Consider the following 94,907-nt stretch of genomic DNA (forward strand, 5'->3'; position numbering starts at 1 on the left):
CCTTCAGTTTGTCCTGATCCATTGTCTCTGCCATTGATGGGCTCCTCTTGTACACTAGCACCAATGGGCAGTTACACAATTTGATTTACAGGCTCTGCGGTAACCGACCTTCTGTTCGGCCCGCGGTCGGGCCTCCTACGAATCTGAAATTTTACCTTGACACCGAAACAGGGTTGATCACGCTTTTTTAATCACCAATCACCAATCACCAATCACCAATCACCAATCACCAATCACCAATCACCAATCACCAGCCTAAAGACTGACAAATTCCTCGGCACTGGTGGGATGAATGCCAAGGGTGGCATCGAAGTCCTGCTTGGTAGCGCCGGCGCGCATGGCGATCGCCAGTCCCTGCATGATCTCGCCGGCGTCCGGTCCGACCATGAACGCGCCGACCACCCGTTGGCTGTCCTTTTCCACCACCAGCTTGACCAGGCAGCGTAATGGCGTTTCGACCAGGCTGTATTGCAGTGGCCGGAACTGGTGGCGGTAGACCTCGACCGTCATGTCCTGCTCCTGGGCCTGGCGTTCGTTCAGGCCGATACTCGCCATGCTCGGCTGGGCGAAGACGCAGGTTGGTACCTGTTCGTAGTCCGGCTGTGCGCCACCGTCACCGAACAGGCGTTGGGCGACCGTCGTCCCCTCGGCCAGTGCCATTGGCGTGAGCATGACACGGTCAATAACGTCACCGACGGCGTGAATGGAATCGACGGCCGTGCTGTACTGCTGATCGACAAGGATCGCGCCAGAGGCGGTCAGTTCGACGCCCAGCTCGGCGAGGCCGAGGTATTCGGTATTCGGCTTGCGACCGGTGGCGAACAGGACGCAGTCGGCAACCTCGGTGTCACCGTTGTCGGTTTTAATGTGCAGTCGGTCATGTTTTTCGATCGCGCTGATGCCGGTGTTGAAGCGCAGATCAATGCCCTGTGCTTGCAGCTGCTCGGCGAGAAACTGCCGGCTGTCGTCGTCGAAGCCGCGCAGGATCATGTCGCCGCGATGCATGAGCACGGTTTCCACGCCGAGGCCATGGAAAATGCCGGCGAATTCGACGCCGATATAGCCACCACCGACGATAACGACCCGCTGCGGCAGTTGTTCAAGATAAAACGCGTCATCGGAAACGATGCCGTGCTCGGCGCCGGGAATTGGTGGCCGGGTCGGCTGGCCGCCGGTCGCAACGACAATGTGCCGGGCGCTTATACGCTGGCCATCGTCGAGGCTGATCTCGTGCGCCCCGGTGACCCGGGCACGTGTTTCGTACAGGCTGACGTTGGCTTTTTCCAGCAATTGGCGGTAAATGCCGTTCAGACGCTCGATTGCCGTATTCTTGTTGCCGATCAGGGTTGACCAGTCGAATTGCGGGCTGGTCAGCTGCCAGCCGAAATCGCCGGCGTGTGCGAACGCTTTGCTGAATTCGGCAGCATAGACGAACAGTTTTTTCGGCACACAGCCGACGTTGACACAGGTTCCACCCAGCGGTCCCTGCTCGGCGACCGCGACGCGCGCGCCAAGTTGGGCGGCGGTGCGCGCGGCGCGTATGCCGCCGGAGCCGCCGCCGATCACGAAAAAGTCATAATCCATGCGTTACTTCGCCCATTGGTTGGTATTTGAATTTATACTGGCATCATAAAGGATACCGGCATAGTGGCGCTGACCAAAATCAGCTGCCGACCGGTGCAACATGCGATAACCACGTGCGCCTATCCCGACAACCGGAGGTTACAGGTATGCCGGCCAGTGACAGCAACAATCGGCTCATGCGCCGGGCAACCTGGCTGGCGGTTGCCGTCGCATCCCTGTTGATTGCGATCAAGCTGGTTGCCTACGTGCTCACCGGCTCGGTGGCGCTGTTATCGAGCCTGATCGATTCCGTCGTCGACCTGATGGCCTCGACCGTCAACCTGCTGGCGGTCCATGTGGCGCTGCAGCCGCCGGACCGTGAACATCGCTTCGGCCACGGCAAGGCCGAACCGCTGGCCGGGTTGGCCCAGGCCGCCTTCATCAGCGGTTCGGGAGTCTTCGTGCTGATCGAGGCGTTCAACCGGTTGTGGCATCCGCAACCGCTCGACTATGCCCAGGTCGGCATCGGCGTCATGATCCTGGCGACACTGGTGACCATCGGCCTGGTGATCTACCAGCGCCGCGCCATCAACGCGACCGGTTCGCTGGCGATCACTGCCGACTCGTTGCATTACTACGGCGATGTGCTGATCAATGTCGGGGTTATCACGGCCATCGCAGTTGATCAGTGGCTTGGCTGGCACTGGTTCGATCCGTTGATCGCCATTGCCATTGCCCTGTATCTGCTCGTTAATGCCTGGCGCATCGCTACAGGGGCGCTGGATCAGCTTATGGATCGCGAACTGGCCGACAGCGAGCGCGAGCGCATCAAGTCGATCGTGCTGGCGCATCCGCAGGTGCATGACCTGCACGAATTGCGTACCCGTGCCTCCGGGCTGGATCAGTTCATCCAGCTGCATTTGGTTCTGACACCGGATATGGACCTGGCCACGGCGCACGCGATCGCCACCGAAGTCCAGCAGCGGCTGGCCCGGGCCTATCCTCAGGCCGATATCATCATTCACCAGGATCCCGCAGACGATAGCGAAGCGTCGGCAAAGCCCGGCTAGCCGGGACGGGCGCTAGTTGGGCAGCGGCTGTGCCGGCAGACACTCGCGGTCATGGGGGGCCGACAGATTCTGGGCCGGTCCGGCCGGCACGATCCCGGTCGGGTTGATGCTGGCATGACTCGTATAATAGTGGCGCTTGATATGCCGGAAGTTGACCGTCGCTTCAACGCCGGGGAACTGGTACAGCTCGCGCAGATAGTTGGCGAGGTTCGGATAGTCGGCGATGCGGTACTTGTTGCACTTGAAATGGCCGACGTAGACGGCATCGAAACGCACCAGCGTCGTGAACAGGCGCCAGTCGGCCTCGGTCAGCCGCTCGCCGACCAGGTAGCGTTGTTGTGCCAGTCGCGCCTCGAGTTCATCGAGGGTCGTGAAAAGCTGGTCGAATGCCTCTTCGTAGGCCTGCTGGCGGGTGGCAAAGCCGCAGCGATAAACGCCATTGTTCACGTTGTGATAGACGGTTTCGTTGATGGCGTCGATGTCGGTCTGTAGCGCCTCGGGATAAAAGTCGCTGCGGACGTCGGTAAAGGCGTCGAACGCGCGGTTCAGCATGCGAATGATCTCGGCCGACTCATTGCTGACAATCGTTTGCTGCTGCTTGTCCCAGAGCACCGGCACCGTCACCCGGCCGGTATAATCCGGCCGGGTCAGTGTATAGAGTTCATGCAGGTAGGTGGTGTGGTTGACGCGATCGCCGACGCAGGTGTCATCCTCGATAAAGGTCCAGCCATGCTCGCCCATGTAGGGATTGACCACTGATACCCCGATAATGTCCTCGAGTTTTTTCAGGCGTCGAAAGATCAGTGTCCGGTGAGCCCACGGGCAGGCCAGCGATACATACAGGTGATAGCGATTGGCCGCCGCCGGGAAGCCGTTGCTGCCGTCGGCCGTGACCCAGTTACGGAACTGGCTGTCCTCGCGCACGAAGCGGCCGTCGGTCGCTTCGGTGTCATACCATTGATCGTGCCACTGGCCGTCGATGAGTAACCCCATGTGCTGTTTCCCGCTCGATGAAAACCTGTCCTAGGACAGACTGTCAGCGGGCACGTGTGTTCCGGTGCAATGGGCATTAAAAAGAGCCGGTCATCCTGACCGGCTTGAGGCGTGTGATCGCAGTGGAACGGGCTGCGATCGGCCGGAATCAGTACTGGTTGATCGGCAACAGCAGCAAGCCGGCGACCGTACGCGGTGGCCTATCGCCCAGCCAGCGATTCAACAGGCGCTGCCACAGCGACGGGCGGGGCTGCTGCAGGCGCGCGACCTCGAACCGCCACTCACGGGCGTTGACGAAGATGAAGTCGAGCAGGTGCAGATGTCGACACGGCGTCGAATCCGGCCGGTCCCGCTCGGGGACGAACCACCAGCCACTGTGCGGGTGCTCAAAACAGTAGCCGGGCAGACCGTTGTACCAGCAGGCATAGATGTTCATTAGGGCGTTTCCGGTGGTGGGCCGTCTCTTGGCGATAGCATGACCATCGCAAACGCCGTGCCATAATGGCTGAAAACTTCAGCCTTTTGAAAACAATGGATTTTTTACAGGTTGGGGAAATCGGGGGAGGACATTCTGTCGTCTATGACCGACAGATTCGCTGATAATGGCCTGTGCGGGCTAGACGTCCGGAGTGGTTTCGCTGTCCCACTCGACGAACAGCCGCGATCGACTCATGGCCATGACCAGGATAACGGCTTCACCGATGGTGAGTATGCCCAGCCGCACCCATTCATGCGCCGGACCGACCACCAGCCAGCTGGCGGTGGTTGCGGCGTTGGCGGTGGTGCCCAGGCCCAGCAGCAGGGCGGTCATCGACAGGGCGCGCCACAGGAACGGCTCCTGCGGGTAGTGTTCGAGTGATTCGGCCAGTACGCAGAGCACGGCTATAAGGACGGCAAAACCGAGGGCTATACGCAGTTGTTCGATCATGCTGTCGGCGGGTCCGAACAGCTGCCGATCCCAGCCCTGCCAGGCCAGCAGCACCCAAAAACCCAGGCCCAGAACCAGTAACGCCGTTACGCTGAGAACCAGCGGCCAGACGCGCCAGCGATAGTGCAGCAGGGGCGACTCGCCGTGCACGACATGCGGATAGCAGTGGCCGCAGTTCGGACACAGCCAGACCCGTGCCAGGCGCGGGTCGGTCAGCGGTATGGCGATCATGGCCAGTACCAGCCCGCCGAGCACGAAACTGAAACGGCCGTGGCTGAACATGCCGATTGCGAGTCCCAGTGCCACCAGTAGCCAGGCACCGACACGCAGATCGGCGCGCACGGCCGGGCGCACCGAGGCGGTCATTTTGACCGACGGGCAGAAACGGCAGCTGGGGCTGGTATCGGCCGCCATGGTAACTGGGTCCCTGAATATAGGGTCTGCGAAAACGTGGCCACACCCCCTGAAAGCGCGGCGACGCTGTTCACTCAAAGAATAAACGTGTCAGCTGGGTAAAACTCTATACGGCGCGGAGATTTACTGCGTTTTGTGACCGGGTTCTCAGGTTAGCGGCAGTGACAGGTTTTCACCGGCTTCAGTCGCCGGTTTCAATCGGTGGGGTAACAACGCGGCCGGCCCGGGGAGGCTGTTGCGCCGGCTTGTTGTCGGTTGCCGGTTCGGCCTCACGGACCGGTTCCGGCGTGCTGTCCGTGTCCGCGGCTGGCGCCGCCCGTTGTTCATCGGAGTCGCTGTCGGCCGCTTCGTCGGGCAGTGTCGCCAGCGGTGGCGTGTCGGCATCATTATTCAGCTGCTCGATCTGAACACCGCTGGCGCTGTCGTGGGACTCGGGCTGATAACGGCGCTTCTCGGCCAGCTGCTGTTCCAGGGTTTCAAGCCGCTCGCGCGCCCGGTCGTGGCCCTGCTCGGCCGCCAGTGCGTACCAGTCGCGTGCCTTGTAATTGTCCTTGAGCACGCCTTTGCCGCTGCGATGCATATTGCCGAGCTGGTACTGGGCGTCGGCGTAGCCGCGCTTGGCGGCACGCCGGTACCAGAGCAGGGCGCGATCGGGATTGCGCTCGACGCCCTTGCCGTTGAAATACAGATCGCCCAGCCGGCTTTCCGCGGCGGCGTTGCCGGCCAGTGCCTCACGCTGCAGCGCGTCCAGGGCGCTGCGATAATCGCCCGTGGCCAGGGCCGCCTCGGCATGGGCAATCGTCTCCGCCAGCTCGTCCGGCTGTTCATCCGTTTCGGTGTCTGGCGCCGGCGAGCCGCTACCCGCGTCGGTTGCCGGCGCCGGCAGGGGCTCGACCCAGTCGCTGTTGCTGGCAGCCGTGTTGTTCTCTTCGGCGGCCGGATCCGCAGTGGTGTCGGTCTGTTCACGCGTGCCGCCAAACAGGCGGCTGAAGAAACCGGGCTGTTCGGACTCCGGTGTTTGCTCGCCTGGTTCGGTATCGGTGACCGGGCCGGTCTCGACAACCTCGGCCGTGTCATCCTCGGCTATGACCGGAAGACTGTCGGCAAAGCCGTCCGCCATGGCGGCATCCCCGGCCTGTACCCCGGACAGTTGGGCCGGCGTGGTGGCCTCCACGGCGGTGTCCGCGGCCGTCTCAGCGTCGCCGTCGGGCAGCGGCGGCGAGACGATGCGCCGCGGCGGCCGGGTGTCGCCGTTGGCGGCAGCGTCCTGCGACATTTCCGCGAGGGCCGTGCGCGCCAGTTCGTAGTCCTGCTCGGCGGCAGACTGGTACCAGCGCCGTGCCTGATCGGCGTCGCGGGGCACACCGCGGCCGGCGCGGTACAGGTTGGCGAGATTGTACTGGGCGGTGGCGTCACCGCGTTCCGCCGCCTGCTGGTACCAGTAGGCGGCCAGTTCGTAATCCTGCGGCACACTGTTGCCGGTGTGGTAAAGACTGCCGAGATGCACCTGGGCGCGTGCATAGCCGCTTTCCCCGGCCTGTTGAAACAGTTCTGCGGCGCGTAATGGATCCTTGCGTACACCGTCGCCCTGCAGGTGGGCGAGGCCGAGACTGAATGCCGCGACCGGTTGGCCGTGTTCGGCCGCACGTCGGTACCACTCGCTCGCCTGGACTGGATCCGGATCGACGCCGTGGCCGAATGCATACGCCACACCGAGGTTGTACTGGGCATCTGGCTGGCCCTGTTCGGCCGCGCGTCGGTACCAGTCCAGTGCTACCTGGTAATCCTGCTCGACGCCCTCGCCGGTGTGGTAAAGATAGCCGAGTTCGGTCTGCGCGTGGCTGCTGCCGGCCTCGGCGCGTTCGCGCAAAGCCTCAAGGTCTGCCGCGAAGGCCGTGATTGGCAGTAACAGGCAGACACATAGCAGCGTACGCTGAGGGCAGCGGGAAAGCAGGGTCATGATGACAGTCTCGGCAGAAGTGTTAAGGGCAGGGTGTTTCAGGCCATCAGGCCGCCGATGAGCGCGCCGATCATCAGCGGGATGAGCTGGATAAGAATGACCAGGAATACGGTCGCGCCGGCGAACGTACCAACTACCGGCGCAAACAGGCCCAGCGGCGCGGCGGCCACGGTGAACACCAGCGCCAGCAGGATCGACAGCAGCAGGCCGGGCAGTACCGCCGCGGCCAGACCGTTACCGACGCTACCGGCCACCTTGCCGCCGACGATGCCGGCAATTAATGGACCAAAAGCCGGCAGCCAGAACAGCAGCAGCGATAACACCGCCATCCATACCATGCCCATGAAGATGCTGCCCTCGGGTCGTCCGCCCGTGGTGTCGGTCAGATTGTCCACCATAACCATCGCTCCCGTGTGTGCGCCGAAATAATACTGTCATTGTAACGCAGAGCGGCATTGCTGCTATCATCGAAATCGACATTTGCTGCCGTCAGCAGTACAACCGATATACGGCCCGCGGCAATCCGTACCGGGCATTCAAGGTTCAAGAACAGAAGGGGAGTGTCATGTCTGACAAGCAAACTGCGGCTGGTCGTTTGCGCGAGCAGATGCAGCAGCCGGGTATCATCCGCATGCTCGGTGCCCATGATGTACTGGGGGCGTTGATGATCGAGCAGGCCGGGTTCGAATCCGTCTTTGTCGGCGGCTTTGGCACCAGCGCCAGCATGCTCGGGTTACCGGATATCAATTTCCTTGGTCTGACCGAAATGGTCGACGCCACCCGGCGCATGTGTGAGCGGTTAACGATCCCGGTACTGGCCGACGCCGATACCGGTCATGGCGATATTCACAACGTCATGCGCTGTGTACAGCAGTTCGAAGGTGCCGGTGCCGCCGGCATCATTCTCGAGGACCAGGCGTTTCCGAAACGCTGCGGCCATTTTGGCAACAAGCAGACCATAGAAAAGGATGACATGGTGCTGAAGTTCCGCGCCGCGGTTGAAGCACGGCGCGATCCGGATTTCGTTTTTGTGGCGCGCACCGATGCCCGCGAGACGCACGGTCTGGACGCGGCTATCGATCGCGTCAATGCTTATTGTGAAGCCGGTGCCGATTTCGCCTTTATCGAGGCGCCGCTGTCGGTCGAGGAACTGCAGACCATTTGCGAACGGGTACCGTACCCGAAATTCGTCAACATGCTGGTATTCGGCAAGACACCGATCCTCAGCGCGGCTGAACTCGAAGCCATGGGCTTCAAGCTGGTCGTCGCACCGATCGATTCGGTTCTGCTGGCGGCGAAAGGCATGCGTGATCTGGCCGAGGCCTTCAAACGCGACGGCCATACCCAGGCGATGACTCATGAAATGGTCGACTTTGAAGCCATCAAGGAGATACTGGGCCTGCCGGAATATGCGTCGCTGCGCGAACGCTTTCAGCAAAAGGACTAGATTCTGATGCCGCACTATATTTACCTGGCGATCGCCATCGTCGCCGAGGTCAGTGGCACGCTGGCGCTGCGTGCATCCGAATCCTTTACCCGGCTGGGACCGAGCCTGATCGTGGTCATCGGCTACGCCCTGGCGTTTTACTTCCTGTCATTGACGCTGAAGCATATACCGGTGGGTATTGCCTACGCCATTTGGTCGGGTGCCGGGATCGTCCTGATCGCCGCGTTCGGTTACGTCGTCTTCAGTGAACGTCTTGACTGGCCGGCACTGCTGGGCATGCTGTTCATCGTGGCAGGTATCGTGATGCTGACGGCAGTGTCCAAAAGCATACCGTCCGCCTGAGCCGTTTACTCGCCCGGCCCGGTCGGTTGTTCGTTCTCGATAATGACACGGCGATAGCGTTCGGGCTCGTCGCGCTCCGGCGCTGCGGGGGCGCCGGCTTTACGCTGCTGTTCGATCAGTTCCGAGTAGCTCTGTGACGATTCTTCGATCTGCTGCTCGCTCATTTCGTGTTCGAGACTGTTGTTGAGTTCACGGCCGCGTTCCTCGCCGTAGTCGGCCGCGCGCTCGTAGTAGGCACGGGCCTTGGACAGATCGGCGTCGACGCCCTGGCCCTGGTGATGCATCAGCCCGAGCATCAGGTTGGCGTAGCCGTCACCCTCGGCAGCGAGTGCCTCGTAGTGCTGTTGTGCCGTTTCGTAGTCGCCATCGCGATAGGCCTGTTCCGCCTGTCGCGGGTCGGCCTCGAATGAAGTTGCCGCGTTGTCAGTGTCAGCGGTGCTGCCACTTTCGTTCTGTTGAGCCCGCGCTATGTCTTCATCGCTGACATCCAGTGCGCGTTGCAGTTTTTCGAACTGTTCGAGCGCCTGCGGGTCGTCACTGTATTCGCGTTTTTTCTCGGCCAGGGCACGCAGCTCCTCGTCGTTCAGGCCATTTTCACGTACGTCCGCAAACGAACGTGTTTCCCGTTGTTCCTCGGCGAGGACGCCGGGTGACGCCAGTGCCAGCAACAGAAACCAGTAATTGATGGGGCGGGATATCATGACAGGAACTCCGGGCATCGCTTTATCCTGCCGGGAAGTATAAAGTGCCCACAGGTATTTAGCGAGCCGGTGCTGACCGGTTCGCCAACATTGCGGAACCGGCCATGAACGACCCTTTATCCCCTGATCGCGGCGCCTGGCGGCGGCGCTGGTTGCAATTGCTGGGTGCCGGCATCGGTCTATATATGACCGTGATCGGTGTATTGATGTTCTGGTGGGGCCACGAGTCGGCGTTGCTGGATGTGACGGCGGATGTCAGTGCTGACGCCAGTACCGCGATCCGCGGTGAGGTCACCACCAGCACCCTGATACAGGTTGTACAGACCCTGCTCGATAAGCGCGGCGGTTACCTGAGTAACGATATTCTGCCGCCGGGCCTGTGGCTGGATAACATGCCTGCCTGGGAATACGGCGTGCTGACCCAGGTACGCGATCTGACGCGAGCGCTGCGTAATGATTTCAGCCGTTCGCAAACGCAATCGACGGAAGATGCCGACCTGGTGATCGCCGATCCGCAGTTCCACATCGATCACCGGTCCTGGATCCTGCCGGCGGCAGAGAGTGAATACCGTGCCGGCATTAAGGCGCTGAAACGCTACCGGGCGCGACTGACCAATGCGGCCGACGGTGACGCCCGGTTCTACGCCCGTGCCGATAATCTGCGCAGCTGGCTGGTTATCGTTGAAAAGCGGCTTGGCAGCCTGTCGCAGCGGCTCAGTGCCAGTGTCGGCCAGGTGCGCATCAACACCGACCTGGGCGGTGAACCCGCCGCCAGCCAGTCGACCCGACGGCCGCTGGAGATGATGATCCGGACACCGTGGCTGGAAATCGATGACGTATTCTACGAAGCGCGCGGTGCGACCTGGGCGCTGATCCATTTCCTGCACGCCATGGAAAGGGACTTTGCCGGCGTTCTCGATGACAAGAATGCGCAGGTCAGCCTGAAACAGATCATTCGTGAACTGGAAGCAACCCAGACCGCGGTCTGGAGCCCCGTGATCCTGAATGGCTCCGGCTTCGGCCTGCTCGCCAATCACTCGCTGGTCATGGGATCGTATATTTCACGCGCCAACGCGGCGGTCATTGATCTGCGCAGTCTGCTGGCTGAAGGGTGAGAGTGGTGATTGGTAACTGGTAATTAGTGATTGGCAAGATCCGACTCCTGTGGGATCGGATTGCAATCCGCGATTCTTCAAGATCATGTTTCGCCGACTGAAGTCGGCTCCTATCACCAATTACCAATCACCAATCACCAACTTACCGCGGTGCGATGAACGGGCCATAGGCGCGCGGGCCGTCACCGACGTTGATGGTTCCCGTCACTTCCAGTGTTTCGCTGTCGATCAACGAGACTGAATTGTCGCCCCAGTTGCTGACGTATAGCGTCTTTCCGTCGGGGTGCAGGTTCATGCCTTCAGGGTAGGAGCCGACCTCGATGTCGGCGATCTTGTCCTGGCTTTCCAGGTCGATAACGGCAACCGTGCCATCGCGTTGATTGGTTACGAACAGCCGGTTGACTCCCGGCACCTGCTGGGTGACATAGGGAAACAGACCCACGGTCACCGTGGCTGTTAGCTCGAATTCGCGGCTGTCGACGATGCTGACGTCACTGGTTTGAACGTTGGCAACGTAGATCTGGCTGCCGTCGACCGCCATGCTGACACCGAACGGTGCCGTGCCGACCTCGATTGTGGCCTCGACCTGGTCGGTTTCCAGGTCGATCAGCGACAGGGTGTTGTCATCGCGGTTGCTGACGTAAAGCGATCCACCGTCCGGGTGTACGGCCAGTCCGGAAGGTGATGCGCCGACGCTAAAAGTTTTCAGCGTGGTCAGCGTTTCACTGTCAATCATGCGCACGACATCTTCGTACCAGTCTGCGACATAGAAGCGGCTGCCATCCGGCTGCATGGCAATCGCCAGTGGTCCTTCGCCGAGTTGCAGGGTGTCGATCAGTTCCAGGTTTTCAATATCAATGACAAATACCGAGCGGGCTTCCGGGTCGGTGACAAACAGCCGACGATTGTCGGGTGTAACCGCAACACCGGCCGGTTTGCTGCCGACCTCGATGGTGTCGGTGACCTGTCCGGTTTCGGTATCGATGACCGAGACCGAACCGCCGATCTGGTTGGTAATGTAGGCGAAAGGTGCAGACTGGCCGATGGACGGCCAGCACAACAGGATAAATACGAGAACGGGGCTAATACGCATCGTTCGAGTGCTCAATCTTGCAACGGTAAAAGCAAAAGCCCGGCTTGCGGCCGGGCTTTTGCAGGATGCTTACTGCTCGGCAAGTTCCTTGATGCTGGCCATGCCGGAGTCATAGATATTGATGATGGCATTTTCAGCTGCCTCGTCGGACAGTTCCGGCGGCGGATCGTTGTTCGGGTAGGCGCGATAGAAGAAGCCCTTCCAGCTCAGGACCGAGCCACCGTTTTCGCCCGCATTGACATCAATCGTCGAGCCGTAGGTACCGACCGGCACGGCATCGTGGTTGGGTTCGGTAATGCGATAGGCATACAGCATCTCTTCGTCATTATGCTTGAGCATTTCCTCGGTGAAGGATTCGCCGTTTTCCAGCGTCAGCACGCGTGTTGTGCCTTTTTCATGGCTGCCGTCGGATTCGCACTTGGCGATTGCCGGGTGCCAGTCCTGAATTGAGCAGAACTCGGAAATGACAGCCCAGACCTTCTCCGGAGAGGCGTCGATCTCTACTTCCTTCATGACCTTGAGGCGACTGGGGCCGTGCGCCGTGGCCAGTGCCGGTATCAGCAACAGGCCGACAAGCCCGAGCGTGAGTCCGCGAGTTACAAATTTCCGCATCGTTTTTATTCTCCTGCTATGGGTCTATTCAATCGGGTCCGTCGTCACGTTAGTATGCCGGTGAGCGACGAATCCCAGTGATGAGTCGAATTATCTTAATCCGAACCGGCTATCCACGTCATGTCGAATCCATTGATCCGGGAATACTTCAGACCATCCGCGCCGATAAAAGCTCACGCTTTTTGCCGGTTTTTCCTGATCATGCTGATTTTTTCCTTATTGCCGGTTTCACTGCCGGCGGCGACCCCGCTCGAATTGCTGGCGGTAGAACGCGCCGACGGCGAGACTGTTCATTACCGGGTGGAGATCGCTGACGACGCCGCGTCGCGCCGCGCCGGCCTGATGCACCGCCACGATCTGCCGGTGGGTAATGGCATGTTGTTCGATTATCACGAGCCGCGTCCGGTGCAGATGTGGATGAAAAATACCCACATACCGCTGGATATGCTGTTTATCGATGCCGAGGGCTATATCGTTCACATCGTCGAGCACACCCGGCCGCTATCGCGCGAGATCATCGATTCGACCCAGCCGGTACGCGCGGTGCTCGAGGTCAACGCCGGCAGCAGTGACCGGCACGGCCTGCGCGTCGGCGACCGTGTTTGCCACCGCATCTTCAATAATACCGGGCGACACGACGCGCGCTAGTCACCGGCCAGCCGCGTCATTACCCGGTCGTAGTAATCGCTTTGCAGCAACAGGCTGCAGCGCTGGCGCGATGTTGCCTCCAGCCGTGCCTGCAGGCAGTTCATGCGGCCGACGATGCGGCGCCGCTCGGCGTCGTCTTCCGTCCATTCCAGTTCCGCGCTGAGCGCCTCGATGCTCTTGCGATCGATCACCGCCGGTGGTGCGTAGCCGGCGTTTTTCAGGACGCGGTGTGCCATGCGCAGTTCTTCCGGCACCAGGCTGTCGTCGTCCAGCTCCAGCGGCCGACCGTGCCCGGCCAGGTTATCCAGCTCGCCGTTGTCGACGGCTTGCTGGATGCGCTGCTCGGCGAGTTCATCGATCAGGAACATGACGTGATCCGTGCAATACGTTGCGTGGCTCAAGCCTCCCATTCCGAAGCCGGTCGGGCAAGTCCGGCTGCATGATCAGCTGGCTCACAATATCTTGACTCTGTAGTAGACTACAGGATATAGACTGGAATACATGAGGTTAAAACCATGAAGACAATGACGATCGGGCAGGTTGCCCGCCACACCGGCCTCGGCATCGAAACGGTACGCTACTACGAGCGCGAGGGCCTGATCCCGCCGCCGCCGCGCAGTGCCGGCGGTTATCGGCGTTATTCCGCCGATAGCATCCGGCAGCTGTCATTTGTCCGCCAGGCCAAGGCGCTGGGTTTCTCGCTGGCCGAAATCCGCGAGCTGTTGAGCCTGTCCGCCGACAGCCAGGCCAGCAGCCACGCGGTCAAGCAGCTGGCCGAACAGCGTCTGGCCGATATTGATAGCCGCATCGCCGCGCTCGAGCGCATGCGCGCAGCGCTGGTGCACGTCACCGGGCAGTGTCCCGGCGACGTGCCGCGGGCCGAATGCCCGATCCTGGCAGCACTAGCGGATGGCCCGGCAGCGCCGCTGCCGGATAAAGCAACGCAGCAGACGAAGACACCATGAACGAACACGCGCAGCCTGAAAAGGCGGCCGGCCAGGGCCAATGTGGCCACGGTCGACACGCATCAGCCGGCGATCGGTCGCAGTCTGACGCCCGGCCGGGGCAGTGGACCTGTCCCATGCATCCGGAAGTCGTGCGCGACGAACCCGGTGACTGTCCGAAGTGCGGTATGACGCTGGAGCGCGTCACCGTGTCGCTGGACGACGATGACACGCCCGAGCTCCAGGACATGACCCGGCGCTTCTGGATCAGCGCCGCATTGACATTGCCGGTGCTGGCGCTGGCCATGGGCCACATGCTGCCCGGCAATCCACTGGCGGCACTGCTGGACACGCAGACCCGTCAGTGGCTCGAATTGCTGTTCGCCACACCGGTGGTGCTGTGGGGCGGCTGGCCGTTTCTGGTGCGCGCCGTACAATCGCTGCGCACGCTGAATCTGAACATGTTCACGCTGATCGGTCTCGGCGTCAGTGTTGCCTATTTCTACAGTGTGGTGGCCGTACTGCTGCCGGAGCTGTTTCCGTCCTCGTTCCGCGGCGATCACGGCCAGGTCGGGGTGTACTTCGAAGCTGCGGCCGCGATCGTGACGCTGATACTGCTCGGCCAGGTCATGGAGCTGCATGCGCGCAGCCGGACCAGCTCGGCCATCAAGGCGCTGCTCGGTATGGCGCCGAAAACGGCGCGACGGCTGAATACCGATGGCAGTGAGGAAGACGTCGCCATCGACGAACTGCAGCTCGGTGACCGGTTGCGCGTTCGCCCCGGCGAAAAGGTGCCGGTGGACGGCCAGGTTGCCGAGGGCCATAGTGCCGTGGACGAGTCCATGCTCACCGGCGAGCCGGTGCCGGTGGAAAAAACGGCCGGCGACCGGGTGATTGGTGCAACCATCAACGGTACCGGCTCACTGGTGATCACCGCGCAGCAGGTCGGTGACGACACCACGCTGTCACAGATCGTGCAGATGGTTGCCGAGGCGCAGCGCAGTCGCGCGCCGGTCCAGAAGCTGGCCGATCAGGTGGCGGCCTGGTTCGTGCCGGCGGTGATCGTGATCGCGGTGGTCACCTTTATCGTCTGGGCGTTGTTCGGCCCGGAACCGCGCCTGAGCTACGCGCTGATCAATGCCATCGCCGTGCTCATCATCGCCTGTCCCTGTGCACTCGGCCTGGCCACGCCGATGTCGATCATGGTGGCGACGGGCAAGGGTGCGACGGCCGGCGTGTTGTTCAAGAATGCCGAGGCCATCGAGGTGCTGCGCCAGGTCGATACCCTGGTCGTCGACAAGACCGGTACGCTGACCGAGGGTCGGCCGCGGCTGCAGGCCGTGCATACCCTGAACGACTGGCGCGGCGACGACGTCCTGCAACTGGCCGCAAGCCTGGAGCGCGGCAGCGAGCATCCGCTGGCCGCTGCCATCGTCAGCGGCGCCGAGAACGGCGGAGTGCAACTGCAGGCCGCAGACAACTTTGAATCGCATACCGGCCAGGGTGTGACCGGTCGCGTGCTTGGTCACGACGTCGCGCTCGGCAATCGCGCCCTGATGGACGCACGGGACGTTGATGTACAGGCGCTGGCCGACAAGGCGGAAAGCCTGCGGCGCAACGGCCAGACGGCCATGTTCGTCGCCGTCGACGGCGCGGCGGCGGGCGTCATCAGCGTCGCCGATCCGATCAAGACAACCACGCAGGAAGCGGTGACCATGCTGCATGCGGAAGGCATTCGCATTGTCATGGTGTCCGGTGACAACCGCACCACCGCCGAGGCAGTCGCGCGGCAGCTCGGCATCGACGAAGTCGTCGCCGAGGTGCTGCCGCAGCAGAAGGTCGATACCGTCAAGCGCCTGCAGCAGGAAGGCCGCATCGTGGCCATGGCCGGCGACGGCATCAACGACGCGCCGGCACTGGCGCAGGCCGAGGTCGGCATCGCCATGGGCACCGGTACCGATGTCGCCATGGAGAGCGCCGGCATCACGCTGATCAAGGGGGATCTGCGTGCCATTGTCCGGGCGCGTCGCCTGAGCCGGCTGACGCTGCGCAACATCCGCCAGAATCTGTTCTTCGCCTTTGCCTACAACAGCCTTGGCGTACCGGTGGCGGCCGGTGTGCTGTACCCGCTGTTCGGCCTGCTGCTGTCACCGATCATCGCCGCACTGGCCATGACCTTCAGCTCGGTATCGGTGATTACCAATGCCCTGCGTCTGAACCGGGCCGATCTGTGAACGGGATGATGGGGATGATCCGGCGTGGTCGGCAGGGCATACTGTCGCTATGAAAACCCTGCGTCCCGTCATGGCTCGACTGTTGCTGTTGCTGCTCGTTCTGCAGCCGGCGGCCGTATTTGCCGCGCAGGGTTGCCATGACAGCGGTGACAATACCGGCGATCACGCCCATCACGCCGACATGCAGCATGACCAGGCGCCGGCACCTGAACATGCCGAGCCATTGCAGTGCGATTGCGACTGTTACTGCGTCGGCGGCTGCGCCCAGGTCTGCAATGCCGGTGCCGTGCCGGTCACGTCAACGCCCCCGGCCATCAACACCGACGCGTTGCTGCATGGCGCGGACAGTTTCCTGCGCAGCGCCCATCCGGAACCCCACCTGCGACCCCCGAACCACGTCTGAACCCGAGTGCACGCGACGGCAGTTGCCGTCTTGTTTGTTAATGAATGTTCAGGAGACGATCATGCGTGGTCGAATTGTATTGCTGGCTCTGCCACTGCTTGGCGGTTGCGCCGCCAGTCTGCCGCAGGACGACGGCTTCGATGAAGTGGCAGCAACCGTCGAACAGCGGCTTGAGCAAAAGGCCTACTGGTATCGCGATCGCGAGGCCGATGCCGAAATCCGCGCGAGTGTGGCGCGGTTGCTGGAACGGCCGTTGAGTGCCGATGCCAGTATCCAGGTTGCATTGCTCAATAACCACCATCTGCAGGCAACCTATGCGCGGCTGGGTCTCGCGCGCGCTGACCTGGTGCAGGCCAGTCTGCTCGGCAACCCGACGCTGTTTTCCAGCATCCGCTTTCCCAGCCGCGGTAGCGGCACCAACCTCGAGTTCGAGGTCGCCCAGGGTTTTCTCGACATCCTGCTGCGCCCGGCGCGCCAGCGTATGGCGCAAAGCGAGTTCGAGCGGACCCAGCTGGCGGTCAGCCAGGAGGTGCTCGACTTCAGCGCCGAAGTGCTGATTGCCTATCGAAAAGTGCAGGCGGCGGCCCGTCGAATGGCCGTGTTCGAGGTCCTCAACGAATCCAGCCAGGCCGGCTATGAACTCGCGCAGCGTTTCGAGGAAGCCGGCAATATGACGCCGCTGGCACTGAGTCGCCATCGCGCGATAGCCGCGGAAGCCGAAACCGAGCTGCAGCGGGCGCAGGATGAATATCACAACCGCCGCGATGCCCTGTCCAGGCTGCTGGGACTGGCTGCCGGCGAGCGCGACTGGCAGCTGGCGGACACTTTACCGGCGTTACCGGAGCAGGCACTGGAGACGTCTCAACTGGCGCAGCGCGCCAGCGACCGGCGCCTCGACCTGCAGGCATTGCGCAAGGATCGCGAACGCCTGCAGCAGGCCCTGGCCATGACCATGGACACCCGTTACCTGGGCGGTGCCGAATTCGGCTTCAATGCCGAACGTGAAACCGACGGCAGTTCACTGTACGGACCCAACTTCGCCATCGAGCTGCCAATCTTCGATCAGAAGCAGGCGCAGATCGCCCGGCTGGAGACACTGTTGCTCGACAACAGCGCGGCGATCCAGGCATTGGAGCGCGACATCGAGAACGACGTGCTGGCCGGCATCGATCGCCTGCAGCGCCTGCGCGATCGGATCGTGCATTACCGCGACGAGGTGATCCCGGCCAACGAGGACACCCTGAAGCACATGCAGCGCGAACAGAACTACATGCTGGCCGATGTGTTCGACCTGTTGCTGGTGCAGCGCCAGGCGCGGTCCGCCTACCGCGGCTATATCGACAGCCTGCGCGATTACTGGATCGCGCGGGCCGAACTGCAACGCGCGACAGCCGCCACGCTGGCGGGTCAGGCGCGGACAACGCATGAAGGAGAGGAACAATGACCAGTCGCCGTAACCTGTTGATGTCATCAGCCCTGGGCATGCTTGGCCTGGGACTGTCCGGCCATGCCGCCCGGGCTGCCATGGACCCGGCCAGTGGCCGGCGTCGTCGTGCCGGCGGTAATACCCCGGTGAAAACATTGAACGGCCGTTCGCTGCCTTATGAAATGAAGGACGGCGTGAAAGAGTTCCACCTGGTGGCCGAGGAGATCGAGCACGAGTTTGCGCCCGGCTGTGTCGCCAAATGCTGGGGTTACAACGGCTCGACGCCCGGGCCGACCATCGAGGCGGTCGAGGGCGATCGCGTGCGTATCCTGGTGACCAACAACCTGCCTGAACACACCACCATCCACTGGCACGGCATCCTGTTGCCGTCGGGGATGGACGGTGTCGGCGGCTTGAGCCAGCCGCACATCAAGCCGGGCGAGACCTATGCCTACGAATTCACGCTCAACCAGCACGGCACGCACATGTATCACCCGCACGCCGACGAGATGGTACAGATGGCGGTCGGGCTGATGGGCATGTTCATCATTCACCCGAAAGACGGCGATGCCGAGCCGGTGGACCGCGACTACTGCTTCCTGCTGCACAACTGGGCGCTGCATCCCGGCACCTACCGGCCGGATCCGTCGATCATGACCGAGTTCGATCTGTGGACCTTCAACAGCAAGGTGTTCCCGGCCATCGATTCAATCGTCGCCCGCACGGGAGAACGCGTGCGCATCCGCATGGGCAACCTGTCGATGTGGAATCATCCGATTCATCTGCACGGCCACAAGTACCAGGTCACCGGCTCCGACGGCGGCCGCTGGCCGCGCGCGCAGTGGCGCGACGAAACCACCGAGATCGTCGCAGTCGGCCAGACTCGCGACATCGAGTTCATTGCCAATCCCGGCGACTGGGCATTCCATTGCCACATGTCGCATCACACCATGAACGCCATGGGCCATGACATCGCCAACACGCTGGGTGTCGATCAGTCCGGGGTTGCCGAACGCATCCAGAAACTATTGCCTGGTTACATGCCGATGGGCGAGACCGGCATGGCCGAACACGGCCGGCACACGGCGATGGCGAAAAAGCATGCCGGTCATCACGGCATGCAGGGACCGCGCAACACCCTGCCGATGATGGCCGGCGAGGGGCCGTTCGGACCGATCGAGATGGGCGGTATGTTCACCGTGGTCAAGATCCGCGATGACCTGGCCCATGATGACTACAGCGATCCGGGCTGGTATAACAACCCGCAGGGCAGCGTCGCCTGGAAAGTGAGCGGATAACCATCGTATGTTGCGCCGGGTCGTACTGCGACTGATGCTGTGGCTTTTATTGCTGATTATAATGCTGGCTGCGTTGGGCTGGTACATGCTGGCCATGCCCGGCAGCAGCCACAACGGCGAACCGCCGGCACTGGATGCCACGCAGCAACAGCAGCGCGAGCGCCTGCAGGGTCATGTTCGCCACCTGGCTGGCACGATCGGCGAGCGCAATACCGAGCAGGCCGGTTCGCTGGAAGCAGCCGCCAGCTACATTCACGATCAGTTCCAGGCCATGGGGCTGGTGCCGCGCTGGCGCGAATACCGGGTCGATGATGATGACAGTCCGTTTAGCGGGCCGTTCGTGAACGTCGAAGTCGAACTGCATGGTCACCGGCATGCCGACGAAGTCCTGGTGATCGGGGCGCACTACGATTCCGCCTGGCCGTCGCCGGGTGCCGACGACAACGCTTCCGGGGTTGCCGGCCTGCTGGAGATTGCCCGCTGGTTCGCCGAACAGAAGGCCGCGGGCCGGCGTTTCGATCGCACGATCCGTTTCGTCGCTTTTGCCAACGAGGAATCGCCGCACTTCGGCGGGCCGAGCATGGGCAGCAAGGTCTATGCGGCCAGTGCCGGCCAGCGCGATGAGAACATCGTCGGCATGTTCTCGCTGGAGATGCTCGGCTATTACGACAATGCGCCCGGCAGCCAGCGTTTCCCGCGACCCATCGAGGCCTTCTACCCGGACCGCGGCAACTTTATCGCCTTTGTCGCCGATTTGCGTTCACGCGGCCTTTTGCATGACACCCTGGCGTATTTCCGTGACTATGCCACGCAACCGTCGCAGGGTATCGCGGCACCGGCGTTCATGCTGCCGGACATCCGCCGTTCCGATCACGCCATGTTCTGGCAGCAGGGCTACCCGGCGCTGATGGTTACCGATACCGCCGGTTTCCGTAACCCGCACTACCATCATCATAGCGACACCCCGGAAACGCTGGATTACGCGGCGATGACGCGCGTCGTCAGTGGCCTGGCGCGGACTTTTGCCGCACTGGCAGGCGGCGACTGAGTTGTCGCCGTGAGACGATTCCATTAATGTGAGCGCCTGCAAAGACCCGCCCACGGCGCTTCATAACAACAAATCATCGCGACACGCCCATGAAAAAAATCGTTATTGCCCCCGACTCGTTCAAGGAAAACCTGACCTCGCTGCAGGTCGCCAAGGCGATCGAGACCGGCGTCCGCCGCGTACTGCCGGACGTCGAGTGCATCAAGGTGCCGATGGCCGACGGTGGTGAGGGCACCGTGCAGTCGCTGGTCGACGCGGTCGGCGGCAAGTTCGTTCGCAAGCAGGTACGCGGCCCGCTGGGCAACAAGCCGGTCAAGGCGCGTTACGGCCTGCTTGCCGAGGGTGACAGTGCGGTCATCGAAATGGCCGAGGCCTCGGGTCTGCCGCTGGTTACCAGCAACAAACGCGATCCGCTCAGGGCGACGACCTACGGTACCGGCGAGCTGATCCTCGATGCGATTGACCGCGGCGCCCGTCACATCATCATCGGTATCGGCGGTTCGGCCACGGTCGACGGCGGCGCCGGTATGGCGCAGGCACTCGGGGTGCGGTTCCGCGATAAGAATGGCCGCGTGATCCGTGAATACGCCGCTGGCGGCATGCTGAACCGGATCGCCAGCATCGATCCCGACAACCTCGACCCGCGTGTCCGGAAAGCGAAGATCATCATCGCCAGCGACGTCGACAACCCGCTGGTCGGCAAACGCGGTGCCGCTGCCGTGTTCGGGCCGCAAAAGGGCGCGACACCGGCGATGGTGAAAACCCTGGATGCCAACCTCAAGCATTTCGGTGAGGTGATAAAGCGCGATCTCGGTGTCCGCGTGAACAACATGACCGGTGCCGGTGCCGCCGGCGGTCTCGGTGCCGGACTGGTGGCATTCACGAACGCCAAACTGCAAAGTGGCATCGACATCATCGTCAAGGCGGTTGGCCTGGCGGATTACCTGCAGGGCGCCGACCTGGTCATTACCGGGGAAGGGCAGGTCGATTTTCAGACCGCGTTCGGCAAGACACCGGCCGGCGTGGCCAAGGCCGCAAAAAAGGCGCGCGTGCCGGTGATCGCCATCGGCGGCGGTCTGGCTGACGACGCCCGCGGCGTGTTCGAACACGGCATACACGGTCTCGATGCCGCGGTGGCCCGGCCGATGACACTGGACAACGCTTTCGATAATGCCGCGAAGTATCTCGCCAACGCCGGCGAACGCGCGCTGCGCATGATCATGCTGGGTCAGGACATGCAGAAAAAGCGTGTGCGCAAGAAGGCGAAGAAGAAGGTTAGATAGTGATTGGTTAATTGGTGACTAGGGCCTGTTGATCTTTGCGGTTTAATTAAGGATGGGCATGGTGCCTGTTATCATTGTTTTTCCGACAAAACAGTGATTTAAGGCGACCATGCCCGGATTGATGTTAACAGATGCCGACTGGTCCCGGCTATCGAACCTGCTGCAGCTCAGCGGGCGGGTGTACAACAAGACGGAACATCGGCTGACGCTGGAAGGGATCCTGTACCGGATGCGCACGGGTTGTCCGTGGCGCGACCTGCCGGCGGCGTTCGGCCACTGGAACACGGTGTTCCGGCGTTTCAATCTGTGGTCGAAGAAAGGTGTATTGTCGCAGCTGTTTCTGGGTCTGGCCGACGACCCGGATACGGAATGGCTGTTCATGGATGGTAGCGTGGCACGCGCCCATCAACACAGCAGCGGTGCCGCGAGCGATGCGGATGAAGCCATTGGCCAGAGCCGGGGCGGCCGGAGCACGAAGCTGCACCTGGCGGTCGACGGCTTCGGCCTGCCAGTGCATTTTGAACTCTCCGGCGGCAATAGCCATGACATCAGCCGGGCCCAGTCGCTGCTGGCCGGGACACCGGCAATGGATTATGTGGTCGCTGACAAGGGCTACGACAGCGCCGCCTTTCGTGACACGATACAGCAGCGTGAGGCCCGGCCGGTCATACCCCGGCGGAGTAACAGCCGGCAGGGCAATGACGACATGGACTGGGGGTTATACCGGTACCGACACCTGGTCGAAAACGCTTTTGCCCGGCTCAAGCACTTCCGCGCCATCGCCACGCGCTATGACAAACTGCAGCGAAACTATGCCAGTATGATTGCGTTGGCCTGCGCGATAATCTGGCTGCCCATGTGAAAGATCAACAGGCCCTAGTAATTGGTGATTGGCAGGCCCCGATCCTGTGGGAGCGAATGGACCAACAGCGCATAGCGCACCTTGTCTCTTCCCCCTTGATGGGGAAGGAAGAGTCTGTCCTGGCATGCAGTAAGCCGGGAATGGGGGTGAATTAAACAGCCTCGCTAGTTCAATCATCCCCACCCCCGTATCAAGTACGGGGCAGGCTCTGACCCTCCCCCATCAAGGGGGAGGGAATGGAAGGTAGGAGCGGCGACCTCGCCACGAAAAAGGTTCGAATACCATGCCGTAACCGACCTCCTGTTCGGCCCGCGGTCGGGCCTCCTACGGGTGTGGTTAATTAGTTAACTGGTTTATTGGCTATTGAATTTGAAGTTTTTCTTTGACACCGGAACAATGTCGAACACGCATTTTTAATTACCAATCACCAACGTCATGCAATTCTCATCCTTTTCCAAACGCTTTATGGGCAGTGCCGGTATTCTGCAGTTGATGCAGGATCTGGGCGAGGCCATGGCCAATGGCGGCGAGGATGTCTGCATGCTCGGCGGTGGTAACCCGGCCGCCATTCCCGAGATCAATGAACGCCTGCATCGACGCATGCAGGCGCTGCTTGATGAGCCGAACCGTTTTGCTCAGATGATCGGCAATTACGATTCGCCCCAGGGCGAGCCGCGTTTCATTAAAGCTTTATGCGAACTGTTCCGGCGCGAGTACGGCTGGGCTATCAGCGAGCGCAATATCGCCCTGACGGCCGGTAGCCAGGCGGCCTTTTTCATGCTCTTCAACCTGTTTGCCGGCGCGTTTCCGGATGGCGGCCGGCGTCGCATCCTGTTGCCGATCCTGCCGGAGTACATCGGTTACAGCGATGTCGGCATCAGCCAGCCGCTGTTTCGTGCCGTCAAACCCTCAATCGAGGAGCGTGGGGCGCACCGCTTCAAGTACCGGGTCAACTTCGATGAACTGACGATCGCCGATGACGTCGGTGCCATATGCGTGTCGCGGCCGACCAATCCGACCGGCAACGTGCTGACCGATGACGAAATCGATCGCCTGCATGCTCTGGCGCGCGAGCACGATGTGCCGCTCATCATCGATAACGCCTACGGCCAGCCGTTTCCCGACATCATTTTCAAGCAGGTCGCATTGCCCTGGTCGGAGCAGATCATTCTTTGCCTGAGTCTGTCGAAGATGGGATTGCCGGCAGTACGTACCGGTATCATCGTTGCCGCGGAACCGGTGATTCAGGCGATTACCGGCATGAACGCGATCCTGCAGCTGGCCAACGGCAGCATCGGTCCGGCGCTGGCCGAGGAAATGACCGCCAGCGGCGAGATTATCGAGCTCAGCCGCAATGTCATCAATCCGTACTACCGGGCGCGTTCGGAGCAGGCACTGGCCTGGTTCGACGCGGCACTGGCCGGCGTCGATTACCGCATCCACGAGGCCGAGGGTGCGATATTCCTGTGGCTGTGGTTTCCGGGACTGCCGATCAGCAGCGACGAACTCTACCGGCGCCTCAAGCAGCGCGGCGTGCTGGTGATCGCCGGTGAACATTTCTTCCCGGGACTGGAAGAGGACTGGCCGCATCGCCACGAATGCATTCGGGTCAGCTATGCGCAGTCACCCGAGGTCGTGCAGCGCGGCATCGGCATTATTGCCGAAGAAGTCAAAAAGGCGTTCGGCCATCAGGACTAGCCCTGGTGGTTGTCACCCGGGCCCGGCTTGCGCCGGCGCCTGGCAAAATCGATTTCCACCAGGTTCCAGCGACTGCCGCCGCAGCGGCGTTTCAGTTCGCCAACGTATTGACCGGCGCGGCGGTCCTGTTCCTGTTCGCGTGGGTCGGCATCCGTGTCGCGGCAGATTTTCGATTGGCGGATGAGGCTGCGCACGGGACTAGCGGAGCAACTGGTAGTCGCGTATCTGGCTCAGGGTCGGGCCGAAGAGTTTTTCCAGCAGCGGTTTCTTGCGCACATAAGTCACTTGGTAAAGATCGGCTGTTTTGGCAGCCTCGGCCAGGTAGTCGTCGCTGGTCTGCAACCGATCGACCAGCTGCAGCTCCAGCGCCCGCGTACCATACCAGTGTTCACCGGTGGCGATTGCGTCAATATCGAGCTGCGGCCGGTTGTTCTTCACGAACGTCTTGAACAGTTCATGCGTCTGTTCCAGTTCCTCGCGGAAACGCTCACGGTCGGTGTCCGTGTTTTCGCCGAACAGGGTCAGCGAACGCTTGTATTCGCCGGCACTGATCTGTTCGTAATCGATATCATGCTTTTTCAGAAAACGGTGAAAGTTGGGCAGCTGGCCGAGAACGCCGATGGATCCGACGATGGCAAACGGCGCGGCGATGATGCGATGGGCGACGCAGGCCATCATGTAGCCGCCGCTGGCGGCGACCTTGTCAATGGCGACGGTCAGCTGGATGCCATGATCGCGAACGCGCCGGAGTTGGGAGGCGGCGAGACCATAACCATGAACGGTGCCGCCGCCGCTTTCGATGGTGACCAGCACCTCGTCGTTGTTGTCGGCCACCTGCAGGATGGCGCTGATTTCCTCGCGCAGTGAGGCAACTTCACTGGCGCGCAGGTCGCCGTTGAAATGCACGACGTAAACGCGCTGGCCGGAGGCCTCATCGTAGTCCTTGCGCTTTTGCTTGTCCTCGCCCTTGCTCGCTTTCAGGATCTTCTTGAAGCGTTTGCTCGGCATTATGGCATGCTTGAGTGTCAGCGCCATGTGCCGGTACTTCTGGTTCAGGTGCTTGACCTCGAGATGTTCCTCGCCGCTCATACGCGCGCGCATCATCACCAGGCTGCCGGCGGCGACGACAAGCCCGGCGCTGATCAGTACCGCGAGTATCTTGGCCAGAAACAGACCGAATTCGGCAAGGTATTCCATCTTATGCTCCCCGGAATTTGCCCGATTATAGCGTGATTTCGTCGGCTTGCGTGGCCCGGATGGCAAATCGAGTTAACGCAGCGGCGCTGACAGGGTAGACTTGCGCCTTTCTTTGCCCTGGATGGCACCGCTGTGTGTCCCTGACGAGTGATTCATTGAGCCAGACCGATTCCAACGCCGCGCATCGCGAACGCAGCCGCAATATTGGCGCCTTGCGCGGTCTGCTGCCGTTCCTGCGCCCGTATCGGCTGCGCATTGCCATGGCCTTGTTGGCCTTGCTGATTGCAGCCGCGGCCACACTGGCGATGCCGGCAGCAGTGCGCCAGGTTATTGATCAGGGTTTGTCCAGTGAACAGGTTGCCTCGATCAATCAGTACTTCCTGGCGCTGTTTCTGCTGGCGGCAGTACTGGCGCTGTTCTCGTCATTGCGCTTTTATCTGGTTTCGTGGCTGGGTGAACGTATCGTCGCCGACATCCGCAGTCGTGTTTACGAGCATGTCCTGCGCCTCAGTCCGACGTTCTACGAGGTCACGCGGACCGGTGAGGTACTGTCGCGCCTGACCACGGACACGACCCTGATCCAGTCGGTGGTGGGCAGCAGCCTGTCGGTGGCCATGCGCAGCACGGTAACGCTGATCGGTGGTCTGATCATGCTGTTCGTCACCAGTCCGCGCCTGACCGCGATGATCCTGGTGCTGGTGCCGCTGGTGGTCGGTCCGATACTTTATTATGGCCGCAAGCTGCGCAAGCTGTCGCGCGCCAGCCAGGACAGCATCGCCGAGTCCAGCGGCATTGCCGGCGAGACGCTGAACGCGATCCGCATCGTCCAGGCATTCACGCTGGAACGCCTGCAGGGTGATCGTTTCGGTAATGCGGTAGAGCGTTCCTTCCGCATCGCCCGCAAACGTATACGTACCCGGGCGGCATTGACCGCACTGGCGATTACCATCGTCTTCGGTTCCATCGTGCTGGTGCTGTGGGTCGGTGCGCATGACGTCATTGCCGGGCGCATGAGTGGTGGCGAACTCGGTCAGTTCCTGCTTTACGCGATCCTGGTCGCCGGCAGCACCGCGGCGCTGTCGGATATCTGGGGCGAACTCCAGCGCGCCGCCGGCGCCACCGAGCGGCTGATGGAACTGCTCGAGGCGCGCGCCGAAGTGCGCGCGCCGGCACGGCCGCAGTCGCTGCCGGAACCGGGACGGGGCCGCATCGCGATCGAAGGGGTGCAGTTCAACTATCCATCGCGGCCGCAGCAGGCGGCGTTGCAGGATATTTCCCTGAGCATCGAACCCGGCGAGACGGTGGCACTGGTTGGTCCGTCCGGAGCTGGCAAGAGCACGCTGTTCCAGTTGCTGCTGCGTTTTTACGATCCGAAGGCCGGCGTGATTCGCCTCGATGGTGTCGATATCGCGCAGGTGGATCCGGAAAGCGTGCGCGCGCGTATCGGCATCGTACCGCAGGAAACCGTGATCTTCGCCAACGATGCGCTGGAAAACATCCGCATTGGCCGTCCCGATGCCAGCGATGAAGACGTCAAGGCGGCGGCGCGCGCCGCACAGGCCGACGAATTCATCGAACGCCAGCCCGAGGGCTGGCAAACTTTCCTCGGCGAGCGCGGTCTGCGCCTGTCCGGCGGCCAGCAACAGCGTATTGCCATCGCCCGGGCGATCCTCAAGAATCCGCCGATATTATTGCTCGATGAAGCAACCAGTTCGCTCGATGCCGAGAGCGAGCGGCTGGTACAAAAGGCACTGGAAAGACTGCTGCACGATCGCACGACCCTGGTGATCGCGCATCGCCTGGCTACGGTGCAGAAGGCGGATCGGATCGTCGTTCTGGATCACGGCCGGGTCGTAGCAGTCGGCAGCCACGAGGCGTTGCTGCAACAGGATGGATTGTATGCGCGGCTGGCGGAGCTGCAGTTCGGTCGGCAAACATCTGTCCTACAGCCGGCGGTATCGGGCTAGATTGGCTGTCCGTGGGGTAGGCGGGGTGAAGCGCGGTACGGCGCATCCCGATAACGCCGGGATGCGCCGTTCCAAGACTCAACGATTGTAGTAGTACAGCGATTTGAAATCGGGCGACAACTGATCGACGCCGGTGGCCGCCGGATTACCGCGATCCCGCAGCAGCAGCGACGGGTTTTCGCCAAAGCCCTGGCCGAAGCTGTAGCGTAATCCGCCGAGGACATATTCGTTGTCCTGGCTGCCATGCGCGGCGCGGGCGAAAAAGCTCAGGCCATTGAAACTGTCGAAGCGCGGCTGATACTCAAGCCGGATCTTGCCCAGGGTAACGTCGTTGATCTGTTCGCCGCCGATCTGGAATGACAAGTTGTCGGTTGCGTACCAGCGCAGATCAATACCGGCAAAGGGCTGCGATTCGAACGAGTCCGTGTTGTGCAGGTAACCTGGCTGGCCGGTGTTGTGCAGGTAACCGGCACGGCCGCTGGCGGTCAGTGAACCGTGGTACCACTCACCCTCGGCACCAAAACGGTAGTAGTGGCCGGTGCTGTAATCCAGGTACGAGGCTATGGCGTTGACGAGGCCGCGCTCCGGGTCCTGCCACAGCAGGCTGCGGCCGCCGCCGGTGTGGACGTCATTCCAGTGGTCAAACGCCGCCAGCCGGACCTGGCTGTCCAGTGAATGACTCAGCGGCGAATAGAGGTAGCTTTCGCCGGTACTGAACAGGTTGTCGTACAGCGTCCAGCCGTAGCCTGCAAGGCGCTGTTGTTCGCTGGCTTGATCATTGCCTTCCAGTGGCTTGCCGGATTCCGCGGCTATGACGGGCAGGCTTGTTGCGGCCAGAAGAAGCGGTAGCAGTCGGTGCAGCATAGCGAAATACCCCATGTTCTCTCCATTGCCCCGGGCCATGAATGGCCTTTCCTATAATGGACCCATTGAGTTCGGGCCTCTTGTTAGCGGCTTACTTGAAGTATAGCCGAGGCGGTCATTTTCGTGGAGCAATTTCGGCAATTTGTGATCAAACCAGCAAACTGCCATGGATGTTGTCGCTGCGATGGCGGGTGTTATTCGCCTGGCCCGGGTGAGGAGAAATTAACTGGTCGGATTCATTCGCGTTGCAGTACGGTCAGCCGCCTGCTTTCCCGGATCTGGGCTGGCCCTCCGGATCCCAGGCTTCCCAGTCCGGCTTAGGACCGAAACGTTCCGCCAGAAAGTCGACCAGGCTGCGCACCTTCACCGGCAGGTAACGCCGGTCCGGGTACATGGCGGCGATGGCGTAGGGGGCGGGCTCGTAGTCGAGCAGCAATGCCTGCAGGCGGCCGGCCCGCAGGTCATTACCGATCATGTACGTTGGCAGCATGGTCAGACCGAGGCCGTTGACGGCCATGCGATGTACCGCGTCGCCGATGTTTGAACGGAAACGGCCGTTGACCTTATGCAGCGTATCACCGTCGGGGCCGCGAAACGGCCACTCGTCGCGCGGCGGAAAACGTGAGCTGGTCAGACAGTTGTGTGTATCGAGGTCAGCTGGTGTCTGCGGTGTACCGTGTCGGGCCAGGTAGTCGGGCGAGCCGGCGACCACCAGCCGTGAGTGGGCGAGGGTACGCGCGACCAGGCTTGAATCCGCCAGTCGCCCGACCTCGATCGCCAGGTCGAAGCCTTCTTCGACGACGCCGGCCGTGCGGTCGGTCAGCTTCAGTTCGACCTGGACCTTCGGGTACATCTGCATGAACTCGGCCAGTAGCGGCACCAGGTGAAACGCGCCGAACGACGGTGGCGCGTTAAGACGCAGGATGCCGCGCGGCTCGCTGGTCAGGGTGGCGACCGCTTCCTCGGCTTCATCAAGATCGGCAAGGATGTGCTGCAGACGCTCGAGGTAGTTGGCGCCGGCTTCGGTCATGCTGACCTGACGGGTATTGCGGTTCAGCAGACGCACGCCCAGGTTTTCCTCCAGGTTCATGACGTGCTTGCTGACCATGGCGCGGGATATATCCAGCTCGCGTGCCGCGGCGGCAAAGCTGCCGTCGCGGGCAACGCGGGCGAACACGCGCATGCTGGTTAATCGGTCCATGAACGACTCCCCTGATTATGGATGACCATGCCACTATTGTTTCTCAATAGGAAACAGTAAGTCAACTATATTGTTGTTGTGTAAACCGAGGGTGGCTACTAGGATATTGTGCATCGCAGCAATAGACGCTGAAGCACAAGCCAAAGTGTAACTGGCTGCGTTGACTTTAACCGTTAATGGGCAAACGCCCAAGGAGGTATCCAATGAAGTCATCGCGCTTAATCCTGTTGGTCACCAGTCTCATGCTGGCAGTTACCGGCCACGGTGCCCGGGCCGCAGAAACCGCCAGCGACATCGAATACATCGCTGTGCAGAACCTGGCGTCCTGGAACATCGCCTTCAACGAGGGTGGTCTCGACCAGTTTGACGAGGTCAGCACCCTGTATACCGAGGACGCCGTGCTGATGACGCCGTCCGGCCAGGCCGAAACCACCACGGCGGGTATCCGGAATTTCTGGAAAACCCTGTACGACATCGGTTTCAACGCCCATACCCTCGACATCAGCGAAGTGCAGGGCGATGACAATTCGATCATCGTCACCAGCCGCTGGGAGGCGCTGCGCTCGCCGGAAAACGACATGATATTTGAGGGCCGCATGATCAGCGTACTGGAACGACAGTCCGACGGCCGCTGGCGTACCACCTACCAGCGCTGGAACTGAGGCTGGGCTGAAAGTTTTTGACCTGTAGAGCTTGCTCTACGCCTCCGCAGATGCGGCCGGATTCCGAGCCGGCCGCATCGTCTCACTCCGCTGAGACGCTTGCCCCGGTCCGGAGCCTTCCGTGACCGGGACTTTTTTTAAGGTCGCTGTGGTTCGGCTTTTTTGTAAGATTTTTTTAATGATGCAATAAAATCAATTGGTTATCTGTTTCATTAAAAGAAACAGTGAGTCAATAAAATAGTAGTTGTGTATACCCACAGGTACTAATAGTCTATTGCACTGCAGCAGGGCAATGCCCCTTTATGCAGCATCGGCAAGCAGCAGCCGGCGCTGCGCGGCAAAGGTTTGAGTAACTTGGAGAGGGTCATCCTCTCTTCCTCCTCTTGGCGAAGTCGTCACCCGAACTGACGAGCTTCGTCGTCTCACTCCCCTGAGACTCATTCACCCGGCGTTTCCCAACGCCGGGTTTTTTTTTGCCGCTGTCTGGCCGCTGCACGAATTATCTGCTGAAATGTATGTTCTGGGAAGTGATCGTGGCGTTACGCGATCCTGTGGAAAGGAATGCAGCAGCAGGGACAGCGCGCATGGCCAGACACAGGTCTCATCTGTTTGAACTCGCCGCGGAACTGCCCTGGCCGATGGCACTGGCGCTGGCGGTTCTGAGCTATCTGCTCATGGCATTGGCCGCCCCCGGTCTTCTCGATCACGCCCCCGTTCCTGCAACGTTCGCACGGGTCCTTGCCAACCTGGCGCCATTCGTCGCCGGCCTGTTTGTGCTGGTAGCACTGTTGTCATTGGGCCGATGATACCTTGATCGCCGGCTGTTCAACCGCCAGCGGACTATTCACGCTCTCCGCCATTTGCACTGGCGCGACTTCGAACGCTATCTCATCGAAGCCTATCGCCGCCAGGGCTACCAGGTGCTGCAGAACCCGTTCGGGGTGGATGCGGGCGTCGACCTGGTCCTGCGCCGTGCCCTGGAAAAGGATTACGTCCAGTTCAAGCACTGGGATTCGCGCCGGCTGGGTGTCAGCGTCGTGCGCGAACTTTACGCTTGCGTGACCGCAGGCCAGGCCGATGGTGGCTTTGTCGTCGCCAGCGGTCATTTCAGCCGTGCGGCCAAGTCTTTCGCGGCGGCCACGCCTGTCCAGCTCGTCGACGGCGCGCAACTGGTTCAACTTATCGGCCCCGTTTGCGCCGACATTGAGCAAAACCTGTTGCGGCCTGCTGCCGCCGAGGCGATCGATCCGCTGCACGACGCGCCCGAATGTCCCGTCTGCGGCCGTTCCATGGTACGCCGCCGGGCACGCGGCCGTTATGCCGGCTCGCAATTTTGGGGATGTGCGGCGTTTCCTGCCTGCCAGGGGCCCGGGATATGGATTGAAGACGGTGCTTTGAAACACGGTTTGAACCGGCGTAAGTTAGAACTTCACCTGTAACAGTTCACCGGTTCAATGGAGGTTTGCATGCCGCACTGGAAACTCGCCGAACTCGACAACGAACAACTTGCCATTGTTCACGAAGCAGAGCAGTCGCTGCACCTGGACTATCTGCTGCTTTATCGCGAAAGTGATGCGCACGCCGCTGCTTTCCGGCCACCGCCGGAGCTGCGCTTTGCCCGCCTGAGTGACAGTGAAATGGAATGTCTGCAGGGCATGGAAAAAAATCTCGGCGCGGTGGCGATCGCATACGAGCGCGCCGCGGGTTGAATTCCGGCTGACAGGCCGGGACGATCAGCCCCAGTAGTCGACTGCACGCTTCAGCTCCGCGGCATGGTATTCGCGCGCCGGTATGCCGGTGTCGGGTCCCTGATAGCGTCCCAGCTCGCGTGCCCTGGCAAAGAAACCGGGCGCGGGCAGTCCGTTTCGCTGCTTGCTGACGACCAGTGCGGCTATCAGTGGCACATCCGCCTGGGCATCCTGGACCATCAGTTGCTCGAGCAGCAGCGCCAGCTGGTGAATGGTGTGTGGTGGTTCCAGTGCCAGTTCGCGGGCGGCGTCGCGGTAGAGAACCGGTCTGCCGCGGCGGGCAACGCCGCGCAGGTAAGCGCGCACCGCGTCAGCATCCACCCCGGCAGTCACGTTCGCGTCCTAATCAGCCCACCAGCCGGCCACCACTGGCCACGGCGACCACGATCAGCCCGAGACCCAGGTTGATGGCAACAAACAGCCGGATCTGTTCGAGTTTTGCCGCTGCCGTTGCGGTGTCGCCATTGTCCAGGGCCTGGCGAAAACGCCGCCAGGGCGCGAAGAAAATGTGCGCGAACAACAGCATCATGAGCAGGCCGAGCCCGTGCATGATATGGATGTGCACGCCGGCGCCGGCAAAGCCGCCGTACAGACCGAACAGCATGTAGTAGCCGCTGGCCAGCAGGATGGCGATGAGCAGCCATACCGCTGGAAAAAAGCGTCCGAAGACTGCCTGCCAGAGTGACTGGCGCTGCGGGCCATCCAGCGTCGCGCCGGCGGCCGGGCGCAGGAAGCAGTAGGCGAAGGTCATGCCGCCGACCCAGATGACGGCGGCCAGCGTGTGCAGTGCGAGTACCAGACTCATGGTGAATTCCTCAGCGCATTTGATTCTGTGGGGTTATTGGCGCGCACGGTAACACATCTGCCTGCTGCGGACTGGTCGTCGCCAACCACCTGGTTGGTTGCCAGCAACCATCTGGTTGCAGCCAATCACCCTGTCAGGACGTTTCGTCGATGCCGGAAAATTCAATAAATTCTTGATTATTAATGATTCTAAAACCAACTCCTGAGTTGGCATGCGTTCTGCATGATCCACGGTAACAGCGAGTGAGCTGACCAAACGATCGACAGGAGAAAGACGATGAAATGGGAAACCCCGGCTTATAACGACATCCGCTTCGGCTTCGAAGTGACGATGTACATCAACAACAAGTAAGACTTGTTGCGACAGAATTCAGGCAACGTCACGAGACGTTAATCCACTAACTGGAGGTGTTTATCATGAAATGGGAAACTCCCGCTTATAACGACATCCGCTTCGGCTTCGAAGTGACGATGTATATCAACAACAAGTAAGCATTAGCACTTGTTGTACCCGCAAAACCCCGCTCCGGCGGGGTTTTGTTTTTTGGGCTGTTTCCGGCAGAAGCCTGCCTGTTCAGGATTAATCCAGTTTTTTTCCCGGTTAACAGGCTTGTATTTGAAAGCTCGCGCCCATACAAGGACAATAATGGGCAATCAATTCTCAGCATGTATAAATTGTTGTCATGAAAATCACCGACAAAGATCCAGAGCGACATAACAGCATTGAATACCCGATGGAGTTATCGGCGCCGCCCTACGCCCCGGTACCGGTGGCGGACGAGAAGGATGAGCAGCGCAACGTCGCCCGGCATCACACGAACCAGAAACTCGACGAGTTGAAGGAGCAGTACGACCTGGCGCGTCAGCAGCTCGAGGCCATCGAACGCCAGGTCAAGGGTACCGTGGATCGCCTGCAGGTCACCGAGGCGGTACTGGAAGCGGACTACCAGTTCTCGCCGGTGGTCATGAAGACCTATTACCTGTACTGGCATAGCGGCAAGCAAAAGTACGTGCTCAGCCCCACCGGTCCGCAGGCATGGAGCTGCGGTGCGCCGGACCACTGGGAGTACCAGTCGGCGGTACGTCTGCTCGGCGATTCCACCTGGGAGCCGGTCGAGGTCAATGAACCCATGGATGCGGACGCCGCCCGGCAGGGTGCTGACAGCGGCTCCCAGGGCGATACCATCGACGGCGAGACCGTCTAGTAGCATTCATTCCGGCGGGATCTGTCCCGTGCCCGGTTCCGAAATTGCCGCTGCCGACAGCCGTCGGCGCGGGTACAATGCGCCGCCATGACTGAAACCATCACCGCAACGTTGACCGCCGCGCAGCGCGATCGCTTCACTGAGCAGGGCTACCTGGTACTGCGTCAGTTGGCGCCGGCCACCGTGTTGACTGAACTGCAACAGGTGGCCCGTGAGCAGCTGGCCGCCCGGCAAGCGCCGCTGGAGTATGAGTCCGAGGCCGACTATCCGGGTCTGCCGGGGCTGACCGGGCAGACCGAGGGCACCACCGTGCGCCGCCTGCTGCAGGCCTACGATCGGCACCCCGCCTTTGCCGACTGGGCAACCCACGAACGCATCACGGCACGCGTGGCGGCGTTGCTCGGCGATGACCTGTGGCTGGTGCGCAATCATCACAATTGCCTGATGACCAAACATCCGCAGGGCAGTAGCCGCACCGGCTGGCACCGCGACACCCGCTACTGGTACTTCAGCCGGCCGGAACTGGTCAACGCCTGGCTGGCGCTGGACGGTGAACATCCCGACAATGGCGGCCTGCACGTGATTCCCGGCAGCCAGCGGCTGGATATCGAGCCGGAGCGGCTCGACGCGGCGCTGTTCCTGCGCGATGACCCGCGCAACCAGGCGCTCATCGACAGTGCCGTGGCCTTGCAGCTCGAACCCGGCGACGTGCTGCTGTTTCACAGTCACCTGTTGCATGCTGCCGGTAATAACCGCAGCGAAGCGGTCAAGCACGCGCTGGTGTTTACCTATCGCGCCGGCGACAATCCGCCGCTGGCGGATTCACGTTCCAGCCGTCAGCCGGACGTGCCGCTGGGTTAGGTGGCCGGCTGCGTCACTCAACGCTAGCGTTGTGGCCCGATTCATACGCGTGGTGTGCGTGTGCCGGCGCCACCCATAGCCAGGCCGAACAGCGTGCAGGCGGCTCCCGCCCACAGCAGGCATAACAGATAGAGCAGCCAGCCGAGCGGATTGTCGCCGAGACCGAAGTGGCTGGTTGCCAGCGCAACCAGTACGGCAACAATGATCATCAGCTGGCTGGCAATCAGCGCTAACGCCAGCCGCAGTAATCCAGCTTGTTCCCGGATCGCATCACTGGTCTCGGCAAGCAGGTTCATTCGCAACATGTCATCTCCCCGGTCAGACGTATTTGAAGATGAACTATGCGGACGCCGGCATGATGTGGCAAGTGTCGGCAATAGCGGCGTTTCAGCCAATGCCGAATATCCGCTAAACTGCCGGCATGCCATTACTCATTGCACTTGTTCTTGCCATTCCGACCCTGATCGGTATCGCCATAGCGTGGTACTGGCTGGTGTGCTGGGGCGAGGTCAATCTCAAGCCGCGCTATGGCGATCGCAAGGGTTTTGTCCTTGCCGCCGTGGTGATCCCCGCCGTTCTCATCACGACCATCAGCGCTGCTGCAACATTGCTCGGCCGCGTTTACGGTGCCTATTTTCTCGGTGCCGTGCTGCTCGGCTTTGCCATATTCGGGCTCGTATCACTGTACCTACGCTTCATCTGGCGTGCCTGAGCCGTATCCTTTGAACAACTCACCGGGACAACATCATGGCTGAATCCACACCGGGCACCGATCGTTTTCGCAAGGTTTTCATCCTGCTGCTGTTGCTGGTCGTCGGTGCCACATTCCTCGGCATGATCAGCAACTTCATTATCGCGCTGGTTCTGGCCGGCGTGTTCAGTGCGTTGTTGTATCCATTGCAAAGCTGGTTGTGTCAGCGGCTTGGTGGGCGGTCGGCGCTTGCGGCCATTCTGGTTCTCACCGCTGCCGTCGTCGTGATCGTTCTGCCGTTGCTGGCCATGCTGGGTGTCGTCGTCGCCGAGGCCGTGCAGGTGAGCGAACAGATCAAGCCTTGGGCCAGGGAGCTCATGTCCGGCGATACACCGATCACCGCGCAATTGCCCGATTGGCTGCCCTATGCCGAGCAACTGGAGCCATATCGCGAGCGCATCCTGAACAAGATCGCCGAGGCCGGCAGTGCTTCCGGTAAATGGCTGGTGAGCAGCGTATCCGCAGTTACCCAGGGTACGGTCGGTTTTCTGCTTAGCCTGTTTGTCATGCTTTACGCCATGTTCTTTTTTCTCATCGATGGCGCGCGCATGCTGGATGTATTCAAGCTGCACCTGCCGCTTGCACGCGAGGACTGGGACCTGATTCTCGACCGTGGCGTCGCGGTGACGCGAGCGTCACTTAAGGGCATTCTGGTTATCGGTGCATTACAGGGCCTGCTGGTGGGTCTCGGTCTATGGGCAGCCGGCATCAGTGGTGCGGCATTCTGGGGTACCATCGTGCTGATCCTGTCCGCCATACCCGGCCTTGGTGCACCGCTTATCTGGGTACCGGCAGCGATTTATCTGTTCGTGACCGGCGCAACCGGCTGGGGTATTGCCATGGTGGTCTGGGGCGCGGTGGTCGTCGGTCTTGTCGATAACGTCCTGCGCCCGATCATTGTCGGCCGTGATACCCGCTTGCCGGATCTGTTGATTCTGGTGGCGACCCTCGGTGGCATCATCATGTTCGGTGCAGTGGGCATACTACTCGGGCCGATTATCGCCGCGATGCTCGACACCGTACTCAACATCTACCGTCGCGCGTTCCGGGACTGGTTGCCGGCCGATTGAGGGATACTGTACTGATGGCGTCGCGAACATGACTGCTCATGGAATCAATCGAGTCATTGTGCGTCCCAAAGACATTCTCTTAATGAAACGGTTCTGTTGGCAGTGATGGCGCGAGGCTGATGCTCGACGGGTTGCAACAATACGAGGCACTGTTCTGGTGGCTGTTCGCCGGATCGATAATCACCTTCGTCGCCACACTGGTTATCGTACCCATTCTGATCGTGCGCCTGCCGCATGATTATTTTTCGCATGAGCGGCGCCGCAGTCTCAGTCGTAGCAAACAGCATATTCTGATCCGCGTGCCGCTGGTGATACTGAAAAACACACTTGGGGCCGTACTGTTCATGATGGGGATCATCATGCTGGTAACGCCGGGGCAGGGCATACTGACCCTGCTGGTCGGACTCGTGCTGCTCAATTATCCGGGCAAGTACCGGCTCGAGCGCTGGATCGTGTCACGGCCAGCGGTATTCAATGTCATCAATTGGTTACGTCGCCGCGCCGACAGGCCGCCACTGGTGCTTTAGAAAATAATGCCGGCATACCCTGCAACAAGGTGGAGAACGACATGGAAGTAGAATTGCTCGACATCCGCCAGCATATGGGGGGCTTTCCGCCCTTCGACATGATCGACGACGATCTGCTGGATGAGGTGGCCGGTCAGATCGAGGTAGCCTATTTCAAGGCGGGTAGCGATATCCTGGTTTATGACCAGGAGATTCATCATCTGTGCTATATCCGCAGCGGTGCCGTCGAGGTCTATCGTCGCAACGGCGATCTGTATAACTGGCTGGATGAGGGCGATATCTTCGGTCACTTCGGGCTGATGCGCAACAATCGCGTGCGCTTCCCGGTACGGGCGATGGAAGATACGCTCATCTATTTCATCCCCGAGGTGCTGTTCGAGAAGCTGTGCGAAAGCAACGACAACTTTGCCGATTTTGTTGAACTTGAACGGCCGCGTCTGCAGGCAACTATCGAGGAGCAGAAAAAGAACAATGACATGATGATCACGCGGGTGCGCAAGCTGGTCTCACGTTACCCGCTGATCGTCGCGGCCTCGACAACGGTACAGGAGGCAGCCCATCAACTGACCGAGTCACAGGTCTCCGCCGTGCTGGTGGTCGACAGTATGAACGATGCGCCGCGCTATATTTACCGTGACAGTGAGGCACGGCCCTGGCAGGTGCGCGGCATTCTAACGGATAGCGACTTTCGCGGTCGCGTTGTTGCCAAAGGGTTGCCGCCCGAGACACCGGTGGGTGAAATCATCGGCGACAGATTGATCGTCATTCAGTCCGATGAATCCGTGTATGAAGCCATGCTGACCATGCTGCGCAATAACGTGCATCATCTGCCGGTCATGCACAGGCTATCGCCGATCGGTATCGTGCACCTTTCGGATATTATCCGCTACGAGACGAACAGCAGCTTCTATCTGGTCAGCAACATCTTCAGCCAGGTCAATGCCGCCGGCATGGCCCGGCTGGCACCGGATGTGCGTGCCGCGTTTGTCAGCATGGTCGATGAAGGCGCGGACTCGCGCATGGTCGGTAGCGCACTGTCGACGATTGGCCGCAGCTTCACTCGCCGCTTGCTGGAACTGGCCGAGGAGTCGCTGGGCCCGCCGCCCGTGGCTTACTGTTTTATGGCCCTGGGATCGCTGGCCCGCGACGAACAGTCGATCGTGACCGACCAGGACAATGCCCTGGTGCTCGCCGATGATTTCGATCCTGACGAACACGACGCGTATTTCGCGGCACTGGCCGGGATCGTCAGCGATGGTCTCAATACCTGCGGCTATCCCTACTGCAAGGGCGACATCATGGCGACCAATCGCCAATGGCGCCAGCCGCTCTCGGTCTGGAAGCAATACTTCAACGACTGGCTGAATGATCCGACACCCGAGCGACTACTAAACAGTTCGATCTTTTTTGATCTCGATGCTATCTACGGCGATAGCCTACTGGTCGAGGAATTGCAGGAACTGATAGCGGAAAAGGCGGCGAAAAAGCCGCTGTTTCTCGCGGCCATGGCGCTCAATGCCCTGAACCGCACGCCGCCACTGGGCATTTTCCGCACTTTCGTGCTCGAGCAGGACGGCAAGAAGAACAACTCGATCAATCTCAAGCGTCGCGGTATCGCTCCCATGGTCGACTTGATTCGCGTCCATGCGCTGGCCTGTGGTTCGCGCGCGCAGAACAGCTTCGATCGCCTCGACGATATCGATCAGACGCAGCTGCTGGCGCCGGGTGTCAGTGACAACCTGCGGCATGCGTTCGAATTTCTGTCCATGTCACGCTATCGTCACCAGGTGATCGATATCAAACAGGAGCGCCCGCCCGACAATAATATCGAGCCGGAAAACGTTTCCGACAGCGAGCGGCATCACCTTAAGGATTCCTTTCAGATACTGGATTACGCGCAGAAATTTCTGCGCTTTCGATTTCCCATGCCGGCGGAATAGACAGTGGCACTGTTCGCAAAAGCGGCGGCGCCGGATTGGCCGCAGTATCTTGCCCAGCGCGCAGCGACCGCACGCGATGCACGTCTCGCCCGTTTCTTTGCGGCTGGTACGATCGCGCCGGACACACCCATCAACGAGGCGCCGCTGGTGGCCCTGGATATGGAAACCACCGGGCTCGATCCGCAGCGTCATGCGATTGTCAGTATCGGCCTGGTGCCTTTCACGCTGAATCGCATCGCTCTGGCGCAGCGACGTTACTGGGTGGTGCGACCGTTACGGCCATTGAGTGATGAGTCGGTCGCGTTCCATCACATTACCCACGCGGACATAGCCCAGGCCCCGATAATCGATGCAATCCTTGCTGAATTGCTGGAGGCTCTGGCCGGGCGCCTGGTGGTGGTGCATTTTCGTCATATCGAGCGACCGTTCCTGAATACGACCCTGCAAGCCCTGTTGGGTGAGGGTATCCAGTTTCCGGTGATCGATACCATGTCGATAGAAGCACGCCGCTACCGGCAGTCAATCTGGGCGCGTTTTCGTCGCTGGATACGGCGTCCGCCCGTATCAATCCGCCTGCACAACAGCCGCATGCGCTATGGCCTGCCGGCCTACCAGGGCCATCATGCATTGACCGATGCACTGGCTACGGCCGAATTGCTGCAGGCACAGATCGCGCGCCATTTCCCCGCGGATGTGCCCATCGGCAGTTTGTGGCGCTGAGTGTCCCGGCCCATAAACGAAGCGGGCGGGCATCAATCGATATTGATGCCCGCCCGCCATGACTGTACCGAACGCCGGTGCGAACGGTCAGTCCCGTATCAGCCGCGCGGTTCGCTCATCAGCCCGCGGACGATGGCGTAGCATGCTGCCAGTAATACCAGGGTGAATGGCAGACCGGTGGAAATCACGGCGGCCTGTAACGCGATAAGCCCGCCACCCAGCAACAGCGCAATGGCGATCACGCCCTCGATGACAGCCCAGAAGATACGTTGCGGCTTGGGTGCGTCAACCTTGCCGCCGGAAGTAATCGAGTCGATCACCAGCGAACCCGAGTCCGACGAGGTGATGAAGAACACCATCACCAGAATGATGCCGATGAACGATGTAATGGCGGTCAGCGGCAGTTGGCCGAGCATGACGAACAACTGCAGTTCCAGCGCCGCGTCCTTGACGCCCTCGAAGCCGCCGTTGACCAGCTGGTCAATGGCAGTGCTACCGAATGAGGTCATCCACAGTACCGACACCGCGGACGGAACCAGCAGGACGGCAATGAGAAACTCGCGTACGCTGCGACCGCGACTGACGCGGGCGATGAACATGCCGACAAACGGTGACCAGGATATCCACCAGGCCCAGTAGAACGCGGTCCAGCCGCCACTGAAGTTGGTATCCTCGCGGCCAAAGGGATTGGACAGCGCCGGCAGATTCACCACATAGGCTTTCAGGTTTTCGAAAAAGCCGGTGATGATCATCAGGGTCGGGCCGACGATGATCACGAACATCAGCAACAGGAACGCCAGCACCATGTTGATCTGTGACAGTCGTTGCACGCCCTTGTCGACGCCGGCGACCACCGACAGCAGCGCGACGGCGGTGATGCCGATGATCAGAAAGACCATGGTGATGTTATTGTTCGGTATATCGAACAGATAGCTCAGGCCGGCGGCAGCCTGCGAGGCACCGATACCGAGCGATGTCGCCAGGCCGAACAGGGTGGCGAATACGGCCAGGATATCGATGACGTGTCCCCACCAGCCCCAGACGCGCTCACCCAGGATCGGGTAGAACACCGAGCGCATCGTCAGTGGCAGGCCCTTGTTGAACGAGAACACCGCCAGCGCCAACGCCACGGTGGCATAAATCGCCCAGGGATGTAGACCCCAGTGAAATATAGTGGCGGCCATGCTCAGGGCCATGGCGGCGTCGGCATCGCCCGCGGCACCACCCAGCGGCGCCCAGCTGTCGCCGCTCAGTGACGTATTGAAATGCGTCAATGGTTCGGACACGCCGTAGAACATCAGGCCGATGCCCATGCCGGCGGCGAACAGCATGGCGAACCAGCCGGCATAGCTGAAATCCGGCGTCGCCCGGGCGCCACCGATACGGACCCTGCCCAATGGACTGAAGATCAGGGCAATGGTCAATACGACAAAGACATTGGCGGCTGACAGAAAGAACCAGCTCAGGTTATCGGTCAGCCAGCTGCGCAGACCGCTGAACATCGGTTCAACATAGTTCTGCAACGCCAGCGTGATGATGACGAAAAATACGATGAGCAGCGATGAAATCGTAAAGACCTTGCCATGCAGATCCAGGTTGACGCCCATCTTGCGCGTGGTGATGTTGTCCTGGCCGATGACGTAGTCTGTATCAATCAGGTTGGCCGCACCGTCGGGTGCCGGAATACCCTCGGCACCCTCGTTGTTCTCCTGGGCCTTCTCATCTTGAGAATGATTAGTCACGGTAGAACTCCTCGGAATGTCGTTGAAATATTATTGGCATAACAGCCGGTTGCTTACGGCCTGATCAGAAATACGGATGCCGTGGTATTTGTGGCGATCTTGCCGCCATGCGATGGCATGACTGCATCGAGGTGCGCGGGCAGGTGTGTGGCCATGACAACCAGATCGGCGCCAATGTCGTCGATAGCCTGGGTCAGTACATCATCGAGATCAGCGATGGGATCGGGACTGGTGATGGCCCGGGCCTTGACCGGCTGACCGTGGCTCTCGCCCTGCTGCCGGGCGAAGGCTTCCAGTTTCTGCTGGTATTCTTCCGGTGTTCGGGCAACGCTGCCCGGCACGGTTGCGGTGACACTGACGTAATGGACTTCACAACTGTAGTGTGCCGCCAGGTCCGACGCTGCCTGCAGGGCAGGTTTCAGTGTTTCGATATGGGCCAGATCGACCGGCACCATCATCCTTTCAAACATGCTGTGCCTCCTTGGTTAACCCCGAATTGCGTGAGTCCGTTGCCAACGCCATCAATCGGCGCGAAGTCGGTTCCGTGGGTATTCAATGCTTTATTGCCATATTACTGAATTCATACTACGCAGCATGGCCCTTTTTTGCCAACCCACGCCAATGACGCGATCATGGCACGGAGCCGGGATCGCACATTCTGTTCAGGTTTTGTTGGATACATGTCGAGGCATGATCGCGATCCATGATTACTGTCACTAGAGGCGCCCGGCCGCGATCGTTGTCCCCGGCAGGAATCGAAACCCTTGTGGAAATGCGTTGCCACTGGTGGTGAAATGGATAATGTCAGTGTCAGGGTCATCCGACCGGCAAGCTGATACTGGCAGGAGGCAGTGAGTATGGCTGAAGCCCGGCATGCGCGTGAACCACAATCGCGTCCATTCGGCCTGCAGGGCGGCTGCGAACGGACGCCATCGCGCAGCAGGATTGCCCATGACTATCGCGTTGATGAAGCGACTTGTGTGCGGGCTTTTCAGGAGACGATCGCGCTGGATGCCGACACCTCCGACCGCATTTACCGCCGCGCCTGCGGGCTGGTCGAGTCGATGCGAGCACGTCGGCACAGCGCCGGTGGCATCGAGGCGTTTCTGCACGAATACGATCTCGCCTCGGACGAGGGCGTCATCCTCATGTGCCTGGCCGAGGCGCTGTTGCGCATACCCGATACGGCTACCGCCGATCGCCTGATCCGCGACAAGCTGGCCCGGGGCCACTGGGATAGCCACCTTGGCCACAGTTCATCGCTGTTCGTCAATGCCGGTACCTGGGGACTGCTGCTGACCGGCCGCATGGTGGCCATCGGCAGCGACCGTGACAGCTCGGCGTCCAAGGTGCTGCAGCGGCTGGTTGCGCGCGGCGGCGAACCGCTGGTGCGCGCGGCCCTGCGCCAGGCGATGGGCATCATGGCGCGCCAGTTCGTCATGGGTCGGACGATCGCTGAAGCCATTGACCGCGGCACCGAAAGCGGCAACCGCATCTGGCGTTATTCGTTCGACATGCTCGGCGAGGCGGCGGTCTGTCACGCCGACGTCGAGTACTACCAGCAGGCCTATCGTACCGCCATCGAGGCACTGGCTCGGCAGGGCGCCGATCTCGGTGACGGCGCCGCTGCCCCCGGCATCTCGGTCAAACTATCGGCGCTGCATCCGCGCTACGCGTTTGCCAAACGTGCCCGCCTCGATGACGAACTCGTACCACGCGTGCTCGACCTGGCGCGCCGGGCCAGGCAGGCCGGCGTCGCGCTGACCATCGACGCCGAGGAAGCCGAGCGCCTGGAGCCGAGTCTGGACGTTTTTGCCCGGCTGCGTGCCGCCGCCGATCTCGCCGGCTGGGACGGGCTGGGCGTGGCCGTTCAGGCCTACCAGAAACGCGCGCCGGCGGTAATCGACTGGTTTGCCGGGCAGGCCGAGCGCCATGCCACGCGCATACCGCTACGCCTGGTGAAGGGCGCCTACTGGGATACCGAGATCAAGCGTGCCCAGGAACTCGGTCTCGACGGTTACCCGGTCTACACGCGCAAGCCGCACACCGACGTCGCCTACCTGGCCTGCGCCCGGCGCCTGCTCGATTACGACGCGGCGTTTCTGCCGCAGTTTGCCACCCACAACGCCTACACCGTGGCCTGGATCCTTGAGCAGGCCGGTACGGCCGATTACGAGTTCCAGCGCCTGCACGGCATGGGTGATGCGCTGTACCAGGACCTGATGGACAGCCAGGCGATACCCGGTTGCCGCGTCTACGCACCGGTCGGTGGTCACGAGGCGCTGCTGCCGTATCTGGTGCGGCGGTTGCTGGAAAACGGTGCCAACAGCTCGTTCGTCAATCGCGCCGTCGAGGACGACCTGCCGGTGGAAGAGGTCGTCTTCGACCCGCTGCAGGCCACCCGCAAGAGTGCTGGCCAGCCGCACCCGCGGATCCCGCTGCCACGCGATCTCTACGGCGAGGCGCGTCCCAATTCCCACGGTCCGGACCTGAGCGATCCGCTGGTTGTCGCCGAACTTGGCATCGAGCTCGCCGATCGGGCGGCCGAGCCTGCTGAAGCAACTGCCGATGTTCCGGGAGAAAACGACCGGCGGCCGGTTACCGATCCGGGTGACTCCAGACGGGTTATCGGTTACGTGCGTGACGCCGACGGCGCGGCAGTCGAGGCGGCGCTGCAGACCGCGGCCGCCGCGGCGCCGGACTGGAACGCCCGCGGCGGTGCGGCACGGGCCGCCTTGTTGCGCGCCGCCGCTGATCGGCTTGAGGCCGAGCGTGCCGGACTCATGGCGCTCATTGTGAGCGAGGGCGGCCGCACGCTGCCGGACGCGCTGGCCGAGGTACGCGAGGCGATCGACTTCTGTCGCTATTATGCCGTGCAGGCTGAACGGCACTTTGCCGTGCCGCGGCTACTGCCCGGGCCGACCGGCGAGTCGAACGAACTGGCCCTGCAGGGCCGTGGCGTTTTTGCCTGCATCAGCCCGTGGAACTTCCCGCTGGCCATTTTTACCGGCCAGGTGGCCGCCGCACTCGCCGCCGGCAACACGGTCGTCGCCAAGCCCGCCGAGCAGACGCCGCTGACCGCCGCCCGTGCCGTCCGGCTGTTTCGTGCCGCCGGCATACCGGAAGCAGTACTGCAGCTGTTGCCGGGCGACGGCGCGGTCGGCGAATCGCTGGTCAACGATCCGCGCATTGACGGCGTCGCCTTTACCGGTTCGATTGAAACGGCCTGCGCCATCAACCGGGCGCTGGCCAGGCGCGACGGTCCCATCATTCCATTGGTCGCCGAGACCGGCGGCGTCAACGCGATGATCGCCGACAGCTCGGCACTGGCGGAGCAGGTTGTGCGCGACGTCACCCGCTCGGCATTCAACAGTGCCGGCCAGCGCTGCTCGGCATTGCGCGTGCTGTTCGTGCAGGAGGCAATCGCACCGCGACTGCTGGAGCTGCTTGCCGGCGCCATGCGCGAACTGAGCATCGGCGACCCGGCCCTGCTGGCCACCGACGTCGGCCCGGTCATCGACGCGTCGGCCCGGCAGATGCTCGAGCAGCATGCCGCGCGTATGCGCAATGAGGCGCGGGTCATCCAGGAACTGGCGCTGCCGGAGGATCTCGACGACGGTCACTTCTTTGCCCCGTGCGCCTACGAGATCGAGCGTTTGGATCAATTACCCGGTGAAGTCTTCGGCCCGATCCTGCATGTCATCCGCTACCGGGCCGATCAGCTCGGCAGCGTCATCGACGCGATCAACAACAGCGGCTACGGTCTGACCCTCGGGATTCACTCGCGCGTCGAGGAAACCGCCGCATACATCCGCAATCGCGCCCGGGTCGGCAACCTCTACGTCAACCGCGACATGATCGGCTCGGTCGTCGGCGTGCAACCCTTCGGCGGCGAGAGGCTGTCCGGCACCGGCTTCAAGGCCGGCGGCCCCAACTACCTGCTGCGTTTCGCGGTCGAGCGCACCTTCACCGTCAACACCGCCGCGATCGGCGGCAACGCCTCGCTTTATACGATCGACGAGGATTGAAAAGATCGTCGACAGCGTAGAGCTTGCTTCGCGGCGGCTCGCCGCTCCCGCAAGTTACATTTCATTCCCTCTCCCTTTGATGGGGGAGGGCCAGGGTGGGGGTGATTGAATTATCGAGGCTGTTTAACTCACCCCCATTCCCGGCTTACTGCATGCCGGGACAGGCTCTTGCTTCCCCCATCAAGGGGGAAGGGAGAAGGTGGCGTGCGCGCTGTCGGTTGATGCGTTCCCCAGGTACCCGGATTTGGCTATCATCAAAAAACCATCCACCTGCAGGAGCTGACTTCAGTCGGCGAAACATGCACCAATAGGTTCGCGGAATGTGATCTGCTCCCACAAAGGCAGGCCTGGCCAATCACTAATTACCAGTCACCAATTAACCGGTTAACCGATCAGGCATTCACACCGCCGTCGACATTGAGGCAGGCGCCGGTCATGTAACTCGCGCGTGGTGAGGCGACGAATGCGACCAGCTCGGCGACTTCGCCGGTTTCGCCGTAGCGGCCGAGCGCGGTTAGCGGCGTGATAGCCGGGGCGAACTCGCCGTCGGCCGGGTTCAGGGCGGTGTCGATGGGACCCGGCTGAATGCAGTTGACGGTAATCCCTTTCGGACCGAGGTCACGTGCCCAGGCGCGGGTGAAGCCGGCCACCGCAAACTTGCTCATGGTATAAATGCCGACGCCGGGCAACGGCATGCGCTCGCCGAATATGCTGCCGATATTGATGATGCGCCCGCCGCTTTGCATACGGCCCAGACCCTCGCGGGCGGCGAGAAACACGGCGCGTATGTTGAGATCCACGGTCTTGTCGAAATCTTCATCACTGCTGTCACCGAGTTCGCCCAGGGCGAAATAACCGGCATTGTTGACCAGGATGTCGAGCTTGCCGGCAAACTGCCTGTCGGTGGCGGCGAACAGATCGCGCACGCCTTCGCTGCTGCTCATGTCGGCCTGCACGCTGAAGGCCTTGCCGCCGGCCGACTGAATGTCGTCGACGACGGCTTCGGCATCTGCCGCTGAGCTGCCGTAGTTGACCGCGACGTGGGCACCGTCGGCGGCCAGCCGTTTGGCGATCGCCGCGCCGATGCCGCGGCTGGCGCCGGTCACAATGGCGGTTTTGCCCTGTAGTTCCATAATGCCTCCCTGGAGATGGTGTGATTGAATCGTTCTGGTATGACACGCGCCAGTTGTCGACGTTTGCCCGCGATAGCGACTGATTTGTTATTGTTTCATGACAAGCGCCGGTTCTGTGAAAGTGTGCACCGCGTCCAAATAACCGGTCCGCGGACTTCCTCTGGTCCAGCGGTTGCGCTTATCATTTACGCATCGTGACAATGCAAGTCGCTGCGGTGCAGCATTACTATAAGAATAATCAGGTTGTTGGGGGAAGAGATGATGCAGAGTACCTGGAGCCGGGCGTCAGGGCTGGGCATAACGCTGGTGTTACTGACGCTGGCAGCTTGCGGTGATGATGATTCGGACAGCCGTCAGACGGCGGATACGGTTGCCGAGTCGGCGACGGAGGAGGTCGTGCTTCCGGAGGGTGCACCGTCAATGAACGAGGCCGGCGAAGCACTGGCGGCCGAGCTGGATGAGAAGACGTCGCTCGGCGTTCTTGAATACGAGTTCAGGCCGATTGGTCAGGCGGACTGCACGGACGATCGCTGTCGCTATGATTTTGCCGTTACCTTCACGCGTACTGAAAAGCAGTTACCTGCCGACGAGCGCAAGAAAATACGTCAGGACGATCCGCTCAACCCGGAGTTGATGATGCATTTTCACCAGCCCGGTTACGAGCACAGGAGCCGCATGGCGCTGACCTATATCCGCACGGACGAGGGCTGGACGCTGGCGGACAAGCACGGCGAACCGGCTGAATAGGCGACTTAAAGCGCCCGGCGCCGATCACCAATCTGTAGCAGCGCGCGGCGGTCTTCCAGCATCAGCACCGTCAGTTCGGCCAGATGGTTGAGACAGGTCTTTTGCTTGGTACTCAACTGGTGACTGGTACGATCGATGACGCACAGACTGCCAAGGTTATAACCGCGCGACGTTCTCAACGGTACGCCATAATAGAAACGAATGAACGGTTCATCAACGACCAGCGGGTTGTCCTTGAACAGCGGATGCTGACGGGCGTCTGAAACCTGCAACGGCGCCTGCTGCATGATGGTGTGTTCACAGAAGGCGACCGATCGCCTCGTTTCACAGATATCGATACCGACCTTGGCCTTGAACCATTGCCGCTTTTCATCCACAAGCGAGATAAGGGCGATGGGTGTACCGGCAATCATTGCGGCAAGTTCGGTAATCCGGTCAAAATTTGCCTCGGGGGCGGTGTCCATAATGCCGTAGGAGGCAAGTTCGCTGAGCCTTTGGCGCTCAGTGGCATGGCCGAAGGTTGTCATCTCTAACCTTCCTGGCTGCCTTGGGGCAACCGTTCACATGGAGTCGTCAGTTAACAATAGGACTTCTCTGTACCGGCTGCAATTATTGTTGCATCGCGACATCATCCTGTCGCTGGCGGAACTGCGGCAGGAACGGTGATCCAGCTGATTTGTCAGCGGGTTATCAGTTCCTGGTGACTTCGCCCTGGTCGGCCTCTGTGTCATGCGTCAGCGCCTGGCGCAGTTGCTTCCAGGCCCCTTCGTAGTCGCCCTGATCGTTGCGGCGCATGATATTGCCGGCGTAGAAGAATGCCCACAGTTCGCTGAGCTCCGGGTTGCCGCGTTGCAGCAGATTGATCAGCATGCCCTGCGCCGGGAAGGCAGGACCATGAACGGACTCGTAGAATTTCAGCAACGCCCCGCCGACACAGTAATTTTCCGGGCCGACACGGCGACTGGGATGGGGATACAGTGCACGGATCGCATGATAGAGCGTAATACCCGTCAGTACCGGTGTGTCTTTCATCATTGCCTCCGGAATCAGGTGGTCGCTATACAAAGTCTAGTATATAAACTGGTCCGGTTCACGACCGGATCGACCGTTTAAACCATCGCTGAAGACGAGTAGGCTATGGTCTGTACCCTAGGATTGCATGACACCTGAGTTAACGAAAGATAAAAACAGGTGACGGTGCATGCACGATAGCCCATTTTCGCAACGGGCGTCGCCAATAAAAATAATAGAGGCAGGCTACGAGTGCGAGACACTATTGTGTACTTGCCGCATTACTGCCGTTGGGGACAGGAGGGAGTGTGTTTGAACAGTTTACCCGTCATGACATTCCGGTAGCCGAGGGCGTCAGCATACGCTGCATGGTAGGCGGTTCGGGACCGGCCGTGCTGTTGCTGCACGGCTTCCCGCAAAACCTGGCCACATGGGCGCGTGTTGCACCTCAACTGGCAGAACACTACACGGTGGTATGCGCTGATCTGCGTGGCTACGGCGATAGCAGCAAACCGGATGCGGATGGCGACCCGCAAACCTATTCCTTCCGTACCATGGCGACGGACAACGTTGCGCTGATGCAGACGCTGGGTTATGAACGTTTTCATCTGGTTGGCCATGATCGCGGCGGCCGGGTGGGTTATCGGCTGGCACAGGATCAGCCCGATCGACTGATCAGTCTCACCGTGATGGACATCGTGCCGACCTGGATGATGTGGTGGGCCATGGACAAGCAGCTGGCCACGCTCTACTGGCACTGGTCCTTTCTGGCCCAGCCAAGCCCGTTACCTGAACACATGATCGGACTCGATCCGGATGCCTTTTTCGAATACTGCCTGTGCGGCTGGGGTCGAACCGGTCTCGATGCCTTCAATCCGGAACAGCTGGCCGAGTACCGTCGTTGCTGGCGCGATCCGGCCATGATCCAGGGCGCGTGTGACGACTACCGGGCCGCAGCGACAATTGATGTGGAGCACGATCAGGCCGCTCTTGATGAGCGTATCACCACACCCATGCTGTTACTCTATGGTGAGGACGGTGTCATGAATGACTGCTTCGACATTGCCGGCACCTGGCGGCCGCACTGCGAGAAACTCGAGATCGCCGCGCTACCGGGAGGACACTTCTTTGTTGATACGGCGCCGACAGCCACCGCCGGAAAACTGCTGGATTTCCTGGACTGTTATTGAACACCAGACCGTCGCCGTTTGTTCCTGTGGCATCTAGAACCAGTTGCAGCTGAGTTCATTACTACCATGCCGCATACAAGGCGGCATCTTTCTCCACGTATGACTGCGTACCATCATGAACATGCTTTGCGGCTGCAACTATTATCGTGGTCTGCGATCATATCCATGATATGCGTTCATGGCATGATGCGGAACCATTCCCGGACATGTTTAAGACAGGCAGGTGAAGAACAGATTCATGAATAAGACAGGGATACCGATCCCCGGCGAGCGCTTGCAGATCGAACGCTTGCCGGCCTACACCGGGGTACGCTCGTTGCCCGCAGGGCCGGGCGTCTATCGCTGCTATGGCGAACAAGGCGCCCTGCTGTACGTGGGCAAAAGCATCAATATCCGCGAACGTGTCCAGTCGCATTACGCCGCGCGTTTTAGCGATCCCCGTGAGGGTCGGCTGGCCATGCAGACGTATCATATCGACCACACAGAAACTGCCGGCGAGCTGGGCGCGCTGCTGCTCGAGAACCATGAAATCAAGACGCGCCGGCCACTGTACAACCAGCGCCAGCGTCGTTCGCGGCAGCTATGGACGTTGCGACTGTCAACGGCCGCGGATGGTTTCCTGCAGCCGCAGATTATCATGCTCGAGGGCGGCCGGATCCGTGAAACAACCTACTGGGCCTGCCGCAACAGACGCCAGGCCCAGCTGCAGTTACGCGCCATCAGCAAGGCCCAGGGCCTGTGCCCAAAGCGTCTGGGGCTGGAGCGAGGTGGCGGGCGTTGCTTCGGCGCGCAGCTGGGCCATTGCCGTGGCGCCTGCATCGATCGGGAGTCAGCCGCGGCACATAATGAACGCCTGCTGAGTGCACTGGCAGAATACCAATTGCTCGTCTGGCCCTATGACGGGCCCGTCGCCGTGGTGGAAATTTCCAATGACGATCCCGCACATACGGATTGGCACCTGCTTTGGCAATGGGGCTACCTTGGTACCGTCAGGACGAAATCAGAACTGGGACAATTGTGGGCACAAAAACAGTCCCACAGGTTCGACCTGGATACCTACCACCTGTTACTCAAGTTCCTACACGCTGGTGATACCGCGATCCAAAATCACTACGATGTCGTTGAAGTTGATCCAATCAACTAGCAATCGCATCAGTCAATGAGCGTGTGCCATTACTGTGCCAAGTGACAGATGGCATTATAGCCGACCGGTTTTCCGGAAAATTCTGACATGGCGTCCTTGAGCATGCGCCAGAGATAGTCTGCGGAAGCACTATCGAACAATATATGAAAAGCCGGTATTTCGCCCAGGTCATGTCTGATGGCGATGGCATTCATGCGTGCCATTGATGTCTGGGCAATACTGCCTGACTTGAACCTCGACAGGCGCATGTCGACGGCGCATAGTTTGGCAAACATGATATCGGCATGTTTTCCGGTAACAATGAACCACGCCGAGCTATCCTGCCTGGGTACGTGGTAACACTGTTCTGGCATCTGCTCGGCATTCTGTTTCTCAAGACGCCGACATAAATCCGATCGCGCATTGAGATCGGATAGGACAAGCGCCTCGGTGTCCGCAAGCCTGGCAATGAGTGTCTGGTCGGTCTGGAGCCAGGAATAATTGTTTTCCTCGCCAATGCTGAGACCTGTATCGCTTAGCCAGTTGATTGCCTGCTTGCCCTTGAAACCGGTCCGCGGCAACGGTGACAGATCAGCCAGTCCCAGGTTGGCCGCTTGCTTGCATTCGGATTCGATGTTTTCATCAAAACTGGCAGCTATGACTGATTCACCCAGGGATTCAAAATACGCGCCATCGGCTTCCAGCGCCGGGTAATGGAAGGGGCGGCAGGCAAAATCAGTAGGTTTGGCAGGATTTGCTGACATGCGATTACATCTCCTGGCGTTTGTTTTCCGGATCGTAGAATGGCATCTCAATCACATCTGCATTCACAGTCTGGCCATTGCTGAGCTTAATGGTGATTCTGTCGCCCGGTTCATTTTCGGTGCGGGCATAAGCCATGCCGATAATCTTTTCCAGTGTCGGTGAACGGGCCACGGAAGTAACGTGACCAGTGACCACGTTACCATGCAGCACGATATTGGATTCCTGAGGTACTTCTTCTGATTTATCCTTGATTTCAAAACCGACGAGGCGACGCCTGGACGGATGCTTGTTCCTGATTTCCAGTGAGCGTTTGCCCACGAAGAATGGTTTGTTGTACTTGACAGCCCAGCCCATCCCGCATTCCTCGGGATAGGTCATGGCATCCGTATCCTGACCGACAATAATATGACCTTTTTCCAGGCGCAGGTTTCGCTGAGCCTCAACGCCGACCAGCTTGATATCATATTCCTCGCCGGCTTCAATCAGGGCGTCCCAGAGTGCTTCACCCTGGGAGGCCGGAACGTGAACTTCGTACCCCAGTTCACCGACGAATGCGACACGGATCAGCTGTGCGGGGATACCCGCGACAGTCCCAATACGGGCCTCGTTTCCCGGAAATGCTTCTGCAGACAAATCCACGTCCTGACAGAGTTTTTCCAGGACGGTCCGGGAATTCGGACCGGCAATATTGACGCCGGCGTAGGCGGCTGTGACATTGGTAATATCCACATCCAGGCGCCACTGGGCGTTCCACCAGAGCATGGATCGATAGACATTATCGACACCGCCGGTAGTGGCGGTGATGTAGAAATTGTTGTCGGTGATGCGAACGGCCACACCATCGTCGATGATGGTGCCGGCGTCGTTGGTCATGAGCAGGTAGCGGGCGCGACCGGTTGGCTGTTTCAGGTAGGCAAAAGTGTACATGCGGTTGAGGAACTCTGCCGCATCCTGGCCGCGAATCTGAATTTTACCGAGGGTGGAGACATCGATCAGACCGACGTTGTTGCGGATCGCCATAGCCTCGTTGCTGATGCATTGTTCGCGTTCCTCACTCCTGCCGTAGTAGGCCGGGCGCCACCACAGGCCTACGTTCATCATGGTCGCACCCGCCTCGATATGACGGTGATGAATGGCAGTAAAACGTTCCGGTTCAAAGGAACGGCCTGCCAGAACACCCAGTTTTTCCGCTGCCAGAGGCGGGCGCGCCGTTGTGACACCGGTTTCCGATACACTCCGGTTGGTTTCCCTGGAGACAATACGGGCCGTTGCCAGGGCGGAATGCCGGCCCTGCGACGGGCCCATGCCTACAGTTGAATAGCGTTTGACCAGTTCAAGCTCGGCATAGCCATCCGCGCAGGCATTGACGATATCCGAATAATGTAAATCTTCATCCAGATCAACGAATTCCTTGCTCTTTTCATGCGGAAAAATTGGCCAGGGATGATTGATGCCCTGCTGTCCTGTATGGGCAGGTAATTGTGGTTCATCGCCACTCTGGAGTGACAGGTTATTGCAGGCTCGCCAGGCTGCCTGCTGGCCACTTTTGAACACGGCATCCAGGTCATACAGGCCTGCTACCGAACCGGCCAGGTGCAGGTGTTCAGGGAGGCCGGTAATATCGAAAATTGCATTTTCGTCATCGTAGTTGAGCTTGCCACCAGCCTGTAATGCCAGTTGATAGGCTGGTGTAAACCCGGTGCTCATACATATAAGATCGCAGTCTATATGCGAGCTGCTGCTTTCACAGGTGCCCTGGCCGGTAATCTTCGCTATGCGTGCGCCGCTGACATGTCTGTTGCCGGCTACCGCTTCCTGGATAGTACTGCCCGTTTCAATACGGATACGTTTGTTTTTGGCCGCTATGACCAGGTCACTATCCGGAATGTCATGGCGCATATCCACGATTGCTGCGACATCCGTTCCCGCATCCAGCAGGTCAATAGCACTGCTGTAACCATGAGAATTGGCTGTCAGGATGACGGCCCGATTGCCCGGTTTGACGCCAAACAGATTGACCATTCGCTGGGCGCCGGAACCAAGCATAACTCCGGGCAGGTCATTGTTACGGAATATCGCCGGTTGTTCCATTGATCCCGTGGCTAGAATCACCTCATCAGCGCGCACCTTGTACATCCGGTTGTCCTGGATAACCGGCAACCAGTTATCGGCAAACCAGGCGTTGCAATAGGCACTGGTTCTGGCTGTGATATTTGACAGTGCTTCAATCTTTTCAACCAGTTCGTTACGCAGTTTTTCAGAATCAGAGTTGTCTGCGTTGAATCGGTAATAGTTAAGCGAGCCGCCGATAATGACATCCTGTTCTACAAGCAGAACCTGGGCGCCTGATTCGGCAGCCTGTATTGCTGCTGCCAGACCAGCCGGCCCGGCACCGACAACAACGAGATCATAAAATTCGTATTTTTTATCATAATAAAAATGGGGCGTCTCAAGGTTGACCTTGCCAAGGCCGGCACTGCGTCTGACTATCGGTTCCCAGAACTTCTGCCAGATACCCTGCGGCCGATAAAAGGCCTTGTAATAGAACCCCACGGGCATGAATTTGCTCAACAAGCCCATGAATGACTGGCGGTCATGTTTCAGACTGCCACTATAATGCTGGCCATAGACCTTCAGGCCCTGGGATATGGGGTGACGATCAGCCTGAACATTGGGCTCATGTTCAAGCTGTACCATCGGGTCTGCTTCCAGACCAGCCATGGAACGCACACCTCTGGGCCTGTGATACTTGAACGAACGACCTAATAGCCAGACACCGTTGGCGGCCAGGGCGCTGGCAATGGTGTCTCCTGCGAGTCCCTGATATTTATGTCCTTCGAAATGGAATTCAATTTTTCTTTCAGAATCAACAAGAAGGCCAGTGCGTTGCCCGTCCGGCCTGTCTGTGATCCTGTAGTTCTCCGCGCCAGTCATTATTTGTTCTCCGCGTTCTGCTCAAAATTCATGCGCTCGGTATAGAGTTGGCTGGCGGGGTATGTTCGTATGATTTCATCAGTGATGGTGTTTCTTTCAGCTATAAACCAGTATGAAGTGGGGACGTGACACCACCATTCAGTGACAACACCTGCATGGTTGTTGTGCATCCATATATAGTCGGCCCACGCTTCATCGCTGGTCAATGAAGGTTCCGGCATACGGGTTACCTCGCCACCGGGTGCGAATTCAGAGATATTGCGGGGGCCATTCAAGGGACAGTGCATAATCTTCATGCAATCACTCCTGCTGGATTAATGGCTAGCTGCCGTAGCACCAGCTTCATTGGACAGGTGATAGGTTCTGAACCGGGAGAGGCTGAACGGCCTGATCTGGTCCGGGGCCCTGCCCCTGGCGACGGTTTCAGCCATACGTTTGCCTGCAATCGGTGTCGCCTTGAAGCCCCAGGTACCCCAGCCTCCATCGATCCAGTAATTCTGAAGCGGAGTCTCACCCATGATGGGGCTGTAATCAGGTGTCATGTCGGTCATGCCGGTCCACTGCCGTAGCAGCTTTACTTCGCTCAGAAATGGGAACATCTCGAGCAGATGACCTATGAGACCTTCCTTGAGATCCAGTGACGAACGAGTGGAATAGAGTTCATAGGGATCGGAACCGCCACCTATGACAATTTCGCCACGAGCAGTCTGCGAGATATAGCAGTGCAGGGCGGCAGAACTGACAAGAGGGTCAACAAAAGGCTTCAATGGCTGGGTGACCATGGCCTGCAGAGGGAAAGTTCTGATAGGCAACTGGATTCCAGCCATTTTGGCTACTATCGTGCTCATACCAGCCACGGCCTGAACCACATCCTTGCAGTTTACTGTGCCACGATTTGTAACTACACCGGTCACCCTGCCGTTTGACTGCTTGATATCAGTCACTTCAGTACGTTGGTGAAACTCAACACCCAGCTGTGAGGCACGCATGGCATAGCCCCATGCTACGGAGTCATGCCGTGCCGTTCCCCCATCTTTATGCCAGAGGCCGCCAATAATCGGGTATCTGGCATTCTTGTCCAGGTTGAGACAGGGGACCAGTTCACGAATCTGTTCCCTGTCCACCATCTCCGATCGCACGCCGCATTGCTTGTTGACCTCGGCACGGAGTCGAAAGGTGCGCATGCTTGCATCTGAATGCGCAAGTGTGAGCTGGCCGCGTTGTGAATAGAGCATGTTGTAGCCAAGCTCATTGGACAGCTGCTTGTAAAGTTCCACTGATTCTTTGTAAAAATCAACAGATTCCGGTGTTATGTAGTTCGATCGAATAACTGCCGTATTGCGGGCTGTATTGCCACCACCTATGTAGCCCTTATCCAGAACTGCAACATTGGTTATGCCGTGGTAACGGGCAAGATGGTAAGCGATTGCTGCGCCATGGCCGCCACCGCCGATAATGATTACGTCGTAACTGTTTTTCAGTTCCTTGTTTGGAGGAATGTCTTGCCGTGCTGGATATTTTTTGGAAAAGCCGTATTTGAGTAATCCCCAAGGCATACATGGCTCCTGGCTATTGGGCTTAGGTGGCCTGCAAACAATCTGATCGATACGACTTATGCTGACCGTTAATGGACCGTTATATAAAGGACAGTATCGACCATTTGGTTTGACCAAATTTAATAATCACGATGATTCAGAATGATCAGGATGAGTGTCAATTGTCCCTCAGGATTACCACCTACGGGGTATTTATGCACAGTTGCTGATTGAAACACTATGCCACGATGTTTTTCAGGTAGTTATGAATCCCTGTCACACATCATCTTACTCAATAGGTGGTATGTCTTAGGAGCGATTGACGGTATTTATCGGCAAGTACATTATTGGTCAAAATCAGATTTGTAGTTATGCATCTCGATTATTGCCGAATGTCATAGCTGTTTATGGCAGTAATTTCAAAGAATAGATTTACAGTTTCGGGGAGTCGGTTAATGAGTGAATTAAGACCCAATGCACTATACAGCAGACACAAGGAGCTTGGTGCCACTTTTGAAGAACCGCTGTGGAATATGGGGGTTCCCTGGCTGTATAACACGGATCCGGATGATGAGCATGTTGCGGTGCGCACCCGTGTGGGGCTATGGGATGTTACTTGTCTGCAGGTAATCAATATCAGTGGTCCTGATGCATTGGAAGTTCTTAATGCAATGCAGGCCGCCGATATGTCAGTGCTGAAACCCGGTCAGTCGAAACTGGGTTGTCTGTGTGATGAGAATGGCGCAATTTCGGATGATTTCCTGGTTTACAGGGATGCAGAGGATGAATACCGCGCTACGCATGGAGATGGCGATGCCGAAGAGCGTCTGGCTGAATATGCCAAGGGCAAAAATGTGCAGATCAGCCGTGACAAGGATGTACATGTCTTGTCGGTACAGGGTCCTAAGTCGCTGGATCTGCTGTCACCTTACGTAAAAATGGAACTGGCTGAACTGCCTTATTTTCATCATAGGAAAACCCAGTTGTTCGGCAGGGATGTGCTGATATCCAGGGCAGGCTATTCGCATGAGCGCGGCTATGAAATCTTCTGTTCATCTGAGGATGCCCCGGATCTGTGGGATACCATCCTCGATGAAGGTGCCGAGTTCGGGATTATGCCCTGTTCCTTTACTTGCCTGGATCTGTGTCGAGTAGAAGCCGGCCTGCTTTTTTACCCGTTCGATATGCCAGAAGGTGACACCACGCCGTGGGAACTGGGTATGTCCTGGGCTGTGGATTTCCAGACAAAGTCCTGGGATGTGGATATTGAACGTGATGAATTCAGGGGCAAAAAAGCCTTGCAGGAAAAGCAGAACAAGCCGCGTTTCTTCCAGACCGGGATCATCTGTGACAGTGATAAAGCAGTGGCTGAAGGAGCCAAGCTTGTAGCTGATGGCAAGGAAGTAGGTGTGGTTACGACACCGGCTTATAGCCGCTACCTGATGCAGTCATTGGCGCTGGTGCATTTGAAGCCGGATTATGCCGAACCGGGCACAGCAGTAGATGTACAAAGCGATGATTTCACCTGTAAGGCACGGGTTTCAAAACCACCATTTTACGATCCGTTAAGACTACGGCAGCAAGGGAAATGATACAGGTCATCTGGTCGCCATGCGCTCTGATCCGGTAATCAAAGCGGCGATATCTGATATGGAGGCCTTGTCCGAAAAGGCCAATAAAATCAGCCTTATATCAGGCGAACACGACCGTTTGCCCGAGTTCTCTCCGGGTTCGAATATTGAGGTCAGTATTCCTGCGCGACCGGGCGATGAGCCAAGGCCATTCAGCATAACAAGTGATGCCAGGGATGCCAGTCATTATCAACTAGTTGTGGTTGATAATCAGGATGACCATACGAGCAAGAATTCCTGGCTGATCAGGAAAGCCCGGCTGGGTGACAGGCTTGATATTTCAATGCCTAGATGCGGTATGACATTTGATGATAATGAAGTCGCCTATTTTATTGCAGGCGGCTCAGGGGTGACTGCTTTTCTGTCACATTTCAACACGGTTGATATTGTTAGCAAGCAATATCAGCTTTTTCATATCGTAAACAGTGAAAGCGACGGTTCTTCGATTATTGATGGAAATTTAAGCAGTCATATCGATATAGATCTGATTGTGTTTCCTGAGAATCCCGCCTTCAAGGTCAAGGCGGTTCTAAAAGGAAAGGATAGGAGCAAGCCGGTTTACGTGGCAGGGCCCACAAGTCTTATTACTGCTGTTTATCATGCCGCACTTGAGCTTGGCTGGACGGAAGACAAAATCAATTGGGACAGATACGCATTACCGGACAATCCTGCGGAGGTTGAAGCTTCAACCATGTAATTTATTCAATAAGGTTAAAGTACATTAGGTATGTTTGCCTGAGTTTGAATATCTGAAAATCATAAAGCTGAGCATTTAGCTAAGTTGCTATATTTAAGGAGTGAGAAAGATGGCGCGTGACCCTAAACATGACATTTTATTCGAGCCTATAAAAATTGGCCCCAAAACCCTGCCGAACCGCTTTTACCAGGTACCGCATTGTATTGGTGCGGGCTCGGACAAACCCGGCTTTCAGGCAGCTCACCGTTCAATCAAGGCTGACGGTGGCTGGGGTGGTATCAATACGGAATACTGCTCCATACATCCGGAATCCGATGATACGATGCGGATATCCGCACGCCTCTGGGATGAAGGTGATGTTCGTAACCTGAAGGCTATGACCGATCATATACACAACCATGGCTCTCTGGCCGGTGTCGAGATGTGGTATGGCGGTCCCCATGCACCTTGCATGGAAACACGGCAGACGCCGCGCGGCCCCAGTCAGTATGCCTCTGAGTTCGAAACTGCCACTTACTGCCATGCCATGGATCTGGACGACATCCAGGATGTTCAGGGTTTCTATGTGGCCGCCGCCAAGCGGGCGCGGGATGCGGGCTTTGATATTGTCTATATTTATGGTGGCCATTCGTATCTGCCGCTGCAGTTCCTGTCTCCGTATTACAACAAGCGCACCGATCAATACGGCGGTTCATTTGAAAACCGTGCGCGCTTCTGGGTAGAGACCCTGGAGAAGGTCAAGCAGGCAGTCGGTGATGACTGCGCTATTGCGACGCGTTTTGCAATTGACACACTCTATGGGCCAGATGCCATCGAGGTGGAAGATGAAGGCAAGAAGTTCGTCGAACTGGCCAACCCGCATGTGGATCTGTGGGATGTGAATATCGGCGATATCGCCGAGTGGGGTGAAGATGCCGGCCCGTCACGCTTTTACCGGCAGGGTCACCAGCTGCCCTGGACGAAATTCATCAAGGAAGTTACCGAGAAACCTGTTCTTGGCGTCGGCCGTTTCACGGATGCTGAAAAGATGGCTGAAGTCATTCGTTCCGGCCAGCTGGATATCATTGGTGCTGCCCGGCCGAGTATTTCTGACCCATGGTTGCCACGGAAAATCGATGAAGGTCGCTATGATGATATTCGCACCTGCATCGGTTGCAATGTCTGCATCTCCCGCTGGGAGATTGGCGGCCCGCCAATGATTTGCACCCAGAATGCGACCGCCGGCGAGGAGTATCGTCGTGGCTGGCATCCTGAAATCTTCCCCAAGGCGGGCTCGGATGATTCCGTCCTGATTGTGGGCGCCGGCCCCTCGGGTGGAGAGTGCGCGCGGGTGCTTCTCGAACGCGGCTATACCACCCATATCTACGATAGCCGTGACAAGGTTGGTGGCCATATCAACAATATCGTCGACCATCTGCCGGCACTGGGAGAATGGGGCTATCACCGCGATTACCGTGAACTTCAGATCAACAAGTTGTTGAAGAAGAAGGAGAACAAGGAATCGCAGCTGATGCTGAATCAGAAGCCAATGACTGTTGATGATGCGCTGGAATACGGTGCTGAAAAGATTGTCATTGCAACCGGCTCCAAATGGAATACGGACGGTACCAATGCCCTGACGCATGAACCCATACCCGGGGCCGATGCGAACAGTAATGATGATCAGGTTACGCCGGAACAGATCTTTGAAGGCAAGAAGAAGATCGGTAAGCGGGTCACAATCCTGAGTGCGGATACCTATTGGATGACACCCAGCTTGGCACAGAAGTTCTCAGAGGCGGGTCATGAAGTCACTATTATCGATGGTGTGGGGTTGGCCTCATACATGGAGTTCACTCTTGAATTCCCGAATACCATGCGCATGCTGCATGAGAATGGTGTCGAGGTGATAGGTGAATCCTGGGCATCCCGGATCGAAAAAGGCCGCATCGAGGTTTACAACCTCTTTGGCGACGGTTCGAAACGGGAGTACAAGGGACCAGGCAAGCTACCCCGTGCTGAAAACAAGACCCACCAATGGCATGAGTTTGACACGCTGGTTCTTGTGACGGGCCGTCATTCCGAAAACGAGCTTTATCGTGGCCTCAAGGAACGCAAGGATGAATGGGAAGAAAATGGCATCAAGGATGTTTATGTGATTGGTGATGCCTATGCGCCGAAGATCATCGCTGATGCGACATTCGAGGGACATCGGCTGGCTCGTGAGATCGAGGAAGAACGGGCGCAGTATCCCAAGCCCTATAAGAGGGAAACTGCTGTCTGGGGTGCCCCGCATATGCCAGGCGGTGATTTTGAAATCGAGTACCAAAAATAATTGGTCACCAGACTCTGTCCTCCCGGCACATTGTATTAATGTGTCGGGAGGCATGAGTTTGTTGCTTCCCTGAATATTGCTGAGCAGATTTTATCAACATAATAAATATTCCATGATGAGTCAGATCATCTTATGATCGAGCCAGAACATAATTCTGAAGAAGTCACACGAGTCCTGTTCCAGGATTTCCCGGAATGGATGGTGGTTTCTTTCTATATCGTGGCTTTCGCCGCGATAGCTGTTTTCCTGTACGGCTGTTACGTTCAGATCAGAAAATATCGCCGTGGCGCATCCGTAAACATAAAGGATATAGGCCATGGCATAGCCGATATGGTCAAGTCCATGCTTGCCCATAAAACGCTAAAAAGGCGCGACAAGGCTGCCGGGCATGCGCATGCACTGATCTTTTTCGGCTTTGCCCTGTTGTTCATCGGCACGTCGATTATCACGCTGGATTATGATATTACCGGCCCATTGCTTGGATTGAACTTCTGGCATGGCAGCTTCTATTTGTGGTTTTCCCTGGTGCTGGATATTGCTGGCGTTGCCTTGATCGGCGGTCTTTTATATATGATGTACCGCAGAAAATGGCTGGCTTTGCCCAAGCTGGATTATGCCCGGCCTGACAGAAGTCCCGAAGACCCGGACTATGATCGTAATTCGTATCGCCGTGAAGATTGGGCCTTTCTTTGGACTCTTATTATCATTGGCATAACCGGCTATGTTCTTGAGGCTGCGCGACTCGTGTGGCTTGCCGGTGATCCCACGGTATGGGATTACCGCTGGTGGTCGCCAGTCGGTACTGCACTGGCCTATGTGTTCCAGGGGCTGGGCATGTCTGCAGAAGGCGGTGAGGCATTGCGTCTCTACAGCTGGTGGATACACGGTGTGCTGGCCCTGGCATTCATCGCCCTGATCCCCTTTACCAAGGTGAAGCACATTTTTACCGCCATGGGCTCGCTGGCATTGCGCGATCCGACACCATCATCGCGCTTACCGATGGTCGATCTGGAGGGTGACAAGATCGGCTATAACCGTATTACTGATTTCAGCTGGAAACACCTGCTGCATCTCGATGCCTGTACAAAATGCGGCCGTTGTCACGAGGCCTGTCCGGCCAACGCGACCGGTTATCCGTTATCGCCACGCGACCTGGTGCTGTCCCTGCGCGAGTTTGCGGCAGACAAGCTGGAAAAAGGCAGTTTGCCGAAAGACGGCGACGCGCTTTCCGTACTGGGTGACGGCCCCAATCAGATCCGCAGCGAAACGCTCTGGGCCTGTCGCACCTGCTCCGCCTGTGTCGAAATCTGTCCGGTCGGTATCGAGCATGTCCCCATGATTACCGAGATGCGTCGCCAGCTGGTCGAGCAGGGTGATATGGAGCCCACGGTGCAGACGGCCCTGCAGCAAATCCAGAAAAAGGGCAATTCGTTTGGCGAGAACAAGCGCAAGCGGCCGGCCTGGACCAAGAAGCTGGACTTCGAGATCAAGGATGCCCGCAAGGAGCCGGTCGATATCCTCTGGTTTGTTGGCGATTACGCATCCTTTGATCCGCGTTATCAGAAGGTCTCTCAGGCATTTGCAAAAATCCTGAATGCCGCAGGCATTGATTTTGGCATCCTGTTTGAGGCCGAGATGACTGCCGGCAATGATGTACGCCGTGTCGGCGAGGAGGGGCTCTATCAGCATCTCGCCGAGTCGAATATCGAGACTCTGGAGGCCTGCGATTTTCAGCGTGTGGTAACGACCGATCCGCATTCATTCAATACGTTGAAGAATGAGTATCCCGAATTCGGTGGCAAATACAATGTGCAGCATGCCAGCACTCTGATTCGCAAGATGTTGAATAGCCACGAAATCAAGCTGAAGAAAAAGCTCAGCAATAATACCGTGACGTTCCATGACCCCTGCCATCTTGGTCGTTTGAACAAGGGCTACGATGCACCACGGGAGTCCATCCAGATGCTGGGCGCCAACCTTGTCGAGATGAAGCGCTCGCGCGACAACTCGTTCTGCTGTGGCGCCGGCGGCGGCCGGATATGGACGCCCGATCCGGTCGATCATGAAAAGCCTTCTGAAAACCGCATGCGCGAGGCGGCCGAGATCGAGGGACTGGACACCTTCGTGGTGAGTTGCCCCAAATGCATGAACATGTTCGAGGACTCGGTCAAGTCAACCGGGAACGAGAAGAATATCAAGGTGCGTGAGGTTATCGAACTGGTGGCCGAGTGCATGGGACTTGACGATGCCCCGGAACCGGCTGATGAAAAGTCAACCGCCGAGGCATGAGGCGTCGATTGTGCAGATCCGGATTTGATTGATGATTCCTGCTGAGACGCAAGCGAACAACGCTCACGCAGCCGCGCCGGCAACGCAGCGGCCTTCGTTGCCGCAATTGCTTGAACAGGCCCGGGAGACCGGTGACATCTACCTGGCCGCGGCGTTGTATCCCTTTGCCGGCAATGCCGAGCGTCGGGCACTTGAGGATCTGCTGTTTGCCAGTACCAAACAAAAACGCCAGTTTGCCGGTGCTCCATACACACCGGCGCCGCTACTCGGTCGACTGGCGGAGATCACGACTGAAACCAAGTTACTGGCCCGTATCGCCCGGCATCCGGCGGTAACGGCGGAGACGTTGGCGTACATCGTTGACAAGGACCAGTCAGAGGCTGTACTGGCCGCTGTTGCCGCCCATCAGCGGGCCCCCATGGATTTGCTGGATACGCTGGACTGGCAGGATTCCGTGGCAGTACAGAAAGGCCTGGCCGGCAATTTGAATACGAGCACCCGGACCCTCAAGGCCATCGCTGCCGAGGCGCCGCTTGAAGTGCTGAAGGAAATTGCCAAGAACCCCAACGCCGATGCCGAATTGTTGACGGATCTTTGGTCACGGGGCGACGAATATCTCCGCGCCGAAGTTGCTGCCAACGAGCAATGCACGGAGTCGATCAGGACAGCGGCAGAGACCTTAGATTCAGAGCTGGTGCGCCGGATGCTGGCTGCGAACCCGGCCGCATCCGTGGAACAGTTGTTGCGGCTGCTGAATGACCCGGCGGCTGCGGTCCGGGCGGCCGCAGTCCGTAATCTGCTGCTGCCGGCCGAGGATCTGCAGGACTATGCCGACGATCCTTCCCGGCAGGTTAGACGTACGGAAGCCCAGCGAACGGGTCTGGCCGACTCGATGCTCGAACACCTGGCCGAAGATGAAGATCACTGGGTGCGTCGCTGGGTGGCCCGCAACAGCAGCACGCCCGAGCTTATTCTGCGGTCTCTGGCACAGGATGAGGTCGCCGAGGTCAGACGGGCTGTTGTTCGCAATCCGATGTGCCCGGCCGATCTGGTGGCGACACTGGCCCGGGACCCGGACAGTTGGGTCCGCGCCGGGGTTGCATTCCGCAAGGATGTCAGTGAGGCAATCCTGCTGGAACTGGCAGATGAGGAAGATCCCGACATCCTGACGGGCGTCGGCCAGAATTCGGCCGCCCCCCTGGCAATCCTTCACAGGATTGCCAGTCACCGGGACAAGGATATCCGCCGCGCGGTGATTCTCAACCAGCAGGCACCACGGGAAGTGGTCCAGCCCTTGCTCGATGATCCGTATCCGCTGAACCGTGCCATGCTGGTCAAGCACCCGGCGTTGACATCAGCGGATTTGAGTCAGCTCGCCGATGACCCGGAGCCACAGGTCCGTTTCATGGCGGTACAGTCAATTATCAGGTCATCCGGTCAGGACCGTGCGGCAGATGCAAAAACGCGTAATCATTAATAAGCGGAGTAAAGCTGTATGAAAATATTAGTAGCTGTTAAACAGATAGCTGCTCTCGACGAGGACTTTGAACTTCGTGAGGATGGCAAGGATGTGGACCCGGATTATCTTGATTATGAGCTTAATGAATGGGACGACTACTCCTATGAAGAAGCGCTCAGAATCATGGAAGCCGGCGGTGAAGGCGAGGTGGAGATTGTGCCGGTAACCGTAGGCCCGGACGAGGCCGATGATGGCCTGCGACGCTGTCTTGCAAAAGGCGGTGAACGCGGTATCCGGATCTGGGATGATGCGATCACAGGCTCAGACCCCAGTGCCATAGCCAGAATTCTGGTCAAGGTTATCGAGCGGGAACAGCCCGATATGGTTTTTGCCGGCACGCTGTCTTCAGATCATTCCTTTGCCCAGACTGGTATGGCCATTGCCGCAGGCCTCGGCTGGCCCCATGCGGCAGTTGTGAATCACCTGGAATACAAGCCCGGCGATTCCTCTGCAGTCGTGCACCGGGAGCTGGAAGGGGGGCTGGAAGAAAAACTCTCCATTGATCTGCCAGCAGTGTTGACAATCCAGCTGGGTATAAACGATCCCCGATATGCCTCTCTACGTGGCATCAAGCAGGCAAAGAGCAAGGATATTGAAGTTCTATCGCATGGCGATCTTGGCTTGTCTGATGATGATGTCGGTGAAAAGGGCTCGTTATCTCGCGTCAGACGTATGGTCATACCCGAGAAGGGCCAGGCAGAAATGATCGAGGGAACAGCTGCCGAACAGGCAGAGCGTGTTGCCCAGATTGTCAAGGAATTGAAGGGAGCAGCCTAAAATGAGTGGTATATTAGTTGTATCCGAACACCGCCAGGGTGAATTGACACCGTCCTCACTGGAGGTTATAGCGGCCGCCAGGCAACTGAAGGCGGAGAAAGAACAACCTCTGATGGTCGCCGTGCTGGCCAATAATCCTGATGATTATGCCAGTCAGGTTAACAGGGAAGGTGTAGATGAAATCATCAAGATTTCCACACCGGAAGAAGAATTCCAGGTAGATGCCTATGAAGCAGCGATTAACAGCCTGATTAATGAACGCGCTCCCTCGATTGTCATGGTGCCACACAGTGTAGATGCCTGGGGTTATGCGCCAGTCGTGGCCGAGCGTGGCAAGTACGGCTTCGCCAGTGATGTCTTTGGCCTGCGTTATGAAGGCGATGATTTGGTTGCCACAAGAGCGGCGTATGCTGAAAAAATTCATATGGAGCTCGAGTTCCCTGGTAAGGAAACTGTGCTGTTGACTGTGCGTGGCAATGTATTCAAGCCAGTCGAGGGAGAAGGCAGTGCCAAGGTAACGGATTTCGATTTTTCGGACGCCTCGCCACATACCCAGCATCTGGAATACATTGAGCCCGAGAGTGGTGGTGACGTTGATATCAGCCAGGCGGAATTCATGCTGTCAATCGGTCGCGGTATTGACGAAGAAGAGAATGTCGAGCAATTCCAGGAGCTGGCCGACATCATGGGCTTCACATTGGGCTGCTCCAGGCCGATAGCCGATAACGGCTGGCTGCCCAAGTTCCGTCAGGTCGGGCAGTCAGGCAAAACGGTGGCCAGCTGTAACGTCTATATTGCGCTGGGTATTTCCGGTTCAGTACAGCACATGGCAGGGATGAAGCATGTTCCTAATATCATTGCCATCAACAAGGACCCGGAAGCCTCTATATTCAGTATTGCCCGCTATGGCGTAGTCGGTGATCTGTTCGAGGTAGCGGAGGAATTACGAAATCACTTTGAGTGAGCTAGTAGTTCAATACGGCTGGGAAAAAGGGCTGCCAGATGCAGCCCTTTTTTGATCCGTGCCCGGAAATATGTGTCCCCGTATTGTCCGAAGATATAACATAACTATTTGATATTAAATTAAAAAAAGGGCATCCGGTGGATGCCCTGAATGACGCACAGCGAGTGGAAGGAGGGGGCTGACTGAAGCTTCCTTCCAGTCAGCGTTGTTGCACAAGATGGACTTAGAAAGAGCGACTCACCGAGAAAACGACACGTTCTTCCATATTGTCTTCACCATAGAAGGCTGCGGTCTCCGCATCTTCATTGGTGTCATGATAACGAAGGTCAAAATTGAAGCCTTTCAGGGACTTGGTGAGACCCACGGACCAGTGGCTATAGCTATAACCATCGTCCAGGAAGCCAGGTGAAGCAAATGCACCGTTGGGTCCAGTGGCGCCATCGCCTTCGACATCAAGGTATCCGGCATAGCCGTCGATTCCAAACCCATGCGGCAAGCTGAATTCAACACCAGTGCGGAAGTAGTGTCCGTTACCATCTTCCAGCGTGTAATCCGGGGACCAGGTATACCGGCCGTATAGGTTCGGGGTACCAGGCAGATCGGCGAATTGATGGCTCAGTGTCAGCCAGGTCTCGAACTGGTCGGTTTCAAGACCATTAAAGGTGTCATCGGAGCCGGGGAAGTGGAAATAAATAAGCATCAAATCGTAATTGATCGGCCCGAGAGAATCAGCATAGCCGCCATAATAGTCCAGCTCGGCACTATAGTCGGCACCATTGATACTACTGCCCCAGACACCGGCGTAGAAATTGTTGTAGGCCCAATCGAAAGAACCCTGAATAGCAGGATCCTCACCGGAAAATGAAATACCTCGAAAGACATAGTCCGTGGTCAGGGTCAAAGTGCTGCTGAAATTGGATGCGTCAAATGGACCACCATCCTCAGCGTGAGCGCTCTGTGTTGCAGCGATTAATGGCATCCCCATTGCCATTGCCGTAATAGCTAACTTTATCTTCATGAAGATTTCCTCCTCGAGTATTTTTCTGGAGAAGAGAACCTACTCGTAGGGGGTGTTGATCATTTTAATTCATTAAAGAAAGGGGTAGTCCGCTAACTTCATAAATTGGCAGCAATATCTAAAGTAGGCACTCTTCACGATGCCTATATTCAGATTTGCAGCTAAATCAGACAATCCCCAATGGGGGTTATTACCTTGTAGGTAAGTCTATAGAGGGGTTATGCGTTTGAGAATTTAAGCAGATTATGCCTGAGCTTTTCGGGGATTTGAGAAGGTGGGACGGTCTCGGAAACAATCGCTCCCTGGACATAGTTGATATCATAGTCAATAGCAGTATCAAGCTGAGCTTGTGTCGACAGCCGATCAGCAATGACGGGTATGTCAAAACTATGAACCAATGAAACAACAGACTTGACGAATCTTGGATCACAATGCTGCTTGTCCAGTAATAAGGGATGGAGCCGTATCATATCCAATGGATATCTCTTTAGTGTAGCCAGTGAGCATATACCTTCGCCAAAAGAGTCAAGTATGACAAAGATGTCCCGGGACTGTAGCCAGTCCAGCATTTCACGTACAGTATCAGTAGCGCGCAGGAAAACCTCTTCGGGAACACCCAGAGATATACTGCATGAGCTTGGTTTGGATTCAATCAAGCGTTCACTGAGCCTTAGAATTGAGTCAGCGGCGAGCAGTGTTTCGCCGAATATTTGTATATTGACACCTATCTCATTGAACTCAGGAATGGATTTCCACTCATTCATATGCTGGCAGGCTTCTGACAGCATAAATTGCCAGAGCTGCATCAATAATTGTGTATTTGTCAACTGAGGTACGAAGTCTTCGGCAAATAAAATACCTCGTCTGTCATGATTCCAGACAAGCTTGGCCTCCAACCCTGTCAAGGCACAGGTGTTAAGACAGACAACGGGCTGCCACCAAACCTGCATGAGGCCGTTATCAAGTGCCTCGCGCACCTCATTTTCATACTTGGATTGGGCAGCGGCCTTGGCATGCTGCTTAAGATCATAGACTTCATGACGGGCCCCGCCGAGCGCACGAGCACGACTCAGAGCCTGCTCAGCATCGTAGATTAATTCATTGCTGCCACTGTAAAGCTTTGTGTTCAATGTGACACCGAGGCTGGCACTGGCATAAATCTCATGCTCATAAACCTGCACTGGCAGGAGAACCACTTCCTGAATGTCTTGTATAACCTTGTTCAGATTCTCAAATGCGCCGATGGACTCAAGAAGTATTCCCAGCGTGTCATCATTGCAACGGGACACTGCGCCAACACACTCAAATGATTTGGCAATTTTCTTCTGTATCTCCGATACCAGATGATCCGCAACTTCTTTTCCATAGATGCTTGCAATTTCTTCCGATTTGTCCAGCTGCAATAGAATAAAAACGAAGGCATATCGGGAATCAAAGAGACTTCTGCGTATAGCTTCGTTAAGGCGGTCATTGAAGAGCTGCCAGTTCGGATGCCCTGTCTTGTCATCATATAGAAGACTGGCTTTTTGAGCTTCGTCAGCCTCCATATCCAATGTGATATCTGCAATATAACCTTCCAGAACAAGAAGCTCGCCACTAGATGAAAATATACCCTGACCTTGCTCCCATATCCATTTAATATCATTGTTTGCCGTTATTATCCGATAACTTATATGGAAGGTTCGATTCTCATCGAGCGCGCATTGTATTTCGTTCCATACGTACTGCTCATCATCGGGATGTATTAAAGAAGCATATGAGAGTGTTTTGTTTTTAATCAAATCCTGAGGCTGATAGCCGGTAATTTCATAGCAACCAGCGCTGATGAATTCCATTGTCCATTTTGTGTTGTTCAGGCAACGATAAATCATGCCTGGAACATACTCGATTAATTTTTCTAATGATTGTAATTTGACATCCAGGCGATGTTTTTCTGTTGTTTCTTCATGGATGTCGCTGATAAGACCAATTATTTCGTTAGAACGGTTGTCACATATGTGATTGCTTAATTTGGCTGATATCAGGACCCATTTATATGAACCATCCTTGCATATAAGTCTTACTGAGTGCGTCCCATTCCTGTGTCCATCTTTGTCAAGTGAGCGGTAGAAATTCTTGTATTCACATAAGTCATCGGGATGGATGTAATTGAAATGATGGTTGCTGAGCGCCTGGACCGTATCGTATCCAGTCAGATCAAGCCAATTAGAGCTTAAAAAACTCCATTGTCCGAGCGTGTTGATCGAAAAAAGTACATGAGGTGTGGATTCAATAAAATCAACGGCATCCCTTTGTAGCTCTCCGGCCGGTTCAGGATGCTTTTTGAAAATTCTTTTGATTAGCCCGCTATTCTGAATTCTGGTTTTCCCGGTATTCATATCTAGAATTATATATAGGGTATGTCACTTGAAATTGCGTAATCAGTGCGCCTGTTGATTAAATGCCCAAACAGCAATCTCAAGTCGTGATCGCAAATTAAGCTTGCGTAGCAGGTTCTTGACATGAACCTTGACAGTGCCTTCGCTTATATCTAATCGATGTGCAATCAATTTGTTACTCAGGCCATCAACAATACATTCAAGTATTTCCTGTTCTCGCTCAGTTAGGTTGGCACTAGCCAGATCTGGTGAGTTGGTATCTTCACAGAATGCATGGGCCAACCTGCCAGCAAGAGATTTGTCAACTGTGACCTCGGCTCTTGATACTTTTAACAGCTTATCAATCAGCTCCTCAGGATCAATATCTTTCAAAAGATAACCATCAGCACCTGCCTTCAATGAGGCGACCAGGTCGGATTCAGCATTTGATACGGTTAGCATGATGATAAAGGAATTAACTTCTGCTTCTTTTAAGGCTTTTAGGGTCTGAATACCATCCATGCCATTCATATTCAGATCGAGAAGTATGAGGTCAGGCTGTTTTTCGCGAGCAACATCCAGACCTTCCTGACCCGAGGCAGCCTCGCCGATGAAATGGAAGCTATCCTCCATTGATAGTAATTGTGCCACACCTTTACGGAACAGAGGGTGGTCATCAATAATCAGGACCGATTTTGTTGTCATTTATATTACCATTTCGTTGATGGCTGTCATGTATGAGTCGTTTATATTTTCTTGTTGCGTGTCACAAAGCTGGTTTTCATGCGGGTACCATTAGTTGGTGAGCGCATTACAGTCATTTCTCCTCCAAGGCTTCTGGCGCGCTGCTGCATAATGATGAGGCCCTGATGATGTTCTGGAGGTCTTTTTTCATCAATACCTATGCCATCATCATCTACAATGAGAGAAATTCTTCCTTCGTTCTCGGAATAAATATAAATTTCTGCATGACTGGCCATCGCATGGCGTACGATGTTGGAAAGACATTCACGAACGATTTGCAATATATGCATTTCCTCTTCAACCGATAATTCATCATCCAGCAGCCTATTGTCCAAGGTGACAGCAACACTGCTTTTGTTTTCAAATTCATCGGCTGAGTCACTCAGAGCCTGTCTGAGCGTCCTGCCATTCATGGTCAGTCTGAATGTTGTGATAAGTTCTCGTAGTTGAGCGTAGGCAAGATTTATATTGGTTCTCAATTCACCGAGGATTGCATCAGCACTATCAATATCAATCTTGCTATTGTTTTGATTGTTTGGATTTTGATTAATTATTTTTTGTAATCGCCCGGTTTGTATTTTTAGGTAAGACAGGGATTGGGCCAGCGAGTCGTGTAGTTCACGTGCAATAACTGCACGCTCTTCATATAATGCGATTCGCCGATTAGCCTGTGCCTTGTGTGCGCAACTCAATATGCCGGCAAAGCCGTTACATATGCTTCCAATCTGTGATGCTTCATATTCAGTAAGTTTTTTATTCTTATCGCGACGTATGATAAGAATATGATTATTGATTTCATTCCTTGATTGCAGTTGCATAACAAGCAAATACGAATCTGAATGAAATGGGTCCTGAATTTCAGCTAATGTATTATTCTGTTCTAAATTAATATCATTACTGATCAGTTTTATGCTTTTGCTTAGTTCTTCCTGGCAGCTATCATTGGAGGAGGCTAGCAGTATATAGTCGTCGATTCCGTGTTGAATGAAAATTGCACTACAGTCAGCCGATAGAACTTTTTCCGTCTCTTTCAGCAGTGGCGTTAAAGCTTGCGGTGATTCAGGCTCATCGGCAAAGCCTTCCAGTACCGTCTGCAATAGCTCCAGCAATGCATTTATACGTGGTATTTCATCCGATTCATCGGATTTAAACCTGTTTTCAAACAGGTTCATGCCCGCAATGCTTGATAGCTCTTCCTTTAAGCTTTCCTTGTGTCCTGTTGCTCGTGATAACCAAGTAAACATGACAGTTGAGCTCTTGTCGTGGGTGGGGTTCCCATTAGAATTTTACAACTTTCAATCCCGGTGCGATGAGGGTATCCCGCGACTGGTAAGCTGAGTATAGACATATCCATAACATATAAGCTATATCAATGCCATTGGTAGGCCTTCTGCTTCTGGCCCTTGCAGGCCTGTATCCGGCTTAACCGCTAATTTATAACATTTCTGAATTCCTGCCGCGCTGCAGCATCATTCTTCGCGGTTATACCTGCATTGGAATGCGCCAGGTTCGACTATTACTTAAGGGGTAGTACTTAAGGCGTATAAATAGTTGTTATTGAGTGAGTTACTGGTGGTGACCAGCACTGCTTAACGCCTGAGGGCTCCGGAGAAACCACTACTGATCCCGTGACGACATGATGAACAGCGGGCATATACTGCGCAAGAAACTCTTGCACAATACAACTTATGCCCGGAGGCATAATGGCACGGTCATCGGGACAGTACACCCAAACAGCGCCAGTGCTCTATTGCTGCTCTGAAGTTCGTGTAGCCCTGATGGTTCTATTAGGCAGGAGAACCTGGAGACAACTGATCCCCAGTTTGACCTGTCGGTTAAAGTCTTTTTTGCACGCCCTGTAGCCAATGATCATACAAGCGATCGGTTAATTTGTGCATATTTGTAATCCGGCTATGCATATCCCTGCGTACTTCTTCGGGACTCTGTACCGTTTCAGATATGGGGTCAAGATCATAGCCGTAGATCTCCAGCCAGTCCTCCAGTAGCTTTGCAGTAACCTCAAGATGCGCAACCGTGGCAACGTTGTCGCCGTAAACGAAGGCCTGGTCAGGACAGAAATCACTTTTATAGAGTGGCGTGGCACCAGGTGGTATTGTGAAGGCATCGTGATGCCAGATTAGAATTTCAAATTCATCATCGTCGTCACCCAGCCACTTGTCGGCTTCGGGACTGTGAATGCACTCGACTTCATGCCAGCCAATTTCCTTCGCCGACATGGGGTAGATTTCACCACCCATGGCCTTGCTCATTAATTGTGATCCGAAACAATGACCCAGTACCGGAATATCGGCATCCAGGGCTTGCTTGATAAGGTTGATTTCCTCATTGGCCCACCCGTGGCCATCATTGACACTGTATGTACAGCCGAGCAAAGCCAGTCCAGAAATCCCTTCTACCGTCTTCGGAACAGGATCATGCTGGTCAATAGCGGTGAATGTATAGGGAATACCCCGTGAATCCAGGGTGTCAGTAAGGTGACCTGCCTTTATCCAGTCTTCGTGTCGTACTATATGAATGGGCTTCACTGTCCTGTACCCCCTTTTCTGGTTAGTGATGTCGTCGAGTATGCGCTATCTGACAATCTGATATTCATGTATTGCCTATAACACAATAACTTGCAGACCAAAATTTCAGTAGCTGCTTATCCTGGCGTAAGCCGAATGATTATGAATTGATTCAAAATTTTCCGACTCAACAGAATAGCTGCCTATACGTCTATCGCCGGCAAGGGCACTGGCAATATCACGAACAATATCCTCAACAAATCTTGGGTTATCGTAGGCCTTTTCAGTCACGAACTTCTCATCCGAACCCTTTAACTGACTGTATAGCTCACACGAAGCCTTGCTTTCGACAAGACCAATAATCTCCTCAATCCAGATATGGTCATCAGTCTCCAGAAGAATTGTGACATGAGAGCGTTGACTGTGGGCGCCATAATCCGAGATCTCTCTGGCGCAGGGGCAGAGTGTGGTAACGGGCACGATAACTCTTAGGCTTAATACCAAAGTGTCTTCGGCTCTTATTTCACCTATCAATGCAACGTCGTAGTTGAGCAGGCCGCTGGCCCCGGATACTGGGGCGGACTTTTCCATGAAATATGGGAAAGCCATCTCTATGTAGGCAGTTTCAGATTCCAGCGAATCTGTCACTTCCTTAATAAGGTCCCTGAAAGAGGCCGAGTTGAACTCATGTTCCCGGCTATTCAGAATCTTGACAAAACGGGACATATGCGTGCCTTTCGCATTGCCAGGCAGGCCCACATACATATTAAAGGTGGCGACTGTGTTTTGTTTGTCTCCGGTATAGTCGGTTATAGTCACTGGAAGTTTAATGTCCTTTATGCCTACACAATCAATTGCTATATCACGTTCATCAAGGCTGCTTTGAACATCTAAAAGCGCGCTTTCTGATGACGAGGAATCGTTGTTGTCCAGCTCGTAAGACTTTGTATCCATACTGCAGCATCCATAAATAGATGGTTCTAAATAATTCAGTATTTTCATAATGTCAATTTGGTTGCTGCAGGAGATCCATCAGGACTTTCTGCGTCATTTCAGCCCCTGTTTAAATGGCTTCTACGGTGAATTCCAGCCAAGAATAGGTTTCCGGATAACGGAATAAAAATACTCAATAGGAGGTATATCTTGTGTGCAATTGATGCTGCCCGTTGGCATATGGTGAAGTTCTACTACCCTTAAAAGCGAAGGCATGAGGTGAGGCACCAAATGGTGGATATTCTGCCAAGCATATATGTGTCAGCCAACTGAATTTTTTCAAATCAGTATAGGAGTTCGTTCATTATGGGTCTTCCCAGTCATACCAAATATCTGGTTATCGGGGCAGGAATACATGGCTTGAGTACAGCTTATCATCTGGCTCAAATGCTCAGAAAAAAGGGGCAGGGTGATGGTAGTGACATTCTTATTATAGACAAGAAGGATATAGCTGCCGGGGCCTCGGGTATTGCTTGTGGTGTGGTTCGAAACAATTACTTTCAGCCGGCCATGCGGAAATTGATGGCTCATAGCGTCGATGTCTGGGAAAGTGATCCAGAGGCCTATAGTTATCACCCGGTAGGCTATATGCAGATTAGTCCGGAATGTATGCATGAGGACGTTGCCAGCATTGCCAAACAGCAGCAGGAAATAGGCTATGAGTCTGTCTTTATTGAAGGCGAAAAGGAATCCATGGACTACATGAGAGGGCTTTTCGATGACTGGCAGGCCAAGAATATAACCTCGGTTCTGCATGAAAAGCGCGGCGGCTATGCCAATAACGTACAAAGCATGGTCGGGCTGGCCAACAAGGCCAAGGGAGAAGGTGTCAGGATAGAGACCGGGGTCAAGGTCACAGGGTTCAAGTATGACAGCGGCGGCAACGCCATCAAGTCTGTTGAGACCGATCAGGGCACGATTGAATGTGACTACGTCATCGTTGGCGTGGGGCCCTGGATCAAGCAGGTCTGGGATATGCTCGAGTTGCCCAAGAAAATTGATGTCAAGGACCTTCAGGGCAAGGTGCACAAGGACGTTCCCATGTGGGTCTTCTGGTCCCTTCAGGAAGGTACCCTGGGTGTCGATCCGGAGCTGCAGAAAACCAATGATGGCATGCTGCCCCCGGTGATTCACGTAGACAGTGACGCGCCGCTCTATTCGCTCAAGGATGGTTCGCTGATCACTGATGATATGTGGGGTATTTACTACAAACCGGATACCCATTTTGGTGGCATTCAGGGCGGCGCTGCACCTTACAAAATCCAGACGGATCCGGAAGAGGTCCGTATCGACCCTTACGGACCGGAATCGCCGGATTACATCGTCGGCGATAACTTCGCTCACATGTGGTGCTCTGCTCTGGCACACTGCCAAAAACGCTTTGAAGACAAATACGAATTCTACAAGAAAGAGCCTTCAGGCGGTATTGGCGCACTCGCGCCGGACAGCTTTCCGGTTTTTGATGTGTTCCGTCAGAATTGCTACATCATCGCCGACTCCAATCACGGCTATAAAATGATTGGTGTGGGTAAACTGGTAGCGCAGGAGGTGATGGGTGAGACGAGCGATCTTCTCAAACCATTCAGGTTTTCTCGCTATGAGAAGGGGGAGCTTCATCCAACTTCGCATAGCCCATTCCCGTGGAGTTGATTAGTAATCCGGGTCAATCACCATAATATTTGAATTATCAATTAAGTTAACGAGTCTAGGGGACTGATTATGACCGACTATGAAGATTTTATAAGCACATCGGGCCGTGATAAGAAAGTCCAGGAAGTAAGAAAGAAGATCAACGATCTGGGTATTCAATATATCTATTACCAGTTCGTGTCTGTTACCGGTCGCATTATGGGCAAGGGCGCACCGGCCGATCATTGGGAGCGTTTTGCCGAAAAGGGTTTCCAGCTTGTATATGGCTCCACGGCCAATCTGTTTATTGACCGGCACGATCAATATATCGGCTACGGTCCCGAGGCCTGGGAGCTGGTTGGCATTCCGGAACCGGAGACCTTCGTGCAGTTACCGTGGGACAAGCGGGTTGCACGGGTTTTCTGCACCCTGTTCCGGGGTCGTGAGCATCCGGAAGATCCGGGCGCTTTCCTGACTTCGGATTGTCGGGGCAATCTGCGCCGTCTGCACAAAAAGTTCCAGGACGAACACGGACTACAGCTGCGTGCCGGAACCGAGCCGGAAATGATGTGGCTGAAACGCGATAGTGAAGGCAATCCGGACGGCGGTTACAGCAAGCCCTTCTGCTATCATATTGACCAGTTCGAGTCACTGCGCCCGGTATACATGCAGGTGATTGAATATGCCCGCCAGATGGGCCTGGATATCATCCAGGGTGACCACGAGGATGCGCCGGGTCAGCTCGAACTCAATTTCACCTTTGACGATGTCCTGCGCAATGCGGACAGGTTGACGACCTATCGACAGATTTGTGCACAGGTTGCCCGTGAAAACAACCTGATTGCCTGTTTCATGTCGAAGCCGTTCATGAGTGTTTCTGCGTCAGCTTGCCATACCAATATATCCCTGTGGCGCGGCGGTGAAACCGAGGTCAAGAAGCTCGGTAACAATGAGCTGCCAGGCATGGAGGAGCCGTATACTTATGCCAAGGGCGGTGAGAATACCTTCATGCCTGAAGGCGACAACCCGCGTGATCCCGGCGAGATCGGCAAATATGCGCTCGGCGGTATATTGAAACACCAGCGCGGACTGACCATTCTGGGCTGTTCCAACGTCAATTCATATCGTCGGCTTCTGGATACGGGCTTTTGGGCACCAGTTTTTGCGAACTGGGGTTATCAGAACCGTACTGCGAGCATACGCAATTCCGCGCCGGGACGTTTCGAGTACAAGACTGTCGACTCTGCCCACAATCCTTATCTGCTCGGTGCCGGCCTTCTCCAGACCATGAGCGAAGGTATTGCCAACAAGATAGACCCGGGCGAGCCAGAGCAGCGCAATATCTATGACGTCATGGAAGAGGTCGAGGAGAAGTACACCAAGATCCCGATTTCGCTGGGTGAAGCGCTCGAGGCACTGGGTCAGGATAAAACGGTTAAGACAGCCCTGCCTGGTGAAATGTACAAGGTGTTTGAGCACTACAAGCGCGATGAATGGGAGACCTTCCTGGCCACTGTGACGCAATGGGACCTGGAAAATTACATCGACTGCCTGCCGTAAACTGGAGGACGAAATAAATGTGTGGGATAGCAGGACTTATTCATAAAGGCAAAAACGCCGACATCGGCAAGGAGATGACCGCGATGCTGCAGGCATTGAAGCATCGCGGCCCCGACTCGACCGGCTATGCCCTGTACGGCAAGGCCAATGCGAAACAGTATGTCATGCGCATCAAGGTGGCCGAGGCGGATGATGTCCAGGTGTCGCATAGTAAAAAGGGCGGCTGGGGTATCCATGAGCTGATCAAGGAGCGCAAGGAAGAGGTTGAACGGCGCATCAAGGAGATGGGCGGTAAAATCCTCAGCACGGAACAGCCCAAGGAATATGCTTTTCGTTATACCTTTGAGTATGACAAGAATCTGGGCGATTTGGCCGACTTCCTCGAGGATCTGGAAGGCGTCGAGATTCTGTCAGTCGGCCATGGCCTCGAGCTGATCAAGGACCTTGGTGACGCAACCACAGTGAGTGAGGGTTATGGTCTGGGCTCCTTCAAGGGAACCCACGCCATGGGGCATACCCGCATGGCGACCGAATCCGATGTCGATATACGTTCGGCACATCCTTACTGGGCCTATCCGTACAGCGACATCTCCGTGGTCCATAACGGCCAGCTGACCAACTACTGGACCAAACGCCGCGCACTTGAGCGCAAGGGGCATCGCTTCGCCTCCAGCTGTGATTCCGAGCTGATTGCCGTTTATATCGCCGACAAGCTCGATGAGGGCAAAACCCTGGAAGAGGCGATGCATGACTCGGTAACGGAGCTCGATGGCGTGTTTACGTATCTGGTGGCAACCGAGAATTCCCTTGGCATGGCGAAAGACACCATGGCTGCCAAGCCGATGGTTCTCTATGAGAGTGATGATTTTATTGCCATGGCCTCTGAGGAAGTTGCCATCAGAAGCATATTCCCGCATGAGATTGATACTTATGATCCTTACGATGGAGTAGTCAAGGTATGGCAGAGCTAGAATCCAGAGATTCCCATGATATGGGAATGCACGATGAGCAGCTGGCGGGCAGGACGCAGCAGATATTCTTCAAGCCGTCAGCTGAGGAAAACTTTACCTATCCGGGCGCTTACGAGGTTGATTTCGACAAGGAGACCGAGTTCGATGCGGCCGATATGAGTAACAAGGATGTCAACCTCAAGATCCGTGACTTGATGAGCCAAGGCTATGGCAGCATCACGATTCGCAATCCGGGCGCGAAGCATTCGCTGGGGGTCTGTATTCTCAATCGTCTGCAGCTCACCTTTGACGGCAGCCTGGGCTATTTCGGCTGCGGCCTGATAGACGGGCCCAATGTGCATATCAAGGGCCGTGTTGGCTGGTCGTGTGCCGAGAACATGATGGCCGGGACCGTTGTGATTGAAAAAAATGCCGGTTCCACCTTTGGCGCTGCGCTGCGCGGCGGCGATCTTGTCTGCAAGGGCGACGTTGGTTCGCGCTCCGGCATCGACATGAAAGGCGGCACGATTATTGTTGGTGGCAAGACCGGCATGAACTCCGGCTTCATGATGCAACGTGGCCGCATGGTCATTCTGGGCGATGCTGGTCAGAACCTCGGTGACTCCATGTATGACGGCACCATCTACATTGCCGGCAAGTATGAAAGCCTGGGCGTTGATGCTGTTGAGAGCGAGATGACACAGACCGACATCGACTGGCTCGAGAAAAAGCTTTCAATTTATGGGCTGAAAGCGCCAAACGGTGTCGAGAATGTTCGCAAGATCGTTTCCGGCAAGAAGCTCTGGAACTATGACAATCTTGAGCCGAGCGAGAAGAAACTGATTCTCTGAGCATCGGCACAGGCATCGTATTGTGAGAACCGATTAGAGGTTAAAAGAAAATGTCACAGGAAAATACAGCTGCAAAGGCTGCACCAGGGGTTGAGAAAAAGGAAAAACCGGAACGGGATATCCACAACCTTGGTTCCAGCTTCATATTCAAACCGAACGTCATTGACGATATACACGTCAAGGCGGAACTGGGCCGCTACCGGATGCGCGGCTTCTCACTGTTCAAGAAGATTCCTCATTTCGATGACCTGACGTTCCTGCCAGGCACTCTGACGCGTTTCGTTATCGAGGGCTATCGCGAGAAGTGTGAGACCAAGACCATTCTTGGTCCGCGCGCGAAACGGCCCATGGAGCTGGATATTCCGGTTTATATTACCGGCATGAGCTTTGGCGCGCTGTCCTATGAAGCCAAGACGGCACTGGCGCGCGGTGCCACCATGGCCGGCTCCGCGACCTGCTCGGGCGAGGGTGGCATGATTCCGGACGAACGCCGCTATTCCGAGAAATGGTTCTATCAGCTGATCCAGTCGCGTTACGGTTTCAATCCGCATCACGCCAGGCTGGCCGACGCCATCGAGTTCTTTATCGGCCAGGGCTGCAAGGTCGGCATGGGTGGCCATCTGATGGGCCAGAAAGTGACCGACCAGGTGGCCGAGATGCGCTCGCTGCCGGCTGGTATCGACCAGCGTTCGCCGGCCCGCCATCCGGACTGGCTGGGTCCCGACGACCTGGCGCTGAAGGTCGAGGAAGTCCGCGAGGCGACCAACTGGGAAATCCCGATCCAGCTCAAGCTGGGTGCCGCCCGCGTCTATGACGACGTCCGCATGGCTGCCAAGTGCGAGCCGGACTGCATTTACATTGACGGCATGGAAGGCGGCACCGGTGCCGGCCCGCACCTGGCCACGGAAGATACCGGTGTGCCGGGTATCGCCGCGATCCGCCAGGCCCGCAAGGCATTGGACGATGTCGGCAAGACGGGTGAAATCTCGCTCATCTATGCCGGCGGTATCCGCAACGGTGCCGACCTGGCCAAGGCCATTGCCCTGGGCGCCGATGCCGTGGCGATTGGTCACGCGGCCCTGATTGCACTGAATTGCAACAAGGACATCGAGGAAGCCGATTTTCCCAATGAAATGGGCGTCGAGGCCGGCTACTGTTATCACTGCCACACGGGTCGCTGCCCGGTCGGCGTGACGACGCAGGATCCGCAGTTGCGCAAGCGCCTGAACCCGGACGAGGCCGCCGAGCGGGTCTACAACTTCCTGCATACACTGGCTGTCGAGTGCCAGCTGTTTGCCCGCGCCTGCGCGAAGACCAACGTGCATTCACTGGAGCCGGAAGACCTGGCCGCATTGACCATGGAAGCCTCATCCATGGCCCAGGTGCCAATGGCCGGTTCCCAGCACACGGTGGGCCGGCCCGACATGACCCGCTACTAATCAATGCCTGTTGATTGATCGGAGAGAGAGCGTTATGAGTGACAAGAAAGACGAAGGTTATTACGTCACCGACGAAGGTGTCGATACCGAACGTGAGAAGTGGATCGGCCAGCACATTGGTTATCGCTATGACGTGAACCTGGTTCCCGACATGAACCGGGTCACGCCTTTCCTGGAAAAGTACATGGATATCATGGGCTGGCAGGATCTGAACTGGCTGGAAGATGTGCACATGGGCTACGAGGACGGCAAGCCGGCGGTTTTTGATCGCAATATTAACGGCTGGGTGCAGGTGCCCGGCGATGTTGAGCTGCCGGACAACCAGCAGGACCGGGACATGATCGCCAGGGAACTGTTGATCAAGTTCCAGATGTCGTCCGATCACCCGCTGGTTGATCTGAAAAAGGCGTATGCCAAGTTTTAATCCGTGCGTTTCCGGCACAAGGCGAAACAGGTGAATCGTGACTGATAGTAGTACCAATCCCAATGTCGTCCGTCACCAGACGGCGGCCCAGGCCCTGCGCGACCATTTTATGAAATGGCAGTGCAAGGCCCGGCAGAATGCCGTGCGCAAGAGTTCGGGCAAGCCTTCGGAGTCGATGTGTCCAAACCTGATCGCGGAGGACGGGGTGTTGCGGCAGATCGTGGCGCTCATCAACAAGCATGAGTCCTATTCCCTGGTGCCGGAACTCAAGCACATCGTGTTGCGAACCCAGGATCCGAAAAAGCGTTACGACAGCGGCCTGGAGCTGCTGGCCGCGGAATACTACCAGGACCGGCGCGAGTTCTCGGACCATCTCACCGCCTTGTTCGGACCCGAAGAGCCGCTCGTCGACTATCTGGCCCAACAGGGCAGTTGTGTGCTGGAGTTCGACCGTACCCGGCAGTACTATTCGCTGCCCTGCGAGGTCGTGAACCTGGATGAAGAGGACTATCTGTTCCAGGCGACTTATTGGCATAACCAGCTGTTCAACCCGTACATGCCGCCGGAAGTCCAGGTGCTGGCGTTCAGGCCGGACTGGTCACGGGCCGTGGCCGATCCCGAACCGGCATGACCCTCCCAGTGGGCAGGGTATGATGATGTTTTAATACAGGCTGTCAGGGATGCTGTGGAGATGACCTGTAATCAGTTGCGATGCACGGATAGACAATCGGGTATACGGACATGGTCAAAAGGGATGACAACGATGCCCGCCTGCTGAGACGGCGCGTGCTTGCCGGTAACCTGCTCGGCTATACCGGCTTGCTGGGTGGCGTCGTGATCTATCTTCGCGACGCGCCAACCCATCCATTCTGGTACGCGCTCACCGGCGCTGCCGTCGTAGCGGGCGTGGGCCTGGCGTGGCTGTATCTGTTCCGATTGCGTTAGCCGGTCGCCGTGTTTTTCTCATTGGATAATTACTGCAGGGAGCAGCGATGACTGAAAACAAGGGAAGCTGTCTGTGTGGCGCTGTAAGCTTTGTGACAGCCGGCCGGCTGCGCGGGGTCGTCAACTGTCATTGCGGCCAGTGCCGTCAATTTCATGGCCATTTCGCCGCCTATACCGCGATCCACCGTGATGCGGTGACCATTGCCGATCCGAACGACCAGCTCGGCTGGTATGACTCCTCGCCCGGTGTTCGCCGCGGCTTCTGTCGCCAGTGTGGCAGCAGCCTGTTCTGGGACCGGCAGGATTCGGAACTGCTGCGGATTGCCGCCGGCTGCATCAGTGCGCCGACCGGCCTGACCACCGAGGGACACATTTACATGGCGGACGCCGGCGACTATTACCGGCTGCAGGATGAACTGCCCAAGCGGCAGCAGGGCCTGAAAAGCCCGCTGATCGAGTAGGCCGCGCGGCTAGCCGCAGCAGCTGCCGCCGGAGCGGCGCGCGACGATGTTCCTGACACGGGCGGTGGTGATGCCGAATTTCCGCGCGATATCCCGGCTGCTCATGCGCTGGTTCTGATGCAGCATCATGATCATGTAGATATCTTCGTCGGACAGCGTCCGCTCACACTGGCCGTTACCTCGCGCCGATGATCCCTGTGCTGTTTTCATGTTCGTTTCCGCCCGCTAGCAACCGCCGGTGTTATCGGTTTCGCCGTCAGTAGCATGCGGCTTGATCTCCAGGATCAGTGCGTCACTCGGGATCGCCCCCAGTGACTCGTGCATGTACCACGCCGCCTCCACCAGGTAGAGGTACACCGAGTGGCCTTTATGATTGGCCAGGGCACGGGCCTCGTCCAGTAATGCGGCAGGAGGCAGCTCGTACATGGTCAGTTCTGCGATGGCTGCCAGGCCAGCATGCACTCAATCAGCTGTTTTAACACTTCGCGTATCCGGCTCGCCCGGTGCGGCAGAAATTCGTACGGGTAATCCTCGTTCATGTAGCTGCACTGGGTCAATTCGAGCTGAACGGCGTGAATGCCATTGCCGGGCTGGCCGTAGTAGCGGGTGATATAGCCGCCCTTGAAACGGCCGTTGCGGGTGCTGCTGAATGACTCGGCCGCCTGGCAGATGTCGTAGAGCCGGTTTTCCAGATCACTACTGGCACTTTTCCCGCCCGCCGTACCGAGATTGAGATCCGGCAGGCGGCCCTCGAACAGTCGCGGAATCACCGAGCGGATGGAGTGCGCCTCGTAGAGCAGGGCATAGCCGTGGTTGCCCAGTTTTTCGCTGATGACTTCGCCCAGGCATTGATGATAGGGCGCCCAGATGGTCTCGATACGCCGGCGGACTTCCGCGCTGTCGGGTTCCTGGCCCGGCTGGTAGATGGGATCGTTGTTGAACAGGGTCTGCGGACACAGGCCGGTCGTGTCCATGCCGGGATACAGTGGCGTATCGTCAGGCGGTCTGTTCAGGTCGATCACGTAACGTGAATAATTGCCCTTGAGCACGCTCGCACCCAGGGTCGTGGCAAAATTGTATAGCGTATCCACGTGCCAGTCCGTATCGGGCAGCGTACGCGCCGCTTCCGTCATCCGTGCCAGGACGTCGTCCGGCACGTAGGTGCCGGCATGCGGAATGCTGATGATAAGCGGCGTGTCACCCGCCTTGTAACTATAGGGCCGCATAAAGTCTCATGGATCCTTGACTCCCTGGCCGCGGCGCAGCGGATCGCTGCACCACGCTGTCCGTGATTCAATCGTGAATGTATTCAACGACCTCGAGGCCGAAACCGGAAAGGGCGTTGATTTTCCTCGGCGCGCTCAGCACCCGCATGCGACGCACGCCGATATCCGCAAGAATCTGCGCGCCAATGCCGATCATGCGCAAGTCGCGGCGCTGCGACTGCGATCCGGTGTCGGTTCGCGGCGCATCCTCTGACAGCTGCTGCACCTGGCGAATGATATCGCTGTTGCTCATGTGATTGCCGAGGATGACGGCGACCCCGGAATCGGCCTGGCCAATGCGGCGCAGTGCATCGCGCAGCGGCCAGCCGAAATGATCGCTGACCGCGGCGGTCAGGTCGGCGACCGGGTTGCCGATGTGCACGCGGACCAGCGCCGGCGAGACCGGATCGATCGTACCCTTGACCAGCGCCAGGTGAATATCCTTGTCGATGCTGTCTTCGTAGGTAATAAGCCGGAATGGACCGAACTCGGTCTGCAGCGGCGTTTCGGCAACGCGGCGTACGGTCTTTTCCGTTTTGCTGCGATAGTTGATGAGATCGGCGATCGTGCCCAGCTTCAGATCATGCCGATGCGCGAACCGTTCCAGGTCCGGGCGCCGCGCCATCGTGCCGTCGTCATTGAGGATCTCGACAATGGCCGTCGCCGGCACCAGTCCGCCCAGGCCCGCCATGTCACAACCCGCCTCGGTATGCCCGGCGCGGGCGAGTACGCCGCCCGGCTGTGCCATGAGCGGAAAGACATGGCCCGGTTGCACCAGGTCAACGGGCCGGGCATCCGCGGCCGCCGCCGTTCTGACGGTCACCGCCCGGTCCGCTGCGGAAATGCCGGTGGTCACGCCGCGCGCAGCCTCGATCGAAACCGTGAAGTTGGTGCCCGAGTGACTGGCACCGGCGCTGGTCATGAGCGGCAGGTCGAGTTGCTGGCAATGTTCCCGCGTTAGCGTCAGGCAGATCAGGCCGCGACCATAGCGCGCCATGAAATTAACATCCTCGGCGCGTACGTGCTCGGCAGCAATGACCAGGTCACCTTCATTCTCGCGATCCTCATCGTCCATGAGGATAACCATCCTGCCGTCCTGGATATCGGCAATCAGTTCTTCCGTGCTACTGCATTCAACATTCATGGCGAGGATGACCCATCTACTGAAATCGGATGAACATCAGCACATACAGCTCTGATGATTCATCTTAATAGTCGTATCAGATGATAGCCGCGGTCAATTGGCTGTGGTGAGTATTACTAAAGTGATAAACCGATCTGGAACAACACTTTCAATAGCCACCATCCCTGGATTTGCCGCATGGAACACGACGGCCTTGTTTAAAGTTGCACCTGTAGCGTGCAATTGATGCCTTCGGCAGAATACTTCGATCCATCATGTTGCCGCTCAGACAATCTCATCAGGAATCGTGTTGCTCATGCGCGTAGCGTAACCATTATCAGGCTTTAACGGGCCTTGATCGGCGGCATTGCCTGCGGACTGCAATATTCATAACTCACTGAAATTGATAGTGTCTCTGCACAAAATCTTGGTAATTTGCGACACAGGTCGTCTAATACCCCTTAGGTTGTAACTATTAGGCGCAATAGACGCGCAGATTGGCTGACACTAAATTTAACGGTGTTTGCAATCCGCATAATAAACATAGACTCAGGGGATTACCCATGGCAACAGAAGCAGCAACTCAGTTTGCAGAGCAGGTTACCACCAACATGCTCCTGCAAAACCTTGTATATGCTTCCGGCACGGTCGGAGCAATATTTATTGTAATCGGTCTGCTCTTGATCGATGTTGGGGGTGCCCGACGAAAAAACGCGTTTAATGCCGTCATTGAAAAAATGACGGGGTTCTTTATCAGTGCCGCAACCTATTTTCTGATCGGCTTTGCATTCTGGGCTTCCCAGTATTACATCATGGAAGGCTACACGCTGATGGATACCATCAAGGATTGGTGGGGCGGCGGCGGACTTGCCAACTCGCTGGCGCAAAATGTGGACCCGGCGACCTTCCCCGGTATAAACAACTTCCAGATCTTCATTTTCTTCCTGGCTTGTTTTGCCGGTATCGTAACCGTCCTGCTGCATTTCGCAGTGTCGGAGCGCATGAAGGCATCGGCATTCTACGTCACGGCCTTTGTTGCCGCCGTCGTTTCCTCGATACTCAGCTGGTGGACCTGGGGCTCGGTCGGCCCATTGACCAACCTGGGCTTCCATGACTTCTTTGGTGTCGGGTTTGTCTACTTGTTCCCGGCCGGCATGGCGCTGGTGTTCGTCCGCAAGCTCGGTGCGCGGCCCGGCCAGTTCGCGCCCCATGCCAAGGTGACCGAGTACCGGCCATCCGACATGGCGCTGGTGGCCACTGGTGTCATGACCATCTTTGCCGCCCTGCCGATGGTGATCCTGTCCTGCCTGTTCTTCGTTGATCCCGAGGCGCTGGCAGTCAGTGTGACCATGGCGGATACCAGTGTCGGTATTGCCTTCAATAACTACGCGGCAGCCTGGGCCGGTGGCATGATTATGGGTGCCATCATTTCCTATGCGACGGGCAAGAACGCCTACCTGCTGCTCGGTCCGCTGGCGGGCTACGTGACCGGTGCCTCCGGCTTCGACGTCTACGTGCCGTGGCAGATGTTCCTCGTCGCCCTGGGTGGTCCGATCGTGGCCTACTTCGTCTACGAGTTCATGCAGAAGCGCAACGTCGACGAGCACAAGCTGATACCGCTGTTCATCGGTGCCGGCTCCTACGGCCTGATCATGCTCGGCCTGTTGAAGGCGGGTACGCCGCGCGGCGGCTATATCGGCATCGAGGAAGGCGCGTACGCATTCCAGCATGGCGAGATCGGCATCCTGATGCAGGTCGTCGGCATTCTGGTTTGCGTCGGCCTTGGTATGGTCACGGCCTGGATACTGTCCTTCATTCTGGAGCACACCACCGGACTGCGTGTCTCCGATGATGAACAGGCCGAAGGTCTGGATAAGGTCAAGTGGGGTATAGAGCCCGACGTCGACCTCAACTCCGAGAGCAACACCTAGGCCGTTCCGTACCGGTGTCACGCTGACCGGCCAGGCCAGCTAACGACACCGGCCAACGGATCCGACGCCCGTATCGGGGATACCCGGTACGGGCGTTTTTTATGGTGATGCAGAAGTCTGTCGGTAGCACAGACACCCGCCGTTAGTACAAAACGGATAGGCATATGTCACGGGCACCAGGACAGGAGAACTGGAAGAGGCTGGATTAGTTTATCCGCGGAAGGTCATCATCGCTGTCGTCATCCTCGAACTCCCAGTCATAGCGCTTAACCGGGGGCAGGGGATCCCGGTGGCGTAGTACGACGGCACAGAGGACGCCGGTAATTGCCCCGAACAAGTGGTACTCGAACGAGACCCCACGCGCCAGTGGAAACACCCCCCAGATCATGCCGCCGTACAGGAAGAAAACGACCAGCGTCAGGGCAATCGACTGCCGATCGCGGCGCAGGATGCCGCTGACCAGCATGTAAAACAGCATGCCGTAGGTCAGACCGCTGGCACCGATGTGCACGGACTCGCGGGCGAACAGCCATACGCCCAGACCGGAACCCAGCCAGATGATGGGCAAGGTGATGCGGCTGGCCCGGGGCGTGTTAAAGAGGACGAAAATACCCAGAACGAGTAGCGCCGGACTGTTGCTGATGAGATGGCCCCACGAGCCATGGATCAATGGTGCGGTCAGGATGCCGACCAGACCCGAGGTAACGCCGGGGCGCACGCCCAGGAATGCCGGGTTCCATCCAGTGAAAAAGATAACCAGGTGAATCAGCCAGATCAGCCCGACAAAACCGGCGACGCCGGCAGCGATCAGGCGTGACCGGCGGATCTGGACGGTCGGGTCATCAGGTTCGCTTACTCTTGCATTGAGCATGTCTGTCGCTCGTTCGGACTGCTAACAAAGCTACAGGCTATGGCTTTAGCGGGAAAGCAGCCTGGACTCAGACTTGGTCAGACGAGTCGAACGCAGACCTGTCACGGTCCAGCAGGACCAGGATATTATCTTGGTCAACTCAATCCGAGGTTGCGTCGGCTCCGTCTCGCTGGTACACCGACAGGCTAATAGTGAGGGGCGGTACACTAGCTTGACCTTGCTGTCTTATCTAATTGATTTAAAATCAATTAGATAAGACCAAAGGCGTGGTCGACTAAGACTCCAGGGGGCGCCATATTTCGATTCATCCAGTCAATCCGTACCAATTGAATGATATGTCGATAAAACGGCTTTTCTTCGACATGTCTATAGAATGTGTCGACGCTATAGACCGGAAAATTTTGCTTGTTAATAGGGTATTTTACAGACAGTCACTGGATAATACTTAAGCACATTTTAAATTTAACTGATAATTATGCCTCAATTATATTCTTACACCATTCCTATTGATGACGGTGCGGCCCCAAATCCATTTTTTGGGATGTGTACTTTGGCAATATGCAAACCCAAAATTCGCAAGACGGCTCAAGTGGGTGATTGGGTTGTAGGTATCGGATCTAAAAATGCGCCAGGCGGCGACTTCAGCCAGAAATTAGTCTATGCGATGAATATAGAGGAAAAAATGTCACTGCAGGATTATGACAAAAGTGCCACTGCAAGATGGCCACATAGAATACCTGATATAACCAGTATGGCTTTGCAGGATCGGCTGGGGGATTGTATCTATGATTTTTCCAGCGGCGATATTCCTATCCAGAGATCGAGTGTTCATGATCAGGGAAACTACGATACGGATTTAAGTGGTGAAAATGTCCTAATTTCCAGAGATTTTTATTATTTTGGGAACCGACCTTTGTCCCTTCCCGAGCATTTGCTTGCGATATGTCATCCACAACAAGGTCATAGTAAAGACAGTAATGATCCTTATGTTCAAGATTTTATTAAGTGGATTCGATCCTTAAGTCTACCAGTTGGACAGGCCTATGGCTGGCCCGATTACATCATAGATTGGCATGGTTTCAAGGGTTGTGCTGGGTGCGCTATTAGGAAGGATGATGATCAAAAAGATAATGCCCATTAACTGATAGTTTACGGCTAGCCTGATTCAAGCGATATTACGAATAATATTATATCAGCTAATAAGAAAACTATGATAACGGAATATCAAGCAAAATACTTTGCCTGGGAGTTAACCCGACGCCGCCGTGGTTATGGTGATGACCGCATAGTGCAGTCTCTCTTTGACGCTAGTGTCGATTTAAATCCTCATCAAATTGATGCAGCTCTATTTGCTCTGCAAAATCCCTTGACCAAAGGGCACTTGTTGGCTGACGAGGTTGGACTAGGTAAAACTATTGAAGCCGCACTTGTACTTGCTCAATATTGGGCCGAGCGTCGACGTAACTTGTTAGTAATTTGTCCAGCATCATTACGCAAGCAATGGGCTAATGAACTGGCTGAAAAATTTCATCTAGATACGCAAATACTTGATGCAAGAAGGTGGAAGCAACTTCGTAAAGAAGGATTTGACAACCCTTTAAGTCAAGACTGGGTAAATATCATTTCCTATAACTTTGCTGTCAATATTGAAAAACAGTTGAGTCAGGTTCCATGGGATCTGGTTGTCATGGATGAAGCACAAAAACTACGTAATGCACACCGCGACAGTCATAAATCTGGACAGTCCATTAAAAGGTCTCTGGCAGGATCGAGAAAGCTGTTATTGACAGCGACACCACTCCAGAACAGTCTTCTGGAAATCTATGGTCTTTCCACAATCATTGACGAGCACCTTTTTGGAGACGCAGTTAGTTTCCGAAGTCAGTATATGCGTTCAGATGGCGATCTTCAGGGTTTGAAGCATCGGTTGAGAGATTTTACCAAACGCACCTTGCGCCGACAGGTATTGGAATATATCCAGTATACTGAACGACGGCCATTGACGATCCCATTTGAGCCTAGTGACGAAGAACAGAGACTATATGATCTAGTTTCCGGATACCTTCAACGCGAGGATTGTTATGGTTTTCCTCCTCGTCAGCGCCATTTGATTGGCTTAGTTCTGCGTAAATTACTAGCCTCTTCAACTGAGGCGGTTACTGCAACTTTACAAATTATATTGGAGCGACTACAGAAACTAGAACAGCAGAAGACATTGGATGATGATTGGTTAGAGAATCTTTTGTCAGAGGATGATATCGATGAAGAAATCCTAGAAGAGACCGGTTCAAGCAATGAAACGTCTCTTGCTTGTCAAGAGCAGGATATCGATCCCGTCAAGCTCCGTGGCGAAATCGCCGAAATCGAACAATACATCCAACTGGCAAGAAGTATCAAGGAAGATAAAAAGTCTTATGCCTTGCTTCACGCTATTGAGACAGGTTTCGAGCGCATGCGTGAGATGGGTGCGCCAACCAAGGCAGTCATTTTTACGGAATCTCGTCGTACTCAGGAGTATCTGGCCCGTTTTCTGGAGTCACACGGCTTCCGGGATAAGGTGATCACCTTTAGTGGCTCTAATACTTCATCATCGGCGACTGGTATCTACCAACGCTGGCTCAAGAATTACGCAGGTAGTGACCGTGTGACTGGCAGTGCCGCAATCGATAGACGTACAGCATTAGTAGACTATTTTCGCGATCAGGGCGAGATTATGATTGCTACTGAGGCCGGCGCCGAGGGCATCAATCTCCAGTTCTGTGCTCTAGTTATTAACTACGATCTGCCCTGGAACCCTCAACGAGTCGAGCAGCGTATTGGCCGTTGTCATCGATATGGTCAGAAATTTGATGTAGTTGTTATTAATTTCATGAATCAGCGTAATGCTGCAGATAGGCGCGTATTAGAACTGCTGTCTGAGAAGTTTCATCTTTTCGATGGTGTATTTGGTGCCTCTGACGAGATTTTAGGGCGAATTGAATCCGGTGTAGATTTCGAAAAACGTATCTCGGAAATTTATGAAACTTGTCGTACACCTCAAGAAATCGAAGCGGCGTTTACTAAACTAAGGAGTGAGTTAGAGGGCTCGATTGAGTCTCGTATGCGGGAGACCGAGCAAAAGCTGCTGGAACACTTCGATGCAAATATTCACGAATTACTTAAGGTTAGACGCGAAAGAGCCGAAGAGAATCTGGATCGTATTAGCAAACTATTTTGGCAACTCACACGCTACATACTTAATGATATGGCGTGTTTCGAACAAGAAAAATTAGCGTTTAACTTGCAGGAATCTCCCACGCCAGCGGCGGAGAAGGGCGAATATCGCCTGATTCGTAAGGGCGAAGCTGCCCCCGAACATGCTCATCTATATCGTCTCAGTCACCCATTAGGTGAGTATGTATTGGATGCAGGAAGAAGGTTAGAGACGCCATCAGCACTTGTAAAGTTTGATTTGTCTGGCCATGCCTTAAAAATCTCAGTCCTTGAACAACTTAGCACCAAGTCGGGTTGGCTCGATCTCAATTTATTGGAACTGGAGATTTTCGAACGCGAGGAATATTTGGTCTTTACGGGCTTGGCGGATGACGGTACAACCCTGGACCAGGAGGCCTGTGAACAACTGTTCACATTGGCTGCAACCGTAGAATCTCTTGATGACACGAAACCACCACAGCTTTTAGAGAGTAATGCCCAACTTCAATTACAGGCTAAGCGTAGTCAAGCGCTGGATGAAAATAACGAATATTTTCAGCGCGAACGGGAAAAGCTGGAGCAGTGGGCGGATGATCAGATTATGGCAGCTGAACAAACTCTGCATGACACTAAGATCAAGATTCGGGATACCAAGCGCCGGGCTCGCACCGCAGCGACTGTCGAAGAGCAGAAGCAGCTACAGGAAGAGCTTAAACGCCTCGAAAGTCAGCAGCGTCGTCAGCGTCAGGAGATATTTGACGTGGAGGATGACATTGAGAAACGGCGGGATGAGCTAATTGCTGCCCTGGAAAAGCGACTACAACAGCGTAGTGTTACCCACCACCTGTTTCGGATACGGTGGGAATTGGCTTAGTTCTCTGACAAGGACACTACCAACGCTAGATTAGTAAATATTTATAAAAATCAATAGCATATACTAGACTTCACCACGGACGCCGAAGTAGGAACCTAGTTAGAATCAGCCTGTTAAGCGATAAAACCTAAAAATAACAAATAGTTAGTGTTCTATGGACAGACATCGCTTTCCGAGCCCAGAATTTGCATCCTACTAAATAAATCATATATGATTCACTATAACATTTAGTGAATCATATTCTTTACAAAATGAGAAAATTCCAGCTTCCAGCTCGTGTCCAAGCCCACCTCCGTGCCCAAGGCGATCTGGTCAGCGCGGCACGCCGGGCCCGGGGCATGACCCAGGCGGACTTGGCAGCGCGTGCTGGGACTTCCCGGCCCACCATCTATCGCCTGGAAGACGGTCAGCCGAATGTCGCCTGGGGTACGGTAATGACGGTCTGCTGGTTGCTGGATATTCCTACCGATCCGGATCTGATGGACCCTGTCCGCCGGGCCGAATTGCTGTCCGAGGCAGCAGCCGTGCAAAGGGCACGTGGCAGCAGCCGGGAACTGGATGATGACTTTTAAGCCCGGTCATACTGAGGCCTATATCTGGATCTGGCTGCCAGGGGAGACAGACCCTGTCGTCTGCGGCAAAGTGGCTGCGCGGGATGCGGGCCCGAATGCCATCCATCGGTTTGTCTATGGGCGCTCATACCGTGACTTGGAGGCGGCTATTCCCTTGCTCCCCCACGCTCTGCCGATTAAGGCCGGCGAGCAACCCAGCCGCCGCGGGCTGCACGGTGTGTTGCGGGATGCCGCGCCGGACGCCTGGGGCCGGCGTGTGCTGATGTATAAATTGCAAATGTCGGTAGAGCGAGGCGAAGCGGAATTAACGGAAATCGATTACCTTCTGGCCGGTGGGCAGGGCGTTGGTGCACTGCACTTTCAAGGTGATGCGGAGGCGTGGCAGCCAAAGGCGAGCCATACTGCTGAATTGAAAGATATGCTGTCCGCGGCCGAGGCAGTCGAGCAGAATCAGCCGTTACCGCCGGAGCTGGATCAGGCACTGTTGCATGGCACCAGCATTGGCGGTGCTCGGCCCAAGGTATTAATTAATGGGGAGAGTGGCCAACCGGCAATCGCCAAATTCAGCTCCACGACAGACCATCATCCTATGGTGAAGCTTGAGGCCCTGGCATTATTGTTGGCGCGCCGGGTGGGTATAGAGACCGTGACCAGCCAGCAGCTCTCGGTGATGAATAAAGATGTCTTGCTGGTGAACCGTTTTGACAGCGAGGCAGCTAGATCCGGACGGCGGCATTTTTTCAGTGCATTAACCGCCCTCGACCTGGATGAAATGGAGGCACGTTATGCCGGTTACCCGGATTTGGCAGATTACCTGCGTCACTACTCCGATGATGTAACGGCCCAATGCCGCGAGTTGTTTCGCCGTATGCTACTAAATATCATGATCGGTAATTCCGATGATCATGCGCGTAACCATGCTCTGTTCTGGGACGGCCGCCATGTACATCTCACACCGGCCTACGATATTTGTGTAATGCCCCGGATGTCCCTGGAAAGCAGCCAGGCAATGGAAGTCGGGGAGCAGGGCAAGCGCGGTACGCTGGCTAATGCCCTTTCCAGTTGTGGTCGTTTCGGTTTGACCAAAGCGGAAGCGCTACAAATGGCTGAGGAAATGGAAGTCTTGATCCGGCAATCATGGCAGGAAGCCTGTGAGGAGGCAGAGATTCCGGAACAACTTGCGGCTAATCTATGGGAACGCACGGTACTGTCACCGGCGCTTCATCAGGACTGAACGTAATAATCATTATAGAAATGGAAATGGCATGACTGACAACAATAGCGGTAACAAGCAATTCAACAAACTCGTCACGCTGCTCAAGGAATTGTTTCAGCTCGATCAGCCGGATCTGGATTTCGGCCTTTATCGTGTCATGCATGCCCGGGCCGAGGAGATCAGTCAGTTCCTGGATAAGGATTTGTTGCCACAAGTCAAGCAGGCCTTTTCAGAGTATCAGACCGCCGACAAGGCCGAAATGGAGAAAGAACTCCAGGAACTGATAGCCAGCATCGAAAAAGCGGACATGGATCCTGAGCAGTCACCCAAGGTTCAGGAACTGCGCAAGAAGGTTGCCGAGCAGGGCGTGGACATCGCTGGTTTGGAGAACGAAGTTTACGATCATCTCTACAGCTTCTTCCGCCGTTACTACCACGAAGGCGATTTCCTCGCCAAGCGCGTCTACAAGCCCGGCGTCTACGCTATTCCCTACGAGGGTGAAGAGGTCAAGCTGCATTGGGCCAACAAGGACCAGTATTACATCAAGACCAGCGAATACCTGCGCGATTACACGTTTACGCTCAAGCCCGGTGCCGACGATCCCATGCGCGTGCATTTCCGGTTGGTCGATGCGAGCGAGGGTGAGCACGGCAACGTCAAGGCGCAGGAAGGCAAGGACCGGCTATTCATCCTGGTCAATGAAGATTTTATTGCCGAGGAAGATGGCGAACTGGTCATCCGCTTTGAATACCGTCCCGCCACCATGGATGACTGGTCGGAAGAAGCCAAAGCGCAGGCCACCGCCGCGGCCGCGAAAAAACCGCCAACGCAAAAGAATCTGCGGGCGGATGCTGTGCGCCGGGTTCTGGCTGCAACGGACGCCAGCCTGAATCCATGGCTGGCGGAGCTGGCGAAGAACCATGTCAAGGCCAACGGCGAACAGGCGGATTACAGCAGGCTAGCCGGGCATCTGGAGCGCTATACCAAACGCAACACTTTCGATTACTTCATCCACAAGGACCTGGGCGGTTTCCTGCGCCGTGAACTGGACATCTATATTAAGAACGAAGTCATGCATCTGGACGATATCGAGAGCGAATCGGCGCCCCGGGTCGAGCAGTATCTGTCCAAGATCAAGGTCATTCGCCAGATCGCCGGCAAGATTATCGACTTTCTGGCCCAGCTGGAGGATTTCCAGAAGAAGCTGTGGCTAAAGAAGAAGTTCGTGACGGAGACGTCATGGTGCATACGCCTGGGGTGCATTCCGGAAGAGTTTTATCCTGAGATTGTAGCCAATGATACCCAACGGAAGGAGTGGGTTGATCTACATTCAATCAATGAGATAGAAGAGGATTTGGCCACGGTGGCATATAGTGAGCCTTTAACGACAGAATTTTTGAAAGTAAACCCGACTCTCATGGTTGATACTTTGAATTTTGAGGAGGGTTTTGTTCAGCGATTGCTAGAAGCAATATCAAATATTGATGAGCAGATAGATGGCATAATTATGCATGGTGAAAATTTTCAATCGCTATCTGATATGCAAAAGCGATTCCAGGATGCAATACACTGCATACATATAGATCCTCCTTATAACACCTCTTCTAGTGGATTTTTGTACAAAAATAATTACCAGCACTCAAGTTGGTTGACGATGATGGAGGATCGTTGCTCTAGCTCTATGCAGTTATTAAAAGAAGAAGGAGTATTTGTATGTCATATTGATGAGAATGAGATAGAAAGGCTGCATTTGTTATTAGAGTCAAATGGTTCCATTAATGCTGGAACTATGGTATGGGATAAAGGCGCGCCAGTAACGGGGACTCATGGAATAGGGACGCAACACGAGTATGTATTATGGAGAGTTAAAACTCCGCGGATTCGCCTAATAAGTGCAATTTCTTAGGGTAAAGAGCCAGCTGCTATAGTTCGGCTTTTTCCCGACCAAGAGAAATTGCACCATGAACTA

At 56.7% G+C, this 94,907-nt stretch carries 91 protein-coding genes; 54 read left to right on the top strand and 37 right to left on the bottom strand.

All coding sequences use genetic code 11. From position 1 onward, the window contains the following. Positions 1-255: 255 nt before the first annotated feature. Positions 256-1,584: a glutathione-disulfide reductase gene (gene gorA / locus J2T55_RS08940; RefSeq protein ID WP_259055749.1), complete on the bottom strand. Its 1,329-nt coding sequence runs from the start codon at positions 1,582-1,584 to the stop codon at positions 256-258. Positions 1,585-1,730: 146 nt separating this feature from the next. Between gorA and J2T55_RS08945 the strand changes: the two genes are divergently transcribed. After that, complete coding sequence (locus J2T55_RS08945) at positions 1,731-2,633, top strand: cation diffusion facilitator family transporter (RefSeq protein WP_259055750.1); 903 nt, start codon at positions 1,731-1,733, stop codon at positions 2,631-2,633. A 12-nt stretch (positions 2,634-2,645) separates the two neighbouring features. On the opposite strand, the gene J2T55_RS08950 is transcribed toward J2T55_RS08945, so the two are convergent. The 5 genes from J2T55_RS08950 to J2T55_RS08970 all read right to left on the bottom strand — a co-directional run bounded on the left by J2T55_RS08950 (position 2,646) and on the right by J2T55_RS08970 (position 7,326). Next, on the bottom strand, positions 2,646-3,626 hold the full coding sequence (locus tag J2T55_RS08950) for a glutathione S-transferase family protein (protein WP_259055751.1): 981 nt from the start codon (positions 3,624-3,626) through the stop codon (positions 2,646-2,648). A gap of 148 nt (positions 3,627-3,774) precedes the next feature. Continuing rightward, positions 3,775-4,062, bottom strand: coding sequence for a hypothetical protein (locus J2T55_RS08955; protein WP_259055753.1), 288 nt, complete (start codon positions 4,060-4,062; stop codon positions 3,775-3,777). A gap of 180 nt (positions 4,063-4,242) precedes the next feature. Further along, on the bottom strand, positions 4,243-4,968 hold the full coding sequence (locus J2T55_RS08960) for a hypothetical protein (RefSeq protein WP_259055754.1): 726 nt from the start codon (positions 4,966-4,968) through the stop codon (positions 4,243-4,245). 181 nt (positions 4,969-5,149) lie between these two features. Next, positions 5,150-6,928: a hypothetical protein gene (locus tag J2T55_RS08965; RefSeq protein ID WP_259055755.1), complete on the bottom strand. Its 1,779-nt coding sequence runs from the start codon at positions 6,926-6,928 to the stop codon at positions 5,150-5,152. Between the two features lie 38 nt (positions 6,929-6,966). Continuing rightward, positions 6,967-7,326, bottom strand: coding sequence for a hypothetical protein (locus tag J2T55_RS08970; protein ID WP_259055756.1), 360 nt, complete (start codon positions 7,324-7,326; stop codon positions 6,967-6,969). A gap of 167 nt (positions 7,327-7,493) precedes the next feature. On the opposite strand from J2T55_RS08970, the gene J2T55_RS08975 reads away from it, so the two are divergent. Both J2T55_RS08975 and J2T55_RS08980 read left to right on the top strand, forming a co-directional pair. Next, positions 7,494-8,375 carry an isocitrate lyase/PEP mutase family protein gene (locus tag J2T55_RS08975; RefSeq protein ID WP_259055757.1) on the top strand — a complete coding sequence of 294 codons (882 nt, stop codon included), beginning with the start codon at positions 7,494-7,496 and terminating at the stop codon, positions 8,373-8,375. Positions 8,376-8,381: 6 nt separating this feature from the next. Beyond that, positions 8,382-8,717, top strand: a complete 336-nt coding sequence (locus tag J2T55_RS08980) for a DMT family transporter (protein WP_259055758.1) — start codon at positions 8,382-8,384, stop codon at positions 8,715-8,717. 5 nt (positions 8,718-8,722) lie between these two features. Here the strand turns inward: J2T55_RS08980 and J2T55_RS08985 are convergent, their stop codons facing one another. After that, positions 8,723-9,418: an SEL1-like repeat protein gene (locus J2T55_RS08985; protein ID WP_259055759.1), complete on the bottom strand. Its 696-nt coding sequence runs from the start codon at positions 9,416-9,418 to the stop codon at positions 8,723-8,725. A 104-nt stretch (positions 9,419-9,522) separates the two neighbouring features. Between J2T55_RS08985 and J2T55_RS08990 the strand changes: the two genes are divergently transcribed. Next, positions 9,523-10,533: a DUF2333 family protein gene (locus tag J2T55_RS08990; protein ID WP_259055760.1), complete on the top strand. Its 1,011-nt coding sequence runs from the start codon at positions 9,523-9,525 to the stop codon at positions 10,531-10,533. Between the two features lie 142 nt (positions 10,534-10,675). Here J2T55_RS08990 and J2T55_RS08995 read toward each other — a convergent pair whose 3' ends face one another. Beyond that, positions 10,676-11,626 (bottom strand): cytochrome D1 domain-containing protein, encoded by a 951-nt coding sequence (locus J2T55_RS08995; protein WP_259055761.1) that lies wholly within the window; start codon positions 11,624-11,626, stop codon positions 10,676-10,678. 69 nt (positions 11,627-11,695) lie between these two features. After that, entirely contained in the window at positions 11,696-12,238 is a 543-nt protein-coding gene (locus J2T55_RS09000) for an SRPBCC family protein (RefSeq protein WP_259055762.1), read from the bottom strand. 201 nt (positions 12,239-12,439) lie between these two features. Here J2T55_RS09000 and J2T55_RS09005 point away from each other — a divergent pair, with 201 nt between their 5' ends. Continuing rightward, entirely contained in the window at positions 12,440-12,886 is a 447-nt protein-coding gene (locus tag J2T55_RS09005) for a DUF192 domain-containing protein (protein WP_259055763.1), read from the top strand. Here J2T55_RS09005 and J2T55_RS09010 read toward each other — a convergent pair. Further along, positions 12,883-13,287 carry a DnaJ family domain-containing protein gene (locus J2T55_RS09010; protein WP_259055764.1) on the bottom strand — a complete coding sequence of 135 codons (405 nt, stop codon included), beginning with the start codon at positions 13,285-13,287 and terminating at the stop codon, positions 12,883-12,885. The two genes, J2T55_RS09005 and J2T55_RS09010, sit on opposite strands and share 4 nt — an antisense overlap. A gap of 114 nt (positions 13,288-13,401) precedes the next feature. Between J2T55_RS09010 and J2T55_RS09015 the strand changes: the two genes are divergently transcribed. The 9 genes from J2T55_RS09015 to J2T55_RS09055 all read left to right on the top strand — a co-directional run bounded on the left by J2T55_RS09015 (position 13,402) and on the right by J2T55_RS09055 (position 24,082). Further along, entirely contained in the window at positions 13,402-13,851 is a 450-nt protein-coding gene (locus J2T55_RS09015) for a MerR family DNA-binding protein (RefSeq protein WP_259055765.1), read from the top strand. Continuing rightward, positions 13,848-16,064, top strand: a complete 2,217-nt coding sequence (locus J2T55_RS09020; protein WP_259055766.1) for a copper-transporting P-type ATPase — start codon at positions 13,848-13,850, stop codon at positions 16,062-16,064. Before J2T55_RS09015 ends, J2T55_RS09020 begins: the two co-directional genes overlap by 4 nt. A 49-nt stretch (positions 16,065-16,113) precedes the next feature. Further along, the gene (locus J2T55_RS09025; protein WP_259055767.1) at positions 16,114-16,467 is read left to right on the top strand and encodes a hypothetical protein; all 354 of its coding nucleotides are present in this window, start codon (positions 16,114-16,116) and stop codon (positions 16,465-16,467) included. Positions 16,468-16,528: 61 nt separating this feature from the next. Further along, a complete protein-coding gene (locus tag J2T55_RS09030) occupies positions 16,529-17,911 on the top strand; it encodes a TolC family protein (RefSeq protein ID WP_259055769.1) in 1,383 nt (460 codons plus the stop codon). Next, positions 17,908-19,191 carry a multicopper oxidase family protein gene (locus J2T55_RS09035; RefSeq protein ID WP_310521984.1) on the top strand — a complete coding sequence of 428 codons (1,284 nt, stop codon included), beginning with the start codon at positions 17,908-17,910 and terminating at the stop codon, positions 19,189-19,191. The genes J2T55_RS09030 and J2T55_RS09035 overlap by 4 nt, the downstream gene beginning before the upstream one ends. Before the next feature lie 7 nt (positions 19,192-19,198). Next, positions 19,199-20,239 carry a M28 family peptidase gene (locus J2T55_RS09040; protein ID WP_259055770.1) on the top strand — a complete coding sequence of 347 codons (1,041 nt, stop codon included), beginning with the start codon at positions 19,199-19,201 and terminating at the stop codon, positions 20,237-20,239. Positions 20,240-20,328: 89 nt separating this feature from the next. Continuing rightward, positions 20,329-21,522, top strand: a complete 1,194-nt coding sequence (locus J2T55_RS09045; protein ID WP_259055771.1) for a glycerate kinase — start codon at positions 20,329-20,331, stop codon at positions 21,520-21,522. A gap of 109 nt (positions 21,523-21,631) precedes the next feature. Continuing rightward, a complete protein-coding gene (locus J2T55_RS09050) occupies positions 21,632-22,384 on the top strand; it encodes an IS5 family transposase (protein ID WP_259055772.1) in 753 nt (250 codons plus the stop codon). Positions 22,385-22,819: 435 nt separating this feature from the next. Continuing rightward, entirely contained in the window at positions 22,820-24,082 is a 1,263-nt protein-coding gene (locus J2T55_RS09055; RefSeq protein ID WP_259055773.1) for a valine--pyruvate transaminase, read from the top strand. Here the strand turns inward: J2T55_RS09055 and J2T55_RS09060 are convergent. Both J2T55_RS09060 and sohB read right to left on the bottom strand, forming a co-directional pair. Beyond that, a complete protein-coding gene (locus J2T55_RS09060; protein WP_259055775.1) occupies positions 24,079-24,276 on the bottom strand; it encodes a hypothetical protein in 198 nt (65 codons plus the stop codon). The genes J2T55_RS09055 and J2T55_RS09060 overlap by 4 nt on opposite strands. 4 nt (positions 24,277-24,280) lie before the next feature. Continuing rightward, positions 24,281-25,279, bottom strand: coding sequence for a protease SohB (sohB, locus tag J2T55_RS09065; protein ID WP_259055776.1), 999 nt, complete (start codon positions 25,277-25,279; stop codon positions 24,281-24,283). A gap of 155 nt (positions 25,280-25,434) precedes the next feature. Between sohB and J2T55_RS09070 the strand changes: the two genes are divergently transcribed. Beyond that, positions 25,435-27,246 (top strand): ABC transporter transmembrane domain-containing protein, encoded by a 1,812-nt coding sequence (locus J2T55_RS09070; RefSeq protein ID WP_259055777.1) that lies wholly within the window; start codon positions 25,435-25,437, stop codon positions 27,244-27,246. A gap of 78 nt (positions 27,247-27,324) precedes the next feature. Here J2T55_RS09070 and J2T55_RS09075 read toward each other — a convergent pair whose 3' ends face one another. Next, on the bottom strand, positions 27,325-28,125 hold the full coding sequence (locus J2T55_RS09075; RefSeq protein ID WP_259055778.1) for a BamA/TamA family outer membrane protein: 801 nt from the start codon (positions 28,123-28,125) through the stop codon (positions 27,325-27,327). Positions 28,126-28,366: 241 nt separating this feature from the next. Beyond that, a complete protein-coding gene (locus J2T55_RS09080; RefSeq protein ID WP_259055779.1) occupies positions 28,367-29,311 on the bottom strand; it encodes a LysR family transcriptional regulator in 945 nt (314 codons plus the stop codon). A 203-nt stretch (positions 29,312-29,514) separates the two neighbouring features. Here J2T55_RS09080 and J2T55_RS09085 point away from each other — a divergent pair, with 203 nt between their 5' ends. The 4 genes from J2T55_RS09085 to J2T55_RS09100 all read left to right on the top strand — a co-directional run bounded on the left by J2T55_RS09085 (position 29,515) and on the right by J2T55_RS09100 (position 31,682). Further along, positions 29,515-29,973 carry a YybH family protein gene (locus J2T55_RS09085; protein ID WP_259055780.1) on the top strand — a complete coding sequence of 153 codons (459 nt, stop codon included), beginning with the start codon at positions 29,515-29,517 and terminating at the stop codon, positions 29,971-29,973. Positions 29,974-30,557: 584 nt separating this feature from the next. After that, a complete protein-coding gene (locus J2T55_RS09090; protein WP_259055781.1) occupies positions 30,558-30,779 on the top strand; it encodes a hypothetical protein in 222 nt (73 codons plus the stop codon). Between the two features lie 54 nt (positions 30,780-30,833). After that, positions 30,834-31,412, top strand: a complete 579-nt coding sequence (locus J2T55_RS09095; RefSeq protein WP_259055782.1) for a restriction endonuclease — start codon at positions 30,834-30,836, stop codon at positions 31,410-31,412. Between the two features lie 27 nt (positions 31,413-31,439). Continuing rightward, complete coding sequence (locus J2T55_RS09100) at positions 31,440-31,682, top strand: hypothetical protein (protein WP_259055783.1); 243 nt, start codon at positions 31,440-31,442, stop codon at positions 31,680-31,682. Between the two features lie 24 nt (positions 31,683-31,706). Here J2T55_RS09100 and J2T55_RS09105 read toward each other — a convergent pair whose 3' ends face one another. Together J2T55_RS09105 and J2T55_RS09110 are read right to left on the bottom strand one after the other, a co-directional pair. Then, positions 31,707-32,054 (bottom strand): hypothetical protein, encoded by a 348-nt coding sequence (locus J2T55_RS09105; protein WP_259055784.1) that lies wholly within the window; start codon positions 32,052-32,054, stop codon positions 31,707-31,709. Positions 32,055-32,067: 13 nt separating this feature from the next. Further along, positions 32,068-32,526 carry a CopD family protein gene (locus J2T55_RS09110; RefSeq protein WP_259055785.1) on the bottom strand — a complete coding sequence of 153 codons (459 nt, stop codon included), beginning with the start codon at positions 32,524-32,526 and terminating at the stop codon, positions 32,068-32,070. A 276-nt stretch (positions 32,527-32,802) separates the two neighbouring features. On the opposite strand from J2T55_RS09110, the gene pqqA (J2T55_RS13240) reads away from it, so the two are divergent. From pqqA (J2T55_RS13240) to J2T55_RS09120, 4 genes are all read left to right on the top strand, one after another. Continuing rightward, positions 32,803-32,877, top strand: a complete 75-nt coding sequence (gene pqqA, locus J2T55_RS13240; RefSeq protein ID WP_407660071.1) for a pyrroloquinoline quinone precursor peptide PqqA — start codon at positions 32,803-32,805, stop codon at positions 32,875-32,877. 65 nt (positions 32,878-32,942) lie between these two features. Continuing rightward, positions 32,943-33,017 carry a pyrroloquinoline quinone precursor peptide PqqA gene (gene pqqA, locus J2T55_RS13245; RefSeq protein ID WP_407660071.1) on the top strand — a complete coding sequence of 25 codons (75 nt, stop codon included), beginning with the start codon at positions 32,943-32,945 and terminating at the stop codon, positions 33,015-33,017. Positions 33,018-33,259: 242 nt separating this feature from the next. Continuing rightward, a complete protein-coding gene (locus J2T55_RS09115) occupies positions 33,260-33,730 on the top strand; it encodes a DUF2452 domain-containing protein (RefSeq protein ID WP_259055786.1) in 471 nt (156 codons plus the stop codon). 87 nt (positions 33,731-33,817) lie between these two features. Next, a complete protein-coding gene (locus J2T55_RS09120; protein WP_259055787.1) occupies positions 33,818-34,591 on the top strand; it encodes a phytanoyl-CoA dioxygenase family protein in 774 nt (257 codons plus the stop codon). Between the two features lie 41 nt (positions 34,592-34,632). On the opposite strand, the gene J2T55_RS09125 is transcribed toward J2T55_RS09120, so the two are convergent. Beyond that, positions 34,633-34,896, bottom strand: coding sequence for a hypothetical protein (locus tag J2T55_RS09125; protein ID WP_259055788.1), 264 nt, complete (start codon positions 34,894-34,896; stop codon positions 34,633-34,635). Between the two features lie 116 nt (positions 34,897-35,012). On the opposite strand from J2T55_RS09125, the gene J2T55_RS09130 reads away from it, so the two are divergent. The 5 genes from J2T55_RS09130 (at position 35,013) to J2T55_RS09150 (ending at position 39,599) form a co-directional block, all read left to right on the top strand. Continuing rightward, positions 35,013-35,303: a hypothetical protein gene (locus J2T55_RS09130; protein WP_259055789.1), complete on the top strand. Its 291-nt coding sequence runs from the start codon at positions 35,013-35,015 to the stop codon at positions 35,301-35,303. A 35-nt stretch (positions 35,304-35,338) separates the two neighbouring features. Then, positions 35,339-36,412 carry an AI-2E family transporter gene (locus J2T55_RS09135; RefSeq protein ID WP_259055790.1) on the top strand — a complete coding sequence of 358 codons (1,074 nt, stop codon included), beginning with the start codon at positions 35,339-35,341 and terminating at the stop codon, positions 36,410-36,412. A 119-nt stretch (positions 36,413-36,531) separates the two neighbouring features. After that, positions 36,532-36,939, top strand: a complete 408-nt coding sequence (locus tag J2T55_RS09140; RefSeq protein ID WP_259055791.1) for a PGPGW domain-containing protein — start codon at positions 36,532-36,534, stop codon at positions 36,937-36,939. Between the two features lie 41 nt (positions 36,940-36,980). Further along, a complete protein-coding gene (locus J2T55_RS09145) occupies positions 36,981-38,879 on the top strand; it encodes a DUF294 nucleotidyltransferase-like domain-containing protein (RefSeq protein ID WP_259055792.1) in 1,899 nt (632 codons plus the stop codon). Between the two features lie 3 nt (positions 38,880-38,882). Then, complete coding sequence (locus J2T55_RS09150; RefSeq protein ID WP_259055793.1) at positions 38,883-39,599, top strand: 3'-5' exonuclease; 717 nt, start codon at positions 38,883-38,885, stop codon at positions 39,597-39,599. 98 nt (positions 39,600-39,697) lie between these two features. On the opposite strand, the gene J2T55_RS09155 is transcribed toward J2T55_RS09150, so the two are convergent. Continuing rightward, complete coding sequence (locus J2T55_RS09155; protein WP_259055794.1) at positions 39,698-41,341, bottom strand: BCCT family transporter; 1,644 nt, start codon at positions 41,339-41,341, stop codon at positions 39,698-39,700. Positions 41,342-41,394: 53 nt separating this feature from the next. Continuing rightward, on the bottom strand, positions 41,395-41,811 hold the full coding sequence (locus J2T55_RS09160; protein ID WP_259055795.1) for a universal stress protein: 417 nt from the start codon (positions 41,809-41,811) through the stop codon (positions 41,395-41,397). Positions 41,812-42,198: 387 nt separating this feature from the next. Here J2T55_RS09160 and putA point away from each other — a divergent pair, with 387 nt between their 5' ends. Continuing rightward, on the top strand, positions 42,199-45,369 hold the full coding sequence (gene putA / locus J2T55_RS09165) for a bifunctional proline dehydrogenase/L-glutamate gamma-semialdehyde dehydrogenase PutA (RefSeq protein WP_259055796.1): 3,171 nt from the start codon (positions 42,199-42,201) through the stop codon (positions 45,367-45,369). Between the two features lie 392 nt (positions 45,370-45,761). On the opposite strand, the gene J2T55_RS09170 is transcribed toward putA, so the two are convergent. Continuing rightward, entirely contained in the window at positions 45,762-46,502 is a 741-nt protein-coding gene (locus J2T55_RS09170) for an SDR family NAD(P)-dependent oxidoreductase (protein WP_259055797.1), read from the bottom strand. 258 nt (positions 46,503-46,760) lie between these two features. Between J2T55_RS09170 and J2T55_RS09175 the strand changes: the two genes are divergently transcribed. Then, the gene (locus tag J2T55_RS09175) at positions 46,761-47,249 is read left to right on the top strand and encodes a hypothetical protein (RefSeq protein WP_259055798.1); all 489 of its coding nucleotides are present in this window, start codon (positions 46,761-46,763) and stop codon (positions 47,247-47,249) included. Positions 47,250-47,254: 5 nt separating this feature from the next. Here J2T55_RS09175 and J2T55_RS09180 read toward each other — a convergent pair whose 3' ends face one another. Both J2T55_RS09180 and J2T55_RS09185 read right to left on the bottom strand, forming a co-directional pair. Then, positions 47,255-47,776 carry a GAF domain-containing protein gene (locus J2T55_RS09180; RefSeq protein ID WP_259055799.1) on the bottom strand — a complete coding sequence of 174 codons (522 nt, stop codon included), beginning with the start codon at positions 47,774-47,776 and terminating at the stop codon, positions 47,255-47,257. Positions 47,777-47,939: 163 nt separating this feature from the next. Continuing rightward, positions 47,940-48,281, bottom strand: coding sequence for a hypothetical protein (locus J2T55_RS09185; RefSeq protein ID WP_259055800.1), 342 nt, complete (start codon positions 48,279-48,281; stop codon positions 47,940-47,942). Positions 48,282-48,568: 287 nt separating this feature from the next. Between J2T55_RS09185 and J2T55_RS09190 the strand changes: the two genes are divergently transcribed. Continuing rightward, positions 48,569-49,450: an alpha/beta fold hydrolase gene (locus tag J2T55_RS09190; protein WP_259055801.1), complete on the top strand. Its 882-nt coding sequence runs from the start codon at positions 48,569-48,571 to the stop codon at positions 49,448-49,450. Positions 49,451-49,688: 238 nt separating this feature from the next. After that, positions 49,689-50,594 carry a GIY-YIG nuclease family protein gene (locus J2T55_RS09195; RefSeq protein WP_259055802.1) on the top strand — a complete coding sequence of 302 codons (906 nt, stop codon included), beginning with the start codon at positions 49,689-49,691 and terminating at the stop codon, positions 50,592-50,594. Positions 50,595-50,623: 29 nt separating this feature from the next. On the opposite strand, the gene J2T55_RS09200 is transcribed toward J2T55_RS09195, so the two are convergent. The 4 genes from J2T55_RS09200 to J2T55_RS09215 are packed head-to-tail and all read right to left on the bottom strand — an operon-like array spanning position 50,624 to position 55,828. Continuing rightward, positions 50,624-51,337, bottom strand: coding sequence for a sarcosine oxidase (locus J2T55_RS09200; RefSeq protein ID WP_259055803.1), 714 nt, complete (start codon positions 51,335-51,337; stop codon positions 50,624-50,626). A gap of 4 nt (positions 51,338-51,341) precedes the next feature. Further along, entirely contained in the window at positions 51,342-54,272 is a 2,931-nt protein-coding gene (locus J2T55_RS09205) for a 2Fe-2S iron-sulfur cluster-binding protein (RefSeq protein ID WP_259055804.1), read from the bottom strand. Beyond that, positions 54,272-54,568: a sarcosine oxidase subunit delta gene (locus J2T55_RS09210; RefSeq protein ID WP_259055805.1), complete on the bottom strand. Its 297-nt coding sequence runs from the start codon at positions 54,566-54,568 to the stop codon at positions 54,272-54,274. The genes J2T55_RS09205 and J2T55_RS09210 overlap by 1 nt, the downstream gene beginning before the upstream one ends. Positions 54,569-54,586: 18 nt before the next feature. Continuing rightward, positions 54,587-55,828 carry an FAD-dependent oxidoreductase gene (locus J2T55_RS09215; RefSeq protein WP_259055806.1) on the bottom strand — a complete coding sequence of 414 codons (1,242 nt, stop codon included), beginning with the start codon at positions 55,826-55,828 and terminating at the stop codon, positions 54,587-54,589. A gap of 434 nt (positions 55,829-56,262) precedes the next feature. On the opposite strand from J2T55_RS09215, the gene J2T55_RS09220 reads away from it, so the two are divergent. From J2T55_RS09220 to J2T55_RS09250, 7 genes are all read left to right on the top strand, one after another. Continuing rightward, the gene (locus J2T55_RS09220; RefSeq protein ID WP_259055807.1) at positions 56,263-57,399 is read left to right on the top strand and encodes an aminomethyltransferase family protein; all 1,137 of its coding nucleotides are present in this window, start codon (positions 56,263-56,265) and stop codon (positions 57,397-57,399) included. 19 nt (positions 57,400-57,418) lie between these two features. Continuing rightward, positions 57,419-58,135: a ferredoxin reductase domain-containing protein gene (locus J2T55_RS09225; protein ID WP_259055808.1), complete on the top strand. Its 717-nt coding sequence runs from the start codon at positions 57,419-57,421 to the stop codon at positions 58,133-58,135. A gap of 109 nt (positions 58,136-58,244) precedes the next feature. After that, positions 58,245-60,449 carry an oxidoreductase gene (locus J2T55_RS09230; protein WP_259055809.1) on the top strand — a complete coding sequence of 735 codons (2,205 nt, stop codon included), beginning with the start codon at positions 58,245-58,247 and terminating at the stop codon, positions 60,447-60,449. Between the two features lie 132 nt (positions 60,450-60,581). Continuing rightward, on the top strand, positions 60,582-62,738 hold the full coding sequence (locus J2T55_RS09235) for a heterodisulfide reductase-related iron-sulfur binding cluster (RefSeq protein WP_259055810.1): 2,157 nt from the start codon (positions 60,582-60,584) through the stop codon (positions 62,736-62,738). Positions 62,739-62,769: 31 nt separating this feature from the next. Then, positions 62,770-64,215 carry a hypothetical protein gene (locus J2T55_RS09240; RefSeq protein WP_259055811.1) on the top strand — a complete coding sequence of 482 codons (1,446 nt, stop codon included), beginning with the start codon at positions 62,770-62,772 and terminating at the stop codon, positions 64,213-64,215. An 18-nt stretch (positions 64,216-64,233) separates the two neighbouring features. Next, positions 64,234-65,034: an electron transfer flavoprotein subunit beta/FixA family protein gene (locus tag J2T55_RS09245; RefSeq protein WP_259055812.1), complete on the top strand. Its 801-nt coding sequence runs from the start codon at positions 64,234-64,236 to the stop codon at positions 65,032-65,034. 1 nt (position 65,035) lies between these two features. Continuing rightward, complete coding sequence (locus J2T55_RS09250) at positions 65,036-65,998, top strand: electron transfer flavoprotein subunit alpha/FixB family protein (protein WP_259055813.1); 963 nt, start codon at positions 65,036-65,038, stop codon at positions 65,996-65,998. A 223-nt stretch (positions 65,999-66,221) separates the two neighbouring features. Here the strand turns inward: J2T55_RS09250 and J2T55_RS09255 are convergent, their stop codons facing one another. The 6 genes from J2T55_RS09255 to folE2 all read right to left on the bottom strand — a co-directional run bounded on the left by J2T55_RS09255 (position 66,222) and on the right by folE2 (position 73,596). Continuing rightward, the gene (locus J2T55_RS09255) at positions 66,222-67,016 is read right to left on the bottom strand and encodes a TorF family putative porin (protein WP_259055814.1); all 795 of its coding nucleotides are present in this window, start codon (positions 67,014-67,016) and stop codon (positions 66,222-66,224) included. A 218-nt stretch (positions 67,017-67,234) separates the two neighbouring features. Beyond that, complete coding sequence (locus tag J2T55_RS09260; protein WP_259055815.1) at positions 67,235-69,394, bottom strand: EAL domain-containing protein; 2,160 nt, start codon at positions 69,392-69,394, stop codon at positions 67,235-67,237. Positions 69,395-69,436: 42 nt separating this feature from the next. After that, positions 69,437-70,078, bottom strand: coding sequence for a two-component system response regulator NarL (gene narL, locus J2T55_RS09265; RefSeq protein WP_259055816.1), 642 nt, complete (start codon positions 70,076-70,078; stop codon positions 69,437-69,439). Positions 70,079-70,119: 41 nt separating this feature from the next. Next, a complete protein-coding gene (locus J2T55_RS09270) occupies positions 70,120-71,361 on the bottom strand; it encodes a histidine kinase (protein WP_259055817.1) in 1,242 nt (413 codons plus the stop codon). A 591-nt stretch (positions 71,362-71,952) separates the two neighbouring features. Then, the gene (locus tag J2T55_RS09275; protein WP_259055818.1) at positions 71,953-72,663 is read right to left on the bottom strand and encodes a type 1 glutamine amidotransferase; all 711 of its coding nucleotides are present in this window, start codon (positions 72,661-72,663) and stop codon (positions 71,953-71,955) included. A gap of 105 nt (positions 72,664-72,768) precedes the next feature. Further along, the gene (gene folE2 / locus J2T55_RS09280) at positions 72,769-73,596 is read right to left on the bottom strand and encodes a GTP cyclohydrolase FolE2 (protein ID WP_259055819.1); all 828 of its coding nucleotides are present in this window, start codon (positions 73,594-73,596) and stop codon (positions 72,769-72,771) included. A 345-nt stretch (positions 73,597-73,941) separates the two neighbouring features. On the opposite strand from folE2, the gene J2T55_RS09285 reads away from it, so the two are divergent. From J2T55_RS09285 to J2T55_RS09325, 9 genes are all read left to right on the top strand, one after another. Further along, positions 73,942-75,285, top strand: a complete 1,344-nt coding sequence (locus J2T55_RS09285) for an NAD(P)/FAD-dependent oxidoreductase (protein ID WP_259055820.1) — start codon at positions 73,942-73,944, stop codon at positions 75,283-75,285. A 69-nt stretch (positions 75,286-75,354) separates the two neighbouring features. After that, positions 75,355-76,824 carry a glutamine synthetase family protein gene (locus tag J2T55_RS09290; RefSeq protein WP_259055821.1) on the top strand — a complete coding sequence of 490 codons (1,470 nt, stop codon included), beginning with the start codon at positions 75,355-75,357 and terminating at the stop codon, positions 76,822-76,824. Positions 76,825-76,841: 17 nt separating this feature from the next. Next, on the top strand, positions 76,842-77,795 hold the full coding sequence (locus J2T55_RS09295) for a class II glutamine amidotransferase domain-containing protein (protein ID WP_259055822.1): 954 nt from the start codon (positions 76,842-76,844) through the stop codon (positions 77,793-77,795). Beyond that, entirely contained in the window at positions 77,783-78,625 is an 843-nt protein-coding gene (locus tag J2T55_RS09300) for a GltB/FmdC/FwdC-like GXGXG domain-containing protein (protein WP_259055823.1), read from the top strand. Before J2T55_RS09295 ends, J2T55_RS09300 begins: the two co-directional genes overlap by 13 nt. A gap of 50 nt (positions 78,626-78,675) precedes the next feature. Further along, the gene (locus J2T55_RS09305) at positions 78,676-80,064 is read left to right on the top strand and encodes an FMN-binding glutamate synthase family protein (protein ID WP_259055824.1); all 1,389 of its coding nucleotides are present in this window, start codon (positions 78,676-78,678) and stop codon (positions 80,062-80,064) included. Positions 80,065-80,098: 34 nt separating this feature from the next. After that, complete coding sequence (locus J2T55_RS09310; protein WP_259055825.1) at positions 80,099-80,488, top strand: hypothetical protein; 390 nt, start codon at positions 80,099-80,101, stop codon at positions 80,486-80,488. A gap of 37 nt (positions 80,489-80,525) precedes the next feature. After that, positions 80,526-81,119 (top strand): hypothetical protein, encoded by a 594-nt coding sequence (locus J2T55_RS09315; protein WP_259055826.1) that lies wholly within the window; start codon positions 80,526-80,528, stop codon positions 81,117-81,119. Positions 81,120-81,229: 110 nt separating this feature from the next. Then, positions 81,230-81,433: a hypothetical protein gene (locus J2T55_RS09320; RefSeq protein WP_259055827.1), complete on the top strand. Its 204-nt coding sequence runs from the start codon at positions 81,230-81,232 to the stop codon at positions 81,431-81,433. A 47-nt stretch (positions 81,434-81,480) separates the two neighbouring features. Next, entirely contained in the window at positions 81,481-81,894 is a 414-nt protein-coding gene (locus J2T55_RS09325) for a GFA family protein (RefSeq protein ID WP_259055828.1), read from the top strand. Between the two features lie 9 nt (positions 81,895-81,903). Here J2T55_RS09325 and J2T55_RS09330 read toward each other — a convergent pair whose 3' ends face one another. From J2T55_RS09330 to ribBA, 4 genes are all read right to left on the bottom strand, one after another. Next, positions 81,904-82,104, bottom strand: coding sequence for an Lrp/AsnC family transcriptional regulator (locus J2T55_RS09330; protein ID WP_259055829.1), 201 nt, complete (start codon positions 82,102-82,104; stop codon positions 81,904-81,906). 15 nt (positions 82,105-82,119) lie between these two features. After that, complete coding sequence (locus tag J2T55_RS09335; RefSeq protein WP_259055830.1) at positions 82,120-82,320, bottom strand: hypothetical protein; 201 nt, start codon at positions 82,318-82,320, stop codon at positions 82,120-82,122. A 2-nt stretch (positions 82,321-82,322) separates the two neighbouring features. Beyond that, entirely contained in the window at positions 82,323-83,120 is a 798-nt protein-coding gene (gene hutG / locus J2T55_RS09340) for an N-formylglutamate deformylase (protein WP_259055831.1), read from the bottom strand. A gap of 67 nt (positions 83,121-83,187) precedes the next feature. Continuing rightward, positions 83,188-84,303: a bifunctional 3,4-dihydroxy-2-butanone-4-phosphate synthase/GTP cyclohydrolase II gene (ribBA, locus tag J2T55_RS09345; protein ID WP_259055832.1), complete on the bottom strand. Its 1,116-nt coding sequence runs from the start codon at positions 84,301-84,303 to the stop codon at positions 83,188-83,190. 542 nt (positions 84,304-84,845) lie between these two features. On the opposite strand from ribBA, the gene J2T55_RS09350 reads away from it, so the two are divergent. Next, complete coding sequence (locus J2T55_RS09350; protein ID WP_259055833.1) at positions 84,846-86,213, top strand: ammonium transporter; 1,368 nt, start codon at positions 84,846-84,848, stop codon at positions 86,211-86,213. Between the two features lie 205 nt (positions 86,214-86,418). On the opposite strand, the gene J2T55_RS09355 is transcribed toward J2T55_RS09350, so the two are convergent. Continuing rightward, positions 86,419-87,084 carry a rhomboid family intramembrane serine protease gene (locus J2T55_RS09355; RefSeq protein WP_259055834.1) on the bottom strand — a complete coding sequence of 222 codons (666 nt, stop codon included), beginning with the start codon at positions 87,082-87,084 and terminating at the stop codon, positions 86,419-86,421. Between the two features lie 475 nt (positions 87,085-87,559). Here J2T55_RS09355 and J2T55_RS09360 point away from each other — a divergent pair, with 475 nt between their 5' ends. The 5 genes from J2T55_RS09360 to J2T55_RS09380 all read left to right on the top strand — a co-directional run bounded on the left by J2T55_RS09360 (position 87,560) and on the right by J2T55_RS09380 (position 94,844). After that, complete coding sequence (locus J2T55_RS09360; protein ID WP_259055835.1) at positions 87,560-88,225, top strand: Nmad2 family putative nucleotide modification protein; 666 nt, start codon at positions 87,560-87,562, stop codon at positions 88,223-88,225. 69 nt (positions 88,226-88,294) lie between these two features. Then, positions 88,295-91,150 carry an SNF2-related protein gene (locus tag J2T55_RS09365; protein WP_259055836.1) on the top strand — a complete coding sequence of 952 codons (2,856 nt, stop codon included), beginning with the start codon at positions 88,295-88,297 and terminating at the stop codon, positions 91,148-91,150. Positions 91,151-91,401: 251 nt separating this feature from the next. Next, a complete protein-coding gene (locus J2T55_RS09370) occupies positions 91,402-91,722 on the top strand; it encodes a helix-turn-helix transcriptional regulator (RefSeq protein WP_259055837.1) in 321 nt (106 codons plus the stop codon). Then, positions 91,709-92,956, top strand: a complete 1,248-nt coding sequence (locus tag J2T55_RS09375) for a type II toxin-antitoxin system HipA family toxin (RefSeq protein WP_259055838.1) — start codon at positions 91,709-91,711, stop codon at positions 92,954-92,956. Before J2T55_RS09370 ends, J2T55_RS09375 begins: the two co-directional genes overlap by 14 nt. Before the next feature lie 31 nt (positions 92,957-92,987). Continuing rightward, positions 92,988-94,844, top strand: coding sequence for a site-specific DNA-methyltransferase (locus J2T55_RS09380; RefSeq protein WP_259055839.1), 1,857 nt, complete (start codon positions 92,988-92,990; stop codon positions 94,842-94,844). The last annotated feature ends 63 nt before the right edge of the window (positions 94,845-94,907 follow it).

Origin of the sequence: Methylohalomonas lacus, from assembly GCF_024808875.1 — a bacterium.
Classification (GTDB): Bacteria; Pseudomonadota; Gammaproteobacteria; order Methylohalomonadales; family Methylohalomonadaceae; genus Methylohalomonas; species Methylohalomonas lacus.

Excerpts from the sequence above, each read along its gene's own strand:
- gorA (WP_259055749.1), bottom strand. The coding sequence starts at position 1,584 with ATGGATTATGACTTTTTCGTGATCGGCGGCGGCTCCGGCGGCATACGC.
- J2T55_RS08945 (WP_259055750.1), top strand. The coding sequence starts at position 1,731 with ATGCCGGCCAGTGACAGCAACAATCGGCTCATGCGCCGGGCAACCTGG.
- J2T55_RS08950 (WP_259055751.1), bottom strand. The coding sequence starts at position 3,626 with ATGGGGTTACTCATCGACGGCCAGTGGCACGATCAATGGTATGACACC.
- J2T55_RS08955 (WP_259055753.1), bottom strand. The coding sequence starts at position 4,062 with ATGAACATCTATGCCTGCTGGTACAACGGTCTGCCCGGCTACTGTTTT.
- J2T55_RS08960 (WP_259055754.1), bottom strand. The coding sequence starts at position 4,968 with ATGGCGGCCGATACCAGCCCCAGCTGCCGTTTCTGCCCGTCGGTCAAA.
- J2T55_RS08965 (WP_259055755.1), bottom strand. The coding sequence starts at position 6,928 with ATGACCCTGCTTTCCCGCTGCCCTCAGCGTACGCTGCTATGTGTCTGC.
- J2T55_RS08970 (WP_259055756.1), bottom strand. The coding sequence starts at position 7,326 with ATGGTGGACAATCTGACCGACACCACGGGCGGACGACCCGAGGGCAGC.
- J2T55_RS08975 (WP_259055757.1), top strand. The coding sequence starts at position 7,494 with ATGTCTGACAAGCAAACTGCGGCTGGTCGTTTGCGCGAGCAGATGCAG.
- J2T55_RS08980 (WP_259055758.1), top strand. The coding sequence starts at position 8,382 with ATGCCGCACTATATTTACCTGGCGATCGCCATCGTCGCCGAGGTCAGT.
- J2T55_RS08985 (WP_259055759.1), bottom strand. The coding sequence starts at position 9,418 with ATGATATCCCGCCCCATCAATTACTGGTTTCTGTTGCTGGCACTGGCG.
- J2T55_RS08990 (WP_259055760.1), top strand. The coding sequence starts at position 9,523 with ATGAACGACCCTTTATCCCCTGATCGCGGCGCCTGGCGGCGGCGCTGG.
- J2T55_RS08995 (WP_259055761.1), bottom strand. The coding sequence starts at position 11,626 with ATGCGTATTAGCCCCGTTCTCGTATTTATCCTGTTGTGCTGGCCGTCC.
- J2T55_RS09000 (WP_259055762.1), bottom strand. The coding sequence starts at position 12,238 with ATGCGGAAATTTGTAACTCGCGGACTCACGCTCGGGCTTGTCGGCCTG.
- J2T55_RS09005 (WP_259055763.1), top strand. The coding sequence starts at position 12,440 with ATGCTGATTTTTTCCTTATTGCCGGTTTCACTGCCGGCGGCGACCCCG.
- J2T55_RS09015 (WP_259055765.1), top strand. The coding sequence starts at position 13,402 with ATGAAGACAATGACGATCGGGCAGGTTGCCCGCCACACCGGCCTCGGC.
- J2T55_RS09020 (WP_259055766.1), top strand. The coding sequence starts at position 13,848 with ATGAACGAACACGCGCAGCCTGAAAAGGCGGCCGGCCAGGGCCAATGT.
- J2T55_RS09025 (WP_259055767.1), top strand. The coding sequence starts at position 16,114 with ATGAAAACCCTGCGTCCCGTCATGGCTCGACTGTTGCTGTTGCTGCTC.
- J2T55_RS09030 (WP_259055769.1), top strand. The coding sequence starts at position 16,529 with ATGCGTGGTCGAATTGTATTGCTGGCTCTGCCACTGCTTGGCGGTTGC.
- J2T55_RS09035 (WP_310521984.1), top strand. The coding sequence starts at position 17,908 with ATGACCAGTCGCCGTAACCTGTTGATGTCATCAGCCCTGGGCATGCTT.
- J2T55_RS09040 (WP_259055770.1), top strand. The coding sequence starts at position 19,199 with ATGTTGCGCCGGGTCGTACTGCGACTGATGCTGTGGCTTTTATTGCTG.
- J2T55_RS09045 (WP_259055771.1), top strand. The coding sequence starts at position 20,329 with ATGAAAAAAATCGTTATTGCCCCCGACTCGTTCAAGGAAAACCTGACC.
- J2T55_RS09050 (WP_259055772.1), top strand. The coding sequence starts at position 21,632 with ATGCCCGGATTGATGTTAACAGATGCCGACTGGTCCCGGCTATCGAAC.
- J2T55_RS09055 (WP_259055773.1), top strand. The coding sequence starts at position 22,820 with ATGCAATTCTCATCCTTTTCCAAACGCTTTATGGGCAGTGCCGGTATT.
- sohB (WP_259055776.1), bottom strand. The coding sequence starts at position 25,279 with ATGGAATACCTTGCCGAATTCGGTCTGTTTCTGGCCAAGATACTCGCG.
- J2T55_RS09075 (WP_259055778.1), bottom strand. The coding sequence starts at position 28,125 with ATGGGGTATTTCGCTATGCTGCACCGACTGCTACCGCTTCTTCTGGCC.
- J2T55_RS09080 (WP_259055779.1), bottom strand. The coding sequence starts at position 29,311 with ATGGACCGATTAACCAGCATGCGCGTGTTCGCCCGCGTTGCCCGCGAC.
- J2T55_RS09085 (WP_259055780.1), top strand. The coding sequence starts at position 29,515 with ATGAAGTCATCGCGCTTAATCCTGTTGGTCACCAGTCTCATGCTGGCA.
- J2T55_RS09090 (WP_259055781.1), top strand. The coding sequence starts at position 30,558 with ATGGCCAGACACAGGTCTCATCTGTTTGAACTCGCCGCGGAACTGCCC.
- J2T55_RS09100 (WP_259055783.1), top strand. The coding sequence starts at position 31,440 with ATGCCGCACTGGAAACTCGCCGAACTCGACAACGAACAACTTGCCATT.
- J2T55_RS09110 (WP_259055785.1), bottom strand. The coding sequence starts at position 32,526 with ATGAGTCTGGTACTCGCACTGCACACGCTGGCCGCCGTCATCTGGGTC.
- J2T55_RS09115 (WP_259055786.1), top strand. The coding sequence starts at position 33,260 with ATGGAGTTATCGGCGCCGCCCTACGCCCCGGTACCGGTGGCGGACGAG.
- J2T55_RS09120 (WP_259055787.1), top strand. The coding sequence starts at position 33,818 with ATGACTGAAACCATCACCGCAACGTTGACCGCCGCGCAGCGCGATCGC.
- J2T55_RS09125 (WP_259055788.1), bottom strand. The coding sequence starts at position 34,896 with ATGTTGCGAATGAACCTGCTTGCCGAGACCAGTGATGCGATCCGGGAA.
- J2T55_RS09130 (WP_259055789.1), top strand. The coding sequence starts at position 35,013 with ATGCCATTACTCATTGCACTTGTTCTTGCCATTCCGACCCTGATCGGT.
- J2T55_RS09135 (WP_259055790.1), top strand. The coding sequence starts at position 35,339 with ATGGCTGAATCCACACCGGGCACCGATCGTTTTCGCAAGGTTTTCATC.
- J2T55_RS09140 (WP_259055791.1), top strand. The coding sequence starts at position 36,532 with ATGCTCGACGGGTTGCAACAATACGAGGCACTGTTCTGGTGGCTGTTC.
- J2T55_RS09145 (WP_259055792.1), top strand. The coding sequence starts at position 36,981 with ATGGAAGTAGAATTGCTCGACATCCGCCAGCATATGGGGGGCTTTCCG.
- J2T55_RS09160 (WP_259055795.1), bottom strand. The coding sequence starts at position 41,811 with ATGTTTGAAAGGATGATGGTGCCGGTCGATCTGGCCCATATCGAAACA.
- putA (WP_259055796.1), top strand. The coding sequence starts at position 42,199 with ATGGCTGAAGCCCGGCATGCGCGTGAACCACAATCGCGTCCATTCGGC.
- J2T55_RS09170 (WP_259055797.1), bottom strand. The coding sequence starts at position 46,502 with ATGGAACTACAGGGCAAAACCGCCATTGTGACCGGCGCCAGCCGCGGC.
- J2T55_RS09175 (WP_259055798.1), top strand. The coding sequence starts at position 46,761 with ATGATGCAGAGTACCTGGAGCCGGGCGTCAGGGCTGGGCATAACGCTG.
- J2T55_RS09180 (WP_259055799.1), bottom strand. The coding sequence starts at position 47,776 with ATGACAACCTTCGGCCATGCCACTGAGCGCCAAAGGCTCAGCGAACTT.
- J2T55_RS09185 (WP_259055800.1), bottom strand. The coding sequence starts at position 48,281 with ATGAAAGACACACCGGTACTGACGGGTATTACGCTCTATCATGCGATC.
- J2T55_RS09195 (WP_259055802.1), top strand. The coding sequence starts at position 49,689 with ATGAATAAGACAGGGATACCGATCCCCGGCGAGCGCTTGCAGATCGAA.
- J2T55_RS09200 (WP_259055803.1), bottom strand. The coding sequence starts at position 51,337 with ATGTCAGCAAATCCTGCCAAACCTACTGATTTTGCCTGCCGCCCCTTC.
- J2T55_RS09205 (WP_259055804.1), bottom strand. The coding sequence starts at position 54,272 with ATGACTGGCGCGGAGAACTACAGGATCACAGACAGGCCGGACGGGCAA.
- J2T55_RS09210 (WP_259055805.1), bottom strand. The coding sequence starts at position 54,568 with ATGAAGATTATGCACTGTCCCTTGAATGGCCCCCGCAATATCTCTGAA.
- J2T55_RS09215 (WP_259055806.1), bottom strand. The coding sequence starts at position 55,828 with ATGCCTTGGGGATTACTCAAATACGGCTTTTCCAAAAAATATCCAGCA.
- J2T55_RS09220 (WP_259055807.1), top strand. The coding sequence starts at position 56,263 with ATGAGTGAATTAAGACCCAATGCACTATACAGCAGACACAAGGAGCTT.
- J2T55_RS09225 (WP_259055808.1), top strand. The coding sequence starts at position 57,419 with ATGCGCTCTGATCCGGTAATCAAAGCGGCGATATCTGATATGGAGGCC.
- J2T55_RS09230 (WP_259055809.1), top strand. The coding sequence starts at position 58,245 with ATGGCGCGTGACCCTAAACATGACATTTTATTCGAGCCTATAAAAATT.
- J2T55_RS09235 (WP_259055810.1), top strand. The coding sequence starts at position 60,582 with ATGATCGAGCCAGAACATAATTCTGAAGAAGTCACACGAGTCCTGTTC.
- J2T55_RS09240 (WP_259055811.1), top strand. The coding sequence starts at position 62,770 with ATGATTCCTGCTGAGACGCAAGCGAACAACGCTCACGCAGCCGCGCCG.
- J2T55_RS09245 (WP_259055812.1), top strand. The coding sequence starts at position 64,234 with ATGAAAATATTAGTAGCTGTTAAACAGATAGCTGCTCTCGACGAGGAC.
- J2T55_RS09250 (WP_259055813.1), top strand. The coding sequence starts at position 65,036 with ATGAGTGGTATATTAGTTGTATCCGAACACCGCCAGGGTGAATTGACA.
- J2T55_RS09255 (WP_259055814.1), bottom strand. The coding sequence starts at position 67,016 with ATGAAGATAAAGTTAGCTATTACGGCAATGGCAATGGGGATGCCATTA.
- J2T55_RS09260 (WP_259055815.1), bottom strand. The coding sequence starts at position 69,394 with ATGAATACCGGGAAAACCAGAATTCAGAATAGCGGGCTAATCAAAAGA.
- narL (WP_259055816.1), bottom strand. The coding sequence starts at position 70,078 with ATGACAACAAAATCGGTCCTGATTATTGATGACCACCCTCTGTTCCGT.
- J2T55_RS09270 (WP_259055817.1), bottom strand. The coding sequence starts at position 71,361 with ATGTTTACTTGGTTATCACGAGCAACAGGACACAAGGAAAGCTTAAAG.
- folE2 (WP_259055819.1), bottom strand. The coding sequence starts at position 73,596 with ATGGATACAAAGTCTTACGAGCTGGACAACAACGATTCCTCGTCATCA.
- J2T55_RS09285 (WP_259055820.1), top strand. The coding sequence starts at position 73,942 with ATGGGTCTTCCCAGTCATACCAAATATCTGGTTATCGGGGCAGGAATA.
- J2T55_RS09290 (WP_259055821.1), top strand. The coding sequence starts at position 75,355 with ATGACCGACTATGAAGATTTTATAAGCACATCGGGCCGTGATAAGAAA.
- J2T55_RS09295 (WP_259055822.1), top strand. The coding sequence starts at position 76,842 with ATGTGTGGGATAGCAGGACTTATTCATAAAGGCAAAAACGCCGACATC.
- J2T55_RS09300 (WP_259055823.1), top strand. The coding sequence starts at position 77,783 with ATGGCAGAGCTAGAATCCAGAGATTCCCATGATATGGGAATGCACGAT.
- J2T55_RS09305 (WP_259055824.1), top strand. The coding sequence starts at position 78,676 with ATGTCACAGGAAAATACAGCTGCAAAGGCTGCACCAGGGGTTGAGAAA.
- J2T55_RS09310 (WP_259055825.1), top strand. The coding sequence starts at position 80,099 with ATGAGTGACAAGAAAGACGAAGGTTATTACGTCACCGACGAAGGTGTC.
- J2T55_RS09320 (WP_259055827.1), top strand. The coding sequence starts at position 81,230 with ATGGTCAAAAGGGATGACAACGATGCCCGCCTGCTGAGACGGCGCGTG.
- J2T55_RS09325 (WP_259055828.1), top strand. The coding sequence starts at position 81,481 with ATGACTGAAAACAAGGGAAGCTGTCTGTGTGGCGCTGTAAGCTTTGTG.
- J2T55_RS09330 (WP_259055829.1), bottom strand. The coding sequence starts at position 82,104 with ATGAAAACAGCACAGGGATCATCGGCGCGAGGTAACGGCCAGTGTGAG.
- J2T55_RS09335 (WP_259055830.1), bottom strand. The coding sequence starts at position 82,320 with ATGTACGAGCTGCCTCCTGCCGCATTACTGGACGAGGCCCGTGCCCTG.
- hutG (WP_259055831.1), bottom strand. The coding sequence starts at position 83,120 with ATGCGGCCCTATAGTTACAAGGCGGGTGACACGCCGCTTATCATCAGC.
- ribBA (WP_259055832.1), bottom strand. The coding sequence starts at position 84,303 with ATGAATGTTGAATGCAGTAGCACGGAAGAACTGATTGCCGATATCCAG.
- J2T55_RS09350 (WP_259055833.1), top strand. The coding sequence starts at position 84,846 with ATGGCAACAGAAGCAGCAACTCAGTTTGCAGAGCAGGTTACCACCAAC.
- J2T55_RS09355 (WP_259055834.1), bottom strand. The coding sequence starts at position 87,084 with ATGCTCAATGCAAGAGTAAGCGAACCTGATGACCCGACCGTCCAGATC.
- J2T55_RS09360 (WP_259055835.1), top strand. The coding sequence starts at position 87,560 with ATGCCTCAATTATATTCTTACACCATTCCTATTGATGACGGTGCGGCC.
- J2T55_RS09365 (WP_259055836.1), top strand. The coding sequence starts at position 88,295 with ATGATAACGGAATATCAAGCAAAATACTTTGCCTGGGAGTTAACCCGA.
- J2T55_RS09370 (WP_259055837.1), top strand. The coding sequence starts at position 91,402 with ATGAGAAAATTCCAGCTTCCAGCTCGTGTCCAAGCCCACCTCCGTGCC.
- J2T55_RS09375 (WP_259055838.1), top strand. The coding sequence starts at position 91,709 with ATGATGACTTTTAAGCCCGGTCATACTGAGGCCTATATCTGGATCTGG.
- J2T55_RS09380 (WP_259055839.1), top strand. The coding sequence starts at position 92,988 with ATGACTGACAACAATAGCGGTAACAAGCAATTCAACAAACTCGTCACG.